This window comes from Hasllibacter sp. MH4015, assembly GCF_020177575.1.
Taxonomy (GTDB): Bacteria; Pseudomonadota; Alphaproteobacteria; order Rhodobacterales; family Rhodobacteraceae; genus Gymnodinialimonas.
Window position 1 is genome coordinate 3,544,689 of record NZ_JAHTBK010000001.1, and the last position, 106,804, is coordinate 3,651,492.

123 protein-coding genes (1 of these 123 running past the window's edge) are annotated in these 106,804 nt (G+C 64.8%); 69 read left to right on the forward strand and 54 right to left on the reverse strand.

The window, feature by feature from the left end:
* On the forward strand, positions 1-965 hold the 3' portion of the coding sequence (locus KUW62_RS18050) for a TIGR03862 family flavoprotein (RefSeq protein ID WP_224817152.1). 190 nt of this gene lie to the left of the window's left edge; only the last 965 of its 1,155 coding nucleotides appear in the window; its start codon lies off the left edge, out of view; the stop codon is at positions 963-965.
* 14 nt (positions 966-979) lie between these two features.
* On the opposite strand, the gene KUW62_RS18055 is transcribed toward KUW62_RS18050, so the two are convergent.
* The 5 genes from KUW62_RS18055 to KUW62_RS18075 form a co-directional block, all read right to left on the reverse strand.
* Positions 980-1,582 (reverse strand): glutathione S-transferase family protein, encoded by a 603-nt coding sequence (locus KUW62_RS18055; RefSeq protein WP_224816847.1) that lies wholly within the window; start codon positions 1,580-1,582, stop codon positions 980-982.
* The gene (locus tag KUW62_RS18060) at positions 1,579-2,613 is read right to left on the reverse strand and encodes a DNA polymerase III subunit delta (RefSeq protein ID WP_224816848.1); all 1,035 of its coding nucleotides are present in this window, start codon (positions 2,611-2,613) and stop codon (positions 1,579-1,581) included. The genes KUW62_RS18055 and KUW62_RS18060 overlap by 4 nt, the downstream gene beginning before the upstream one ends.
* A complete protein-coding gene (gene lptE, locus KUW62_RS18065; RefSeq protein ID WP_224816849.1) occupies positions 2,610-3,095 on the reverse strand; it encodes an LPS assembly lipoprotein LptE in 486 nt (161 codons plus the stop codon). Before lptE ends, KUW62_RS18060 begins: the two co-directional genes overlap by 4 nt.
* Complete coding sequence (gene leuS / locus KUW62_RS18070) at positions 3,082-5,655, reverse strand: leucine--tRNA ligase (RefSeq protein WP_224816850.1); 2,574 nt, start codon at positions 5,653-5,655, stop codon at positions 3,082-3,084. The genes lptE and leuS overlap by 14 nt, the downstream gene beginning before the upstream one ends.
* A gap of 84 nt (positions 5,656-5,739) precedes the next feature.
* The gene (locus KUW62_RS18075; protein WP_224816851.1) at positions 5,740-6,222 is read right to left on the reverse strand and encodes a DUF3576 domain-containing protein; all 483 of its coding nucleotides are present in this window, start codon (positions 6,220-6,222) and stop codon (positions 5,740-5,742) included.
* Positions 6,223-6,742: 520 nt separating this feature from the next.
* Between KUW62_RS18075 and KUW62_RS18080 the strand changes: the two genes are divergently transcribed.
* Entirely contained in the window at positions 6,743-7,810 is a 1,068-nt protein-coding gene (locus tag KUW62_RS18080; RefSeq protein ID WP_224816852.1) for a porin, read from the forward strand.
* Positions 7,811-7,880: 70 nt separating this feature from the next.
* Positions 7,881-8,534, forward strand: coding sequence for a YggS family pyridoxal phosphate-dependent enzyme (locus KUW62_RS18085; RefSeq protein ID WP_224816853.1), 654 nt, complete (start codon positions 7,881-7,883; stop codon positions 8,532-8,534).
* A 9-nt stretch (positions 8,535-8,543) separates the two neighbouring features.
* Here the strand turns inward: KUW62_RS18085 and KUW62_RS18090 are convergent, their stop codons facing one another.
* On the reverse strand, positions 8,544-9,038 hold the full coding sequence (locus KUW62_RS18090) for a L,D-transpeptidase (RefSeq protein ID WP_224817153.1): 495 nt from the start codon (positions 9,036-9,038) through the stop codon (positions 8,544-8,546).
* A 23-nt stretch (positions 9,039-9,061) separates the two neighbouring features.
* Positions 9,062-10,135 (reverse strand): GTP cyclohydrolase II, encoded by a 1,074-nt coding sequence (gene ribA, locus KUW62_RS18095; protein WP_224816854.1) that lies wholly within the window; start codon positions 10,133-10,135, stop codon positions 9,062-9,064.
* Positions 10,136-10,286: 151 nt separating this feature from the next.
* Between ribA and KUW62_RS18100 the strand changes: the two genes are divergently transcribed.
* Positions 10,287-10,973 (forward strand): response regulator transcription factor, encoded by a 687-nt coding sequence (locus KUW62_RS18100; RefSeq protein WP_224816855.1) that lies wholly within the window; start codon positions 10,287-10,289, stop codon positions 10,971-10,973.
* A gap of 162 nt (positions 10,974-11,135) precedes the next feature.
* Here the strand turns inward: KUW62_RS18100 and KUW62_RS18105 are convergent, their stop codons facing one another.
* Entirely contained in the window at positions 11,136-12,392 is a 1,257-nt protein-coding gene (locus tag KUW62_RS18105; protein ID WP_224816856.1) for an MFS transporter, read from the reverse strand.
* Positions 12,393-12,451: 59 nt separating this feature from the next.
* Between KUW62_RS18105 and KUW62_RS18110 the strand changes: the two genes are divergently transcribed.
* The 5 genes from KUW62_RS18110 (at position 12,452) to KUW62_RS18130 (ending at position 16,224) form a co-directional block, all read left to right on the forward strand.
* Positions 12,452-13,417 carry an alpha/beta fold hydrolase gene (locus KUW62_RS18110; RefSeq protein ID WP_224816857.1) on the forward strand — a complete coding sequence of 322 codons (966 nt, stop codon included), beginning with the start codon at positions 12,452-12,454 and terminating at the stop codon, positions 13,415-13,417.
* Between the two features lie 165 nt (positions 13,418-13,582).
* A complete protein-coding gene (locus KUW62_RS18115) occupies positions 13,583-14,371 on the forward strand; it encodes an exodeoxyribonuclease III (protein WP_224816858.1) in 789 nt (262 codons plus the stop codon).
* A 75-nt stretch (positions 14,372-14,446) separates the two neighbouring features.
* Complete coding sequence (trxA, locus tag KUW62_RS18120) at positions 14,447-15,355, forward strand: thioredoxin (RefSeq protein WP_224816859.1); 909 nt, start codon at positions 14,447-14,449, stop codon at positions 15,353-15,355.
* A 27-nt stretch (positions 15,356-15,382) separates the two neighbouring features.
* A complete protein-coding gene (locus tag KUW62_RS18125; protein ID WP_224816860.1) occupies positions 15,383-16,027 on the forward strand; it encodes an LON peptidase substrate-binding domain-containing protein in 645 nt (214 codons plus the stop codon).
* Entirely contained in the window at positions 16,024-16,224 is a 201-nt protein-coding gene (locus KUW62_RS18130; RefSeq protein ID WP_224816861.1) for a Trm112 family protein, read from the forward strand. The genes KUW62_RS18125 and KUW62_RS18130 overlap by 4 nt, the downstream gene beginning before the upstream one ends.
* Before the next feature lie 21 nt (positions 16,225-16,245).
* Here KUW62_RS18130 and KUW62_RS18135 read toward each other — a convergent pair whose 3' ends face one another.
* The 3 genes from KUW62_RS18135 to KUW62_RS18145 form a co-directional block, all read right to left on the reverse strand.
* Complete coding sequence (locus tag KUW62_RS18135) at positions 16,246-16,650, reverse strand: hypothetical protein (RefSeq protein WP_224816862.1); 405 nt, start codon at positions 16,648-16,650, stop codon at positions 16,246-16,248.
* Positions 16,647-17,096, reverse strand: coding sequence for a hypothetical protein (locus KUW62_RS18140; protein ID WP_224816863.1), 450 nt, complete (start codon positions 17,094-17,096; stop codon positions 16,647-16,649). Before KUW62_RS18140 ends, KUW62_RS18135 begins: the two co-directional genes overlap by 4 nt.
* 90 nt (positions 17,097-17,186) lie before the next feature.
* A complete protein-coding gene (locus KUW62_RS18145; RefSeq protein ID WP_224816864.1) occupies positions 17,187-18,449 on the reverse strand; it encodes an FAD-dependent monooxygenase in 1,263 nt (420 codons plus the stop codon).
* 49 nt (positions 18,450-18,498) lie between these two features.
* On the opposite strand from KUW62_RS18145, the gene KUW62_RS18150 reads away from it, so the two are divergent.
* From KUW62_RS18150 to KUW62_RS18160, 3 genes are all read left to right on the forward strand, one after another.
* A complete protein-coding gene (locus KUW62_RS18150; protein WP_224816865.1) occupies positions 18,499-19,821 on the forward strand; it encodes an amidase in 1,323 nt (440 codons plus the stop codon).
* Positions 19,822-19,926: 105 nt separating this feature from the next.
* Complete coding sequence (locus KUW62_RS18155) at positions 19,927-21,108, forward strand: aminotransferase class I/II-fold pyridoxal phosphate-dependent enzyme (RefSeq protein ID WP_224816866.1); 1,182 nt, start codon at positions 19,927-19,929, stop codon at positions 21,106-21,108.
* A gap of 9 nt (positions 21,109-21,117) precedes the next feature.
* Positions 21,118-23,964: a DNA translocase FtsK gene (locus KUW62_RS18160; RefSeq protein WP_224816867.1), complete on the forward strand. Its 2,847-nt coding sequence runs from the start codon at positions 21,118-21,120 to the stop codon at positions 23,962-23,964.
* Between the two features lie 100 nt (positions 23,965-24,064).
* Here the strand turns inward: KUW62_RS18160 and KUW62_RS18165 are convergent, their stop codons facing one another.
* Positions 24,065-24,514, reverse strand: a complete 450-nt coding sequence (locus tag KUW62_RS18165; RefSeq protein ID WP_224816868.1) for a hypothetical protein — start codon at positions 24,512-24,514, stop codon at positions 24,065-24,067.
* Between the two features lie 126 nt (positions 24,515-24,640).
* Between KUW62_RS18165 and KUW62_RS18170 the strand changes: the two genes are divergently transcribed.
* Complete coding sequence (locus KUW62_RS18170) at positions 24,641-25,261, forward strand: outer membrane lipoprotein carrier protein LolA (protein ID WP_224816869.1); 621 nt, start codon at positions 24,641-24,643, stop codon at positions 25,259-25,261.
* Between the two features lie 3 nt (positions 25,262-25,264).
* Here KUW62_RS18170 and KUW62_RS18175 read toward each other — a convergent pair whose 3' ends face one another.
* Positions 25,265-25,840 (reverse strand): lytic transglycosylase, encoded by a 576-nt coding sequence (locus tag KUW62_RS18175; RefSeq protein WP_224816870.1) that lies wholly within the window; start codon positions 25,838-25,840, stop codon positions 25,265-25,267.
* Positions 25,841-25,931: 91 nt separating this feature from the next.
* A complete protein-coding gene (locus KUW62_RS18180; protein WP_224816871.1) occupies positions 25,932-26,819 on the reverse strand; it encodes an AEC family transporter in 888 nt (295 codons plus the stop codon).
* 88 nt (positions 26,820-26,907) lie between these two features.
* Here KUW62_RS18180 and hspQ point away from each other — a divergent pair, with 88 nt between their 5' ends.
* On the forward strand, positions 26,908-27,234 hold the full coding sequence (hspQ, locus tag KUW62_RS18185; RefSeq protein ID WP_224816872.1) for a heat shock protein HspQ: 327 nt from the start codon (positions 26,908-26,910) through the stop codon (positions 27,232-27,234).
* A gap of 73 nt (positions 27,235-27,307) precedes the next feature.
* Here hspQ and KUW62_RS18190 read toward each other — a convergent pair whose 3' ends face one another.
* Positions 27,308-27,922: a phospholipid-binding protein MlaC gene (locus KUW62_RS18190; RefSeq protein ID WP_224816873.1), complete on the reverse strand. Its 615-nt coding sequence runs from the start codon at positions 27,920-27,922 to the stop codon at positions 27,308-27,310.
* Positions 27,912-28,751, reverse strand: a complete 840-nt coding sequence (locus KUW62_RS18195) for a VacJ family lipoprotein (protein ID WP_224816874.1) — start codon at positions 28,749-28,751, stop codon at positions 27,912-27,914. Before KUW62_RS18195 ends, KUW62_RS18190 begins: the two co-directional genes overlap by 11 nt.
* 171 nt (positions 28,752-28,922) lie before the next feature.
* Between KUW62_RS18195 and KUW62_RS18200 the strand changes: the two genes are divergently transcribed.
* From KUW62_RS18200 to KUW62_RS18230, 7 genes are all read left to right on the forward strand, one after another.
* Positions 28,923-30,656 carry a type I secretion system permease/ATPase gene (locus tag KUW62_RS18200; protein ID WP_224816875.1) on the forward strand — a complete coding sequence of 578 codons (1,734 nt, stop codon included), beginning with the start codon at positions 28,923-28,925 and terminating at the stop codon, positions 30,654-30,656.
* Positions 30,653-31,960, forward strand: coding sequence for an HlyD family type I secretion periplasmic adaptor subunit (locus KUW62_RS18205; protein WP_224816876.1), 1,308 nt, complete (start codon positions 30,653-30,655; stop codon positions 31,958-31,960). The genes KUW62_RS18200 and KUW62_RS18205 overlap by 4 nt, the downstream gene beginning before the upstream one ends.
* 94 nt (positions 31,961-32,054) lie before the next feature.
* Positions 32,055-32,522 carry a RidA family protein gene (locus tag KUW62_RS18210; protein ID WP_224816877.1) on the forward strand — a complete coding sequence of 156 codons (468 nt, stop codon included), beginning with the start codon at positions 32,055-32,057 and terminating at the stop codon, positions 32,520-32,522.
* Entirely contained in the window at positions 32,519-33,289 is a 771-nt protein-coding gene (locus KUW62_RS18215; RefSeq protein WP_224816878.1) for a glycerophosphodiester phosphodiesterase family protein, read from the forward strand. The genes KUW62_RS18210 and KUW62_RS18215 overlap by 4 nt, the downstream gene beginning before the upstream one ends.
* 143 nt (positions 33,290-33,432) lie before the next feature.
* On the forward strand, positions 33,433-34,614 hold the full coding sequence (locus KUW62_RS18220) for a GNAT family N-acetyltransferase (protein ID WP_224816879.1): 1,182 nt from the start codon (positions 33,433-33,435) through the stop codon (positions 34,612-34,614).
* A complete protein-coding gene (locus KUW62_RS18225; protein ID WP_224816880.1) occupies positions 34,614-34,910 on the forward strand; it encodes a 4a-hydroxytetrahydrobiopterin dehydratase in 297 nt (98 codons plus the stop codon). The genes KUW62_RS18220 and KUW62_RS18225 overlap by 1 nt, the downstream gene beginning before the upstream one ends.
* A gap of 20 nt (positions 34,911-34,930) precedes the next feature.
* Positions 34,931-35,824, forward strand: a complete 894-nt coding sequence (locus KUW62_RS18230; protein WP_224816881.1) for a mechanosensitive ion channel family protein — start codon at positions 34,931-34,933, stop codon at positions 35,822-35,824.
* A gap of 45 nt (positions 35,825-35,869) precedes the next feature.
* Here KUW62_RS18230 and KUW62_RS18235 read toward each other — a convergent pair whose 3' ends face one another.
* Positions 35,870-36,358, reverse strand: a complete 489-nt coding sequence (locus KUW62_RS18235) for a peroxiredoxin (RefSeq protein ID WP_224816882.1) — start codon at positions 36,356-36,358, stop codon at positions 35,870-35,872.
* An 80-nt stretch (positions 36,359-36,438) separates the two neighbouring features.
* On the opposite strand from KUW62_RS18235, the gene KUW62_RS18240 reads away from it, so the two are divergent.
* From KUW62_RS18240 to yaaA, 5 genes are all read left to right on the forward strand, one after another.
* Positions 36,439-37,647 carry an NAD(P)/FAD-dependent oxidoreductase gene (locus tag KUW62_RS18240; RefSeq protein ID WP_224816883.1) on the forward strand — a complete coding sequence of 403 codons (1,209 nt, stop codon included), beginning with the start codon at positions 36,439-36,441 and terminating at the stop codon, positions 37,645-37,647.
* A gap of 38 nt (positions 37,648-37,685) precedes the next feature.
* On the forward strand, positions 37,686-38,243 hold the full coding sequence (gene rsmD / locus KUW62_RS18245; protein ID WP_224816884.1) for a 16S rRNA (guanine(966)-N(2))-methyltransferase RsmD: 558 nt from the start codon (positions 37,686-37,688) through the stop codon (positions 38,241-38,243).
* Complete coding sequence (locus tag KUW62_RS18250; RefSeq protein WP_224816885.1) at positions 38,240-38,899, forward strand: HAD family phosphatase; 660 nt, start codon at positions 38,240-38,242, stop codon at positions 38,897-38,899. Before rsmD ends, KUW62_RS18250 begins: the two co-directional genes overlap by 4 nt.
* Before the next feature lie 103 nt (positions 38,900-39,002).
* The gene (recQ, locus tag KUW62_RS18255; protein ID WP_224816886.1) at positions 39,003-41,063 is read left to right on the forward strand and encodes a DNA helicase RecQ; all 2,061 of its coding nucleotides are present in this window, start codon (positions 39,003-39,005) and stop codon (positions 41,061-41,063) included.
* 43 nt (positions 41,064-41,106) lie between these two features.
* Positions 41,107-41,883 (forward strand): peroxide stress protein YaaA, encoded by a 777-nt coding sequence (yaaA, locus tag KUW62_RS18260; RefSeq protein ID WP_224816887.1) that lies wholly within the window; start codon positions 41,107-41,109, stop codon positions 41,881-41,883.
* Between the two features lie 202 nt (positions 41,884-42,085).
* Here the strand turns inward: yaaA and KUW62_RS18265 are convergent, their stop codons facing one another.
* Positions 42,086-42,382, reverse strand: coding sequence for a DUF1244 domain-containing protein (locus KUW62_RS18265; protein ID WP_224816888.1), 297 nt, complete (start codon positions 42,380-42,382; stop codon positions 42,086-42,088).
* 25 nt (positions 42,383-42,407) lie between these two features.
* The gene (locus tag KUW62_RS18270; RefSeq protein ID WP_224816889.1) at positions 42,408-43,157 is read right to left on the reverse strand and encodes an N-formylglutamate amidohydrolase; all 750 of its coding nucleotides are present in this window, start codon (positions 43,155-43,157) and stop codon (positions 42,408-42,410) included.
* A 153-nt stretch (positions 43,158-43,310) separates the two neighbouring features.
* Here KUW62_RS18270 and pyk point away from each other — a divergent pair, with 153 nt between their 5' ends.
* A complete protein-coding gene (gene pyk, locus KUW62_RS18275; protein ID WP_224816890.1) occupies positions 43,311-44,759 on the forward strand; it encodes a pyruvate kinase in 1,449 nt (482 codons plus the stop codon).
* Positions 44,760-44,990: a hypothetical protein gene (locus KUW62_RS18280; RefSeq protein WP_224816891.1), complete on the forward strand. Its 231-nt coding sequence runs from the start codon at positions 44,760-44,762 to the stop codon at positions 44,988-44,990.
* 13 nt (positions 44,991-45,003) lie between these two features.
* Here KUW62_RS18280 and KUW62_RS18285 read toward each other — a convergent pair whose 3' ends face one another.
* Positions 45,004-45,606: an exopolysaccharide biosynthesis protein gene (locus KUW62_RS18285; protein ID WP_224816892.1), complete on the reverse strand. Its 603-nt coding sequence runs from the start codon at positions 45,604-45,606 to the stop codon at positions 45,004-45,006.
* Between the two features lie 168 nt (positions 45,607-45,774).
* On the opposite strand from KUW62_RS18285, the gene rpmI reads away from it, so the two are divergent.
* Together rpmI and rplT are read left to right on the forward strand one after the other, a co-directional pair.
* Positions 45,775-45,975 carry a 50S ribosomal protein L35 gene (rpmI, locus tag KUW62_RS18290; protein ID WP_224816893.1) on the forward strand — a complete coding sequence of 67 codons (201 nt, stop codon included), beginning with the start codon at positions 45,775-45,777 and terminating at the stop codon, positions 45,973-45,975.
* Between the two features lie 12 nt (positions 45,976-45,987).
* A complete protein-coding gene (gene rplT / locus KUW62_RS18295; protein WP_224816894.1) occupies positions 45,988-46,347 on the forward strand; it encodes a 50S ribosomal protein L20 in 360 nt (119 codons plus the stop codon).
* Between the two features lie 138 nt (positions 46,348-46,485).
* On the opposite strand, the gene KUW62_RS18300 is transcribed toward rplT, so the two are convergent.
* Together KUW62_RS18300 and KUW62_RS18305 are read right to left on the reverse strand one after the other, a co-directional pair.
* A complete protein-coding gene (locus KUW62_RS18300; protein WP_224816895.1) occupies positions 46,486-46,944 on the reverse strand; it encodes a hypothetical protein in 459 nt (152 codons plus the stop codon).
* A gap of 15 nt (positions 46,945-46,959) precedes the next feature.
* Positions 46,960-47,688 (reverse strand): OmpA family protein, encoded by a 729-nt coding sequence (locus KUW62_RS18305; RefSeq protein WP_224816896.1) that lies wholly within the window; start codon positions 47,686-47,688, stop codon positions 46,960-46,962.
* A 652-nt stretch (positions 47,689-48,340) separates the two neighbouring features.
* Here KUW62_RS18305 and pheS point away from each other — a divergent pair.
* From pheS to KUW62_RS18325, 4 genes are all read left to right on the forward strand, one after another.
* Entirely contained in the window at positions 48,341-49,414 is a 1,074-nt protein-coding gene (gene pheS / locus KUW62_RS18310; protein ID WP_370632913.1) for a phenylalanine--tRNA ligase subunit alpha, read from the forward strand.
* A gap of 3 nt (positions 49,415-49,417) precedes the next feature.
* On the forward strand, positions 49,418-49,918 hold the full coding sequence (locus KUW62_RS18315; protein ID WP_224816897.1) for a hypothetical protein: 501 nt from the start codon (positions 49,418-49,420) through the stop codon (positions 49,916-49,918).
* Entirely contained in the window at positions 49,915-52,323 is a 2,409-nt protein-coding gene (pheT, locus tag KUW62_RS18320) for a phenylalanine--tRNA ligase subunit beta (protein ID WP_224816898.1), read from the forward strand. Before KUW62_RS18315 ends, pheT begins: the two co-directional genes overlap by 4 nt.
* A gap of 126 nt (positions 52,324-52,449) precedes the next feature.
* Entirely contained in the window at positions 52,450-52,899 is a 450-nt protein-coding gene (locus tag KUW62_RS18325) for a YtoQ family protein (RefSeq protein ID WP_224816899.1), read from the forward strand.
* Between the two features lie 94 nt (positions 52,900-52,993).
* Here the strand turns inward: KUW62_RS18325 and KUW62_RS18330 are convergent, their stop codons facing one another.
* A complete protein-coding gene (locus KUW62_RS18330; protein ID WP_224816900.1) occupies positions 52,994-53,695 on the reverse strand; it encodes a glutathione S-transferase family protein in 702 nt (233 codons plus the stop codon).
* A 160-nt stretch (positions 53,696-53,855) separates the two neighbouring features.
* Between KUW62_RS18330 and mscL the strand changes: the two genes are divergently transcribed.
* Positions 53,856-54,284, forward strand: a complete 429-nt coding sequence (gene mscL / locus KUW62_RS18335) for a large conductance mechanosensitive channel protein MscL (protein ID WP_224816901.1) — start codon at positions 53,856-53,858, stop codon at positions 54,282-54,284.
* Positions 54,285-54,392: 108 nt separating this feature from the next.
* Positions 54,393-54,878, forward strand: a complete 486-nt coding sequence (locus KUW62_RS18340) for a RidA family protein (protein ID WP_224816902.1) — start codon at positions 54,393-54,395, stop codon at positions 54,876-54,878.
* 34 nt (positions 54,879-54,912) lie between these two features.
* Here KUW62_RS18340 and ald read toward each other — a convergent pair whose 3' ends face one another.
* Positions 54,913-56,031 carry an alanine dehydrogenase gene (gene ald, locus KUW62_RS18345; protein WP_224816903.1) on the reverse strand — a complete coding sequence of 373 codons (1,119 nt, stop codon included), beginning with the start codon at positions 56,029-56,031 and terminating at the stop codon, positions 54,913-54,915.
* A gap of 163 nt (positions 56,032-56,194) precedes the next feature.
* Here ald and KUW62_RS18350 point away from each other — a divergent pair, with 163 nt between their 5' ends.
* On the forward strand, positions 56,195-56,638 hold the full coding sequence (locus KUW62_RS18350; RefSeq protein WP_224816904.1) for an Lrp/AsnC family transcriptional regulator: 444 nt from the start codon (positions 56,195-56,197) through the stop codon (positions 56,636-56,638).
* On the opposite strand, the gene KUW62_RS18355 is transcribed toward KUW62_RS18350, so the two are convergent.
* Positions 56,635-56,964 carry an AzlD domain-containing protein gene (locus KUW62_RS18355; protein WP_224816905.1) on the reverse strand — a complete coding sequence of 110 codons (330 nt, stop codon included), beginning with the start codon at positions 56,962-56,964 and terminating at the stop codon, positions 56,635-56,637. The two genes, KUW62_RS18350 and KUW62_RS18355, sit on opposite strands and share 4 nt — an antisense overlap.
* On the reverse strand, positions 56,961-57,695 hold the full coding sequence (locus KUW62_RS18360) for an AzlC family ABC transporter permease (RefSeq protein ID WP_224816906.1): 735 nt from the start codon (positions 57,693-57,695) through the stop codon (positions 56,961-56,963). The genes KUW62_RS18355 and KUW62_RS18360 overlap by 4 nt, the downstream gene beginning before the upstream one ends.
* Before the next feature lie 54 nt (positions 57,696-57,749).
* Between KUW62_RS18360 and KUW62_RS18365 the strand changes: the two genes are divergently transcribed.
* Together KUW62_RS18365 and KUW62_RS18370 are read left to right on the forward strand one after the other, a co-directional pair.
* Positions 57,750-58,325, forward strand: a complete 576-nt coding sequence (locus tag KUW62_RS18365; protein WP_224816907.1) for a molybdenum cofactor guanylyltransferase — start codon at positions 57,750-57,752, stop codon at positions 58,323-58,325.
* Positions 58,313-59,176, forward strand: a complete 864-nt coding sequence (locus tag KUW62_RS18370) for a molybdopterin guanine dinucleotide synthesis (RefSeq protein ID WP_224816908.1) — start codon at positions 58,313-58,315, stop codon at positions 59,174-59,176. Before KUW62_RS18365 ends, KUW62_RS18370 begins: the two co-directional genes overlap by 13 nt.
* Positions 59,177-59,188: 12 nt before the next feature.
* Here the strand turns inward: KUW62_RS18370 and KUW62_RS18375 are convergent, their stop codons facing one another.
* The gene (locus tag KUW62_RS18375; protein ID WP_224816909.1) at positions 59,189-60,358 is read right to left on the reverse strand and encodes a MalY/PatB family protein; all 1,170 of its coding nucleotides are present in this window, start codon (positions 60,356-60,358) and stop codon (positions 59,189-59,191) included.
* Between the two features lie 122 nt (positions 60,359-60,480).
* On the opposite strand from KUW62_RS18375, the gene def (KUW62_RS18380) reads away from it, so the two are divergent.
* From def (KUW62_RS18380) to KUW62_RS18415, 8 genes are all read left to right on the forward strand, one after another.
* Positions 60,481-61,005 (forward strand): peptide deformylase, encoded by a 525-nt coding sequence (gene def / locus KUW62_RS18380; protein WP_224816910.1) that lies wholly within the window; start codon positions 60,481-60,483, stop codon positions 61,003-61,005.
* A complete protein-coding gene (gene def, locus KUW62_RS18385) occupies positions 61,002-61,499 on the forward strand; it encodes a peptide deformylase (RefSeq protein ID WP_224816911.1) in 498 nt (165 codons plus the stop codon). Before def (KUW62_RS18380) ends, def (KUW62_RS18385) begins: the two co-directional genes overlap by 4 nt.
* On the forward strand, positions 61,489-61,983 hold the full coding sequence (gene def / locus KUW62_RS18390; protein ID WP_224816912.1) for a peptide deformylase: 495 nt from the start codon (positions 61,489-61,491) through the stop codon (positions 61,981-61,983). The genes def (KUW62_RS18385) and def (KUW62_RS18390) overlap by 11 nt, the downstream gene beginning before the upstream one ends.
* Entirely contained in the window at positions 61,983-62,897 is a 915-nt protein-coding gene (gene fmt, locus KUW62_RS18395; protein ID WP_224816913.1) for a methionyl-tRNA formyltransferase, read from the forward strand. Before def (KUW62_RS18390) ends, fmt begins: the two co-directional genes overlap by 1 nt.
* Positions 62,894-63,163, forward strand: a complete 270-nt coding sequence (locus KUW62_RS18400; RefSeq protein ID WP_224816914.1) for a hypothetical protein — start codon at positions 62,894-62,896, stop codon at positions 63,161-63,163. The genes fmt and KUW62_RS18400 overlap by 4 nt, the downstream gene beginning before the upstream one ends.
* Before the next feature lie 86 nt (positions 63,164-63,249).
* Positions 63,250-64,209 (forward strand): L-malyl-CoA/beta-methylmalyl-CoA lyase, encoded by a 960-nt coding sequence (locus tag KUW62_RS18405; RefSeq protein ID WP_224816915.1) that lies wholly within the window; start codon positions 63,250-63,252, stop codon positions 64,207-64,209.
* Between the two features lie 73 nt (positions 64,210-64,282).
* The gene (locus KUW62_RS18410) at positions 64,283-65,464 is read left to right on the forward strand and encodes a LytS/YhcK type 5TM receptor domain-containing protein (RefSeq protein ID WP_224816916.1); all 1,182 of its coding nucleotides are present in this window, start codon (positions 64,283-64,285) and stop codon (positions 65,462-65,464) included.
* Positions 65,465-65,569: 105 nt separating this feature from the next.
* Positions 65,570-66,529, forward strand: coding sequence for an acetyl-CoA carboxylase carboxyltransferase subunit alpha (locus KUW62_RS18415; RefSeq protein WP_224816917.1), 960 nt, complete (start codon positions 65,570-65,572; stop codon positions 66,527-66,529).
* A gap of 23 nt (positions 66,530-66,552) precedes the next feature.
* Here the strand turns inward: KUW62_RS18415 and KUW62_RS18420 are convergent, their stop codons facing one another.
* From KUW62_RS18420 to KUW62_RS18440, 5 genes are read right to left on the reverse strand one after another with little or no spacing between them, the layout of a single operon-like run.
* A complete protein-coding gene (locus tag KUW62_RS18420) occupies positions 66,553-66,768 on the reverse strand; it encodes a hypothetical protein (RefSeq protein WP_224816918.1) in 216 nt (71 codons plus the stop codon).
* Positions 66,765-67,364 carry a pyridoxamine 5'-phosphate oxidase family protein gene (locus tag KUW62_RS18425; RefSeq protein ID WP_224816919.1) on the reverse strand — a complete coding sequence of 200 codons (600 nt, stop codon included), beginning with the start codon at positions 67,362-67,364 and terminating at the stop codon, positions 66,765-66,767. Before KUW62_RS18425 ends, KUW62_RS18420 begins: the two co-directional genes overlap by 4 nt.
* Positions 67,351-68,076 (reverse strand): 1-acyl-sn-glycerol-3-phosphate acyltransferase, encoded by a 726-nt coding sequence (locus tag KUW62_RS18430; RefSeq protein ID WP_224816920.1) that lies wholly within the window; start codon positions 68,074-68,076, stop codon positions 67,351-67,353. The genes KUW62_RS18425 and KUW62_RS18430 overlap by 14 nt, the downstream gene beginning before the upstream one ends.
* Positions 68,073-68,975, reverse strand: a complete 903-nt coding sequence (locus KUW62_RS18435; protein ID WP_224816921.1) for an ABC transporter permease — start codon at positions 68,973-68,975, stop codon at positions 68,073-68,075. Before KUW62_RS18435 ends, KUW62_RS18430 begins: the two co-directional genes overlap by 4 nt.
* Positions 68,972-69,649: a cell division ATP-binding protein FtsE gene (locus KUW62_RS18440; RefSeq protein WP_224816922.1), complete on the reverse strand. Its 678-nt coding sequence runs from the start codon at positions 69,647-69,649 to the stop codon at positions 68,972-68,974. The genes KUW62_RS18435 and KUW62_RS18440 overlap by 4 nt, the downstream gene beginning before the upstream one ends.
* A 255-nt stretch (positions 69,650-69,904) precedes the next feature.
* On the opposite strand from KUW62_RS18440, the gene KUW62_RS18445 reads away from it, so the two are divergent.
* Positions 69,905-70,729 (forward strand): zinc-ribbon domain-containing protein, encoded by an 825-nt coding sequence (locus KUW62_RS18445; RefSeq protein ID WP_224816923.1) that lies wholly within the window; start codon positions 69,905-69,907, stop codon positions 70,727-70,729.
* Between the two features lie 12 nt (positions 70,730-70,741).
* Here the strand turns inward: KUW62_RS18445 and KUW62_RS18450 are convergent, their stop codons facing one another.
* The 3 genes from KUW62_RS18450 to KUW62_RS18460 form a co-directional block, all read right to left on the reverse strand.
* Complete coding sequence (locus tag KUW62_RS18450; protein WP_224816924.1) at positions 70,742-73,288, reverse strand: DUF4175 domain-containing protein; 2,547 nt, start codon at positions 73,286-73,288, stop codon at positions 70,742-70,744.
* Positions 73,289-73,325: 37 nt separating this feature from the next.
* Positions 73,326-74,591, reverse strand: coding sequence for a diaminopimelate decarboxylase (lysA, locus tag KUW62_RS18455; protein ID WP_224816925.1), 1,266 nt, complete (start codon positions 74,589-74,591; stop codon positions 73,326-73,328).
* A 126-nt stretch (positions 74,592-74,717) separates the two neighbouring features.
* The gene (locus KUW62_RS18460; RefSeq protein ID WP_224816926.1) at positions 74,718-75,029 is read right to left on the reverse strand and encodes a DUF2834 domain-containing protein; all 312 of its coding nucleotides are present in this window, start codon (positions 75,027-75,029) and stop codon (positions 74,718-74,720) included.
* Positions 75,030-75,217: 188 nt separating this feature from the next.
* Between KUW62_RS18460 and KUW62_RS18465 the strand changes: the two genes are divergently transcribed.
* From KUW62_RS18465 to KUW62_RS18475, 3 genes are all read left to right on the forward strand, one after another.
* Positions 75,218-76,864, forward strand: a complete 1,647-nt coding sequence (locus KUW62_RS18465) for an electron transfer flavoprotein-ubiquinone oxidoreductase (RefSeq protein ID WP_224816927.1) — start codon at positions 75,218-75,220, stop codon at positions 76,862-76,864.
* A gap of 87 nt (positions 76,865-76,951) precedes the next feature.
* Complete coding sequence (locus tag KUW62_RS18470; protein WP_224816928.1) at positions 76,952-78,643, forward strand: tetratricopeptide repeat protein; 1,692 nt, start codon at positions 76,952-76,954, stop codon at positions 78,641-78,643.
* Positions 78,640-79,452, forward strand: a complete 813-nt coding sequence (locus KUW62_RS18475; RefSeq protein ID WP_224816929.1) for a 4-(cytidine 5'-diphospho)-2-C-methyl-D-erythritol kinase — start codon at positions 78,640-78,642, stop codon at positions 79,450-79,452. The genes KUW62_RS18470 and KUW62_RS18475 overlap by 4 nt, the downstream gene beginning before the upstream one ends.
* Here KUW62_RS18475 and KUW62_RS18480 read toward each other — a convergent pair.
* Positions 79,445-80,446, reverse strand: a complete 1,002-nt coding sequence (locus KUW62_RS18480) for a polyprenyl synthetase family protein (RefSeq protein ID WP_224816930.1) — start codon at positions 80,444-80,446, stop codon at positions 79,445-79,447. The genes KUW62_RS18475 and KUW62_RS18480 overlap by 8 nt on opposite strands.
* 48 nt (positions 80,447-80,494) lie before the next feature.
* Here KUW62_RS18480 and KUW62_RS18485 point away from each other — a divergent pair, with 48 nt between their 5' ends.
* The 3 genes from KUW62_RS18485 (at position 80,495) to KUW62_RS18495 (ending at position 81,709) form a co-directional block, all read left to right on the forward strand.
* Positions 80,495-80,710: a DUF2007 domain-containing protein gene (locus KUW62_RS18485; protein WP_224817155.1), complete on the forward strand. Its 216-nt coding sequence runs from the start codon at positions 80,495-80,497 to the stop codon at positions 80,708-80,710.
* A complete protein-coding gene (locus KUW62_RS18490; protein WP_224816931.1) occupies positions 80,707-81,438 on the forward strand; it encodes a methyltransferase in 732 nt (243 codons plus the stop codon). The genes KUW62_RS18485 and KUW62_RS18490 overlap by 4 nt, the downstream gene beginning before the upstream one ends.
* Before the next feature lie 106 nt (positions 81,439-81,544).
* On the forward strand, positions 81,545-81,709 hold the full coding sequence (locus KUW62_RS18495) for a YdcH family protein (protein ID WP_224816932.1): 165 nt from the start codon (positions 81,545-81,547) through the stop codon (positions 81,707-81,709).
* Positions 81,710-81,747: 38 nt separating this feature from the next.
* Here KUW62_RS18495 and gcvA read toward each other — a convergent pair whose 3' ends face one another.
* Positions 81,748-82,695, reverse strand: coding sequence for a transcriptional regulator GcvA (gcvA, locus tag KUW62_RS18500; protein ID WP_224816933.1), 948 nt, complete (start codon positions 82,693-82,695; stop codon positions 81,748-81,750).
* A gap of 311 nt (positions 82,696-83,006) precedes the next feature.
* Here gcvA and KUW62_RS18505 point away from each other — a divergent pair, with 311 nt between their 5' ends.
* A complete protein-coding gene (locus KUW62_RS18505) occupies positions 83,007-83,150 on the forward strand; it encodes an RSP_7527 family protein (protein ID WP_224816934.1) in 144 nt (47 codons plus the stop codon).
* 412 nt (positions 83,151-83,562) lie between these two features.
* On the opposite strand, the gene phbB is transcribed toward KUW62_RS18505, so the two are convergent.
* The 3 genes from phbB to KUW62_RS18520 all read right to left on the reverse strand — a co-directional run bounded on the left by phbB (position 83,563) and on the right by KUW62_RS18520 (position 86,602).
* Positions 83,563-84,285: an acetoacetyl-CoA reductase gene (phbB, locus tag KUW62_RS18510; RefSeq protein ID WP_224816935.1), complete on the reverse strand. Its 723-nt coding sequence runs from the start codon at positions 84,283-84,285 to the stop codon at positions 83,563-83,565.
* A 93-nt stretch (positions 84,286-84,378) separates the two neighbouring features.
* Positions 84,379-85,554: an acetyl-CoA C-acetyltransferase gene (locus KUW62_RS18515; protein WP_224816936.1), complete on the reverse strand. Its 1,176-nt coding sequence runs from the start codon at positions 85,552-85,554 to the stop codon at positions 84,379-84,381.
* A gap of 217 nt (positions 85,555-85,771) precedes the next feature.
* Positions 85,772-86,602, reverse strand: coding sequence for an EAL domain-containing protein (locus tag KUW62_RS18520; protein ID WP_224816937.1), 831 nt, complete (start codon positions 86,600-86,602; stop codon positions 85,772-85,774).
* A 99-nt stretch (positions 86,603-86,701) separates the two neighbouring features.
* On the opposite strand from KUW62_RS18520, the gene KUW62_RS18525 reads away from it, so the two are divergent.
* Complete coding sequence (locus KUW62_RS18525) at positions 86,702-87,286, forward strand: DNA-3-methyladenine glycosylase I (RefSeq protein WP_224816938.1); 585 nt, start codon at positions 86,702-86,704, stop codon at positions 87,284-87,286.
* Positions 87,287-87,376: 90 nt separating this feature from the next.
* On the opposite strand, the gene KUW62_RS18530 is transcribed toward KUW62_RS18525, so the two are convergent.
* Positions 87,377-87,934 (reverse strand): TlpA disulfide reductase family protein, encoded by a 558-nt coding sequence (locus KUW62_RS18530; RefSeq protein ID WP_224816939.1) that lies wholly within the window; start codon positions 87,932-87,934, stop codon positions 87,377-87,379.
* A 28-nt stretch (positions 87,935-87,962) separates the two neighbouring features.
* Between KUW62_RS18530 and argH the strand changes: the two genes are divergently transcribed.
* The 4 genes from argH to KUW62_RS18550 all read left to right on the forward strand — a co-directional run bounded on the left by argH (position 87,963) and on the right by KUW62_RS18550 (position 91,299).
* Positions 87,963-89,378 (forward strand): argininosuccinate lyase, encoded by a 1,416-nt coding sequence (gene argH, locus KUW62_RS18535; protein WP_224816940.1) that lies wholly within the window; start codon positions 87,963-87,965, stop codon positions 89,376-89,378.
* 42 nt (positions 89,379-89,420) lie between these two features.
* Entirely contained in the window at positions 89,421-89,576 is a 156-nt protein-coding gene (locus KUW62_RS18540) for a hypothetical protein (RefSeq protein ID WP_224816941.1), read from the forward strand.
* A 145-nt stretch (positions 89,577-89,721) separates the two neighbouring features.
* Positions 89,722-90,192, forward strand: a complete 471-nt coding sequence (gene greA, locus KUW62_RS18545; RefSeq protein WP_224816942.1) for a transcription elongation factor GreA — start codon at positions 89,722-89,724, stop codon at positions 90,190-90,192.
* A 54-nt stretch (positions 90,193-90,246) separates the two neighbouring features.
* Complete coding sequence (locus KUW62_RS18550) at positions 90,247-91,299, forward strand: hypothetical protein (RefSeq protein WP_224816943.1); 1,053 nt, start codon at positions 90,247-90,249, stop codon at positions 91,297-91,299.
* Here KUW62_RS18550 and KUW62_RS18555 read toward each other — a convergent pair whose 3' ends face one another.
* From KUW62_RS18555 to KUW62_RS18595, 9 genes are all read right to left on the reverse strand, one after another.
* A complete protein-coding gene (locus KUW62_RS18555) occupies positions 91,300-91,920 on the reverse strand; it encodes a trimeric intracellular cation channel family protein (RefSeq protein WP_224816944.1) in 621 nt (206 codons plus the stop codon).
* Positions 91,917-92,309 carry an NUDIX domain-containing protein gene (locus KUW62_RS18560; RefSeq protein WP_224816945.1) on the reverse strand — a complete coding sequence of 131 codons (393 nt, stop codon included), beginning with the start codon at positions 92,307-92,309 and terminating at the stop codon, positions 91,917-91,919. Before KUW62_RS18560 ends, KUW62_RS18555 begins: the two co-directional genes overlap by 4 nt.
* A complete protein-coding gene (gene rnhA, locus KUW62_RS18565) occupies positions 92,302-92,775 on the reverse strand; it encodes a ribonuclease HI (RefSeq protein ID WP_224816946.1) in 474 nt (157 codons plus the stop codon). The genes KUW62_RS18560 and rnhA overlap by 8 nt, the downstream gene beginning before the upstream one ends.
* Complete coding sequence (locus KUW62_RS18570; RefSeq protein WP_224816947.1) at positions 92,768-93,364, reverse strand: bifunctional 2-polyprenyl-6-hydroxyphenol methylase/3-demethylubiquinol 3-O-methyltransferase UbiG; 597 nt, start codon at positions 93,362-93,364, stop codon at positions 92,768-92,770. Before KUW62_RS18570 ends, rnhA begins: the two co-directional genes overlap by 8 nt.
* Positions 93,361-93,819, reverse strand: coding sequence for a DUF3429 domain-containing protein (locus KUW62_RS18575; protein ID WP_224816948.1), 459 nt, complete (start codon positions 93,817-93,819; stop codon positions 93,361-93,363). Before KUW62_RS18575 ends, KUW62_RS18570 begins: the two co-directional genes overlap by 4 nt.
* Positions 93,820-93,931: 112 nt before the next feature.
* Entirely contained in the window at positions 93,932-94,390 is a 459-nt protein-coding gene (locus KUW62_RS18580; protein WP_224816949.1) for a pyridoxamine 5'-phosphate oxidase family protein, read from the reverse strand.
* A gap of 23 nt (positions 94,391-94,413) precedes the next feature.
* Positions 94,414-94,869 (reverse strand): YdeI/OmpD-associated family protein, encoded by a 456-nt coding sequence (locus KUW62_RS18585; protein WP_224816950.1) that lies wholly within the window; start codon positions 94,867-94,869, stop codon positions 94,414-94,416.
* Positions 94,866-95,276 carry a GNAT family N-acetyltransferase gene (locus KUW62_RS18590; protein WP_224816951.1) on the reverse strand — a complete coding sequence of 137 codons (411 nt, stop codon included), beginning with the start codon at positions 95,274-95,276 and terminating at the stop codon, positions 94,866-94,868. The genes KUW62_RS18585 and KUW62_RS18590 overlap by 4 nt, the downstream gene beginning before the upstream one ends.
* Positions 95,273-97,708 (reverse strand): FAD-dependent oxidoreductase, encoded by a 2,436-nt coding sequence (locus KUW62_RS18595; protein ID WP_224817156.1) that lies wholly within the window; start codon positions 97,706-97,708, stop codon positions 95,273-95,275. Before KUW62_RS18595 ends, KUW62_RS18590 begins: the two co-directional genes overlap by 4 nt.
* A gap of 174 nt (positions 97,709-97,882) precedes the next feature.
* Between KUW62_RS18595 and KUW62_RS18600 the strand changes: the two genes are divergently transcribed.
* Complete coding sequence (locus KUW62_RS18600; protein ID WP_224816952.1) at positions 97,883-98,155, forward strand: excalibur calcium-binding domain-containing protein; 273 nt, start codon at positions 97,883-97,885, stop codon at positions 98,153-98,155.
* A gap of 6 nt (positions 98,156-98,161) precedes the next feature.
* Here the strand turns inward: KUW62_RS18600 and ispH are convergent, their stop codons facing one another.
* Positions 98,162-99,112, reverse strand: coding sequence for a 4-hydroxy-3-methylbut-2-enyl diphosphate reductase (gene ispH, locus KUW62_RS18605; RefSeq protein ID WP_224816953.1), 951 nt, complete (start codon positions 99,110-99,112; stop codon positions 98,162-98,164).
* A 135-nt stretch (positions 99,113-99,247) separates the two neighbouring features.
* Between ispH and KUW62_RS18610 the strand changes: the two genes are divergently transcribed.
* Complete coding sequence (locus KUW62_RS18610) at positions 99,248-99,784, forward strand: peroxiredoxin-like family protein (protein WP_224816954.1); 537 nt, start codon at positions 99,248-99,250, stop codon at positions 99,782-99,784.
* Between the two features lie 66 nt (positions 99,785-99,850).
* Here KUW62_RS18610 and KUW62_RS18615 read toward each other — a convergent pair whose 3' ends face one another.
* A complete protein-coding gene (locus tag KUW62_RS18615; RefSeq protein WP_224816955.1) occupies positions 99,851-100,300 on the reverse strand; it encodes a MarR family transcriptional regulator in 450 nt (149 codons plus the stop codon).
* Between the two features lie 82 nt (positions 100,301-100,382).
* On the opposite strand from KUW62_RS18615, the gene KUW62_RS18620 reads away from it, so the two are divergent.
* The gene (locus KUW62_RS18620; RefSeq protein ID WP_224816956.1) at positions 100,383-100,871 is read left to right on the forward strand and encodes an EF-hand domain-containing protein; all 489 of its coding nucleotides are present in this window, start codon (positions 100,383-100,385) and stop codon (positions 100,869-100,871) included.
* Positions 100,872-100,884: 13 nt separating this feature from the next.
* Positions 100,885-101,409, forward strand: coding sequence for a cytochrome b (locus tag KUW62_RS18625; protein ID WP_224816957.1), 525 nt, complete (start codon positions 100,885-100,887; stop codon positions 101,407-101,409).
* Positions 101,410-101,428: 19 nt separating this feature from the next.
* Here the strand turns inward: KUW62_RS18625 and KUW62_RS18630 are convergent, their stop codons facing one another.
* Positions 101,429-101,995, reverse strand: a complete 567-nt coding sequence (locus KUW62_RS18630) for a TetR/AcrR family transcriptional regulator (protein WP_224816958.1) — start codon at positions 101,993-101,995, stop codon at positions 101,429-101,431.
* Between the two features lie 125 nt (positions 101,996-102,120).
* Between KUW62_RS18630 and KUW62_RS18635 the strand changes: the two genes are divergently transcribed.
* Together KUW62_RS18635 and KUW62_RS18640 are read left to right on the forward strand one after the other, a co-directional pair.
* Positions 102,121-102,303 (forward strand): hypothetical protein, encoded by a 183-nt coding sequence (locus KUW62_RS18635; protein ID WP_224816959.1) that lies wholly within the window; start codon positions 102,121-102,123, stop codon positions 102,301-102,303.
* Positions 102,303-102,836 (forward strand): SRPBCC family protein, encoded by a 534-nt coding sequence (locus tag KUW62_RS18640; protein ID WP_224816960.1) that lies wholly within the window; start codon positions 102,303-102,305, stop codon positions 102,834-102,836. The genes KUW62_RS18635 and KUW62_RS18640 overlap by 1 nt, the downstream gene beginning before the upstream one ends.
* Positions 102,837-102,905: 69 nt before the next feature.
* Here KUW62_RS18640 and KUW62_RS18645 read toward each other — a convergent pair whose 3' ends face one another.
* Positions 102,906-103,481 (reverse strand): NYN domain-containing protein, encoded by a 576-nt coding sequence (locus tag KUW62_RS18645; RefSeq protein ID WP_224816961.1) that lies wholly within the window; start codon positions 103,479-103,481, stop codon positions 102,906-102,908.
* Between the two features lie 158 nt (positions 103,482-103,639).
* Here KUW62_RS18645 and folK point away from each other — a divergent pair, with 158 nt between their 5' ends.
* The 3 genes from folK (at position 103,640) to KUW62_RS18660 (ending at position 106,802) form a co-directional block, all read left to right on the forward strand.
* On the forward strand, positions 103,640-104,200 hold the full coding sequence (gene folK / locus KUW62_RS18650; RefSeq protein WP_224816962.1) for a 2-amino-4-hydroxy-6-hydroxymethyldihydropteridine diphosphokinase: 561 nt from the start codon (positions 103,640-103,642) through the stop codon (positions 104,198-104,200).
* Between the two features lie 83 nt (positions 104,201-104,283).
* Complete coding sequence (gene rpoZ / locus KUW62_RS18655) at positions 104,284-104,637, forward strand: DNA-directed RNA polymerase subunit omega (RefSeq protein WP_224816963.1); 354 nt, start codon at positions 104,284-104,286, stop codon at positions 104,635-104,637.
* Complete coding sequence (locus KUW62_RS18660; RefSeq protein ID WP_224816964.1) at positions 104,634-106,802, forward strand: bifunctional (p)ppGpp synthetase/guanosine-3',5'-bis(diphosphate) 3'-pyrophosphohydrolase; 2,169 nt, start codon at positions 104,634-104,636, stop codon at positions 106,800-106,802. Before rpoZ ends, KUW62_RS18660 begins: the two co-directional genes overlap by 4 nt.
* Positions 106,803-106,804 lie beyond the last annotated feature (2 nt).

Here is a 106,804-nt window from a genome sequence, read left to right on the forward strand (position 1 = left end):
CCGCCGCGCCGTGGCTTGGGCCGATGATCGACCAGATGGACCCGGTGGAGGTGATGGCGTTCGCTGAGGATCTGGAGCAGCCGATTTTCACCGGCAGCACCGGACGGGTGTTTCCCAAGGCGATGAAGGCCTCGCCCCTGTTGCGCGCCTGGCTGAACCGGATTGACGCGCAGATGCGCTTGCGCTGGCGTTGGACCGGGTTTGAGGGGGAGGCGTTTCGCTTCGACACGCCCGAAGGCCCCCGCCTGATCGCACCGGGCGTCACAATACTGGCGCTTGGCGGGGCAAGCTGGTCGCGGCTCGGATCGGACGGGGAATGGGCGCCGCATCTGGCTGCGCGCGGCGTGGAGCTTGCGCCGTTCCAGCCGTCCAACATGGGCTTTGTCGTGGATTGGTCGCCCCATATGGAGGCGCATTTCGGTGCGCCGCTCAAGAATATCGCGCTTTTGGCCGATGGTGTGCCGACCCGGGGGGAGGCGATCATCTCGAACCGCGGGCTGGAAGGCGGCGGGATTTATGCCGTGTCCGCCGCGATACGGGACGGGGCAGCCCTCGCGCTGGACCTGATGCCGGACCGGGACGTTGGCGGCATTGCCAGGCGGCTCTCCAAACGTCCGCGCAAGCAGACCCTGACCAAGGCGCTGACCAATCTGGGCCTCGACCCCTTGCGCCGCGCGCTGTTGCAGGAATTCGCGCGGCCCCTGCCGGAGGCCCCTCAAGAACTGGCCGCAACCATCAAGGCGCTTTCCGTCCCCCACAAGGGTCCCCGCCCGATGGATGAGGCGATCTCGACCGCCGGGGGCGTGACCCGGAAAGCGGTCAATGCGGGGCTGATGCTGAATTCCATCCCCGGTGTTTTCGTCGCCGGAGAGATGCTGGATTGGGAGGCGCCGACGGGCGGCTACCTGATCACGGCATGTCTTGCGAGCGGCAAATGGGCGGGCACCCACGCCGCGCGATGGTAGGGCCGGTCCGCTGACTACGATCCCTTCGCCACCGCCGCCTTGAAGGCGGGCCGCGCCTTCATCATCGCGTCGTGGTCCAGAAGCCGCGCATTCGTTACTTCGAATTTCGCGTTCCGGGCCCATCCGATGCAATGGGATAGCAGGATATCGGCAAGCGTGATCTGCTCACCCAATACGAACGGCCCATCGGCATCCATCCGACCCGCCACGGTCTCCTGATTGACGGCGAATTCCCAGCGCAGGCTTTCCTTGACCGCGGGCACACGCTGGTCTTCCGGCAGGATGAAGGAATGGCGCGCGGCGGTCCAGAGTATGGCGTCGATCTCGTCCACCACCAATTGCGTGAAGGCATCCTGACGCGCGCGGTTGAGCGTTCCGGGGGCATGGGTCATGGCACCGTGTTTGTCGGCGAGGTAGGTCATGATCGCCACGGAATCCGGGATCGCGGTGCCGTCATCGACAAGGACCGGAACCTTTCCGGTGGGGTTCAGCGCGCGCACTTCGGGGCTGCGCGGTGCGGCGGCGATCAATTCGTAATCGAGCCCCAATTCCTCCATTATCCAGATCACGCGCATCGCGCGGCTGCGGATGCCGCCGAACACCTTGTAATCGCTCATCTGCGTCCCCCTCTGCCCGGCAGCATCGCCAACCGGATCAATGTGCGTTCCATGATCGCCATTTGCGGTGCCGATCCCCCTGATCGCAGGGTCAGGTCGGTTTCCACCAGCATCGAAAGCGCCGCTTCCAGCGCATCCCGCCCCCAGCGTCCCGCCTGCCGCGCCATCCGGTCCCGGCGCGGGCCGAAAACGGGCGGACGCATGGCCTGAAGTCCGGCTGCTGCGCCATTGGGGTGGCTGGCGGCCGCGTGCAGCGCGCGGAAATGGAGAAGCGCGGAGATGCATAAGGTCACGGGTGCCACGCCCTGCTGGCCAAGGCGCAACAGGATCGGTCCGATCGCACCCGTCTCCGCCTCTGCCGTGGCGTGCAGGATATCGTCCAGCTCCGCGTCGCGGGTCAGGGGGGCCACCGCCTCGATATCCGCGGCGCTGACCGGCGTCGCGTCGCCGCGTTTGTAGAGGCCGAGTTTCTCCACCATCTGCCGGAAATCCCCAGGGCCGATGGACCGCGCGAGGGCTTCCAGATCGCTGATCGCGTCGCGGTCCGGGGCGATGATGTCGGCTTCCTTCAGCATATCCTCGATCTCCGCGCGTCCCGGCGGGTCGTCATAGATTGCAGCGGCATAGGCGCGTTTGTTCCCCTCGAACACCTTGCGCAGGGCGGATTTCGCGGTCAGCCGCCCGGCGGTCGCGATGATCTGGGCATCGCCCTCCGCCCATTCCTCGAACGCGGTGGCGAAGGTCTTGGCCAAGCCGTCCGTGGCGCTGTCGACCAGCACGGCGCGGGGCCCAGGGAAGAATCCCACCGCCTTGACGGCATCCAGCAAGAGCGCGCCGTCCGAGCGTAGCTCGGCCCCGGTCAGCCGGGTCAGGCGCATCTCTTCCTCGGCATTATCGCCGAGAAGCGCTGCCATCAGGTCCTGCCGCTTCAAGGCCACACGCATTGCGTCGTCGCCGAAAATCAGGCACCCGGCGGCGGAGGTGTCGGGGCGTTTGAAATAGGCGTTCGCGTCCCGCGTCGAAAGCTTCATGTCCAGCCGGGGGCGCCCGCGATCAGGCGGCTGACGACTTGGTCGGCCAATGCGACGGCCAGGCGATCCTCCGCATCCCGCCGCGCCGATGCCGTGGCGACGGGCGACGCGGTGGTGGCGTAAGCGGTGAAGGTGGAAACCTCACCCGTCTGGACCACGCGGCCCGTTCCGGCCTCGCGCACGGTGAAGGCCAGCGAGCCGATCACGTTGATCCGGTCGATATTCTCCGCACCGTCGATGGCCACGTTCCGCGTGCTGGTCGTCACGTCGTAGCTCAGCGAATAGGCCCCGCCGACACCAAGGCGGTCTTCCAGCCGCGCCACCATCTCGAATTCAAGGCGGGTGTCGGGCGCGGCCACGGTGATGCGGTTGCGGATCACATCGCCGGACCCGCCATTGCCGTAGACCGGCTGGAAGTTGCACGCCCCCAGGGGAAGCGCGCCAAGGCCAAGCAGAAGGTGGCGGCGGTTAAACGACGACATTCACGATCCGTCCGGGCACGATGATGAGTTTACGCGGCGCATTCCCGGCAAGCGCCTTGACTACAGCGTCGTCTGCAAGGGCGATCTTTTCAACCTCTTCTTGGCTGGCATCCTTGGCAATGGTGATTTCGGACTTCCGTTTGCCGTTGATCTGGATCGGCATCGTCACCGTGTCTTCGACCAACATAGCCTCGTCCGCGACGGGCCAGGGCGCGTTGGCGATCAGGCCGTCACCGCCCTGATGGGCCCAGATGTCCTCGGCCAGATGCGGCGTCATGGGTGACATCAATTGCGCAAGGACCATCACCGCCTGCCGCTGTGCGGCATGGGAGGCCTTGGATTTCTGGAGGGTGTTGGTGAAGGCGTAAAGCTTGGCGATCGCCGCATTGAAGCCGAAGGATTCGACACCGTTGGTGACGTCGAAGATCGTCTTGTGCATGGCGCGCAGCAGATCCTCATCCCCTTCACCTGGGGCGTCGCGGTCCATGTCGGCGATCCGATCACACAAGGTCCAGACGCGGCCCAGATGCTTGAACGCCGCCTCCGCCCCGCTTGCGGTCCATTCCACGTCCCGCTCGGGGGGCGAATCGCTCAGCACGAACCACCGCGCCGTGTCCGCGCCGTATTGCGCGATGATCGCCATCGGATCGACGACGTTGTTCTTTGACTTGGACATCTTGGCGGAGGGGACGACCTCCACTTCCGTGCCGTCGGATAGGTAAGCACCGCCATCGCGGATCTCGACCGTTTCGGGATAATGGTAGATCGGCCGCCCGCCCGCATCCTTGGTCTTGTAGATCGCGTGCGTGACCATGCCTTGGGTAAACAGAGCGTCAAACGGCTCGATCGCCTTGCGCGGCAGATGGCCCGTGGCGTGCATCGCGCGGGCGAAGAAGCGGGAATAGAGCAGGTGCAGGATCGCGTGTTCGATGCCGCCGATATATTGATCGACATTCATCCAATACTCCGCTTCCGCGCGGGAGGTCGGGGTCGGCGCATGGGGCGCGGTGAAGCGCGCGAAATACCAGCTGGAATCAACGAACGTATCCATCGTGTCCGTCTCCCGCTTGGCCGGTTTGCCGCAAGCGGGGCAGGGCACGTCGCGCCACGTCGGGTGGCGGTCCAGCGGGTTGCCGGGAATGTCGAAGGTGACATCGTAGGGCAATTCGACCGGCAGGTTTTCCTTCTTCTCCGGTACCACGCCGCAGGTGTCGCAATGGACCACCGGGATCGGACAACCCCAATACCGCTGGCGGCTGAGGCCCCAGTCGCGCAGACGGAACTTGGTGACGCCCTGTCCCACGCCCTGCGCCTCGCAAAATGCGATGGCGGCGTCGATAGCGTCATTGCCGGTCTGAACCTCGTCTCCGGCGAACCCGGCCACGTAGCGCACCGGCTCCGTCTTGGGCGGAACATAGGCGTCCCCGCCATCCTCGGGGCGGGTGAAATCATCCTCCCCCGCTTCAGGGACGTAAGTGGAGATCACCGGCAATTCGTATTTGCGAGCAAACTCCAGGTCACGCGCATCATGGGCCGGGCAGCCGAAAATCGCGCCGGTGCCGTAATCCATCAAGATGAAATTGGCGATGTAGACGGGCAGTTGCGCCGCCGTGTCGAACGGATGACGGACCTTGAGGCCGGTGTCGAAACCCAGCTTCTCGGCCTTTTCCAGCGCCTCGGCGGTCGTGCCGCCCCTCCGGCATTGCGCGCAGAACGCGGCGATGGCCTCGTCAGACGCTTCCAGTTCCTTGGCCAGCGGATGGTCGGGCGAGATGCCGACGAAACTCGCGCCCAACAACGTGTCGGGCCGCGTCGTGTAAACCTCCACTCGGTCATGACCGCCCACAGCCTCCACTAGGCCGAAGGCAAATTGCAGGCCGCGCGACTTGCCGATCCAGTTGGCCTGCATCAGCTTTACCTTGGCGGGCCAGTCATCAAGGGTGTCCAGCGCACTGAGCAGCTCTTCGGAATAGTCCGAGATCTTGAAGAACCATTGCGTCAGTTCTTTGCGCTCCACCTCCGCGCCGGACCGCCAGCCTTTGCCGTCCTCCACCTGCTCATTGGCCAGAACGGTCATATCGACCGGATCCCAGTTCACCACGGCATTCTTGCGGTCGATCAGGCCCGCTTCCATCATGTCGATGAACAGCGCCTGCTGGTGGCCATAATATTCGGGATCACAGGTCGCCAGATCGCGGGACCAGTCGATGGAAAATCCCAGCGGTCGCATCTGGTCGCGCATGTCGTCCATGTTCTTGTAGGTCCAGTCCTTGGGGTGAATGCCCCGATCCATGGCTGCGTTTTCTGCCGCCAGACCAAACGCATCGAAGCCCATGGGATGCAGCACGTTATGCCCGGTCGCCAGCTTGTAGCGCGCGATCACGTCGCCCATCGTGTAGTTGCGCACATGCCCGATATGGATGCGCCCGGACGGGTAGGGGAACATCTCCAGGACGTAGTATTTCGGCTTGTCGGCGGACATTGTGGCAAGGAACGTCCCGGCCTCATCCCAGGCTTTCTGCCACTTCGGCTCGATCTTGGATGGGTCGTAGGCGGACATCGTGAGGTTCCTTGGCATCGGTTGGACATGAAAACGCCGGGCGAATGGCCCGGCGGTGTGTTTAAGCGGACAGGTCCGGCTGGTCTACAGCCGACCGTCCGCAACGCGTAGCTGACGCGCGCGGGTCAGGATCGCATCTTCCACCTGGCGCGCGGTTTCCCGGCTGACGGCACTGCCGTTGCGGCCTTGCAGCGCGACGCGCAGGGAGCGCGCCTCCAATGCCGGGTCGGTGACATAGACGGTCGCCCGATAGGCCCGGTTGCCGCCCGGCGGGGTGGCATATCCGAACGCGATGATCCCGGTGAAGGGGTCAGCGGCTTCCAGAGGCATGAAGTCCAGGATCTCGAGCGACGCGCGCCAGAGGTAACGGTTGACCTCCACCGTGACGGACGGATCGTCGCTGTTGCCGAAGAGGTCCCAGATCGTCTCCCGCTCGCTATCGGCAAGGATGCCGCGTTCGCGCAGCGGCGCCTCGGTCGCTTCACGGTCATTCGCGAAGCCGTTGCAGGCCGCCAATGTCAGGACCAGCAGGCCCAGGCCGAGTGTGTTTGCACGTCGTTTCAACATATTCGCCGGTCCTGCCCCAGAATTCTTGCGCAAGTTTTATAGAAGCCCCCCCGAACCGGCAAGGGGCGCAATCACGGCAGGCTTTTGCGGATCCGTTCGAGATGCCTGACGCGATCCCCCGGCCCCGGTGGCACCCCCCGTCGTCGCGTGCCTGATATATTCAGACCACCGCACGACGGCATTCCGCGCGATGCCGACCTGCTTCGTTCGTAGCCGTGTCTGACCGACATGCGATTCCATCGGCGTGGTACGAATCGTTTTCGCATGCGCGGGCGTGCGCTTGCACAAAAGGCACAGGATGGCTGGTGAGGGCTCATCCCCTTTGATGCAAAGAAAAACAGGGGTTTCGCTGCCTTGTACGGGGCGAAACTGTGGCATGTCTGCACCATCCGTACGGCAACCGCACATCGGCTTTGTGGGCTTCCTTGCATTCAACGCGGCGTCGGGCGAGACAGACGCATACTCAATTCGGGCGTTCCGTCTTGGGGTGCACCTTCTAAGTGAACACGAGGGATAAACCATGAAAAAGGTTCTCTTTGCGACCACCGCGCTTGTTGCGACGGCAGGTATCGCATCGGCCGATGTCGCCCTGACGGGCTCGGCTGAAATGGGTGTTGTCGGCGGATCCGGCAGCACGATTACTCAATTCCACCAGGACATCGACGTGACCTTCACGCTGTCCGGTGAAACCGGCAACGGCATCACCTTCGGCGCAGCCGTTGATCTCGACGAGATCGCAGGCGGTGCTGGCGGCGCGACCAACGATGACTTCGGCTACTCCGTCTTCATCTCCGGCGACTTCGGCACGCTCACCCTGGGTGACACCGATGGCGGCTTCGACGCTGGTATGCTGGAAGTGCCCGCGGGCCCCGGCTCCATCGACGACGCGCACACCGGCCACTCCGGCTGGAACGGCTTCAACCAGCTTGACGGCGTCTATGACGGCCAGATCCTGAGCTACGCCTATTCCGTGTCCGGCTTCACTGTCACGGCATCCGTCGAAATGGATGACGACCGTGAGCGTGCCGCGCCCGTTGCCCCGGCAACCAGCAACGCACCCTTCGGTGAACTGGCAACGCAGCCGGCGACCGACGGTCTGACCGGTGACGCAGTCTACGGTATCGGCGCAGTCTATGCCGGTTCCTTCGGCGGCGGTTCCTACAATGTTGGCGTCGGTTACCAGACCGTCAACGACATCGACCCGCTCGTTGCAGGCGCTCAGGGCTACACCGCCATGGGTATCTCCGGTAACGTGACGCTCGACAACGGCCTGTCCGTTGGTGCCACCTACGCCACCTACGAAGGCTTCTCGGCCGGCAACGAAGGCACCCACATGGGTATCGGCGCATCCTACGCGTTCGACGACATCTCCGTCGGCGTGAACTACGGTGTGTACGATTGGGAAACGACTGCCCTGGTCGCCGACACGTCTGGCTTCGGTCTGTCCGCAGCCTACGACCTGGGTGGCGGTCTGTCCGCTCGCCTCGGCTACGGTTCCAGCACCGTCGACGCTGTGAACGCAACGGCTCCGGCCGCTACGCTCGGCACGACCAGCACCTGGTCGCTCGGCATGGCAATGTCCTTCTAATCCTAACGGATTACGGATTACGGAAAGAGCGGGCCTTGCGCCCGCTCTTTTCTTTTGGTGGAACAATCATATGTCCCTGACCGATATTTCCGCCCGCATCGACGCCCACGCGCAGGCCCATGGCCGCGACCCGGCGGGCATCACGCTCATCGCCGTCTCCAAGGTTCAACCGCCCGAGCGGGTGCAGGCCGTGCTCGAACAGGGCCACCGCATCTACGGCGAAAACCGCGTGCAGGAGGCGCTTGGCCGCTGGCCCGACTTCCAGGCGCAATTCGACGGCATCGACCTCCACCTCATTGGCCCGCTCCAGACGAACAAGGCGCGGCAGGCGGTGGAGTTCTTCAGCACGATCCACACGCTCGACCGCCCGAAACTTGCCAAACGCCTCGCGGATCTGGCTCAGGAGCGTGGGAGCTGCCCCGACCTGTTCGTCCAGTTGAATACGGGAGAGGAGCCGCAGAAGGCCGGGTGTCTGCCCTCTGACGCGGACGCCTTCATCGCGGAAGCACAGGCGATGGACCTGCCGATCAAGGGGTTGATGTGCATCCCCCCGGTGGAAGAGGAGCCGTCGCTGCATTTCGCGCTTCTGTCCAAGATCGCCGCCCGTAACGGGCTGCAGGGTCTGTCTATGGGCATGTCGTCGGATTTCGAGACGGCCATCTCGCAGGGCGCGACCCATATCCGCGTCGGCTCCGCCATTTTCGGAGAGCGAGAGTACGGCTGAGGACTTGGATCAGCGGGCGAGTGCGGGCGGCACGATCAACCGCGTCGCGTAGCTGATCCGGGGCACGATCCACCGCAGATGGGCCGGATGCACGCCCACGCAGCCTTCCGTCGGACGCCCCGGCCCACGCCATTGGTGGACGAAGATCGCTGATCCCCGTCCGGGCACAGCATCGGGCCAGTTCCAATCGGTCACCAATACGATGTCGTAGAGCCGGTCCCCCCGCGCCAGCCGTTCCGCCGACCCGCCATAGGGCCGCCGCACTATGTGGTTGTAATCCGCATCCCCGTCTTCATCCGACCACAGATCGCCGGGACCGATCGGAACCGCCCAATCGCACGGCGCGGCAAGCCTGTCGGCGCGGTAAAGGCACCCGACGATCCGGTGCACACCGACGGGTGTACCGCCATCACCTTCCCGCTTGTCACGAACCACGCCGCCGCGCCCCACAGTGAACGGCAGACGCGCGCCCCAGAAGCGCAGGCCCGACGGGCTCAGGACCATGTCCTCAGGCGTCGCGGCGCGTGTCACAGAAGATGCCCCGACTTCGACCGCTTCACATCCATGTAGTGCGCGTTGAAGCGGTTCGTCTCCGTGACCAGTGGCACGCGGTCGACCACGTCGATCCCTTCCGCGCCCATCATTTCCACCTTGCGGGGATTGTTCGTCATCAGGCGCACGGCGCCGAAGCCCATGCGACGCAGCAGGTCTGCCCCGATGCGGAAATCGCGCTCGTCATCCTCGAACCCGAGCCGATGGTTCGCCTCCACCGTGTCAAAGCCCTGATCCTGCAAGGCATAGGCGCGCATCTTGTTGGCAAGGCCGATCCCGCGCCCCTCCTGGTTCAGATACAACAGAATCCCTTCACCCGAACGGCCCATTTCAGCCAGAGCCGTCCTTAATTGGGGGCCGCAGTCGCATTTCATCGACCCCAGCACGTCGCCCGTGAAACACGCCGAATGCAGACGCGCCAAAACCGGTTTCGAGCGATCGGGTCGCCCGATTTCGATGGCGTAATGCTCCACCTCTCCGTTATCGGGGCGGAAGATATGCAGGCGACCGGCTTGCGCCAGTTCCATCGGCAAGGCGGCGTTGGCCACGGGATGAAGCAGCGCATTTTCGGCGAGATCGGCTGCGGCGGCCTCCATCGGCAGACTTGTCAGACCGTCCGGCCAATCGGCAACCTCCACCGCCGCGACGGCGGGCAACAAATGCGCCGATTTCGCCAGCGACAGGGCCAACCGATGCAGGCTTGCATCACCGGCGCGTTCCTCCCGAAAAGGTCCTTTCAGCGGCGCGCGCAGGTCCCGCGCCGGGTCCGCCAGATCGGCGAGCCACGCCGCCCCGGCATCCTCCGGCATCACGATCCGGGCGATGTCCCCGTCATAGACCCGTACCTTCAGCGTCGCCGCCCGCCACCCCGTCAGCGCCACGATGACCGGACCAAGGGCGCGCAACGCATCCAGCCTTGCCTCAGTCGCCGTCTCGCAGGCCAGAATCAGAAGCGCCGATCCACCCCGGGTCAGCACCACGGGCAACCCCACGCGTAGGTCGGATCGCGCGCGGGCCACAAGCTCGGACGTGGTGGGCAAAAGGCTCATGGCCCAAACCCTTAGCGCGTCGCGGGCGGAAATTGAAACATTCCCTCACGTGGTGACACAGGGCCGTGAGGCACGGTTACACGCATAGACAAACCCCCGCGCCCCGCGTCATGTCGATGTAACAGAACACGACAAAGCGGAGGGCCGGACCATGGCAAACCTCAAGAAAATCCTTCTGGTCGACGACGACGATGACCTGCGTGAGGCGCTGAGCGAACAGCTGGTGATGACCGAGGATTTCGACGTCTTCGAGGCCGCCAATGGCGGACAGGCGATGGACCGGGCCAAGGAAGGGATCTACGACCTCGTAATCCTCGACGTGGGCTTGCCGGATACCGACGGCCGCGAGCTGTGCCGCCTGATGCGCAAACAGGGCGTGAAATGCCCGGTCCTGATGCTGACGGGCCATGACAGCGACGCCGACACGATCCTGGGCCTCGATGCCGGGGCCAACGACTACGTCACCAAGCCGTTCCGCTTCCCGGTCCTTCTGGCCCGCATCCGCGCGCAACTGCGCCAGCATGAACAGTCCGAGGACGCCGTCTTCCAGCTTGGGCCGTATACGTTCAAGCCCGCCATGAAGATGCTGATCACCGAGGATGAGCGGAAGATCCGCCTGACGGAGAAAGAGACCAACATCCTCAAGTTCCTCTACCGCGCGCAGGATGGCGTCGTGGCCCGGGACGTGCTGTTGCACGAAGTCTGGGGATACAATGCCGGCGTCACCACCCATACGCTTGAGACGCACATCTATCGCCTGCGCCAGAAGATCGAACCCGATCCGTCCAACGCCCGCCTGCTGGTGACGGAATCCGGCGGCTATAGATTGGTGGCCTAAGGCGGAGGGGAACCTGATCCGACGCAGTAGCGTTCGCTTGCCGAAATCCCCCGATGTCGGGGTCCCGACCTCCCTCGGGAACGACATCACCTCCCTGTTGGACTTGGCCCGGGCATCGCGCCCGGGTCTTTTTTTATGGGGAAAAGGCCCTCAGCGTGTGGCCTAGTCCGCTGTGCCCGTTGGCAGGCGCAACCGCGCCAAACCATAGACAAACAGCGCCGCGAAGAGCCCCGCGCAGGCCAGAAAGACCAGCCGCATCGCATCCTCGCGACCCATCGACGGCTCCGCATAGGCCATGATCCAGCCGCCCGCCAACGCGCCCAAGGGCATCATGCCCCAGCCGAAAAAGCGGTAGATGGAGTTGACCCGACCGAGCAATTCATCGGGAATCACCCGCTGCCGGAACGACACCGTGACCACGTTCCACAGCACGGCGACGAAGGTTTCCAGAAACAGAAGCGCCACGGCGATCCAGACCTCCGACGTGAGATAGAGCCCCAGAAACGGCAAAGGCATCAACGCCAGCGCCACCCAGAGGCTGCGCGAGGATCCCAGCCGCGCAGCGATCCAAGGGCAGAGCAATCCACCCGCCACGCCGCCCGCGGCCCCCGCCGTCAACAAAAGCCCATGCCCGACCGCGCCAAGCCCCAGAACCTCCTGACTGAACAGGACCAGGATGGTGAAGCCCGCCATATGCGCCGCGTTCAACCCGCCCAGGATCAGCGCAAGTTGCAGGATCACGCGATGCGCCTTGAGCCAGGTCCAGCCCGCGCGCATCTCCTTGAGGAATTTTTCCCGCGCCGGGCGCGTGGGTCGGGACGGAAAGGTGATGGCCCAGACCGCGAAGGCCGCAAGGGCGAAGCCCATCGCCTCGAACACGAACGGTGCCGGAACTGCCACGGCGATCAGGAACCCGGCGAGCGGTGGTCCGACAAATTGGCCCATCACCTGCTCCACCGACCAGATCTGGCCGTTCGCCTCCTCCAGCCGCGATTTGTCCACGACGGAAGGCAAAGCCGTCTGCGCGGCGTTGTCGCGAAATACCTCTGCTGTACCCATCAGGAATGCCAGCGCGGCAAGCCCCGCGATCATCCACGCGGCCTCCGCCCCGCTGGCACCCCTCGGGCCTGACAGGATCAGGGCGACTACGGCAAGCGCCAGCGCCATCCGCGCCAGATCGGCCCGCACCATCATGACCTGCCGATCCGCCCGGTCCGTCCAGACGCCCACGGGCAGCGACCACAGGAACCACGGTAGGCGGGTGGCGAACGCCACGATGGCCAGCGCGCGCGGATCGGTCGTGATGAGCGTGGCGAGCCACGGGAAGGCCAGCGCCCCGATCCCGTCGGACAGGTTCGCCAGCCCCGCCCCGGACATCAGCAGGCGGAAATTCCGGTTTTCGCGGATCAAGGCGGCCATGGCATGTCCCTTCTACCGGGCAACTTGCGCCGAAGCACCGGACAGGCACAATGGCGTCCATGCGATTTCTCTTCCGTCTTGTTCTTCTACTCGTGATCCTGTCGGTGCTTGCATTGGCCGGGTTCCGTCTGGCCGCCCATCTGCGCGAGGTGGACGGCCCTGCCGCCGCGCCCGGTCAGGGGCGCTTCATCGAAACGCCGCTCGGCCCGATCTACGCCATCACCATGGGACCCGAAGATGGCGAACCGGTCCTTCTGATCCACGGCTCGGTCGGTTGGTCCGGCACGTGGCAACACACGCAAGAGGCGCTGGCCGATGCCGGGTATTTCGCAATCGCCATCGACGTGCCGCCCATGGGCTACTCCCCCCGCAGCCCGGAGGGCGACTACGGCCGCGCCATGAGCGCGGAGCGGATTGCGGCCGTCAATGCATCTTTCGGCCTCACGCCCCATATCGTCGCCCATTCCTTCGGCGCCGGTGCCGCGATGGAGGCCGTGATGCGGGGCCCGGATGATTACCAATCCCTGACGATTATCGCGGGGGCCCTGCCGCTGGACCCGCCCGACGACATCGCGCTTCCGGCCATGCTTCGCCCGCTCTGGCTGAGGGAGGTTCTGGTCTCCGCAAGCGTGACCAATCCGCTGGCCGCGCGCCCCTTGCTTCAGGCCTTCCTACACCGCGATGAAGCCGCCACCGATGAGATTCTGGAGGTCCTCGCCGCCCCCGCCACCCAAGATGGCGCGACGGAGGCTTTGGCCCGCTGGCTGCCCACGCTCCTTGTGCCGCCCGCGGGCCTGCCATCCACTCAATCGCAGTCCTTCCGCGCCCTCGACATTCCGACCGGCCTGATCTGGGGGGCGGAGGATACGACCACGCCGCATGAACAGGGCGAACACCTTGCCACCCTCATCCCCGGGGCTGCCCTGACCGTGATCCCCGATGTGGGTCATATCCCGATGATCGAGGACCCGGACGCCTTCACCGCCGCCCTCCTTGACACACTCGCGTCCTTCACGGCCCGTTAAGGTTAACGCGCCCGCCCCTCTTTGCTTCGGAAATACCTCGGGGGAATCGCCTTCAGGCGATGGGGGCAGCGCCCCCTTTCTTCGCATGATCTCCACCCCAAGCCTCTGGACACCCCGGCCCGATCCCGTATCGTCGCCCTCCACCCCAAAGCCGGAGCGCCCGCCATGCCCTTCACCCTTGCCACATGGAACATCAACTCCGTCCGCTTACGGCAGGGCATCGTCGCCGATCTGATGACGCAGGAGGCCCCCGACATTCTCTGCCTTCAGGAATGCAAATCGCCCGTGGACAAGATCCCCTTCGACGTGTTCGAGGCGCTGGGATACGCGCACATGGTCGCCCGTGGGCAGAAGGGCTATAACGGCGTCGCGATCCTCTCCAAGCTCCCGATGGAGGAGGCAGGTTCCCACGAATTCGCGGGCCTGGATCACGCCCGCCATATCGCGGGACGGCTGGAAAACGGGGTCACGATCCACAATTTTTACGTGCCGGCCGGCGGGGATGAACCCGACCGCGACAAGAACATCAAGTTCGGACAGAAGCTCGATTACCTCACCGACATGCGCGATTGGGCCCATCGCGACACGCCGCGGAAATCCATCCTCGTGGGCGACCTGAACATCGCTCCGCGGGAAGACGATGTCTGGTCCCACAAGCAATTGCTCAAGGTCGTCTCCCACACGCCGATCGAGGTCGAACATTTGGCCCAGGCGCAGGAGGCCGGGAAATGGGTCGACATCACGCGGCAGGACATCCCGGACGGACCGCTTTTTTCCTGGTGGTCGTATCGCTCGCCCAATTGGGATGAATCCGACAAGGGCCGTCGTCTGGACCATATCTGGGCCACGCCCGACATTTCCAACGCGGCCCACGGATCGCGCGTGTTGCGCCATGTCCGGGGATGGGAGAAGCCGTCGGACCATGCGCCCGTGCTTGCAACATTCGACCTCTAATCGCGCGTCCCCCTTGGCGAACGCGGCTGCGGCCCGCATATAAGGGCGAACACGCCAGAAAGACGGAGCTGCCCGATGCTCGAATTCGGAAATTCCCCCGCTGAATCCGCCGCCGACATCATCAAGGATGCCACCGACGCAACCTTCATGGCCGACGTTGTCGATGCCAGCCGCGACATCCCGGTCATCGTGGATTTCTGGGCACCTTGGTGCGGCCCGTGCAAGACCCTCGGCCCGCAGTTGGAGGCCGCCGTGACCGCCGCCAAGGGGCGCGTGAAAATGGTCAAGGTCAACGTGGACGAGAACCAGCAGATCGCGGCGCAGTTGCGCGTGCAATCCATCCCCACCGTCTATGCCTTCCACCAGGGCCAGCCGATCGACGGCTTCCAGGGCGCGGTCCCCGAAAGCCAGATCAAGGAATTCGTGTCCAAACTGGCCGCAATGTCCGGGGAGGATGGCGGTTTGGCCGAGGCCCTTGAAGCGGCAGAGTCGATGCTGGCCGAAGGGGCCGTGGCCGACGCGGCCCAAACCTTCGCCGCCATCCTGGGCGAAGAGCCTGAAAATGCGTCCGCCATGGCGGGGCTTGCCCGGTCACACCTGGCCATGGATCAAATCGACCAGGCCGAGGCGGTCCTCAACACCGCGCCCGATAAGATTTTCAACGCGCCCGAGATCGAAGCGGTTCGCGCCCAGATCGAATTGGCCCGCCAGGCCGCCGATGCGGGTCCGCTCGGTGATCTCGAAGCGGCGTTGGAGGCCAACCCGGACGACCACCAGGCCCGGTTCGACTATGCCCAGGCGCTCCATGCGTCCGGGGATGTGGAGGGGGCGGTCGAACAGCTTCTCGACCTTTTCCGGCGCGACCGGGAGTGGAACGACGGCGCCGCCAAGACGCAGCTTTTCACCATCTTCGACGCCCTGAAACCACAGGACCCGATTGCCCTGAACGGGCGCCGTCGCCTCAGCTCGATGATATTTGCCTAAGGCGCGCCTCAGCCTAGGTGGTATCAGATGATGAACGCCGCCGATCTTCCGGACACGATCCCGGTCTTCCCGTTGCCCGGGGCGCTTCTGCTGCCACGGGCGCGTCTGCCGCTGCATATTTTCGAGCCGCGCTACCTGTCGATGATCGACGACACGCTCAAGACATCGCACCGCCTGATAGGAATGATCCAACCCTACGAGGTTCCCGGATCGAAGGAGAAGCGCCTGCACTCCATCGGCTGCGCAGGTCGCCTGACGCAATTCTCGGAAACCGAAGACGGGCGTTACATGATCACGCTGGCCGGCATGTCCCGCTTCCGGATGCAGGAGGAGGTGACGGGCTTCACCCCCTACCGCCGGTGCGACGTGAAATGGGACGGCTTCAACGCCGATCTCGGGCCTACGGAGGTGGACAAGGGGTTCGACCGGGAGGCGTTCCTTGATCTTCTGGGCCGCTATTTCGACCATATGACCCTGTCGACCGATTGGGACAGCCTCAAGGAGGCCGATGACGAGTTGCTTATAAACTCCCTGTCGATGTTGTGCCCCTTCGTCCCCGAGGAGAAACAGGCCCTGCTGGAAGCCCCGTCACTCACCACCCGGCGTGAGACGATGGTGACGCTGCTGGAATTTTCCCTGCGGGCCAACGCCGAAGAGGATCGGATGCAATGAGCGACGAGAGCGCGCCCGCCGACCGTCCGCCGATCGACCGCCACATGCTGGAGGCGCTGGTCTGCCCGGTCACGCAAGCCCCGCTCAGCTACGACGCCGCCGCGCAGGAATTGATCTCCAAGGCCGCGCATTTGGCGTACCCGATCCGCGGGGGCATCCCGATCATGCTGGAAGAAGAGGCGCGCAAACTGGAGTGATCCGTGTGATCCTTCGCAGGCCTATCCCGCGCGATGAACGCGCCACCCGACGAAGAACAGCACGATCCCCGCCGCAAGGCCGATCCCCGCCATTCGAAGGCCGCGTGCAAAAAGCGCGTCGTAGGCTTCGAAATGCGACAGCGTCGCGTCGGGGTTCGCGATGAACCCGTACAGAAAATCGTTTTGAGCCGCCATCAGGCCCGCCGTCGGGGCAGCGATTACCGTCGCGGCCAAGGCCATGATCCCGCGCCCTATCATCTGCTGTCGGGATGTTCCGAACCAGATCAGCGAACCGGTGGCCAGGGCAAGAACGATAGCCCCGGCCCAAGCGCGCCAGGTATGGGTCAGGGCATCGACCATCACGAACGTGGCGATGCCGACGATGGCGCTGAACAGCACCAGTATGGCGACCTTGGCCGGTGTCATTGCGGGTTGATCGGTGGCGGCGCGGATTTCCGGGCGCGGGAATGCATCAGCCCGCCGATCAGGATCAGGATCAACCCGATAATCATGCCCAGGACCAACCCCGCCGACGCGAAGATGGAGGTGATGGCGATGGCACCGAATTCATCCTCGGTCACGCTTTCGCCCGTCTCCAGCGCCTGAACGGCGACTTCGCTGACCTGCTCGCCAAGGCCCGCCAGCCCCACGATGGGAACGACGATGAAGACTGCGCCAAGGCCCAGAAAGCCCCGCGCGAAGGCCAGCTTTTCGAGATCGGCAAACCAGATCAGCGCGCAGACGCCTGCGGCGGCGATCAAACCCGTCAAGAATCCCCCGAAGGCACCGACAATGGTCGCGCTGAGGATGAAACCGAAGACAAGCGCAAGCGCGCCGAACAGGATCATTGCGGTCAGTTTGGGGCCGGACAAATGGATGCTCCGTGACAAGGGGTCGATTGGCGCATCCTAAGCGCAACCATCCATTGCGCAACAGGTCAGGATTCCCTCTAGGGGAACGCGCTACAGCGCGCGACCCTGCATCAGGCGGGGCAGGTCCCCGGTCAGCCCGGCGGCCTGCCGGATGAATCCCCGCCGCAAACCGGGCAACGCGCCGATCACGCCCATCCCGATGTCGCGCGCCGCACGAAGGGCTGGATTGTCGTTGGAAAACAAGCGGTTCACCCCATCGGTCGCCGCCGCAAGGCTCGCCACATCAAAGCGCCGCCATTGCTGGTAGCGTGCCAGAACGTCTGGGGCGGCGAAGTCCTCTCCCCGCCGCTTTGCGTCGGCCAGCACCTCGGCCAGCGCGCCCACGTCGCGCAGTCCGAGGTTCAGGCCTTGGCCCGCAATTGGATGAACGCCGTGGGCCGCATCGCCCACCAGCGCCAGCTTGTCGGCGATCAGGCTCTGGGTCAGGCTCAGCGTCAGGCGGTAGCTGAATCGCTGACCCACAAGCGCAATCTCCCCCAGGAAATCTCCGAAGGCGGGGCGCAGGGCCTCAAGAAATGCTGCATCATCCGCCGCCGCCAATTCGCCCGCGCGCGGTTCCCGCTCCGACCAGACGATGGAGGACCGGTTGCCGGGAAGCGGCAGGATCGCCAGCGGACCACCCGGCATGAAGAACTGATGCGCGATGCCGTTATGGGGGCGTTCATGGCCCACCGCGCAAACAAGCGCCGTCTGCTCATAGCCCCAACCGGTCCGCTTGATCCCCGCGCGCGCCGCGACACCGGACGAGCGCCCATCCGCCCCGACGATCAGGCGACCGTGCAGGACCTCTCCCCCCTCCAGCGTCACACTTGGCACGCCGTCGGTGTCCTGCGCGATAACACGCGCCTCGGCCCGGTGTGTGATCAACGGCTCCGCGCCCATCGCATCCAGCAAGGCGCGGCGCAGGAAGCGGTCTTCGCACATTTGGCCCATCGGGCCTTCCTCGATCTCCGCATGGTCGAAATGCAGGAAGAACGGCGCGGCCCCTTCGCCCGCGCGCCCGTCCGATGCCTTGATCTCCAGCATCGGCTGCGCCTTGTCGGCAACCGCGCCCCAGATCCCAAGCGCCGTCAGCATCCGCACCGATGCCAGCGCCAGCGCATAGGCGCGCCCGTCAAAGTCGGGGTCCTTCCGCGTTTCCAGCGGCAAGGCATCCAGTACCACGCTCGACAGTCCCGCTTGCGCACAGGCGAGTGCAAGGCACGGGCCGTTCAGCCCGCCGCCCACGATCAGGATATCCGCGTCGATCTTTGTCATGGGGCTGACTATGGGGCGGGGCCGGGGATTGTCCATGCGGCGCGGCGTCGTTAGCGTCGCATGGTCAGGGCAGGGGAGTGCGGAAATGGATTGGCTTCGCAAAAGCGCCAGTGAAATCGGGCGCGGCATCGGCGCGGGCGACGTGGACCCGGTCGAGATCACCGAAGCCTACCTTGACGCCGCCAAGGCCCACGAAGCCGGTCCCCGGATCTATGCCCGCCTGACCCGCGATCGCGCCCTGAACGAGGCGATTGCCGCCCACGACCGCGCCAAACATGGCGTGCGCCGTGGCCTGCTGGACGGGGTTCCGATCAGCTGGAAGGACCTGTTCGACACGGCGGGCGTCCGGACGGAGGCCGGGTCGAAGCTTCTCGAAGGGCGCACGCCGACACGGGACGCCGAAGTTCTGGCCAACGCCACCCGCGAAGGGCTCGTGTGTCTTGGCAAGACACACATGACGGAGCTGGCCTTTTCGGGGCTCGGCGTGAACCCGTCCACCGCTACGCCGCCGAACGCCCATGATCCGGAATTGGCCCCCGGCGGCTCCTCCTCCGGGGCGGCGGTATCGGTGGCGTTCGGGTTGGCGTCGGCGGGGATCGGCTCGGATACCGGCGGATCGGTGCGCCTGCCCGCCGCGTGGAACGACCTCGTGGGGTTCAAACCGACCCATGGGGCGCTGTCGCTGCACGGTGTCGTGCCGCTGGTTGAGCGGTTCGACACCGTTGGCCCGCTTTGCCGCTGCGTGGAAGATTGCGCGGAACTGTTCGCCGTGATGGGCGGCACAAAGGCCCCCGATCTGGGGGAGGCGACGCTGAAAAACGCCCGCCTTCTGGTCCTCGACCCCTATGCCTCCGACGTGCGCGACGGTCCCGGTGCCGCTTTCCAATCCGCCGTGGATCGCCTGGCCCGCGCCGGGGCGCAGATCGAAACGGGCGATATCCCGGCGGTGAACGAGGCGATGGATACGACTTTGTCGCTCTACACGGCGGAGGCCTACGGCATCTGGGGCAAGGTGATCGAAGCCGATCCCGAGAAGATGTTCCACCGCATCCGGGACCGGTTCCGCCAAGGGGCAAGCGTGACGGCAGCGGATTTCGTGGCGCTCTGGCGGCGTTTGCACGAGTTGCGCGCGCAGTATCGCGCCGCCACGGCGGCCTATGACGCGGTTCTGATCCCGACCGCGGCCAATCTGCCCCCCGATATGGCTCGGCTGGACAGTGACGACGATTATTTCGTGACCGAAAACCTTCTGACGCTCCGCAATACCCGCGTCGGAAACCTGATGGGCCTGTGCGCCATAACGCTGCCCACCGGCATTCCGTCGACGGGCGTGATGATGATGGCCCATCCCGGAGAGGACACCCGATTGTTGCGCCTGGCGGCTGCGGCGGAGGCCGGTCTGGCCTGAACGCCACACCCGACTGATTCCACACCCGTTTTTCTGGACCCAAGCGCCTGCCTTCGCTATCCTGCCTCCAAACAGGGCGATAACGACCCTGATATTGAGGCAGTCATGGTGTTTCCGGAGCGGTTTTCGAACCTCCCAGAATATGCGTTTCCGCGTTTGCGGACATTGCTTGATGTGCATGAGCCGGGTGGGGAGCCTGTGCTGATGACCATTGGCGAGCCGCGCCATGCGTTCCCGCCGTGGATCGGCGACGTGATCGCGACCCATCTGCAAGGCTTTGGCCGCTATCCTGAAAACGACGGCTCCATGGCGTTGCGCGTGGCACAGGCCGATTGGCTTGGGCGTCGGTTTGACATCGACGTGGCCGCCGATACGCAAATCCTGGCGCTGAACGGGACGCGCGAGGGGCTCTACAATGCCTGCATGGCGTTGTGTCCCGAGCGCAAGAATGGCCAGCGACCCGTCGTCCTGACGCCCAATCCCTTCTACCAGGTCTATGCGGTGGCCGCCCTGTCCGTCGGCGCCGAACCCGTCTACCTGCCCGCGACGGAGGCGACAGGCGATCTGCCCGATTTCCACGCCGTCGATCCCGCGATCCTCGAACGCACGGCCATCGCCTATATCTGCTCCCCCGCGAATCCGCAGGGCGCCGTCGCGTCCGAGGCGTATTGGGAAGCCCTGATCGCGCTGGCCGAACAGCACGATTTCAAGATTTTCGCCGACGAGTGCTATTCGGAGATCTACCGCGACACGCCCCCGGTCAGCGCGCTTCGCGTTGCGCAGCGTATGGGCGCGGACGCGGAGCGGGTGATGATCTTCCACTCGCTGTCCAAACGCTCCAACCTGCCGGGCCTAAGATCGGGGTTCTGCGCCGGAGGCCCGGAAAGCATTGCCCGCATGAAACAGCTGCGCGCCTATTCCGGTGCGCCCCTGCCGATGCCGTTGCAAGCGGTGGCCGAGACGGTTTGGGCGGACGAGGCGCATGTCGAAGAAAATCGTGCGCTTTACCAACAGAAATACACCATCGCCGACGAGATCTTCGCCGATGTCACCGGATACCGCGGCCCGGAGGCGGGCTTCTTCCTGTGGCTTCCGGTCGAGGATGCCGAGGCCGCGACGCTGAAGCTCTGGCGTGAGACAGGGGTGCGGGTTCTGCCCGGCCACTATCTTGCGCGCGAAGTGGATGGCGTGACGCCGGGGCAGGACCGGATTCGCGTGGCGATGGTGGCGGAACAAGAAGAAATGCGCCGGGGGCTGATGACGCTCCGCAAGGCGCTCTACGAGTGAGGAACAAGCATGGCCTATCAGACCAGACAGCGTGAACCGCTTCTCGACGGACACATGCACGAGGTGCTGATGCGCCGCGGGCAGGAGATGTTCGGCATGGCGCTGATCGGTCTGGGCGTGGCCTTGGCTGCTTTGTTGTCGAGCTATGTGCCCGAAGACCCGAATTGGATGGCCGCAACCGATGCGCAGCCCGAGAACCTTCTGGGGCGAGGCGGGGCGTCCGTTGCGGCGGTTCTCATCATGATCATGGGCTTCGCGGCCTGGGTGTTGCCCGCGGCAGCGCTGGCGTGGGGCCTGCGGTTCCTCTTGCACCGCGGCCACGAACGCGCTTTGGGCCGGGTTCTGTTCCTTCCCATCGCCATCGCGCTGGCCGCGATCTATGCGGCCAGCCATGTGCCGCCGCAGAACTGGCCCCATTCCTTCGGGGCTGGCGGGCTGTTCGGCGATACGATCCTGGGTGCAGTGCTCAGCGCGCTTCCCTTCGCCCCGCAATTCGGGATCAAGCTCGCCGCTTTCGTCGCCTTCGTGGCGACCGCCGTGATGGTCATTTTCGTGCTCGGCATGACCAAGCGGGAGATCGGTCTGACCCTGCGCTTCCTGCTTGTGGGGATGATGGCCACCGGTGCCGCCGTGACCGGTACCGTGCGGTCCATCGGACGCGGCGCCGGGGCAACCGCGCAGGCCCTTCAGGAACGCCGCGCTGCCCGAAACGCCGCTGCCGCCGCCATGGCGGCCACGCAGGAGCCGCGGGTTGTCCGCGCCGACATTCCGTCCGATCCTTACGCGGAGCCGGATACCCATGAGGCGCCCGATCCCCAGGCCGCGCAGCAAGGCGGTCTCTTTGCCCGAATGCCGCGCCTTCTGCGCGATGCGGAGCCGCCGCTGGAAGCGCCTTTGCCCGAGGCAGATCCCACATTGGTCGAAGACTTGCACGACACGCCGGGTGGAGAAGACCGCGTCCGTTCCCGTATTTCCGACGCGATCCGCGCGCGCATGCGTCCGCAGGACCCCGCGCCGACCGGCAACACCATCGCCGACATCGCCGCGCGCGCCCGTGTGACGCCCGGCACCCCGTCCCGCGTGCCCGGTCTAAACCGGATCGAACCGCCCCTGACCGCCGCCGATGCCGCACCCGAAGCGCCCATGGCAGAGGTTGAGCCTGTGGATTTGCACACCCCCGAACCCGCGCCGGTCGCACAGCCCGGCCTCCTGCGCCGGGTCGCGCCCGAGGCGCGCAATGAACGCGGTCTCGTGCAACAACCCACCCGCAAGGCACCGGCCCAGTCGCGTCAGGCGAAGAAAGACAGCCAGCCATCGCTGCCCTTGTCCGAGCCGGAGCCCTATGAATTCCCGCCGCTCACCCTTCTGACCAATCCCACCTCCATCGAACGCCACCACCTCAGCGACGAGTCGTTGGAGGAGAATGCTCGGATGCTTGAAAACGTCCTCGATGATTACGGCGTGAAGGGAGAGATCGTTTCGGTCCGCCCCGGCCCCGTCGTCACGATGTACGAGCTGGAACCTGCGCCGGGCCTCAAAGCCAGCCGCGTGATCGGTCTGGCCGATGACATCGCACGATCCATGTCCGCCCTGTCGGCGCGCGTCTCCACCGTCCCAGGGCGCACCGTGATCGGGATCGAACTGCCCAACGTGAACCGTGAGATGGTGGTTTTGCGCGAAATGCTCAGCCACCGGGATTTCGGCGACGGCGCGCACAAGCTGCCCCTGGCGCTCGGTAAGGACATCGGCGGGGAGCCGGTGATCGCGAACCTCGCCAAGATGCCCCACCTGCTGATCGCAGGCACCACCGGGTCCGGTAAATCCGTGGCGATCAACACGATGATCCTCAGCCTGCTCTACAAGCTGAAGCCGGAAGATTGCCGGATGATCATGATCGACCCGAAGATGCTGGAACTGAGCGTCTATGACGGCATTCCGCACCTGCTCAGCCCCGTTGTGACCGATCCCAAGAAGGCGGTCGTTGCCCTGAAATGGGTCGTGGGCGAGATGGAGGAGCGTTACCGCAAGATGTCCAAGATGGGCGTGCGCAATATCGACGGATACAATTCCCGCGTGAAGGACGCGCTGGATAAGGGAGAGATGTTCTCTCGCACGTTCCAGACCGGGTTCGACGACGAAAGCGGCGATCCGGTGTTCGAGACGGAGGAATACGCGCCCGAGAAGATGCCGTTCATCGTCGTGATCGTCGACGAGATGGCCGACTTGATGATGGTCGCCGGCAAGGAGATCGAGGCTTGTATCCAGCGCCTGGCGCAGATGGCGCGGGCGTCGGGCATCCATATCATCATGGCCACCCAGCGCCCCTCCGTCGATGTGATCACCGGGACGATCAAGGCGAACTTCCCGACGCGGATATCCTTCCACGTGACATCGAAAGTGGACAGCCGGACCATCCTGGGGGAGATGGGGGCCGAGCAGCTTCTGGGTATGGGCGACATGCTCTACATGGCGGGTGGCGCGAAGATCACCCGCGTGCACGGGCCATTCTGTTCCGACGAGGAGGTGGAGGAGATCGTCCGCCACCTGAAAAGCTTCGGCCCGCCGGATTACGCGGCCTCCGTGCTTGATGGTCCGGATGAGGATAAGGAAAGCGATATCGACGCGGTCTTGGGTCTGAACACCGGCGGCAATACCGGCGGCGAGGATGCGCTTTACGATCAGGCCGTGGGCGTGGTCATCAAGGACCGCAAATGCTCCACCAGCTACATCCAGCGCAAGCTTGGCATCGGCTACAACAAGGCCGCGCGCTTGGTGGAGCAGATGGAAGAACAGGGGCTGGTGAGCGCCGCCAACCATGTGGGCAAGCGCGAGATCCTGGTGCCGGAGCAGGATTAAGGGGCGTTGCCGAGCATCCGGCCCTGAAACGCCGCCGGGTTCATCAGACCGCTGCGCGATCCTTTTGGACGGGCGGCGCTGTTGGCTCGCACCACTCCCGTCAGACGCGCCGCGCGACCGGATAGGTGCGGACTGGATGGCCATCCACCTCGAATGCAAGCGGCGCGCCCGTGGCGGGATGTCGCCAGGCGAAGACGTTGGTTGCCGTGCCGGCTTCCAGGCGCTGCACTCCCCGCCCGCCATAGGCCGACACGGCCCATCGTTCGCCGTTGAATTCGGCGTAGATCGTATAGGAAGTGCTGTCCGAGCTGTCGTCGACCTCCACCGTCGCGCGCACCGGAACCTTTTCCCCGTTCCGGCGGGCGGCGACGGCACGAAAACCGTGGCGGATGGCCAGCACGGAACACAGAATCAGGATGCCACCCATCCCCAGTAGCGCCGCGCGCACCATGATCGGTGGCGTTTCGCCCCACAGCAAGAACGGCGCGATGGCAATGCCGATGAACGTCAGCCCGATGACCAAACCCAATATGCCCGCGATCGCCGCCATGTCCGTTCGTCCCCGTGCGTGTCCGGATCACGATGATCTGAAGCCCGAATTTTCGGCACTGTTATCGCATAGCGCGCCACTGCGTCCTATATCTTGGGTAAGCAATTCGAATCAGAGAGAAATCCGATGCCGATTACACGCCGCGCTCTTCTCGGCGCCACCGCCGCGGCCACGTCCGCCTCGCTTCTTGGCGTACGGGCCGCCCATGCGAATGCGATCCCCCTGGGTCAGCTTTCCAGCTATCTCAACAGCATCCAGACGGCTGAAAGCCCGTTCACACAGATCAATTCCGACGGCACAGTGTCCACCGGAACCGTCTACATTCACAGGCCCGGACGGGTGCGGTTCGACTATGACGGCGACGATTTGATGGTCATGGCCGGCGGCGGGCAGGTGGCGATCTTCGATGGCCGCGCGTCCGGTCCGCCCGAGCAATATCCCCTGCGTGAGACGCCGCTGAGGATCATTCTCCAGCGCAACGTCAATCTGGGCCAGTCGGGCATGGTGTCGGAGCATTCGTTCGACGGCACGTCGACCCGCGTGGTCGCGCGTGACCCGGAGCGCCCGAATATCGGGACGATCACGATGGTCTTCACCCCCAATCCGATCGAATTGCGGCAATGGATCATCACCGATGAAGGCGGCGCGCGCACGACAGTCGTTCTTGGGGCGTTGGAGCAGGGCGGGTCGATCCCCGCGCGCTACTTCTCCATCCCGCAGGAAATCACCGCGCGCAACGGCGGCTGAACCTCAGCACGACGTTAGCTGCATCCGATACCGCTCGGCCCGCTGTTCCACGCGGGTCGCGACATCCAGCAGCCACGGCTTCGAGTTGTAGCTGCCGCGCGCATAACCGGTATGGCCCTCGTGATAGGCGAGGTATTGGCGCCGCGTATCGTCAAGCGCCACGCCGTTCCGCTCCAGCGTCAGGTTCATGTACCAGCCCATGAAATCGGTCGCGTCGTCGATATCGGTGCGGCGGGCGCGGGGCCGCCCCTCGGCATCCTGGTATTCCTCCCACGTTCCGTCGAGCGCCTGGGAATAGCCGATGGCCGAGCTTTGCCGCCCCATCGGGATCACGCCGAGCGCATAGCGGAAGGGCGGGCGAATATCGCCGTCGAACCGGCTTTCCTGATGGATGATCGCCATTTGCACATGGACGGGAATGTTCCACCGCCGCTCGGTCCGGCGCATGGCTCGGCCGTAATGGGGACGCTCACGCAGAAGCGCGCAAGCATCGTCCAGATTGCGGGGGGAGTCGAATTCCCGCGACCCACACGCCGCGAGAGAGGCCACAAGGCCCAGGGAAAAACTACGTCGATACATTGGCCTGCTCTGCCTCTGGTGTGTCGCGATTTCACGACGTTTGGGCGGCACTATAGCGGAAACTTATCCACAGGAAAACCGGTGGATTGCCTTAGTGTTGCAGGAGAAACGACAATGTGACCGGAAGGGCCGCAATCGCAAGCAGCGTGGAGACGACGACAAGCCCCGCCACCGCGTCGGGGTCCGCCTTGTACCGCTCCGCCAGGAGGTAGGAGGAGACGCCGACCGGCGTGGCCAATTGCAGCACGAGGATGGAGAAGGCGACGCCCGTCAGACCCGTGGCAAGGCCCACGCCGGCGGCGATCACCAGGCCGATGGCCAGCTTCGCGGCAGACAGGCCCAGGGCCGGCAGAACGTTTGCGGGTTTGAGGCGTGCCACCGCCGCGCCAAGGGTCAGAAGCATCAGGGGAATGCCCAACTGCCCCATCAGCCCAAGGGAGTTCATCGCGACCTCGGGCGGGGTCCAATCCACGATAAGGCAGATCACGCCCAGGACGGAGGCCCAGAGGATCGGCTCCCGAAGGACGCGGGCCGGATTGGCGGCGCCCGCAACCATCCAGAGCCCGACCGTGAACATCGCTATGGCCATGATCGCGAAGACCACGACGGCAAGGCCAAGCCCCACATCCCCGAAGGCGAAAAGCGCCAGCGGCAGGCCCAGATTGCCGGTATTTCCGAAGGTCAGCGGCGCAAGGTAGCCGCGCAGGCTGAGGCGCAGGGCCTTCACGATGCCAAAGGTGACAAGGGCAACCAGGGCATAGGACAAGGCCGCCGCGATGCTGAGTGCGGCAAGTGCGCCCGGCTCGATCCGCGTGCCGACAAGGGCGGTGAAGATCAGGCAGGGCACCGCGAAAGTCATGGCAAGCCGGGTTACGAATTCCGTCGGATACTCGTATCCCAGCCGCACCCAGGCAAAGCCCGCCGCACCAAGGACAAAGACCGGCGCGGTGATCTCCAACACTGTCAGGGCGAGGTTCACAGACTGTTTCCCTTGAATCCGGAGGGTTGGCATGGACAAACCCGGGGCGGGTTCGGTAACACCTGTGCCTAATTCCGGGGGCCAAGCCATGCGTGAGACGCAAGCAAAATACAATATCGGGCAAGTCGTGCGGCACCGGAAACATCCGTTTCGCGGCGTGGTGTTCGACATCGACGCCGAATTCTCGAACACCGATGAATGGTACGAGGCGATCCCCGAAGAAGCGCGTCCATCCAAGGAACAGCCCTTCTATCACCTGCTCGCCGAGAACGATCAGACCTATTACGTCGCCTACGTGTCGGAACAGAACCTTGTCCCCGACCATACCGGGGAACCGGTGGGCCACCCGGATGTGCCGGATCTGTTCGGTGAATTCCGGGACGGGCATTACCCGCTGGAATATCAGTTGAACTAGGGCGTCACGGCGCCCTTGTGCCGAGCATGGCCGGGCGGATCAGGACAGCGCGCGTTGATGTGCAGCAGACGGATCAGGCGAGCGTGCGCAGATGTGCGGTCAGCGCGTCGATATCGCCGCCCCTTGCCTCCAGCATCGCGCCGATCTCCGTCCGCTCCGAAATCATCAGGTTCACGCCTTCGATGATCAGGTTGAAGAACAGCGGGCGCCCCGATCCGTCGGAGACCAGCCACCGCAACTCGAACGGCGATTCACCGCGCATGTTGACGGTCGTGATGACCTCGAAGAACGACCGCACCGGGCGCGCATCGTTGACCACGATGGACCCGCCGATGAATTCCCGGAAGCGCCGCCCGTACTTGGCCGAGAAATATCCCTGGAACGCATCAGTGAAGGCGCGCATCTGGCCGCTGCTGGCGGACCGGGCCGATGGCCCGAGGACGGATCGCGCGATGGTCGGCACGTCGGCATAGGTGCGGAAAATGCGGGCCATTTCAGGCAGGACCGCGGCTTCGGACGCGCCCGAGGCGATGACCCGGTTCACATCGGCCACGGCCGCCTCCACCAGCGCGCGGGCCTGGTTGGCGTTCAGGGCGTGGGCCTGTCGGGGAAGAAGCGGAAGGGCGCACCCGGCCAAAGCGGCGGACAGGAACGAGCGGCGGCGGAATGAAAGGAGGTTATTGGGCATAGGGGTCAAAATAAGGATCCGAATAAGGGTCATAGGTGGGGTCTGCGGCGACTGCGGCGGCGTCCGATGCGGGATCACCCGAGGCATAGGGATCCTCGTAGGTGGCGGCGGGCCCACCCAGCTCGAACCGGCGCTGTTGCAGGTAGAGCGAGCGGAGCTGCGCGTAACTGTCGGCACTCTCGTAAAGGACGCTGTCGATGGTCGTGTCGAATTGATACCGCGAATCCAGTCCCGCGGCCACGCTTGTCGCGGTCAGGTAGGTGCTTTCGGGGGGCTGGACGTAGTGGCGCAAAGGGTTGAGCGCGAAGTCGACCACCATGCCGACCGTGTCGCGCGTGGTGGAGGGGCCAAGGACCGGGTGGACGACGTAATCGCCCTCTCCGAAGCCGTAGATATGCAGCGTCTCGCCGAAATCGGTCGCTTCCTCCGGCACGCCAAGGGCCGTGGCCGGATCGAACAGGCCGCCAATGCCGATCGTGGTATTGATCGCGAAGCGCAGCGTGTTTTGCGCCGCATCGCCCAGGCGCAGCTGGAGGATGTTGTTCACCACGTGGCTTGGCTGGCTGAGGTTGGAGGCGAAATTCGATATGCCGGTGCGCACCCTTTCCGGCACCCCGTCGCCATAGGCATCGGCGGTCGGGCCAAGCACGGCGCGGTCCAGCGACAGGTTGAACTGGTGCGCGGCGCGGTTGCGCGCCTCATCCGCATCGGTGATCTGGTCGCCGGGGGGCAGGGTGGCGGGGCCACAAGCCGCAAGCGACAGGGCAAGCGCGGCCACGGCAGCGCGCCGCACATGCATCGTCACGGGTAGCTTCTGGATGGCAGACACGTCTTCTTCCCCACTCTACCGGACCGCGATGGCAGCGCCGTCCGATGCACCGTTTGTTAAAGACTACAGGCGCATGTAAGGAATTGGCACCCCCTTGCTACATCAGCAGGTGGTCGGCTAGTGTCAAGCGGTTGGTCCACCCCGCCCGCGTTCCGGAGAGCTTTTGCCGAGATGAGCCAACACGCCCCCGTCAAATCGGACGAATTGGACGCATTCCGACGTCGCAATGGCTGGATCCTGTGGTCCATCGCGCTGTTCAGCCTGTTCGTGAATGCCCTGATGATGACCGGCCCGTGGTTCATGTTGCAGGTCTATGAACGGGTGCTCGGATCGGGCAGCGAGGAGACGTTGTTGTCGCTCTCGATCCTGACCGCGTTCCTGTTCGCGATGATGGGCGTTCTGGATTTCGCGCGCGCCCGGGTTGCGGCGCGCTACGGCGCTCGGTTGCAGGACGCGCTCGACGGACGCGTGTTCCGGGCCGCGTTGTCGCGGGCGCAACGGACCGGGCAGGCGGAATCGGCTTTGGGCGATCTGACGGCGGTGCAACGGCTCACGGCGTCCCCGGTGTTCATGTCGCTGTTCGATCTGCCTTTCACGCCATTGTTCATCGTGGCGATCTTCATATTCCATCCCTGGCTCGGCTGGATGGCCCTCGGCGGGGCGGCGCTGCTGATCGTGATCTCGCTCGTGAACCGCACCACGACCAAGCGACCCTTGGCGGAGGCGTCGGGCGCCAACCGCTCCGCCGACCGGATGGCCGCGGAAATGCAATCCCAGGCGGAGGCGATCCGGTCGCTTGGCATGCAGAAGACCGCGTTTTCGCGCTGGAAAAAGCAGCGGGGGGAGGCATTGGATGTGTCGATCCGCGCCGCCGACCGCGTGGGCGGATTTTCGACGCTGTCGAAGACCCTGCGCCTGTTCCTGCAATCGGCGATCCTGGGCCTTGCGGCCTACCTCGTGCTGCGCGGCGAATTGCGGGCGGGTGCGATGATCGCCGGCTCCATCCTTCTGGGCCGCGCACTGGCACCCATCGACATGGTGATCGGCCAATGGTCCATGGTGTCGGAGGCGACGCGCGGCTGGCGCGCGCTCAAGACCTTGCTGGCGGAGGAGGCGGAGGAGCGTCCGCGCCTCGACCTGCCGCGCCCTGCGGCGGCGTTGGAGGTCAGCTCCCTGTCCGTCATCCCGCCCGGCGAAAGCAAACCGGCCCTGCGCGGCGTTTCCTTCGGCCTCAATCCGGGGGAGGCGATTGGCATCATCGGCCCCTCGGGTTGCGGCAAGTCCACATTGGCGCGCGCCATCATGGGGCTCTGGCCGATCGCGGCGGGCAATATCCGGCTCGACCGGGCATCGCTGGACCAATACGACCCCGACACCCTCGGCCATCTGATCGGCTACCTGCCCCAGACGGTGAGCCTGTTTGACGGCACGATTGCGGAGAATATCGCCCGCCTCGACCCCAACCCCGACGGGGAGGCGGTGACCAATGCCGCCCGCGCCGCGGCGGTCGACACGATGATCCGCGCGCTGCCGAAAGGGTATGACACGCAAGTCTCCCGCCTTGGCCCACGCCTCTCGGGCGGGCAGGTGCAGCGGGTGGGGCTGGCCCGCGCGCTCTACGGTGATCCGGTGTTGCTGGTTCTGGATGAGCCCAATTCCGCGCTCGACCACGAAGGGTCGGAGGCGCTGAACCGGGCCGTCACCGCGATGAAGGAAAGGGGGCTTGGCGTGCTCATCATGGCCCACCGCCCCAACGCGATCGAGGCCTGTGACAAGCTTCTGGTCCTGAAAAACGGCGCGGTGCAGGCTTTCGGGCCCCGTGACGAGGTTCTGGAAAAGGTCCTGCGCAACCCGCAGCAGGTGCAGCAGGTCACGCGCAATCGGGCATCGGGGGGGCTGTCATGAGTGATCGGTCCAAGCCGTCCTGGTCCGTGCGCCGCCCAATGTGGCTGGGTCTGCTCGCGCTGCTTGTCCTGGTGGCTGGGTTCGGCGGCTGGTCGGTCTCCACCACGCTGTCGGGCGCAGTCGTCGCCTCCGGCCAGATCGAGGTGGATCGCAACCGCCAAGCGATCCAGCATCCCGAAGGCGGGGTCGTGGCGGAACTTCTTGTAGATGAAGGCGACCGCGTGGCGGAGGCGCAGATCCTCGTCCGCCTCGACGCGTCCGGCCTGACCTCGGAACTGGCGGTCGTGTCCAGCCGTCTGGCCGAAGCGCAGGCCCGCCGCGCGCGGCTGGAGGCGGAGCGCGACGATGAGGACGCGATCACCTTCCCCGCCTCCCTCACCGATATCGCCGGGCAGGACGCGGAAATCGCGGATTTCATGCAAGGCCAGACGAACCTTTTCGACGCCCGCGCCACGTCGCTTGCCCGGGAGGAGGAGCAATTGCGCGGCCGCATCACCCAGGTCGAAGCGCAGGTGACGGCCCTGCAAGCGCAGGAAGACGCGCTGACCGAACAGATCGCGCTGGTGGAGGAGGAGTTGGTCCGCCGCACCGATCTGCTGGAACGCGGGTCCGGGACGCGCGAACCGGTCGTGCGTCTGCAACAGGAACTCGTGCAACTCCGCGGCTCCCTGGGCGAGGTCATGGCGGGCCGCGCGGAATCCGCCGAACGCATCATCGAGACGGAACTGGCGATCCTGCAACTCCGCACCGACCGTCGGGAACAGGCGATTTCGGAATTGCGCGAATTGCGGGTGTCGGAACAGGAATTGCTGGAACGCCGGGGCGAATTGACCCGCCGCATCGACCGGCTGGAATTGCGCGCGCCGGTCGCGGGCACGATCCACGGCCTCACCATCTTCGGCGCGCGATCCGTCCTGCGGCCCGCCGATCCCTTCGCCTACCTCGTGCCGGAAGGTCGCCCCCTCGTCATTTCCGCCCGTGTGCCCGCCATCGACGTGGATCAGGTTTTCGTGGGCCAGGTCGTGTCCCTGCGCTTCCCCGCCTTCGATCAGCGCGACATGCCCGAGATCACGGGAGAGGTCAGCCAGGTTTCCGCCGATGCGTTCACCGATGAGGTCAGCGGCAGCAACTTCTACCGGGCGGAGATTTCCATGGCAGAGGATCAGGCGATCCTTCTGGGCGACCGCGTGCTGGTCCCCGGCATGCCGGTGGAGGCGTTCATCAGGACGGAAGATCGCACACCCCTGGCTTACCTGCTGGAACCGTTCTCGGCCTATTTCAACCGCGCCTTCCGCGAAAGCTGACGCACCGCGCGCGCCGGGCGCGCCGACCCCCTTTCCCTCCCCCAAGCGCGGGCTTACGGTCGCGGACAACGGAACTGCCCGGAGGGAGAGTAAGATGAGCGGACAATTCGAAGCGCGACTGGCGGAGATGGGCGTGAGCTTGCCCGAAAGCATGGCACCTGCGGCCAATTACGTACCGTTCGTGCAGGTGGGCGATACGCTTTATGTGTCGGGCCAGATCTCCATGGAGAACGGCCAGATGATGACCGGCAAGGTCGGCGCGGACCTGAGCGTGGAGGATGGCGCGGCGGCAGCGCGGGTCTGCGCGATCAACCTGCTCAGCCAGGTGAAGGTGGCCTGCGGCGGTGATCTGGACAAGCTGGTGCGCGTGGTTAAGTTGACCGGCTTCGTCAACTCGACCCCAGATTTCGGCGACCAGCCCAAGGTCATCAATGGCTGCTCGGATTTCCTGGTGGAAGCGCTGGGCGATGCGGGTCGCCATTCGCGCTCCGCCGTCAGTGCGGGCGCGCTTCCGTTCAACGTCGCGGTGGAGATCGAGGGCATCTTCCAGATCGCCCCATGAGCCCGTCGCTCCCGCCGATCTTCCTTGCTGCGCCGCTGGCCCATCGCGGCCTGCACAACCGGATGCAGGGCATCATCGAGAACAGCGCCGGGGCCGTGCGGGCCGCCGTCGCGGCCGGTTACGGGATCGAGATCGACGTGCAACTCACCTCCGACGGGGCGGCGATGGTGTTCCACGACGACCGGCTGGACCGGCTGACCGGTGAAAGCGGTCCGATCCGGGGATGGGCGTCCCGCGATCTATCGAAAATTCGCCTGACCGGGTCGGAGGAAACCGTGCCGACCCTGCCGGAGGTTCTGGCCATCGTCGCGGGGCAGGTGCCGCTATTGATCGAGTTGAAGGACCAATCGGGCGGCACGGGATCAGCCCCGGACGAATTGGAACGCGCGGTCGCCAAGGCGCTGGACGGCTATGCCGGTCCCGTCGCGGTGATGTCGTTCAATCCCCACATGGTCGCCAACCTTGCCAAACGTGCGCCATTGGTGCCGCGCGGGATCACCACCGACGGCTACGGGGAGAAGGAATGGCCCGACCTGGCTGCCGACACGCTGCAACAGCTGCGGGAGATTGCGGCCTTCGATACGGTGGGGGCGAGCTTCATCAGCCATGATTGGCACGACCTGTCGGCCCCCCGCGTGCTGGACCTGAAGGCGCAGGGCATTCCCATCCTGTGCTGGACGGTGAAAAGCCCCGCGGATGAGGTGCAGGCCCGCCGGGTCGCCGACAACATCACGTTCGAAGGCTACCTTCCGGGGGCCGCCGCCTGAGATCGCTGTCGCCGGGGGAATGGTGGCTCTAGCTTCCGCCATCGCACCGGCACCGCGCAATCCTGGCGCGGCGTCGCCCGGATTGACCCCGGCGGCACGCACCCCATCTACTGACACATCACCGCAGCAGGAGCAGCCCCGTCGTGGATGGCGAAACCCAGATCAGCATAGATGTGCTGTCGAGCCTGTCGCAGGTCGATGCGCGCGATTGGGATGCCTGCGCCTGCCCCGAAGACGGGCGGCCCATGGACCCGTTCACGACCTATCGTTTCCTTGACGCTTTGGAGCAATCGGGATCGGTCGGGCCGGGGACGGGTTGGCAACCGCGCTATCTCGTGGCGCGGCTGGACGATCAGGTGATCGCCTGCGCGCCGATGTATGCCAAGGGCCATTCCCAGGGCGAATACATTTTCGATCACAATTGGGCCCACGCCTACGAGAATGCGGGCGGCGAATATTACCCGAAGCTGCAGATCGCGGCACCCTTCACGCCCGCCACGGGGCGGCGGTTCCTGACCCGTCCGGGGTTCGAGACGACGGGGATGTCCGCGCTGGTGCAGGGCGCCGTGCAACTGGCGGCGGACAATGATGTGTCGTCGCTGCATGTTACCTTCTGTACGGAGGATGAGGCACTGGCCGGTGAGCAGATCGGATTGATGCGCCGTTGGTCGCAGCAGTTCCACTGGATGAACCACGGCTACGCCGATTTCGACGCCTTTCTCACCACGCTGTCCAGCCGCAAGCGCAAGAACATCCGCAAGGAACGTGCGCGCGCACAGGATTTCGGCGGCGAGATCGTCTCCCTGACCGGCGATGACCTGCGGCCCGAGCATTGGGACGCCTTCTGGCGCTTCTATCAAGATACCGGTGCGCGGAAATGGGGCACGCCCTACCTGACGCGCGACTTCTTCGACATCGCCCACCGGACCATGGCCGATGACATGCTCCTGTGCCTGGCGCTGCGCGACGGACGGCCCGTGGCCGGCGCGCTCAACTTCATCGGGCGCGAGACGCTCTTCGGGCGCTATTGGGGCTGTGTTGAGGATCACCCCTGCCTGCATTTCGAGCTTTGCTATTACCAGGCCATCGACTACGCGATTGCCAACGGCCTTGACCGGGTGGAAGCGGGCGCGCAGGGAACCCACAAGCTGGCGCGCGGTTACATGCCGGTGGCGACCCATTCGCTCCACTGGGTGCGGGACCCGGGTTTCGCCGAGGCGATCGGACGCTACCTGATGGCCGAGCGCGACGCGGTCGATGAAGAGATCGAAGTGCTGACGAAATACGGGCCGTTCAAACGCGCCCATGTGGAGGAACAGGAATAATGGCACAGAAACTGAGCGGCGCGGCACGCGACGACGCCCTGTCAAAGCTGGCCGAGGCCGGATGGACCCAGACGGACGGGCGCGACGCGATCGAGAAGCGCTTCACCTTCAAGGATTTCACGCAAGCCTTCGGCTGGATGACCCAGGTGGCCATTATCGCCGAGAAGATGGACCACCACCCGGAATGGTCCAACGTCTACAAGAACGTGGACGTGACGCTGACCACCCATGACGTGGACGGGTTGTCCGAGCTGGACGTGACACTGGCGTCCCGCATGGACGCGCTGGCCGGCTGATCCGGACCGGGGGAACGACGATGAATCTCGAGAGTATCCTGAATACCGAAATCGCTGCGGGCACGACCATCGGCGACATCTTCACGGTCGAATTCCTGGCAAGCCTTCTGGGCGACGTGGTCCTCGCGATCCTGATCCTTCTGATCGCCGTCGCCATCTCGGGCTGGGTCAAGCGGCGCCTGCGGCTTCTGGGGGAACGGCACGCGCATCTCGATGACACGCTCTTCGTGTTCCTGGGCAATATCGCGCGCTACACGATCCTCGCCTTCGCGCTGTTATTCGTGCTCAACACGTTCGGGGTGCAGACGACCTCCATCATCGCGGCGCTGGGGGCGGCGGGCGTGGCCATCGGCCTTGCTCTGCAAGGCACGCTCTCGAACGTGGCCGCCGGGATCATGCTAATCCTCTTCCGGCCCATCAAGATCGGTGATTTCGTCGAGGTGGGCGGAGAGATGGGGACCGTCCGGAACATCTCGCTCAACATGACGGAGCTGGCCAGCATCGGGAACGTGCAGATCTTCGTGCCGAATTCCGATGTCTGGGGCAGCGAGATCAAGAATTATTCCGGCTACCCCACCCGCCGGGCCGAATGGACCTTCGGCGTGGGCTACGGCGCGAACCTGGCACAGGCGGAAAAGATCATCCGCGACGTGCTGGCCGAGGATGACCGCACCCATGCGACGCCGGAGCCGTGGGTACAGGTCAACAATTGGAACGACAGCTCCGTCGACTTCCTGGTCCGTGCCTGGGTCGGCCAGGGCGAGTATTGGGATTACCAGGCTGACATCAAACGCAAGCTGAAAGAGGAGTTCGACGAAAACGGCATCGACATTCCGTTCCCCACGCGCACGGTCGTCCACGACAATGCACCGATCCGGCTGGCGGCAAATCCGCAGCAGGACGCGGCGGAATAAATCTGTCGCGTGGAAGGCCCCCGCAAGGGCCTTTCACCGCCCGACTCAGATCGCTTCGAGCAGGGTCTCACCCGCGGACACGTCGCAGACGCCGGGGCCTTCCTCCAGGTTCATCACCTTCACCACGCCGTCCTCGGCATACATCGCGTAGCGGCGCGACCGGTCGTAGAACCCCACCGGTTCCGCCGTCCAGTTCATGCCGATCGCCTTGGTGAACTCCGCCGATGCATCGCCCAGAAGCGTAATGCCCGCCGCCTTGCCGCCGGTACTGTCACCCCACGCATCCATGACGAACGGATCGTTGACCGACACGCAGATCACCTCGTCCACGCCCTTCTCGGCAAACCCGTCCATATTGCGCACGAAACTGGGCATATGGGCCGATGTACAGGTGCCGGTATAGGCACCGGGAAGGCCGAAGATCGCGACCTTGCGGCCCTTGGTCAGGCTGTCCATCTCCACCTGCTCGGGCCCGTCGGCGCCGATCCGAAGGAGGGTTGCGTTGGGCAATGTGTCGCCTGCGGAAATGGCCATCTGAGTGTCTCCTGACGCTTGTTGTTTGGCTTGCCCCGCATATAGGGTCCGCGGGACGAAGGCCAAGCGGGAAGACCATCATGGACAAGATCATCGTTGTCGGCGCCGGGCAGGCGGGGGCGTCGTGCGTGGCGAAATTGCGGGCGGAGGGGTTCGAGGGCGCGATCACCCTGATCGGGGAGGAGCCGGTTCCACCTTACCAGCGGCCACCGCTTTCCAAGGCGTACCTGCTTGGCGAAATGGAGTTGGAACGCCTCTTTCTGCGGCCGGAGGCGTGGTACGGCGAGAACGGGATCGACCTACGCATGGGCGCGAAAGTCGATGCCGTGGATGCAGCGGCCAAAACCGTCAGCGTCGGGGGGGAGATGCTTGAATACGACGCGCTGGTGCTGGCCACAGGATCCACCCCGCGCCGTCTGCCTGCCAATATCGGCGGTGATCTGGCCGGTGTTCACGTGGTGCGCACGCTGGCGGACGTGGATGCGATGGCGCCCGAGGTGACGGCGGATCGCCGGGCCCTGATCGTCGGTGGCGGCTATATCGGGTTGGAGGCCGCCGCCGTCGCCCGCAAGCGCGGCATGGACGTGACCCTGATCGAAGCCGCCCCGCGCATCCTCGGTCGGGTCGCGGCGCCTGAGACGGCGGATTATTTCCGCGCCCTGCACGAAGGCCACGGAGTCAAGATCCTCGAAGGGATCGGCCTGACCTGCCTGAACGGCGTGGACAATCGCGTGGTCGGCGCGATCCTGTCGAACGGGGAAGAGCATCCCTACGACATGGTGATCGCGGGCATCGGCATCCTTACCAACGATGCACTGGCCAAGATGGCCGGTGTGACACTCGACAACGGGATCGCCACGGATGCCCATGGGCGCACGTCCGATCCGTCGATCTGGGCGGCGGGCGATTGCGCCTCGCTTCCGTTCGGGGGTGTCCGTATCCGGCTGGAATCGGTCCAGAACGCGATTGATCAGGCGGAAGCGGTGGCCAAGAACATCCTCGGCGCGGATCAGGACTATCTGCCGAAGCCGTGGTTCTGGTCGGACCAGTACGATGTCAAATTGCAGATCGCGGGTCTGAACATGGGCTATGACCGCGTGGCCGTGCGCGATGGCGGTGCCGCCCGGTCCCATTGGTATTACGAGGGCGATCGGCTTCTGGCCGTCGACGCGATGAACGATCCGCGTGGCTACATGATCGGCAAGCGCCTGATCGAGGCAGGGAAATCCCCGTCGGCGGAGGTTGTGGCCGACCCCGAAAGCGATCTCAAGGCGCTGCTGAAGGCATGAGGCCCCGTGCATGAGGCTCCGAGCATGAGGCCCAGGCCATGAGGATCGTCGGCGGACGCTGGCGCGGCAAGAAGCTCGCGGATGTGGGCGACGGGGATGCCAAGGCGCATCTTCGCCCCACGACCGACCGCGTCCGGGAGAACCTTTTCAACCTTCTGACCAACGGCCGCGCCGGCGACCTGGTGACGGGCACGCGCGTGCTGGACGTCTTCGCGGGCACCGGCGCGCTGGGGTTGGAGGCGCTCAGCCGCGGCGCGGTGCAGGCGACCTTCGTGGATAACGGGCGGGCCGCGCGCACGCTCCTGCGGGAAAACATAGCGCTTTGCGCGGCGCAGGGTCTCACCAAGGTCTTCCGCAAGGATGTGCACCAGATCGGCCCGGCGCGCGACGCCTGCGACCTCATCTTCCTCGACCCGCCCTATGGAAAGAGCCTTGGCGAGAGCGCCCTAACCGTATTGTCGGACAACGGCTGGATCGCGCCGGGCGCTACTGTCGCGTGGGAAGAAGCCCATGCCCCCATTGTCCCCGCCCCGTTCCAGGTGCTCGACCAGCGCAGCTATGGCCAGACCACCCTGACGATCCTGAGGCATCCATGACACCCGCCCTCGTCATCTTCGATTGCGACGGCGTGCTTGTGGATTCGGAGCCGGTATCGAACCAGGTCACGGTCGATACACTGGCGGATATGGGCATTCACCTGTCCCTCGCCGAAGTGATGGACATGTTCGTCGGCAAGTCCATGGCCCAGGTCGCCGCCGGGGCCCGCGCGATGGGCGCACCCCTGCCCGGCACCGATGCGGACTGGATCGAGACGCTCTACGCCGAAACCTACGCCCGCCTGCGCACGGGCGTGGATCCGATCCCCGGCGTCACCGCCGTCCTCGATGCATTGGACCGCGCCGGCATTCCCTACTGCGTCGCGTCCAACGGCTCCGACGAGAAGATGGACATCACCCTTGGCGCAACCGGCATGGCCGCCCGGATGGCGGGCAAACGCTTCTCCGCACACGCGCTCGGCACCTCCAAGCCGGACCCGGACCTGTTCCTTATCGCCGCGCGGCACATGGGCGTGCCCCCGCACCGCGCCGTGGTGATCGAGGACAGCCCGTCGGGCGCATTGGGGGCAGAGCGCGCGGGCATGGCCTGCTTCGGCTTTGCGGCCCATGGCGCTGGGGCGGATCTGGCCCGACACGGCGCGCAGGTCTTCCACGACATGACGCAGCTTCCTCATCTGATTGGTGTGCCAAACTAATCCACAGAAACCGCATCTTGTGGGTCTTGTTTACCGAATCTCAATATGGGACGTTCACCCAATAACGAGCACTTGAATAAAATCCGACAGGCTGCCCCGAACGATGTTGGTCGAACACCCCGACACATCCGCGTTGCTGAAATCCACCTTCGGCTTCGATGCCTTCCGCCCCGGCCAGGCGGAGATTGTGGAGGCTGTGGCCTCGGGCAAGAACGTGCTCGCGATCATGCCGACCGGCGGCGGCAAATCCCTGTGCTTCCAGTTGCCCGCGCTTCTGCGCGACGGCGTCACCGTCGTGATCTCTCCGCTCATCGCGCTGATGCGCGACCAGGTCCGCGGCCTGCGCGAAGCGGGGGTGGAGGCGGGCGCGCTGACCTCCGGCAACACGCAAGAGGAAACCGATGCCGTCTGGACCGGCCTTGAGGAGGGCACGCTGAAACTTCTCTACATCGCGCCCGAACGCCTCGCTTCCTCCGGCACCGAACGGATGCTGTCCCGCGCGGGCGTCAGCCTGATCGCCGTGGATGAAGCCCATTGCGTCAGCCAGTGGGGCCACGATTTCCGCCCCGATTACCTGCGCATCGGTGCCCTGCGCCGTGCATTGGGCGTACCGCTGGCCGCCTTCACCGCGACCGCCGATGCCGAAACACGGGCCGAGATCTGCAATCGCCTGTTCGATGGCGACCCGCCGGAGACGTTCCTGCACGGCTTCGACCGCCCGAACCTCTCGCTCGCCTTCGAGGTCAAGAACCAGCCGCGCCAGCAGATCCTCAGCTTCGCCGCCGCGCGCAAAGGGCAATCCGGCATCGTCTATTGCGGCACGCGGGCCAAGACCGAAACGCTGGCGCAGGCGCTGCGAGCGGCCGGACACAGCGCCTGCCACTACCACGGCGGGATGGAGGCCGAGGATCGGCGCATTGTCGAAGGACGCTTCAACACCGAAGACGGCCTCATCGTCTGCGCCACGATCGCCTTCGGGATGGGCGTGGACAAGCCCGACATCCGCTGGGTCGCCCATGCCGATCTGCCCAAGTCGATCGAGGGCTATTACCAGGAAATCGGCCGCGCGGGCCGCGATGGCGCTCCCGCCGACACGCTGACGCTTTACGGCCCCGACGATATCCGTTTCCGCCGCCAACAGATCGACGAAGGCCTCGCGCCGCCGGACCGCAAGTCGGCCGATCACGGGCGGCTCAACGCGCTTCTCGGGTTGGCGGAGGCGCAGGGATGCCGCCGCGAAGTGCTGCTGGGCTATTTCGGCGACGATGCCGGTGATTGCGGCAATTGCGACCTGTGTGAGAAACCGCCCGAACTCTTCGACGCCTCCGTCGCCGTGCAAAAGGCACTCTCCGCCATGTTGCGCACCGGTGAATATTTCGGCGCGGGCCATTTGATCGACGTGCTCCTGGGCGCGGAGAATGACAAGATTCGCCAGCGCGGCCACGATCGCCTGACGGTCTACGGGATCGGAACCGAGTTCGACAAACGCGGCTGGCAGGCCGTGTTCCGCCAGATGATGGGCCGCGACCTGATCCGCCCCGACGCCGAACGCCACGGGGCCTTCCGCATGACCGACGTCGCGCGCCCGATCCTGCGCGGTGAGGCGTCGATCACGCTCCGCCGCGACACGATCACCAAGGCCCCCCGCCGCCCCGCCGTGAAGATGCTCGTCTCCGAAGAAGACGCGCCGCTGATGTCCGCGCTCAAGGCCAAGCGCCGGGCGCTGGCGGAAGAGGCGCGCGTGCCGGCCTATGTCATCTTCACCGACAAGACCCTGATCGAGATGGCGGAAAAGCGCCCCGATACGCTGGACGCGATGGCGCGGATCTCCGGCGTCGGCGCGACGAAACTGGAACGCTACGGCGCGGCCTTTTTGCAGGTCATCACCGGCGATGCGCCCGACCCCCTCCACCCCGCGCGCCGCGCCCTTGCGGGACGGGAGGCGGGGGATGTCTTCGACCGGCTGATGGAAGTGCAGCAGGAGTTGATGCGCGGCGATGACGGGGCGGGCAAATACCTCTCCGTCACCCATTCCACCCTGCGCAAGATCGCGGAACGCAAGCCCGGCTCCCTCGATGACATGGCGCGGATCAACGGGATGGGCGACCGGCAGGTGGACCGCTTCGGCGAAGCGTTCCTCGATGTGCTGCGTGAGGCTGGATAAGCGCGCGCCGCCCCTTACATCTGCCCGAACAGGAGGACCCGCCATGCTGACCGTGATTTCCCCCGCCAAGCGCCTCGACTGGACGGCGCGCGACGTGCAGACGACGATGCCCGCGTTCCAAGACGATGCCGTGACGCTGGCGCGGGCGGCCAAGCAGCTCAGCCAGAAGGACCTGCGCAAGCTGATGGATATCAGCGCGGACCTGGCCAAGCTCAATGCCGACCGGTTCAAGGTGTTCGAGGACGCGCCCGAGGGCGAGCGCCCCGCCGCCCTGGCCTTCGCGGGCGACACCTATATGGGGTTGGAGGCCGCGTCGCTGGATGCCGACACGATGGATTATGCCCAGGATCACCTGCGCATCCTGTCCGGGCTCTACGGCCTCCTGCGCCCGCTCGACGCGATCCGGCCCTACCGGCTGGAAATGGGAAGCCGTCTGAAAACCCGCAAAGGTCCATCGCTGTATGCCTATTGGGGCCCGCGCTTGGCCGAGGCGCTGTCCGAACACGCGCGCGCAATCGGAACCGACACGCTCGTGAACTGCGCCTCCGTCGAATATTTCAGCGCCGTCGACGAACGCGCCCTCACCCTCGACATCGTCACCCCGCAATTTTTCGAGGACAAGCCGGGCGGCCCCAAGATCGTCAGCTTCTTCGCCAAGAAAGCGCGCGGCGCGATGGCCCGCTTCATCCTCGAACGCCGACTGACGACACCCGATCAGATCCTCGATTTCGACATCGGCGGCTACACCCACGTCCCCGACCTCAGCGCGCCGGGCAAACCCGCCTTCCTCCGTGCCGAGGCCGCCTCCGCCGCCGCCTGACACCACGCCCTGTCTTCCATGTGCCAAAAATATGCCGGGGGGAGCTTGCGGTCCTTAAGGGCCGCAGGCGGGGGCAGCGCCCCCATGCGGATTAAGAAATGGTAAACGCAATCACGATTGTACCGTGAAATCAGAGGGATAACCCCCGGTTGCACGCGTGCAACCCTGCGAGGAGAGCCGCAAGGCTCGACGAGGGGGGGCCTCAGTGCTCCGGCTTCGATGCCTCGAACTTAGCCTTCTGGTCGTCGCTCGCCTCGGTCTGGTATTTCGCCTTCCACTCCGAATACGGCATCCCGTAGACGACCTCCCGCGCGGCCTCCTTGTCCATCTCCAGCCCCCGCGCGGCGGCCTCTTCCTGGTACCAGCGGCTCAGGCAGTTCCGACAGAACCCGGTCAGGTTCATCATGTCGATATTCTGCACGTCGCGGCGTTCATCCAAATGCGCCAGCAACCGCCGGAACGCGGCGGCTTCCAACTCGGTCTTCGTCGGCTCGTCCATCGGCACTCTCCCCATATGCTTCGTGTCACAGGTCGGCATGGACCCGCGCCGCGTCAAGAAGCGTGGCAAGCCGTTTGCCCCACGCCTCCTGCGCCTCCGCCGTCTCGATCAGGTCGTTGCGGACCTCGATGAGCACGTGAAGGCGGCCCGGCTGCACCCCGTGCCGGTCCATCGCATCCCCGGGCAGGTGGCCGGAATAGGGCTCGTTGTCACCCACGCACAGATCGGGCTCCGCGTTCAGCCGCGCCAGAAGCGGATAGGCCAGCCGCGTGTCCCCGGCATAAAGCACGGCCACGTCCCACGGCCTCGGCGCGCGCCCCCTGAATTGCCGCGTGAAGCTGTGGATCGCCACGAGGATCGGATCGTCCCGCCCCTCGATCAGGCCCCGAAGCGCCGCGTGGTAGGGCCGGTGGAACCGGTTCAACCGCCGCTCGATCTCCGCCGCGCTCGCCCCGCGATTCGCCGGAATGATGGAGCCGTCGTAGATCTGCATCAGGAGGGTCGGATCATCTTCCCCCCGGTTCGGGTCGATCACCAGCCGCGAAAACCGCGACAGGGCCACCGGCGCGTCCAGGGCATCGGCCAGCGCGCGGGCGACCCCCGCCGCCCCGACATCATAGGCGATGTGCCGCGCCATGTCGGCGGGCGGCAGGCCCAGATCGCCGTCCGCCACGTCCCCGGGCACGCGGTTGGAGGCGTGATCGCAGGTGATCACCCAGCGCCCCTTGCGGTCCGCCCCGATCACTTCGACCGCGTCGCTGTTCTCAACACTCATGTGGTCCGCATCCCCAATTTCCCGTCCTGACGTAAATGGCGCTGATCCCGTTGGCCAGAGCGGTAGCCGGTTGTTTGGCCCGGTTTTTTGGGTCAATAGGGGGCGGCGCGCGCTTTGGTAGCGCAAACACCGGCGACAAGGGGACCTGAACACATGAAACGCGATCGCAACGTCAAAATCGTGGCCACCCTCGGGCCGGCCTCAAACGACTACGACATGATCCGCGCGTTGCATGAGGCCGGGGCAGACGTGTTCCGCCTGAACATGTCCCACGGCGACCATTCCGAGATCGCGCAGCGCCACGCCTGGATCCGCCAGATCGAGGTTGATCTGGGTCGTCCCATCGCGATCCTCGCCGACCTTCAGGGGCCAAAACTGCGCTGCGGCGTGTTTGACAATGACGAGGGGTACGATCTGGAGGTGGGCGCCGCATTCCGTTTCGATCTGGACGATGCGCCGGGCGATCAGACCCGCGTGCAATTGCCCCATACCGAGATTTTCGAGGCGTTGGAGCCCGGCGCAACCCTTCTGGTCAATGACGGCAAGATTCGCGTCAAGGTGCTCGACAACGGCAAGGATTTCGCGAATTGCGAGGTTCTGGCGGGGGGCCGCATCTCCAACCGCAAGGGTGTGAACGTGCCCGACGTGGTGCTGCCCTTGGCCGCCCTGTCGGACAAGGACCGCAAGGACCTGGAATTCGTGTGCGAATTGGGCGTCGACTGGCTCGCGCTCAGCTTCGTGCAACGCCGCGAGGACGTGGAGGAGGCGCGCGACCTCGCCAAGGGCCGCGCCGCGATTCTGTCGAAGATCGAAAAGCCCGCCGCCGTGGCGAATTTCGATGAAATCCTGGATGCGTCCGACGGCATCATGGTCGCACGCGGCGACCTGGGGGTGGAACTGCCGGTGCAGAACGTGCCGCCGATCCAGAAACGCCTGGTCCGCAAGTGCCGCAACGTGGCCAAACCGGTGATCGTGGCGACCCAGATGCTGGAATCGATGATCGAGTCGCCCATGCCGACCCGGGCCGAGGTCTCGGACGTGGCCGCCGCCATCTACGAGGGCGCGGATGCGGTGATGCTCAGCGCGGAATCGGCGGCCGGTGATTTCCCGATCGAGGCCGTGACCACGATGAACAACGTAGCGGTGGAGGTGGAAAACGACCCCACCTATCGCAATATCATCGAAGCCTCCCGCGGGGGAGAGAAGGAGACCGTCGCCGATGCCATCGTGTCCGCCGCGCGCGAGATTGCGGAGACGACGAATATCAAGGTGATCTGCTGCTTCTCGGAAAGCGGGAGCACTGCGGCCCTGACGGCCCGCGAACGGCCCAATGTGCCGATCCTGGCCCTGACGTCCCGTCAGGCCACGGCGCGGCGTCTATGCCTGACCTGGGGCTGCCATTGCGTGAAGGTCGGGGCGGTCGGGCGCTTCAAGGAGGCGGTCGTGAACGCGGTCCGCGCCGCCACGGAAGAGAAGCTGGCCGATACGACCGACCTGATCGTCGTGACGGCGGGCGTGCCGTTCGGGCAATCGGGCTCCACCAACATCCTGCGGATCGCGCCTTGTGACGAAAGACTGATCTACGCGTCCGAGCTGGAATAGGTGGAGGTCACGCCGGATATCCTTCTGGTGATCGCCACGATTGTCGGAATCTTCTCGTTCTCTTCCATCGTGGCGGGATGGACGGTGCGGCGCTGGCCGATCTTGGCGCTGATCTCGTTCCTGATCGCGGCGGGCCTTTTTGCCTATGTGCATGTGGAACTGACCGACGGCATCGTGCCCCTCGACATTCCCAATGCGTTTATCACGGTCGCGGCGCGTATCCTGAACTGAGCGGACCAGCGCGTTACAGCACCCGGTAGATCAGCCAGGCCACCCCGGCATAGGGCACGAGGCCCAGGACGATCACCACGCCGTCCCGGGACAGCATCCCAAGGGCCAGGATCGCCACGCCGATGCCGACGACCGAGGATGAAAACGGCACGAATTCCAGCGCGGGCATCATCAGGCCGGACACCAGGCACACCAGTTGCGGTATGAAGATCAACGGTCGGTGCGACACGATGCGAAATCGCTGCGCCGTGCGCGCGTCGATCCACACCGCGATCGGGCGCAGGCGAGTGAAGGCGGCCTTGAGGCGCTTTCCGGTGATCTGGCGGGCGAGAATCCAGTCCGGCAACCACAGGTGCCGCCGCCGCGCCAGCATCTGGGCAGACACGAGCGCGATGAAAATCCCCATCACCGACGAAAATAGCGGTATCCCGCTGAGCGGCGTGGCCACCGCGATGGCCGGCAGAAGCAGAACCGGCGTGAAACTGGCCCGCCCGAAGGATTGCAAGATGGTGCGGATATCCGTCACCTCGTCTCGGGCAGCGTCCAGCACCCGGTCGATGATCTCTGGCAGGGAGGCGGGCGGCGTTTCGTCCCGGGAAGGGTGCAGTTCACTCATCCACCGGCACCTATGCGGTGCGGCGCGGTTCATCAAGTGGTCCGATGCGACGCTTGCCCCTTGCCAGTTGGGACAATTGGCTTTATGCGGCACCTCTCTAACGGTGCGTCCGGCCTAAAACGGCATGCCGCTGCGCGCCTGAACCACTCGAAGATCAAGGAGTTGGAAATGCCGAAGATGAAGACGAAGTCGAGCGCCAAGAAGCGCTTCAAAGTGACGGGCACCGGCAAGGTGCTGGCAGGTCAGGCCGGGAAACGGCACGGGATGATCAAGCGGTCGAACAAGTTCCTCCGCAACGCACGCGGGACGCAGGAATTGTCTGCCCCCGATGCGAAGATCGTCAAATCCTACATGCCCTACGACCGCTAAGGAGGCCCGGATATGTCCCGTACCAAAGGTGGAACCGTCACTCACCGTCGCCACAAGAAAGTTCTTGATGCGGCCAAAGGCTATTACGGCTCGCGCTCGCGGAATTTCCGCACGGCGACGCAGGCTGTCGACAAGGCTAACCAATACGCCACGCGCGACCGCAAGGCCCGCAAGCGTCAGTTCCGCGCGCTGTGGATTCAGCGGATCAACGCCGCCGTCCGCGCCCATGATGAGGCGCTGACCTATTCGCGCTTCATCAACGGTCTGGCGAAAGCCGGGATCGAGGTGGATCGCAAGGTCCTCGCCGATCTGGCCGTGCACGAGCCCGATGCGTTCGGCGCCATCGTGGATCAGGCCAAGGCCGCTCTCTGAGCCTTCGGCCAACGCCATTTGAAGTTTGAAACCCGCAAGTGCCTGCCTGGCCTTGCGGGTTTTCCTTTTGCGCCCGATACGAAAAAGGCCCCGTCGCCATGCAGCGCGGGGCCTTCGTCAATTCCGTTGCAGGGGCGCTCAGGCGATGGAGCGTGTGTCCGGTTCCGCCCGAAGGGTCGGTCGCGGCGTGGTGCCGAGGTCGGGCTCGATCACCGCGCCGAAATCGTCCACGGCCCCGACCCGTTGCAGGTAGGCATTCGCCTGGTCCTGAAGCGGTTGGTCCGCAAGACCCTGGGCCGCGGCGGACAGATCCACCTCGCTTGCCGGGTAACCTTCGAACAACGCCGTCTCGTAGCGGTTCACGCGGTCGCGGGACCGGGCGAGGTCATCGTGCGCCACGGCCAGCTCCTCCGTCAGGCGGGCCACATCCTTGTGCGCCTGCTTGCCGTCCCGCTGCGCACGCGCCAGGCGGGATTGGTAGGCGAGAACGCGGTTGGCGATGGTGGCGGTGAAATGCGCACGCGCCAGAAGGTAGCCGCCAAGACCGGCGCATCCGATCAGCAGGACGACCAGAAAAAGGTTCATCAACAGGGGCATGAAATCGTCCTTCGCTTACTGGCGCCGCTCGACAACCGCGAATTCGACGCGGCGGTTCAAGGCTTCGGCTTCCTGGGTCGCTTCATCGAGCAACAATTGACGGGAGCCGAAGCCCACCGGTTCGTAGATGCTGGTGTCGTGGCCTGCGGCGGCGATCGCTTCGATCACGGCTTCCGCACGTTCCCACGACAGCAAAAGGTTCTGGGTCTCGTCCCCGGTGCTGTCGGCATGGCCGCGCACAAGGACCCGCACATCGCCACAGACGGCCACGCCCTCCGCGAAGGAGAAGGCGGCGTCCATATCCTCGGGCGCGGCATCGCGCGATCCGTGGGAGAAGCGGACCGACAGACGCTCCGCCGCCGCTTGCAGGTTGGAACGGCACAGCTCCGCCTGCTCCTCGGTCAGCGCGGGGCGCGGGTTGCGCCGCTCCTCGCGGCCCGTGGCGGCGTCGATCGACAGCGAGGTGAAGACCAGTTCCTCATCCTCCGCCGGGACCGGATCGCCGTCGGGCAATTCAAGCGCGGCTTCCAGGACGGGGGGCAACAGCTCCTCCAGATCCGGCTCGGCAACGGGGGCCACGACCGGCTGCACCATGGCGGCGGGCGCCTGGGGAAGCACGGCAACCTCCGACATTGTGGGCGTGGCCTGGCGCACCTGCGTCTGGCCGGTGGCGAGGAAGCCGCCCGCGATGCCCGACAGGGTGAACAACCCCGCCGCCGCAAGCACCGACGGTGTCGCGACCAATTTCCGATAATGATCCGCCCGGCGCGATGCATGTGCCAAGGACCGACCAGCCGCCTGCGATTCCGCGTCTTTGCGTGCGCGTTTCCTGAAGACCGCCATCAAACCAACTCCGTTCTGTAGACGATGGCGGCGAAGGGACCGGCGCCATCAGGGTACTCTACAGTTACACGTTTGGGCTGAGCGAATGGGTCGACCGACGCCCGCGACAGAGCGCGCGCCATCGCCGACGCTGAACAAGCGCCGGGTCCCGCGATCCCGGATTGGGGGACCAAATGCCGAAGAAAGGTCTTCGACCGGTGTGCTAACAACATACTCACGTGTACCTGCCCGATGCCGGTGTTTTGTTTTTATCCGGCTTGCGATGAATCTGCCTTGTTGCGGAATCTCAGTCAACGAATTGGACAGATGTGCCACAATTGCCTGCCCTTGGCTGTTGCAGGAATGCCCATTTGCCGCAAGCGGGGCGCGCGTCACGAAGACGCAAACCTCAAGGATTGCAGGGAAATTCGGGCTGAGAAACGGGCAATCTGCGCCGCGCGTGCGCGCCGTTTCAAATGTGGCAACAATGGGGCGGGCGGCCCGGCGCTGGCTTGCAATCCGCGCGTTCGTCTCATAGGGCAAAGGCCGGATTTCTACGGTGGAGCGCGAGAGTATGGACGGCTTGGACGAGCTCAGGAAAAGCTGGCTGGACCGCATCGGCGGTGCCTCGGACGAAGGCACGCTGGAGGAGTTTCGCGTGGCCGCCCTCGGCAAGAAGGGCGAGATCAGCCTGAAGATGCGCGAGCTTGGGAAGATGACGCCGGAGGAACGGCAGGTGGCCGGCCCCGCGCTCAACGCCCTGAAGGATGAGGTCAACGCCGCCCTGACCGCCAAGAAGGCGGGGCTTGCCGACGCGGCGCTTGATGAGCGGCTGAAGGCCGAATGGCTGGACGTCACGCTTCCCGCCCGCCATCGCCGCCAGGGCACGATCCACCCGGTCAGCCAGGTCATGGAAGAGGTCACGGCGATCTTCGCGGATATGGGCTTCTCCGTCGCGGAAGGCCCGCAGATCGAGACGGATTTCTACAATTTCGACGCGCTGAACATCCCCGGCCACCACCCCGCGCGGGCCGAGATGGACACGTTCTACACCCATAGGGCCGAGGGCGATAACCGCCCGCCCCACGTCCTGCGCACCCACACGAGCCCCGTGCAGATCCGCCATATGGAGAAACACGGCGCGCCCTGCCGCATCATCGCGCCGGGCCGTGTGTATCGCGCCGATTACGACCAGACCCACACGCCGATGTTCCACCAGGTGGAGGGGCTGGTGCTCGACCGCGACATCTCCATGGCGAACCTGAAATGGGTGCTGGAGGAGTTTTACTCCGCCTTCTTCGGCACGACCGTCAAAACCCGCTTCCGCGCGTCCCACTTCCCCTTCGTGGAACCGGGCGCGGAGGTCGACATCCAGTGCTCGTTCGAAGGCGGCACGGTGAAGGTGGGTGAGGGCGACGATTGGCTGGAGATCCTGGGCTCAGGCATGGTGCACCCCAAGGTGCTGGAGGCCGGCGGGATCGACCCGACCGAATACCAGGGCTTCGCCTTCGGCATGGGCATCGACCGGATCGCGATGCTGAAATACGGCATCCCGGATCTGCGCGACTTCTTCGCGAGTGACCTGCGGTGGCTGCGCCACTACGGATTTGGTACGCTGGAGATGCCTAGCGTGCATGCGGGGGTTTGAGGGGTGGCCATCGCAAATTGGATTCCGGTACTCGTCACACTTGTCGGCTTAGTAGGCGGAGCAATAATTTACCAGATTCAAAAAGCCACGGATAGAAAGAACCAGATTCGGCAAGAGAGGCGTGAGCTCTACCGAAAGTTAGTGGTGGCTGTGCGTGAGTTGCCACGCGTCTTGGTGTACGAGGACGATGAGAAAATCGGCCGAGAACATGCAGCATTCTCCGCGCTGTTAGGTGAGCTGCTTGTTTGCGCTCCAGACAATGTTGTTGAAGGCTGCGGGTCGTTAGAGGACGCTGTCGACGACGCTGTTATCGCCCGGCTTGAGGGTGGAGTCTCAGCCTTTTCTAAATCTGACGAGAATCACCCGTCTAAGATAGAACTCGCATTGGAAAAGGCAGTCTATGAGATGAGGCTGGATACTTTTGGCGATAGCAAAATTACCAAACAGATGATCGCTGCGATGATATCTGGTTTCGAAATCTCTATTGGGGTACGTATTCCATGAAATTCACCCTCTCCTGGCTAAAGGATCACCTCGACACGGACGCCTCGGTCCAAGCCATCACCGACGCTCTCACCGACCTCGGGCTTGAGGTGGAGGAGGTGGAGGATCGCGCCGAGCGTCTGAAAGACTTCACCATCGCCCACATCCAATCCGCCGAGAAGCATCCGGAGGCCGACCGGCTGCGGATCTGTCAGGTCGAGACCGACGACGGCGTGCAGCAGATCATCTGCGGTGCGCCCAATGCGCGGGCGGGGATCAACGTGGTGCTGGCGAAACCGGGTGACTATATCCCCGGCCTCGACATCACCATCGGCGTCGGCAAGATCCGCGGTGTGGAGAGTTTCGGCATGATGGCCTCCGAAAAGGAGCTTTTGCTGTCCGACGAGCATAACGGCATCATCGAGTTGGAGGACGCGCGGGTTGGCGAGAAGTTCGTGGATTGGCTGGCCGCGCATGATCCCGCCAAGGTCGATCCGGTGATCGAAATCGCGATCACGCCCAACCGGCAGGACGCGCTGGGGGTTCATGGTATCGCGCGGGACCTCGCCGCGCGCGGCCTTGGCACCCTGAAGCCCCATGATCCGCAGCCCGTCCCCGGCACCTATCAAAGCCCGATCAACGTCACGATTGACGCCGACACGCTCGACGACGCCCCCCATTTCACCGGGCGTCTGATCCGCGGCGTGAAGAACGGCCCCTCCCCGCAATGGTTGCAAGACCGCCTGCGCGCCATCGGGTTGCGCCCGATCTCTGCTCTGGTGGACATCACCAACTATTTCACCTTCGACCAGAACCGCCCCCTTCACGTCTTTGACGCCGACAAGGTCTCGGGCGACCTGCGCGTCCACCGCGCCGATGGGGGGGAGCGGATCACTGCGCTGGATGAAAAGGACTACACGCTCCAGCCCGGCCAGATCGCGATTTCCGACGACAAGGGCGTTGAAAGCATCGCTGGCGTGATGGGCGGCGCGGAAAGCGGCTGCACCGAGAAGACAGTGAATGTCTTCCTGGAATCCGCGTGGTGGGACCCGGTTCGCGTCGCCTATACGGGCCGCGCGCTGAAGATCAATTCCGACGCGCGATACCGCTTCGAACGCGGCGTGGACCCGGAATACACAAGGCCCGGTCTGGAGGCCGCGACGCAGATGATCCTCGATCTGTGCGGGGGGGAGGCGTCAGAGGTGGTGGAGGCCGGGTCCGCACCCGCCACCGCGCGCAGCTACACCCTGCGGCCGGGCCGCGCGAAATCGCTCGTCGGCATGGACGTGGCGCGAGAAGAGCAGATCCGCATCCTGACCGCCCTTGGATTCAGCGCGTCGGGCTCCGGGGATGACATCGAGGTCTGGGTGCCAAGCTGGCGCCGCGACGTGCAGGGAGAGGCCGATTTGGTGGAGGAAGTGGCCCGCGTCACCTCCCTGTCGAACCTGGAGCCGCAACCCCTGCCACGCGCCAAGGCAGGCGTGCCCGCCCCGGTGCTGACACCGATGCAATTGCGCGAACGCGCGGCGCGGCGGACCAGTGCGGCGCTCGGCTACAACGAATGCGTGACCTATTCGTTCATCGACAAGGCGGCGGCGGAATTGTTCGGCGGCGGCTCGGACGCCGTGATGCTGGACAACCCGATTTCCTCCGAAATGTCCCACATGCGCCCGGCACTTCTGCCCGGCCTCTTGCAGGCGGCCTCGCGCAACCAGGCGCGGGGGATGATGGACATGGCCCTGTTCGAGGTGGGCGCGGCGTTCCATGGCGGAGAGCCGGGTGAACAGCACCTGGTCGCCTCGGGCCTCCTGATCGGCCATACCGGCCCGCGTGACCCCCATGGCGCGCGGCGCGCCGTGGACGTGTTCGACGTGAAGGCCGATGCGGAGGCCGTGTTGGCCGCCATCGGCGCACCTTCCAAGGCCCAGATCCTGCGCGGGGCGCGGGAATGGTGGCATCCCGGTCGTCACGGGATGATCTGCCTCGGCCCGAAAAAGGTGCTTGGCATCTTTGGCGAGGTGCACCCGAAAATCTTGTCGGCGATGGATGTCAAAGGCCCGGCCATGGCCTTCACGATCTTCCCCGAGGAGGTGCCCTTGCCGCGCAGCAAGTCGGCCAGCCGGGGGGCCGTGACCATGTCGGACCTGCAATCGGTAGAACGGGATTTCGCCTTTGTCGTGGCGGCGGATGTTGCGGCACTTGACCTCGTGAACGCCGCTGCGGGCGCTGACAAGGCGCTGATCGAAGAGGTGCGCGTGTTTGATGAGTTCATCGGCGGAACGCTTGGCGATAATAAGAAATCGCTCGCCATCACGGTCCGGATGCAACCGCGCGACAAGACATTGACCGAGGACGAGATCGAAGCGGTTGCCGCCAGGATCGTCGAGAAGGTCACGAAGGCCACGGGCGGCACGCTGCGCGGCTGAGGCGGGGTTTACGCCCGGCCCGTGGGATCGCCGATGGCCCGGCTGGCCCTTGCGGCGGAATGGGCTAGTTTCGATCCATCTACCGGTGTCGGGCGCCGTTTCTAAGGCAAGGAGAAGGAGGCGAACATGTCGCTCAAGGTCTATCTATCGGGCGAAATCCACACCGATTGGAGGGAGCGGATCATCGACGGGTCGACCGACCTCGACGTGACGTTCTCCGCCCCGGTGACGGATCACGCAGCAAGTGACGATTGCGGTGTCGCGATCCTGGGGGAAGAGCCCGACAAGTTCTGGCACGACCACAAGGGCGCGAAGGTCAACGCAATCCGCACCCGCCACGGGATCGAGAATGCCGATGTCGTCGTCGTGCGGTTCGGGGAAAAATACAAGCAATGGAATGCGGCATTCGACGCGGGCTTTGCCAGCGCGCTCGGCAAGCCGCTGATCGTCCTGTCGATGCCGGACCATCAACATGCCTTGAAAGAGGTCCACGCCGCATCCCTCGCCGTGGCGGAGGAGCCGGAGCAGGTGGTGCAGATCTTGCGCTACGTGCTGACCGGCGGCCTGCCGGGCTGACGCCGCAGAAGCCCAGGGCAAAAATTGAGAGCGCGCCGGAGGGACCGACGCGCTCTGCGACATTCCGGGCGGCGGGGCAACGCGCCCGCGGGCCTCAGCCCTCGCGCGGCGGGGTTTGCCGCCCGACCTTCACCGCCTCCCGCTCCAGGAACCGGTCCAGGTAGCCCGGCACGTTCTTCAGGTCGTTCCAGCCGACGATGTCCTTCACCTCGTAGAAATCAAGGGCCGCAAGCCACGGCGCGATGGCGATGTCGGCGATGGAATAGTCGCCCGCGATCCACTCCTGGCCGTCCAGCGCCTTGTCCAGAACGCCAAGAAGGCGTTTGGCCTCATCGACGTAACGCTGTTTGGGGCGCGGGTCGTCGATCTCCGCCCCGGCGAACTTGGAGAAAAAGCCAAGCTGCCCGAACATCGGCCCAAGCCCGCCCATCTGGAACATCACCCATTTGATGACCTGGTATTTCTCGGCCTCGTTCCGGCCGATCAGCTTGCCGGTCTTCTCAGCCAGGTAGATCAGGATCGCACCGGATTCCCACAATTCGATCGGCGCGCCGCCCGGTCCATCAGGGTCGATGATGGCGGGGATCTTGTTGTTGGGATTGAGGCTGAGGAATTCGTCGCTTTTCACGTCGGCATCCGACAGGGTCACGCGATGCGCCTCGTAGGGCAGGCCAAGTTCCTCCAGCGCGATGGATGCCTTCACGCCGTTGGGCGTCGGGAAGGAGTAGAGCTGGATCTTGGTCGGGTCCTCGGCGGGCCAGCGGCTGTTGATCGGATGGTCGGTGATGGCGGTCATGGTGATCCCTCGGTTCAGAAATGTAGCGGGGCGCAGTTATGTCCCCTTGCCTTGGGTAAATAGGGCTGGCTTCTTACAGTTGCGATAGGGGGGGGCTGTGCGCGTGCGCACCTATGGACAGCACCCCTGAACAACGAACAGGACTGGGTGGACAAACCTCATGATTCAAGAATTCAAGGACTTCATCGCCAAGGGCAATGTCATGGACATGGCCGTCGGCATCATCATCGGCGCGGCCTTCACGGCCATCGTCACCTCGCTTGTGGGCGATCTCATCAACCCGATCATCGCGCTGTTTACCGGCGGGATCGACTTCTCGGGCTGGTTCTACATCCTGGGCGACGGCGAATGCGCCTCGGTCGATGCCTGTGCGGAGGCGGGGATTCCGATCTTTGCCATCGGCAATTTCATCATGGCGATCATCAACTTCCTCATCATCGCCTTCGTGGTGTTCATGCTGGTCAAGATGGTCAACCGGGTGAAGGCGGCGGCGGAGAAGCCCGAAGAGGTCGCCCCCGAAGTGGAGTCCGGCCCGAGCGAGCTGGACATCCTGATCGAGATCCGCGACGGCCTGAAGGCACGCGGCTGATCCACGGCAGAGCATTGCCGATCACGGCCCGTTTCGGAATCCCGAAGCGGGCCGTTTGCTGTATGATCCGGGTGGAACGTGCGGACGACCCGATCCGGAGGACAAATCATGCCGACACCCGAAGCAAGGATCACGGCCCTCGGCCTGACCCTGCCGCCATCTCTGACCATCCCAAGCGGCCTGCACCTGCCGTTTTCCTTCGTGAATGTCCGGGGGGATCGTGCTGTGTTCTCGGGGCATCCGAAGCACGGTCTCGACGGCGCGATCGAGGGGCCGTTCGGGACCCTGGGGCAGGATTTGTCGACCGAGGATGGCTATGACGCAGCGCGCGGCGTGGCCCTGTCGGTTCTGGCAAACCTGAAGGCGGAAATCGGCGACCTGAACCGGATCATCGGCTGGGTCAGGGTCTTCGGAATGGTCACATCCGCCCCCGGCTATACGGAGCAGCACCTCGTCGTGAACGGGTTCAGCGACCTGATCGTGGAGGTGTTCGGCCCGGATATCGGCCGCCACGCCCGATCCGCAATCGGGGTGGCGGCCTTGCCCATGGGCTTCGCGATGGAGATCGAGGGGGAGGTGCTGATCGCCCCCTGACCGCCCCATCTGCCGTGCCTGAGGGTGCCCTCGCTCAGGCCTTGACGGCCAGGCCCGGGGACAGGACGTCGATCCCCAGCGCCTTGCCGACCGCGTAGTTCGTCAGCTTGCCTTCATGGGTGTTCAAACCCTCCAACAGGTGCGGATCGTCGGCGCAGGCCTGCCTCCACCCCTTGTCGGCCAGGGCCAGCATGAATGGCATCGTGGCATTGCCGAGCGCGAGGGTCGACGTCCGGGCGACGGCGCCGGGCATGTTCGCAACGCAGTAATGCACGATCCCGTCGACCTCATAGATCGGGTCCTGGTGGGTGGTGGCCTTCGACGTCTCGAAACACCCGCCCTGGTCAATGGCCACGTCAACGATCACCGCGCCGGTCTTCATCGTAGACAGTTGATCCTTCGTCACCAGCTTCGGGGCAGCGGCGCCGGGGATCAATACGGCCCCGATCACCATGTCGGCGCTCGTGATAAGCTGTGCCGTGGCATCGGCGCTGGCGTAGCGGGTCTTGAACGCACCGCGATAAGCGTCGTCGAGGTAGCGCAGGCGCGGCAGGGAGCGATCAAGGATCGTCACATCCGCGCCCATACCGGCGGCCACGCGGGCGGCCTGCGTGCCGACCACGCCGCCGCCGATCACCACGACCTCTGCCGGGCCCACGCCGGGCACGCCGCCCATCAGCACGCCGCGCCCGCCATTGGCCTTCTGCAGGGCCCACGATCCGACCTGCGGCGCAAGACGCCCCGCAACCTCGGACATCGGGGCCAGCAGGGGCAGGCCGCCATTGCGATCGGTCACCGTTTCATAGGCGATTGCGGTCACGCCGCTCTCCAGCAGATCGCGGGTCTGCTCCGGATCGGGGGCAAGGTGGAGATACGTGAACAGGATCTGCCCCGCGCGCAGCTGCTTGCGCTCCGCCGCCTGGGGTTCCTTGACCTTCACGATCATCTCCGCCTCGGCAAAGACCGCCTCCGCCGTATCGGCGATCCCGGCCCCCACGGCGCGGTAATCGTCGTCCGTGAAGCCTGCCCCGAGGCCCGCACCGGCCTGCATCGTCACCCGGTGGCCATGGGCCACGGCTTCGCGCGCGGCGGCCGGCGTCAGGCCGACGCGAAATTCCTGCGGCTTGATCTCTGTTGGGCATCCGATGTGCATGGTGATCCTCCCTGATGCAGAATGTCTCCCTCCCACGGGGAATACGCCCGCTTGGCTGGAAATACTTTGATAATTTGCCCGCAATCACGCAGCTTGACGCACGAAATTTGTGTGTATGGAGTGTAGAGTGCAAGAAATTGACCGTGATGCGCTACTCGACGACATGGACCTTGCGATTCTGCGTGCGTTGCAGCGGCGCGGGCGGATGACCCATGCGGAATTGTCGGACCATGTGAACCTGTCCCCCTCGGCCTGCCACCGCCGCGTGCAGCGGTTGGAGGCGTCGGGCGTGATCCGCGATTACGTGGCCCTCATCAACCCGCGTGCGGTGGGCCGTGTGACCACCGTGTTCGTGGAGATCAAGTTGCAGGGCCAATCCAACGAAATCCTCGATGCGTTCGAGAAGGCCGTGACCCGCGTCCCGGACGTTTTGGAATGTCACCTCATGGCGGGGACGGCGGATTACCTTCTGAAGGTCGTGGCCCGCGATTCGGAGGATTTCGCCCGCATCCACCGGCAGCACCTGTCACGCCTGCCCGGCGTGGCGCAGATGGAATCGAGCTTCGCCCTGAAGACGGTTCACAAGACAACGGCCCTGCCGCTCTAGACCATAGCGCGCAGCACCAGATACGCGGCCATGCCCGCCACGGCGGCGACCACCGCGTTCTTGCGCCAATATCCCACCCCAAGGGCCGTGACCGCGGCCAGAAGATGCACCGCGCTCACCTGCCCGCCGGTCGCTTCCGGCCAGACGATGGCGGGTGTCACAAGCGCGGGCAGGATGGCCACGGGCGTATAGCGCAGGTGCCGCATCAGCCAATCGGGCAATTGCCGGTCCCCGATCAGCCCGAGGAAGGAAAACCGGACAAGATACGTCGCGACACCAAGGGCCACGATGACGAACCAGATCTCTGCTGTCGTCCACCCGGTCACGGCCTGCCCCCCGGCGGCGGCGGGAAGGCCGCGCCCATGCGCCGCTCGACTTCCGCGCCCACGATCATCGCGCCGATGCCCGCGGGCATGAGGCCAAGGTTGTAGGGTAGACCGGCAAACAGGATCGCAAGCACGATGGACGCCCCGGCGGCTGCCACATGGGCCAGCGTGCGCAGGGCGGGGGCCACGATCGCCAGAAACGCGATCGGCACCGCGAATTCCAGGCCCAGGTCTCCCGGAACGGACTGCCCCAGCACCGCGCCCGCCAAGGTTGCCGCATACCACACAGGAACAACCGGAAGGCACGTGCCGAAGAAATAGGCCATGCGCTCCGCTACGTTCATCGACGGCTCGGCTTCGTATTTCAGGATCGACACGGCATAGGTTTGATCGACATTCATGTAGCCGACCAAGGCGCGCTGCCACAAAGGGGCCTTGCCCAGATAGGGCGCAAGGGACGCGGAATACATCGCCATGCGCAGGTTCACCGCGATGGCCGACAGAAGGACGATCACGGTCGGGGCCTGGTCGATCATCAATTGAAGCGCGGCCAATTGCGCCGCGCCCGCGATCACCACGACGGAGAACCCCATGACCTGCGCGATGTTAAGGCCGGCTTCCGTCCCGATGACACCGAACAGCATCCCGAACGGCCCGGCGACCAGCACGAACGGCCCACAATCGCGGGCTCCACGCCAGAAGGCGTTGCGGGAAGTCGTGGCACGTTGCATGGAGGTTCGCTATTTCCGTGTAATGCCACAGGGGTAAACCCATTGGAGGGGCGGATGCAATCGCAGGCAGGGCAGGTTCCCGGGGTGATCCTCGCAAGCGGTGCGGGGCGCAGGATCGGCGGTGACAAGGCGCAGGTGATGCTGGCCGGGCGGCCGCTGTGGCGGCACGTGGCGGACCGGGTCGCGCCGCAGGTGAGCGTGCTGGCGATTAATGGACCCGGCGTCTGGGGCGACTATGGCCACGTGCGGGATGAGGTCCCGGGCCTCGGACCGCTTGGCGGGGTGCTTGCCGCGATGCGATGGGGGGCGGGGCAGGGGGCAGAACGGGTTCTGACGGTGGCCGTGGACACGCCGTTTCTGCCCGGCGATCTGGTGGCGCGACTGGCGGATACGGACGGACCTGTCGCCATCGCCCGCACCGGCGATGGGCTCCACGGCACAACAGCTTTGTGGGACGTGGCGCTCGCCGGTGATCTGCACGCGGCGCTGGCGCGAGGCACGCGGAAAGTGACGGATTGGGCCGGGCACCACGGCATAGCGCCCGTCGATTTCCCCGACACCACGCCCCCCGCCTTCTTCAACGTGAATACCGCGCAGGATTTGGCCCGGGCCGAAGCTTGGCTGGCATGACGGGGTTCGATACGATCGCCATGGTCGATTGGTCGGCGCGCTCTGCCCCGTCACCGGCCAAGCCCACCAAGGACGCGATTTTCATCGGGCTCAGCCGCCACGGCGCCACGACCACAAGCTACCACCGCACGCGCCACGCGGCCCTGCGCAGCCTGACCGGGGTGTTGGATGGGGAGGTTCGGGCCGGGCGGCGCATTCTCGTGGGCTTCGATTTTCCCTTCGGATACCCGCGCGGCTTTGCACGCGCCGTGTCCGGGTCGGACGATCCGCTGAACCTCTGGGCGTATCTGGCGGCGCTGATCTCGGACGACGCGCGCAATCGAAACAACCGGTGGGATGTGGCCGAGGGGCTGAATGCGCGCTTTCCCGGAATCGGGCCGTTCTGGGGATGCCCCGCGGCCCGCGCGACGCAGATGTTGCCCGCGCGGGGCACCCTTCGCACCGATCATGGGATGCCGGAGCGGCGCTTGGTGGAGCGGCGTCTGCCCCGGACGCAGCCCTGCTGGAAACTCTTCACGACGGGGTCCGTCGGCTCTCAGGTTCTGCTCGGCCTGCCGCATCTTCACGCGTTGCGGAAGCGGTATGGCCGCGATCTCAGCGTCAGCCCGTTCGAGGCACCGGACACCCCGATCGTGTTGGCCGAGATTTATCCCGGCCTGATTGACCGCGCGATCAAGGATCGGGTCCGGCCGGGGGAGATTTTGGACGCGGTTCAGGTCCGCCTGATGGCCCAGGCCTTCGCCCGGTTGGACCCCGACAGGCTCGACCGGATGCTGCGCGAAGGCGATGCGGAGGAGGGGTGGATTCTCGGCCTCGGTCAAGAGGCGGCGCTGATCGCCGCCCTCGATTGATATACCATTGATCTACTGCAAATCACCGAAGGCCGCGCGCATCCGGGCCACTGCATCCTCGACGACGGCGCGCGGTGTCGCGATGTTGAAGCGCAGGAAAGATTCTCCGCCGGTGCCGAAGGTCGGACCGTAATTCACCGCAATCTTCGCATCCTCCGTGACGCGTTTGGTAAATTCCTCCCGCGCCATCCCGGTGCCGGAAAAGTCGACCCATCCAAGGTAGGTGGCTTCAAGTGCCATGGAGCGCAGGCCGGGAATGGCATTGATGCCCTCGTCGAAAATGCGCGCGTTTTCAGCGATATAGCCGCGCAGCTCGTCCACCCACGCAGCGCCGGCGGGACTGTATGCGGCTGTCACCATGAACACGCCGAAGGAATTGGGGGACATCCCCATGGCCGCCATCCGCGCCGCGAATTTCGCGCGCAGGGTCTCGTCGGCGATGATGACGTTCCCGATATGGGAGCCCGCGATATTGAAGGTCTTCGTCGCCGCCGTCATCATCACCAGCCGATCCTCGATCCCGTCGATCTTGGCCATGGGAATATGGCTCTGACCGGGCATCAGAAGGTCGTGGTGGATCTCGTCTGAGACCAGGATAAGGTCGTGCCGCTTGCAGAAATCGGCCACGCCCTGCAACTCCGCCTCCGTCCAGACGCGCCCGCCGGGATTGTGGGGGGAGCACAGGACAAGCATCTTCTCGTGCCCCTTCATCTGCGAGTCAAACGCCTCGAAATCAAGGACATAGCGCCCGTTTTCCTGCGGCATCTCCAATTCGCACAGGTCCCGGCCAGAGGCGTTAATCACCTTGGCGAAGGCATGGTAGACGGGCGTGAACAGAACCACGCCGTCACCTTCATTGGTAAACGTGTCCAGGCACATGGCCGTCCCGTTCACCAGTCCATGGGTGGAGAAGATGTGAGACGGATCGACCGTCCAGCCGTGGCGTTCCTGCATCCACCAGCAGATCGCCGCGCGGTATTTGCTGTCATCCCCGAAATACCCGTAGATGCCGTGGTCGACCATCGCCTGAACGGCGTCCTGCACGCATTGCGGGGGGCGGAAGTCCATGTCGGCCACCCACATCGAAATCCCGTCCTCGGGGGACACGCCATACAGCGTTTCCATCATGTCCCATTTCACGCAATGGGTGCCGCGACGGTCGATGACTTCATCAAATGACATGGGGTTCTCCGGGATGTTGCGTGATGCGGACCGTAGCGCGCTCTGCGCTGGCCGCAAGGTGGCGGGCGCGATGGCATGGCACGCCCTTTATTCGCGCCGCGCGATGGACTACATCACCGCCCATGATACGTCCGATCCTGATCCATCCCGACCCGCGCCTGAAGAAAGTGGCGGCCCCCGTGGCTGACCTGTCCGACGAGTTGCGCGCACTGGCCAAGGACATGCTGTCCACCATGTATGACGCGCCGGGCATCGGGCTGGCCGCGCCGCAGATCGGCGTGAACACGCGGCTGATCGTTCTGGATTGCGTGAAGGAGGAGGGCGCGGCGCCCCGTCCGCTTGCAATGTTCAACCCGGAGGTCGTGGCGTCCTCGGACGAACAGAACACGTATGAGGAAGGCTGCCTGTCGATCCCTGAGATCTACGCCGATGTGACGCGACCGGAGGCTGTGACGGTGCGCTGGATCGACACGGACGGCAATGAGCAGCAGGAGGATTTCGACGGCCTCTGGGCCACCTGCGTCCAGCACGAGATCGACCACTTGGAGGGCAAGCTGTTCATCGACTACCTAAGCGGGTTGAAGCGCCAGTTGATCACCCGGAAAATGGTCAAGCTGAAGCGGGACCGCGCGCGGGAAGGCGTGTGAGCCTGCGCGAGATCCTGCTATGGCCCGATCCGCGGCTCAGTCGGGTCTGTGCGCCCGCGGACGCGGATGATCCTGCCCTTCCTGCCCTGATCGATGACCTGTTTGAGACGATGTATGCCGCCAAGGGCCGTGGCCTCGCCGCCCCGCAGATCGGTGTGATGCAGCGGGTTTTCGTGGTGGACGTGGCTTGGAAAGAGGGCACGCCCGCGCCGATGGCATTCGTCAACCCGCATCTCAGCTTCCATGACGAGGTGGCGCATGCGGAGATGGAGGAGCAATGCCTTTCGATCCCCGATCTGCCGATGCCCGTGACCCGCCCGTCCTCCGTTCAGATCGCGTTCATTGACCGTCTCGGAATGTCGCAGGACGAGATGTTCGAGGGTCCTGCCGCACGCTGCATCCAGCACGAATTTGATCACCTGAACGGTCGCGTGATTTTCGACCATCAAGCCCCGAAGGCACGGACCGAGTTCGAGGCGCGCTATGGCGGTTAGACCTTTCGTCCCGTGGCCCGACAAACGCCTCCGCTCACCGGCCGCCGAGGTCGGCCAGATCACCGAGGATCACCGCGCAATCTGGGATGACATGATCGACACGATGGAGGCGATGCCCGGATTGGGCCTGGCCGCACCGCAAATCGGCGTGATGCTGCGCCTGGCCGTGGTGGATGCCAGCGACGAACGGGGCCGCCCGATCCGCATGGCGGACCCGGAAATCGTCTCCCGCTCCGCCGAGAGGAATACCTATCCCGAAGGCAGCCCCAACCTGCCGGGCGTGACGGCGAAGGTCTCACGCCCTGCCACAGTCACGGTGGCCTTTACCGATCATATGGGCCTGCGGGTCCGGCAGGAATTTGTCGGCCTCTGGGCCACTTCCGTCCAGCATCAGATCGACCACCTGGCGGGGCGGATGTATTTCGACAATCTGTCCAAGGTGAAGCGCGATATGCTGTTGAAGAAAGCTCGAAAGGTCCGCTGATGCGAGTGATCTTCATGGGAACGCCAGACTTTTCCGTCCCGATCCTCGATGCGCTGGTCGAGGAGGGGCACGAGGTCGCGACCGTCTATTCCCAACCGCCCCGGCCCGCCGGGCGTGGCAAGAAGGACCGCCCCAGCCCGGTTCAGGCGCGGGCGGAGGCGCTTGGCCTGCCGGTGCGCCATCCGGTGAGCCTGAAGAATGCCGACGCGCAGGCAGAGTTTGCGGCGCTGGAGGCCGATGTGGCGGTCGTGGTCGCCTATGGCTTGATCCTACCACAACCCATCCTCGACGCGCCGCGCCTTGGTTGTGTGAATGTCCATGCCTCCGACCTGCCGCGCTGGCGTGGGGCGGCGCCAATCCAGCGGGCCATCATGGCCGGCGACCGAACCACCGGCGTGTGCCTGATGCAAATGGAGGCAGGTCTTGATACCGGGCCGGTCCTGCACCGGATGCTGTGCGACATCGGGCCGGAAGACACGTCCGGGGACCTGCATGACCGATTGTCCGGGATGGGGGCCGATCTGATCCGCGCGGCCTTGCCCAACCTGGAGCGATTGGTGGCAGAGCCCCAGCCCGAGGGTGGCGTGACCTATGCCGAAAAGATCAGCAAATCCGAAGCAAAGGTGGATTGGACCGCCCCCGCCCCCCATATAGATCGTCTGATCCGGGGCCTGTCACCGTTTCCCGGCGCATGGACCGTGGCGGGCGGCAAGCGCCTGAAACTGCTTCGCTGTCGATTGGGCAACGGGCAGGGTACGCCGGGGCAGGTCCTCGATGGCACCGTGATCGCTTGCGGGGACGGGGCGGTGGAATTGGTTCAGGTCCAGCCCGAGGGCAAGGGGCCGATGGCGGCGGAAGATTGGGCACGCGGCGCGCGCATCGCGCCGGGGCAGTTTTTGGGAGATCACGCATGATCCTGTTTTCGTTTTTCGGCTCGCTGATGATCGCGGGGATCGTGGCGTTCCTGTTCGAGAAATGGGGATGGACCCATAACGGCATCGTGCCGTCGATCTTCATCGCATGGGGGGCGGTGCTGGTTTTCTACTTCGTCCGGTCGCTGTTCAATTTCAGCCTCGGCTCTGCGGGGCTGGATGCCATCGTGGCGTCAGCGGCGGCCTTGATCCTGATCCCCACGGAATACGCGACCCACCGGCGCAAGCGAAATCGCCGGGACCGCTGATTTCTGCGCTGCGGCACTTGTGCGCTGCGGCGCAATAAATTACCCCTCACGGGAATGCACGCGCAATATCCTTTCGTGAGGTCCCAATGAGCTTCCGTCTTCAGCCGCAACCCGTCGCCCGCCCGAACCGGTGCCAATTGTTCGGACCGGGGTCCAACACCAAGCTGTTTGCGAAGATGGCGGCGTCGGATGCGGATGTCATCAACCTCGACCTGGAGGATTCCGTTGCCCCCGACGACAAGGCGCAGGCGCGCGCCAACGTGATCGAGGCGATTGGTTCGGTGGAGTGGGGCAACAAGACGCTCAGCGTGCGGATCAACGGCCTCGACACGCCGTACTGGTACCGCGACGTGGTGGACCTGCTGGAGGCGGAGACCGATCGGCTCGACATCATCATGATCCCCAAGGTGGGCTGCGCGGCGGATGTCTATGCCGTCGATGCGCTGGTCACGGCCATCGAGACGGCACAGGGGCGCACGAAGCCCATCGGCTTTGAAGTCATCATCGAAAGCGCGGCCGGCATCGCCCACGTGGAGGAGATTGCCGCCGCCTCCCCCCGAATGCAGGCGATGAGCCTCGGGGCCGCGGATTTCGCCGCCTCCATGGGGATGCAGACCACCGGCATCGGCGGCACGCAGGAAAACTACTACATGCTGCGCGAGGGGGAGAAGCACTGGTCCGACCCGTGGCACTGGGCGCAGGCGGCCATTGTCGCGGCGTGCCGAACCCACGGCGTTCTGCCCGTGGACGGCCCGTTCGGCGATTTCTCGGACGACGATGGATACCGCGCGCAGGCCCGCCGCTCCGCCACGCTTGGCATGGTCGGGAAATGGGCGATCCACCCGAAGCAGATCGCGCTGGCCAACGAGGTTTTCACCCCATCGGACACCGCCGTGGCAGAGGCGAGAGAGATCCTCGCCGCGATGGAGCAGGCAAAGTCCGACGGTGCAGGGGCCACGGTTTACAAGGGACGCTTGGTTGATATTGCGTCGATCAAGCAGGCCGAAGTTATCGTAAAACAAGCTGAAATGATCGCCGCCTCGTAGGAAGAATTAAGCCCTCCGAAACTGTCGCGTCGTAGGCCTGTCCCCGGTGAGTAATGGTAGCTTGGGGTGGGTTATGAGTTTTTCCGTGTTGATGGATTTCGTCGCGGCGTTGGCGGTCATGGCGCTGCTGGCGGAGAGTTATGGCTTCGTGCGCCGCAGATTTGTGGGCGCGCTGCTTGCGCCGTCGGTTCTGGGCATCCTGTTCGGCATCCTCGCGGTGGTGCAGATGCACAACCCGATCGAGCCCTTTGAGGGCCTGATCATTGATATGCGGGCGGTCCCGGTGGCCTTGGCCGGCGCGTTTCTTGGATGGCGCGGCGTTCTGCCTTGCGTGGCAATCGCGCTTCTGGGGCGGTGGGAATTGGGCGGCGTGGGGATGCTCGCGGGCTGGATCAGCATCGTGATCGCCGCCTTGGCCGGCATCATCTGGGCGCGCAAGACTGCGCATCTGGGCGATCGCGGCTTCCCGATCCTGCTTGGGCTGGCCCTTGCGATGTCGTCCCATCTCTTGGGCGCGTTGGCCTTGCCAAGTGATTTGGCCGCGTGGTTCCTGATGAATGCTGGCCTTCCGATCCTCGCGGCCAACCTGGTCGCGGTGCCGACGCTTGCCGCCCTGATGGAGCGGGAGAATCGGCGTATCCGGATCATGGACGAGATGCAGGCAGCGGCAACGCGCGACCCGGAAACGGGGCTGCTGACCGGCCCCGCATTTGCGCGCGACGTGACAAATGCCTTCGCCGCCCACTCGCTTGGGACATATGCGGGCCTTCTTGCAATCGAGCCGCGATTTGACGCCTTCAACGCGGTTTTGGCGCGCGCCGGGCTGAAGACCCATCGGCACGGCATCAATCGCCACGGGCTTGAATCGTTTCTGTCCCAAGCCAACTTGGCCGGACAAACGGAAGGCGGGCGCGTCCTGATCCCGCTGACCCAGGATGAGATGCTCGTCGCGCCACAGCTTGTCGACGATATCCGACACGACCTTCAGGATCGGTCGCGTGACACTGGCGGTGCGGCGATGAGGTATCACGTGACCGCCGTACCACTGAGCGATCCGGCGATGTTCCTGCGTGTCATCGAGAATGAGGCGAACGCGGAGGACGCCCCTTGGTACCAGATGCGCCGGGCCGAGATGTCGCCCCTGCGGCCGGGCCAGAAAAGCGCCCTGCGCCGTGGTCGATTGTTCAGCCCGGCGGAACATGACGCGCTGTTCCGCAAGGCCGACTTCCTGATGGACCGCCGCAAGATAAACTGATGCTAGGTGGCGGATGCAGCGGCTGAGTTGCATCCGCCCCCACGGGTTGTCATATACCAAGGCGGCCCGATGATGCTCGGGCCATGGCAACGAGGGTCAGGCGCGATGAACTATCTCGATTTCGAAAAGCCGCTGGCGGAGATCGAAGGCAAGGCCGAGGAATTGCGCGCCATGGCCCGCCGCGAAGAAGGCATGGATGTCGAGGATCAGGCCGCCGCGCTCGACAAGAAGGCCGCCGATTTGCTGCGCGACCTTTACACCGACATGACGCCTTGGCGGAAATGCCAGGTGGCGCGGCACCCCAACCGGCCCCATTGCAAGGACTACATCAAGGCGTTGTTCACCGAGTATACGCCGCTGGCCGGAGACCGGAATTTTGCGGACGACCACGCCGTCATGGGCGGTTTGGCGCGGTTCAACGACCGCCCCGTCGTCGTCATCGGCCACGAGAAGGGGTTCGACACCAAGACGCGGATCGAGCGCAATTTCGGCATGGCCCGCCCCGAAGGGTATCGCAAGGCCGTGCGGCTGATGGAGATGGCCGACCGCTTCAACCTCCCGATCCTGACGCTCGTCGACACGCCCGGCGCCTATCCCGGAAAGGGCGCGGAGGAGCGTGGCCAGTCCGAGGCGATTGCCCGATCCACCGAAACCTGCCTTCAGGTGGGTGTGCCGCTTATCTCCGTCATCATCGGGGAAGGCGGGTCCGGCGGGGCCGTGGCCTTCGCGACCGCCGACCGCCTCGCCATGCTGGAGCACTCGATCTATTCCGTCATCAGCCCCGAGGGCTGCGCGTCGATCCTGTGGAAGGATGCCGAAAAGATGCGCGAAGCGGCGGAAGCCTTGCGCCTGACGGCGCAGGATCTTCACCGCCTTGGTGTCTGCGACGTGGTCATCAAGGAACCGCTCGGCGGGGCGCAGCGCGACAAGGACGCGGCTATCGCGGCGGTGGGCAAGGCGCTGGCATCGATGCTGGCAGGGTTCGGAGAGGCGGATCGCGACAGCCTTATTGCAAGCCGTCGGCGGAAATTCCTCGATATGGGGTCAAAGGGGCTGGCCGCCTGATCGCGCGGCCCCGCCGGCTGATACTACCGGCGCACGAACACCACACCGGCGAACATCATCACGGCCGCCGCGACCAGCGCGCATCCCGACAGCACCATCACGCTGACCGCGTCCGAGCATTGCGCGGCCCCCGGGCAACCGCGCTGACCGAAATCGGTGATCGCGGCGAATAGCGTGAAACCGGCCAGAACCGCGATCAGCACCCCGGCAAGGAACAGCAGGTAGGCCAACGCCTTCACCACATCTTCGCCTTGGCGTATTCGGGGTAGCCCTTGTCGTAGGTGTCGCCGTCGAATTCTGCGACCATTTCCTTGATGAAGGCACCGGCGGTCGGAAGCCCTTCCGCGTCATCGCGCGCCCAGAGGTCCGACCGCATGAGCGCCTTCGCGCATTGGAAGTAAACCTCCTCCGCCGAGACGACGATGACCGATTTCGGGTGGCGGCCCTTCTGCTCGAAACTCTCGGTCAGGTCGGGATCGACGCTCAGCTTTGCGGTGCCATTAATGCGCACCACGCTATGCGCACCGGGCACCATGAACATGAGCGACACGCGCCCGTCCCGCACGATGTTGCGCAAGCTGTCGATCCGGTTGTTGCCGCGCCAATCTGGCAGCCAAAGCGTCGTGTCGTCCACGATGCGCACGACCGGCCCATCGTCTCCGCGCGGGCTGGCGTCGGTGCCTTCGGGACCGACCGTGGACAGGATCACGAACCGCGCGGCGTCGATCCATGTGCGGTAGTGGGGCGTCAGGCGAGGTGTGACCTTGGCAACCGAGTTCGGCGCAGGCGCCCCATAAAGTGCTTCAAGCCTTTCGATATCTTCAATGATCTGCACGGAAGCCAGCCTCCTCTAGAAGGGCGGTGCTGGAGACTTCGATCTCGGCCTCCAGCTTTGCCATGAACGCTTCTTTCGGCAGGCCCGGTTCGATCCGCGGCAGGAACTCCACAACGGCCGTGCCGGGGGATCGCAGGATGCCGCGCTTGGGCCAGTAGAGGCCGACATTCGTGGACACCGGAACGCAGGGCTGTCCCAGTTGATCGTAAAGCGCGCCGGTGCCCACCTTGTAGGGCGCGATGGCCCCCGGTGCCGTGCGCGTGCCCTGGGGATAGATGATCAATTGCCCGCCCTGCTGCTTGCCGCTGCGCACATCGTCGAGCATCTTCTTGATCGCGACGCCACGCTTGCCGCGATTGACGGGAACGCAGCCCAGACGCAGGGCGTACTGCCCGAGGATCGGCGCAAACATCAGTTGGCGCTTCATGATGAACTTGCCGCGCGGAACGGAATGGTAGATCGCCATGATATCGAGGAAGCTCTGGTGCTTGGCCGCGATCATCACCTCGTCCGTGGGTGGGGTGCCGCGGATGTCCAGCTTCAGGCCGACCATCCATCCCATCGTCCAGAACACCCAACGACAGAACGTGTGGCAGGCCGCGTAGGCCCCGGCGGGACTGACCAGCGCGTAGGGAAAGAACACGAACGCGATCACCAGCATCGCCAGATACATCTGGATGATGAACAGCAGCGAGCGGATCCACTGGATCATTTCAGGCCCCTGAGCGTGCGGAAGGCCGCGATGCGCGTAGCCGCAAAGGCGGTGGCCGCGGCGAGCGGCGGGATCAGAAGCGGCCAGATCCACGATGCGCCCGAAAAGCGAAGGCCGGTCAGGATCGCCGCAGTGTCCCGTGCGGATGGCAGGATCATCACCGCAAGGATGCCCGCCACCGTGCCCGCGGCGGCCCCGGTCAAGGCCCGGATGGTGAAGCGCCGCACGAAGGCGCGCGCGATATAGCTGTCGCGCGCCCCCACAAGGCGCATTACGCGGATCACCTGTTCGTTGGCCGAAAGGGCCGATTGGGCGGCCAGCGTGACCATCGCGCCGGTGGCGGCAAGGATCAGGATCAGGGCAAGCGCCCCCAGGAGCCGCAGGCGGGAGGCAGCTTCGACCAGGGGCCGCCGCCATCGGTCATGGTCGTCCAGCACCGCGCCCGGCGCTTCGGCGGCCAGGCGCTGGCGCAACCCGTCGGCGTCGAAGCCGCCCGCCGTTTCCGTGATTTCGATCAGGCGCGGGATGGGAAGGTCGTCCAGTGGCAGGTCCGGGCCGAACCACGGCGCAAGCAAAGCCTGTTGATCCTCGTCGCTCAACGCATTGGCGCTTTCCACGCCGGGCGTCTGTTCCAGCACGGTCAGAACGGCCCAGGTCTGGGCCTCCAACTCCGCCGGGGGGGCGGAAATGCGGATGGTGGAGGATTGGGCGAGGCTGTCGGACCAGCGATCGGCCAGGCGCCCCGACGCAGTGGACAGGGCCATGGCGAAGACGGCAAGGAACGCCATCGCCGCGGCCGTCGCAAGGGTCAGGCGCGCCGATTGCCCGCTGCGGGGAACCACGCGATCCGCCTGGCTGTCGCCGCGCACCAAAGCCAGAAGATCGCCGCGCACGCTCATAAATCCGCCCCCGCCGCCATGATCTGCCCGCCCTGGATGCGCAGGACGCGGGCCTGCACCTTTTGCTTCGCGGCCCGGATCAGGGCGAGGTCATGGGTCGCGATCACGACCGTTTTGCCAAGTTTGTTGAGCTCGATCAGTAGGTTCAGCAGGCGCAGGGACATATCCCAATCGACGTTCCCCGTGGGCTCATCGGCCAGGATCAAATCGGGGTCCATGATGATCGCACGGGCCAGCGCCGCGCGCTGCCGTTCACCGCCCGACAGCTCGGGCGGAAGGGCGTTGGCGCGCGACGACAGGCCGACCCAGCCAACCAGTTCACTCAAATTCGCGTCCTGAACCATGCTGCCCTTGGCCGACACGGTCAGGGGCAGGGCAATGTTCTCGTTCACCGACAAATGGTCCAGAAACGCACAATCCTGATGCACGACACCGATGCGCTGACGCAGATCGGCGATGCCGTCGCGGGTCAGGCCGGTGGCGGTGTGGCCGAACAGGCTGACCGAGCCGCCGGTGGGCAAAAGCTCTGCGTAGCACAGCTTGAGGAAGGTGGTCTTGCCCGCACCCGATGGCCCCGTAAGGAAGTGAAACGAACCGGGCGCCAGTTGCAGGGACAGGTCGGCCAGAAGCGGTTCGGCCCCGTAGCCATAGGCGGCATCCTGCATTTCGATCATCGGGGATCTTGTCCTTGGCGAAATCGTTGCCCCTGTCTTGCACCCTTGGCGGACACTTGCAATCGCGCCCCCACAGCCGTGACGGGGATTGGCGCAGGGATGCAACGGCCACGCGCGGTGCGGTTTGCGGGCCTTGGAATGGAACAGAGAGGTTGCTAAGACTTTCAGATACAATGTTTCTCATCCGCTGGGATTGTTCAGCGTCGTGGCCCTGCGCGCCGTGTGTGACGCGCCCCAGACAAAGACCGGGAACCAATGCGCCTAACCTGCCCGAATTGCAGCGCCCGCTACGAGGTTGATGAAAGCATGATCCCGGCCGCCGGGCGGGACGTGCAATGCTCTAACTGTTCGAGCACATGGTTTCAGCCCGGCGTGCGCGCCGAGCCGGACGCGCCCGCGCCCGTAGCGGAAGGCGCGGAACCGGCGCACGAAGCGCAAGCCGCATCCCCCAGATTGACCGAGGTGGACGTCGAAGCACCGGATGGCCCCGATGGCGACACCGACGCGGACGATGTCCCGCCACGCCCGCCCCGACGCCAGATCGACCCCGGCGTCGCCGATATCCTGCGCGAAGAAGCGGAGCGGGAGGCGCGCCTGCGCCGGGCGGAGGCGGTGGCTGACCCGGTCGAGGTGCAGGACGAGATGTCGCTGGACGACCCGACCGACACGCCGCGCAATCGCCGTATCGCAGAGCTGGAAGCGGCCGAGGATGCCTTCGATACCGAGAGCATCGAGGCGGCAGTCGCGTCCGCCGCCGCGGCGTCCCGGCGTGAATTGCTCCCCGATATCGAAGAAATCAACTCCACCCTGCGCGCCACGGGCGACCGGTCCGAGGGGGAGGAGGACGCCACCGACGTCGACACGATCGGGGCAGGCGCAAGACGGCGCGCACAATCCCGCCGTGGGTTCCTCATGGTGATCCTGGCGGCGATCGTGGCCTTGCTGCTTTATCTTTACGCAGGCGAAATCGCGGCTGCGGTGCCGGCCTTGGCCGGATCGCTGGAAAGCTATGTCGATCTGGTGAATTCCGGGCGCTTCTGGCTGGATGACATGGCGCGTTCGCTGGCCGGTGACAGCTAGGTCGCGCGCGGCTCAGAACTGGTCCAACAGACGGCGCAGGTAATCAAGCTCCACCTCGGGACGGCCCTGATCGGCGGCGCGATCACGTAGAATGTCGAGCAATTCGCGCGCCCTTTCGCGGGCATCTTCGCCGCCTTCCAACCCTTCGTCCGAACCGAATGCGCCGTTGTTGCCCGCCTGTCGCCCAAGGGGGTCTTCCAGCGGGCGGCTTTCGGCCATGTTGCCCTCGGCCTGGCCTTGCCCGGGGTCTGCGCCCTGCTCCTGCGCCAGGGCCTCGCCCAGTTGGGTCATCCCCTCGCGGATCGCTTCCATCGCTTCGGATTGCAGGTCGAGCGCTTCGGCGATGTCGCCCCGTTCAAGCGCCTCCGCGGCCTCCTCCATCGCGCGGCCCGCATCGTCCAGCTGGCGCATGGCCTCGTCCCCGGCTTCCGTCCCCGTGCCGGGCAGCTGGCTTTGCTGCTGTTCGAGTTGCCGGCGTAGTTGTTCCTGCCGGTCCGCGAGGGACCCCGCATTTTCCTCGTTGTCGCCGCCTTGGCCCGCGCCGGGGTTTTCGCCGTCCTCGCCGGTCTGGCCGCCTTGCGGGGCCTCGCCCTGCTGTTCGCTTTGCTGGCCTGGGCGGTTCGGATTGAACTGGTCCTGCAATTCCTGGAAGCTGTCGTCGCTCAGTCCCTGCTGACCGCGCAGCGTGTCCTGCAGGCCCTCCATCGCCTCCTGGCCCGGCGTCTGCGGCCCGTCGCCGCCTTCGCCCCCTTGGGTGAATTCGAGGTTTTCGAGCATCTGTTGCAGGGCCTGCATCATCTCCATGGCCTCCGCCATCCGGCCTTCCTGCATCAATTCCTCGATGCGCTGCAGCATCTCTTCCAGGTCGGACATGGACAATTCCTGCGACTCGCCCCGATCGGGTTGGTCGGTGCCGTCGCCGGGTTCCGCGTTGCGGGCCTGCTCCTGAATATATTCGTTCATCGCCTCGCGCATTTCCTGCATCAGTTGCGCGATTTCCTCGTCGCTGGCGCCGCGGCGCATAGCCTCGGCCAGCCGTTCCTGCGCGCGTTGCAGACGCTCCAGCGCGCTTGAAAGATCACCGAGTTCCAGTTCAAGCGCGGCCTCCCAAAGTATTTCGGCCACCTGCTCCTGCGTGTCTTCGGAGATGAAATCTATGGCGCTTTCCAGCCGGTTGATCGCGGAGCGGAGCGGCAGGTACACGCCCTCGTGCAGGTCGGGTTCCGGCAGATGCGTGATTGCGCGCAGCAACCTTGCGCTGCGCGTGGCATTCTCCCGGCTCCACAGGATGTCGCGGCGGATTTCCACAAGCGCATTGGCCAGCGGATCGAAGAAACGCCGTCCGGGCAGGCGGGCCACGTCATAGGACACGGTGCCGATCTGCCCCGCATCGTCGGTGACGGTCAGGGTCAGCGTGACCGGCAGGTTTGCGAAGGGATGTTCGGACAGATCCTCAAGCATCACTTCGGTGAACTCGGCACGGTCACCACGGAACGGCATCGGCAGGTCCAGCACGATTGCGGCACGGGGTTCGGGATCGACGATCAGGCCATGGCGACGATCCATGGCATCCACGTTCAGGCGGATCGTCGCGGTGCCGGACCGCACACCGTAATCGTCCATGGCAGTGAAGGTGAATTGCATGGATGCGGGCGCGTCGCCTTCGACCTCCCCTTCCAGCGTCACCGTCGGGGCCGCGTCGGGGCGCACGGAGACCAGCCATTCGCGCCCGCCCGGGCCATCAACGGCAAGCGTTCCGCCCTGCTCCATCACGACGGTCTGGGCATAGGCATTCGGATCAGGCTCCGGCACTGGGCCGATGTCGGTGCGCAGGGTGATCTCCCCGGGCTGGCCATAGCTGCGCAGCGTCACTTCGGAGCCGAGGGGCGCATCGAAGCCGTCCGCGAGGATGTCGTTGAGGTAGAGCGACGGAAGACCGGTATATAACGGCGGCTCCACCCAGCCTTCCCAGGATGGGCCCGAGGATGCCGTGGCCGGCCCCGCGCCAAGCGGAACATTGCCGACATCGGCGACCCGACCGAACGCCCCGAAGAGGACGGCCATCGCAAGCGCGGTCGCCCCGATGTAACGCAGGGCGTAGGGGTCGCGCGAAGACAGGCGCAGATCCGGCTCCGGCGCGCGGGCCGACGCGGCGCGTTCTGCCATCCGGGATATGTGCGTGGCCCAGACCGAGCGGCTGGCTGCGTCCCGGCCTCCGACCGCGGGTGTATCCAGCAAGGTGGTGATCGGACGGCCCGGCATCGTGCGGTCAAGACGCTCCAACGCCTCGTCCCGCGTGGGCATCTTGAACCGGATGAAGCCAAGCACCAGAAGCCCCAGAAAAATCAGCCCCAGAAGGCCCAAGGCGGGCCATGCAACGTTGCCCGGAACCGCCGTTCCCGCGCCGAATGCGAGGCCGGCAAGCACGATGAACGCAAGGGTCCAGACGGGCCAGAACGCCCGCACCGCCCGTTCGGCCACAAGGCCAAGACGGGTCAGCCGCAGGGGCCAGATCAGGCGCTTCAACGCGCCGTCTTTGGGGCCGGTCGTGTCGGTCATTTTCCCTTTCGCGGCCCGCGTCGGGCCGACAGGTGGTTTACACCCATGTGGGAATTGTATCGCGGTTTATCATGTCGTCAAACGATGGACGCGCCCGGATGACGGCGAATTGATCGCCGTTCACCATGACCTCGGGGATCAGCGGGCGGGAGTTGTATTCGCTGCTCATCACCGCACCGTAGGCCCCGGCGGAGCGGAAGGCGATCAGGTCCCCCTCCGCCATCGCGGGCAGGTTGCGCTGTTTGGCGAAGGTATCCCCGCTTTCGCAGACGGGGCCGACAATGTCGTAGGGCGTCTGCTCAGCCCCCGGCGCGGGTTCCACGACCGGCACCATGTCGTGCCAGGCGCCGTACATGGCGGGCCGGATCAGGTCATTCATGGCGGCGTCGAGGATCAAAAAATCCCTGTCTTCCCCGTGCTTTACGTAGATCGTGGAGGCAACAAGCAGCCCTGCATTGCCAGAAATCAGGCGGCCCGGTTCAATCTCGATCTCGCAGCCCAGGTCACCGACGGTGCGCTTGATGACCTCCCCGTATTCTAGGGGCAGGGGGGGCGCGGTGTTGGAGCGCTCATAGGGGATGCCGAGGCCGCCGCCGAGGTCGAGCCGCGAGATCTCATGCCCGTCGGCGCGCAATGCGTGGGTGAGTTCGGCCACCTTTTTGTAAGCGATTTCAAACGGTTCAAGATCGGTCAGCTGGCTGCCGATATGGACGTCGATGCCGATGACCTGAAGGCCGGGGAGCGATGCGGCAAGCCGATAAACCTCCCGCGCGCGGGCGATCGGGATGCCGAACTTGTCTTCCTTGCGGCCGGTGGCGATCTTTTCGTGGGTTCTGGCGTCGACATCGGGGTTCACGCGGATGGTGATGGGCGCGGTTTTTCCCATGCGTTCAGCGACTTGGCTGAGGCGTTGCAGCTCGGGCTCGGATTCGACGTTGAATTGGCGAATGCCGCCCTCCAGCGCGAGCGCCATTTCCTCGGCGGTCTTTCCGACGCCGGAGAACACGATACGGTCGCCGGGTACACCGGCGGCGCGGGCACGGTGATATTCGCCGCCCGACACCACGTCCATGCCCGCGCCAAGTGACGCCATATGCGCGATAACAGCTTGATTGGAATTGCTTTTCATCGCGTAGCAAATCAGGTGATCGAGCCCCGCCAGCGCGTCCTCGAACACCTGGAAATGCCGGGTCAGGGTGGCGGAGGAATAGACGTAGAACGGTGTGCCCACGGCGGCCGCGATTTCCGGCAAAGCGACATCTTCGGCGTGCAGAATGCCGTTTTTGTAAAGGAAATGGTCCATCCGCAGGGGTTCCTTGAGCTTGCCCTGCGCGCAGGTAGCACCGATTGGGTCCGGTTCAAAGGGCCGCGAAAACCGGGCGTCTAGCCTTGGTATAGGGTTGGTATAGGTTTGGTATAGACGCGGCGTCTAGGCGCCGGTCCGGCGCGCGATCAGAAACAGCGCCAGCGGCAACCCCGCGGACACGCCGACCCCGAAGGTCGCGGGCACGACCAGAAGGAACCACCAATCGCGATGGCGGACGAGTTCCACGATGGTCCAGACCACCAGCACCATCGCCGCGATCGTGAGGTCCCACGTGATGCCGGTCGTCGCTTCGTTCACATACCAGGCGTCGATCATCGGGCCGAGGTCCCATCCGTTTTGATCGAACCAGCGATAGAAATGCACCCAGGGATAGAGGCCGATCAGAAAGAGGACGAAATAGAGGATACGCAACATTTGGAAGTCTCCTTTCGGGCGCGACCTAGCGGGAACGGCCCCGATGACCAGTCGCGTCATATCGTCAGGCCGGGACCTTGTGCCACAGCGTCATAATTGACCGCCCATGGGGGACGCGCTAGGCCTTTCCGAACGCCATTTCCGGGCCGTCGCAACGGCCCGCCGACAGCTTGAGAGGGACCGGTCAGATGTCCGAGATCGAACGCGAAAGCATGGAATACGACGTGGTCATCGTCGGTGCAGGTCCCGCGGGCCTGTCCGCGGCGATCCGGCTGAAACAGCTGGATGCGGACCTGAATGTCGTGGTGCTTGAAAAGGGGTCGGAGGTCGGCGCCCATATCCTGTCGGGCGCGGTGCTGGACCCGGTGGGCCTGGATGCGCTGATCCCGGATTGGAAGGACAAGGGCGCGCCCCTGAACGTGCCGGTGCGCGACGATAATTTCTACATGCTCGGTGAGGCGGGGGGCATCCGCATCCCCAACTGGCCCATGCCGCCCCTGATGAACAACCACGGCAATTACATCGTGAGCATGGGCAATATCTGTCGCTGGATGGCGGAGCAGGCGGAGGAGTTGGGGGTGGAGATCTTCCCCGGCATGGCGTGTTCCGAAATCGTCTATGGCGACAACGGCGAAGTGCGCGGCGTGGTGGCCGGTGTCTTCGGGCTGGAGGCCGATGGCTCCTACGGGGAAGGCACGGAACCGGGCATGGAACTGCTTGGCAAATACGTGTTCCTGTCCGAAGGCGTGCGCGGCAGCCTGAGTCAGGAAGTGATCGGCAAATACAATCTGGGCGAGGGTCACGAGCCGCAGAAATACGGCCTCGGCATGAAAGAGATCTGGGAGATCGACCCCGAGAAGCACCGCGAAGGCTCCGTCACGCATACGATGGGCTGGCCGCTGGGCAAGAATGCAGGCGGCGGGTCCTTCATCTATCATCTTGAGAACAATCAGGTTTACGTGGGCTTCGTGGTTCACCTGAACTACAAGAACCCGCACCTGTTTCCGTACATGGAATTCCAGCGTTTCAAGCATCACCCGATGGTGGCGGAGCTTCTGGAGGGCGGAAAACGCGTGGCCTATGGCGCGCGCGCGATCACCGAAGGCGGCTATCAGTCGATGTGCAAGATGGTGGCGCCGGGCGTGGCGTTGCTGGGATGTTCGGTCGGCATGGTCAACGTTCCGCGGATCAAGGGCAATCACAACGCCATGCTGTCGGGCAAGGCCGCGGCGGAGGCGGCCCATGCCGCGATCAAGGCTGGCCGCGCATCGGACGAATTGAACGATTACGAGACCGAGGTGCGCGAAGGCCCGATCGGGGCGGACCTGAAAAAGGTGCGCAACGTCAAGCCGATCTGGTCGCAAAGCGGGCTGATGGCGTCCCTGACGCTTGGCGGGCTCGACATGTGGACGAACACGCTGGGCTTCAGCTTCTTCGGCACCAAGAGCCACGGCAAGACCGACGCGGAGGCGACGGAAAAGGCCGCGCGCTGGAACCCGATCGACTATCCCAAGCCCGACGGCAAATTGTCCTTCGACCGGCTGACCAACGTGGCGTTTTCCTTCACCAACCACGAGGAGAGCCAGCCCGCGCACCTGAAGCTGCGCGACAGCACGGTGCCGGTGGCGGTGAACCTGCCGGAATACGCGGGCCCGTCGCAGCGGTATTGCCCCGCGGGCGTCTACGAGTTCGTGAAGGACGGGGACGAGGACAAGTTCGTCATCAATTTCCAGAACTGCGTCCACTGCAAGACCTGCGATATCAAGGACCCGAGCCAGAACATTCACTGGACGGTTCCACAGGGCGGTGACGGGCCGAATTATCCCAACATGTGATCCACCCGCGACATCGTGAGGGGCAAGCGATTGCCCTTCGCCCATGCGCGCCCTAGTCTCCCCCACAACGCGCTGGAGGAGGCTTGAATGCCCGTGAAACGATCCCTTGTTGCCCTTGTTCTTGCCGCCGCCTTCGCCGCGCCCGTGCCGGTTGTGGCCGACGGTCTGGCGGGGTCGTACCTGGCCGCGCGATCCGCCGCTTTTGTCGGAAACCACGCGGAGGCCGCGACCTATTTCGACCGGGCGCTGGAGCTTGATCCCGGTAATCCGTTCCTCATCAGCAATTCGATTTTCGCCCATGCCTCCCTGGGCAACTGGGACCGCGCGGCGGAGGTGTCCGACACGCTGCCCGCCGATGCCGAGGGGCAGGAGCTGGGTTACCTCGTGCGGTTCGTCCGCCATGTCCGGGAGGGGCGGTTCGACGAGGCGGAGGCGATGATCGACGCAGGCCAGGGCCCGGGGCCGCTGGCCGATGGCCTGTCGCGCGCATGGCTGGCTTTCGGGCGCGGCGACATGACGGGCGCGGTCAGCATCCTGGAGGATCTGTCGACCGAGCGCGGCTTGCAGGAACTGGCGGCTTTGCACTTGGCGCTGGCCCGCGCGGCGGTCGGCGATTTCGAGGCCGCCCACGCGATCCTGTCCGGCGAAACGGGCGTGGAGATCACCAATACCGAACGGGTGGTGCGCGCGCGCGCGCTGGTGATGGTGCAGCTTGATCTGCGGGGGGAGGCGCTGGACCTTCTGGATGGCTACACGCAGGCCGTGCCCGACCCCGGATTGCTGGCGTTGCAGGCGCAGTTGGGGGCCGGGGCGGAGGAGCCGTATGAGTTCGTGAACACGGCCCAGAGCGGCGTGGCGGAGGTGTTCTTCACCGTGGCGCAGCTTTTGTCCGGGGACCGGAACCGGAGCCTGCCGCTTCTGATGGCGCAGGGCGCGCGCGGCGTTGATCCGGGCCATACCGATGCGATCCTTCTGGCCGGTGAATTGATGGGCGAGGATGACCAGCACGCGCTTGCCGCCCGCACCTTCGCGGAGGTGCCGGAGACGGACGGAAACTACATCGAAGCGCAGATGGGCCGCGCCGAGGCGCTGGAGGAGCTGGGCGAAAGCGAGCAGGCGATCGAGATCCTGTCCGCTCTTGTCGAAGCGCGCCCCGAGCTTGCGTCCCTGCAGGCAGCTTACGGGGACATCCTGCGTCGCAACGAGATGTTCGAGGAGGCGATCGTTGCCTATTCCGCGGTCCTCGACCTCGTGGATGCCGACCTGCCGCGCTATTGGTTCATCCATTACGCCCGCGCGATCTGCTATCATCAGCTGGACGATTGGCCGCCCGCCGAAGCGGATTTCCGGCGCGCGCTGGAGCTGAACCCCGAACAGCCGAACGTGTTGAATTACCTTGGCTATTCGCTGGTGGAGCAGCGGCGGAACTTCGATGAGGCGCTGGACATGATCCAGCGCGCCGTGGCGGCACGGCCCGAAAGCGGGTACATCATCGACAGCCTTGGCTGGGTCTATTACCGCCTTGGCCGGTTCGAGGAAGCGGTTGCCCCGATGGAGCGTGCCGTGGAGCTGGAACCGAACGATCCCATCGTCAACGACCACCTCGGCGACGTCTACTGGATGGTGGGCCGCTACCGGGAGGCGGAGTTCCAATGGCACCGCGCGCTGAGTTTCGAGCCGGAGGAGGACGAGGCAGAGCGCATCCGGCGCAAGCTGGACGTGGGCCTCTATGTCGTGCTGGAAGAAGAAGGCGGCGTGGGCGCGCTTGAGGAAGAGTGAGGCATTTCGCACCGGCGAAGGTCAACCTGGCGCTCCATGTGACGGGCCGGCGCGCGGATGGGTATCACCTGCTCGACAGCCTCGTGGTGTTCGCGGATGTGGGCGATTGGCTGAGCGTTGCGCGCGCGGACGAGATAGGGCTGCGCGTGGACGGGCCGAGGGCCGAGGGTGTTCCGGTGGATCAGCGCAACCTTGCGTGGAAGGCGGCGGAATTCGCGGGCGTCCCGGCAGACATTCACCTGGAAAAGCATCTGCCCCATGCGGGCGGGATCGGCGGCGGGTCGGCGGATGCAGCTGCGGTGTTGCGGGCGTTGGGTGCGGACGCGGCGGGGAGCGAGGCGTTGGGTGCGGACGTGCCGGTATGTGTCCGTGGCAAGCCGTGCCGGATGCGCGGCATCGGTGAGGTGCTGGAGGATGTGCCGGACATCCCGCCTTTCTGGATATTGCTGGTGAACCCCGGCGTCGACGTGCCGACCGGCGCGGTATTCGGCGCGCTGAGCGATGCGGACAATCCCCCGATGCCGGAGCCGGAATGGACCGGGCCGGACGGGTTCATCGCCTGGCTGCGCGCGACACGGAACGATCTGGAACGCCCCGCCATGGAGGTGCAGCCGGTGATCCGCGATACTCTTGACGCACTGGAAGCGACGGAGGCCTGCCTGCTGGCGCGGATGAGCGGGTCCGGGGCGACGTGTTTCGGGCTTTTCGCAGAGGAAGACGCGGCGCGGGCGGCGGCGGACAGGATGCCGGACGCCTGGTGGGCAGCGGCGGCGCGGGTGCTGGACGAGGGCGGCCCCGGCGTCAGTTGAGGCGTTCAACCACGTAATCGGCCAGGTCCCGCATCATATCCCTGAGCGGGTGATCGGGCAGGGCGGCCAGCGCCGCTTTGGCCCGTGTAGCGTAGGCGTTGGCCTCCACGCGCGTCGCCTCCAACGTACCGTGGCGTTGCAGAAGACCCAAAGCGGTGTCGAGGTCGCCGTCTTGCTGGTCGCCCTTTCCGATGGTTCGCGCCCAGAACGCGCGTTCGGTGTCGTCGGCGGCGGCAATCGCGCGGATCACGGGCAGGGTCAGCTTCCGCTCCCGGAAATCATCGCCGATATTCTTGCCGATCGCCCCGGACGTTCCGCCCCAATCCAGAAGATCATCGGCCATCTGGAACGCGATGCCGAGCCCGTCGCCGTAGGCCGCAAGCGCCTTCACCACGGCCGCATCGCGGCCCGCGATCACGCCACCGACTTCGCACGCGGCCTCGAACAAAGCGGCGGTCTTGCCCCGGATCACTTGCAGGTAGATCGCTTCGGTCGTCTCGATATTCGTGGCGGCGGTCAGTTGCAGAACCTCCCCCTCTGCAATCGTGGCGGCGGCGTTCGACAGGATGTCGAGGACGCGCAGGCTCTCCGTCTCGACCATCAACTGGAAAGCGCGAGCGAAGAGATAATCGCCGACCAGGACGCTGGATTTGTTGTCCCACAGAAGGTTCGCGGTCGGGCGGCCACGGCGCTTTTCACTCTCGTCGACGACATCGTCGTGCAGAAGCGTCGCGGTGTGAATGAACTCCACCGTCGCGGCCAGTTTCACGTGATGCGCCCCGTCGTAGCCGCAGAGCCGCGCGGCGGCGAGGGTCAGCATCGGGCGGATGCGCTTGCCGCCCGCCTCCACCAGATGCGCGGTCACTTCCGGGATGCGGGGCGCGTGTTCAGAGGCCATGCGGGTGCGGATCAGGGTGTTCACCGCGTCCAGATCGTCGGACAGCGCGTCGCGCATCCGGTCATGGGGCTTGGCTACGGCGTGATCGAGGCTCATCTTGATCCCTGTCTCGACATGGGGCGTGTGGCGAATTACGTGTCGGATATGCAGGAAGTATTGCGCAGCAACGACCCGACAATCATCGCCTTCGCCACGGCGCTTTTATCCGGCGAGGATATAGAGGTGTTCGTGTTGGACGTCCATACGAGCGTCCTGGAAGGCAGCATCGGCATATTGCCGCGCCGGATGATGGTGCATCGCGATCTTGCGGATGAAGCCCGCATCGTTCTGCGCGACAACGACCTGCTGGTTTCGGAGTGACCGAAGATCTGACCCGTGACGGATTTCTGGGCGGGCGCGTGCAGGTCTGGCAACCGCGCGTAGGCTACAGGGCGGCCACCGATCCCGTTTTCCTGGCGGCCGCCTGCCCCGCCGTTCCCAAAGACAGCGTTCTGGAATTGGGATGCGGGGTTGGTGTGGCGAGCCTGTGCCTTGCGGTCCGCGTGCCGGGCGTCGATGTGCTGGGGGTGGAGCGGCAAAGGGCCTATGCCGATCTGGCACGCCGGAACGGGTTGCCCGTGGTGGACGCCGACCTGACGCGCCTGCCCGAAGATATCCGGCAGCGAAGTTTCGATCACGTGATCGCCAACCCGCCCTATTTCGTGCCCGGTGCCGGGACGCGGGCCGAGGATGAGGGGCGGGAGGCTGCCCTGCGGGAGCAGACGCCGCTGCGCGATTGGCTGGCCGTTGCGCGGGCGCGGCTGCGGCAGAAAGGGTGGCTGACCCTTATCCACCAGGCGGAGCGTTTGCCGGATATCCTGTCGGGACTGGAGGGGTTCGGAACGGTTGCCGTCATGCCCTTATCGGCGCGGGATGGACGCCCGGCGGGTCGCGTCGTGATGCGGGCGCGCAAGGGCGGGCGTGGGCCCTTCACCCTGTTGCCGCCACTTCTTATACATGAAGGCACAACCCACGCGGGTGATGGCGATGACTATTCTGCAACAGCCCGCGCCGTGTTGCGCAATGCGTCGGCACTTCCCTTCGGCTAAGCGCCTAAATGCGCCGGATTTTACGGGTTAACCCAAGAATGCGTGACAGACGCGAATTCTTGTGCTGCACTGTCATCATTCATTCACATAACGAGAGGAGACCTCAATGTCGCTAGGCGCCCATCTTCAGGAACTCAAGAAGAAGCACGCCCACCTCTCGGCCAAGGTCGAGGAACAACAGCGATCACCGGCGGTCGACGATTTGTCGATCCGCGAACTGAAGAAGGAAAAGCTTCGGTTGAAGGAAGAGATCACGCGCCTCGATAGTTGAGGATCGGCGAGATTTCGACGGCACGCCGCCGGGGCGGATCAGACCTGCACCTCGGCGGCATCTACAAATTCCAGACCCTCCCGCAACTCCTCCAGCGACGCGACTTCGGCCTTGAGCCAGTCGAGATAGGCGCGGACCTGCGGGCGCGTCTCCGCCCCTTCCGGGCAAACGAACCGGTATTGCGCCTGGGTGGTCAGCGCCACCCTGTAGGGCATGACAAGCCGCCCCTCCCTGATATCACGCTCCGCCAGGGAAATACGCCCCAGCACGACGCCGCCCCCGGCAATCGCCGCATCCAGTGCGTGATCCGCCTGGCTGAACCGCGCGCCGGAGGCAAAGCGCGGCGGCAGGTTCGCGGCCCGGAACCACGCGGCCCAATCGAAGGTCGGTGAGAAGTTGATCGTGTCGTCCTGATGCAGCAGCGGCGCGCGGGCCAGGTCGGCGGGGTCAGGAAACTCCGCGGCCAGGTCGGGGGCCATCATCGGCGTCATCCACTCGCGAATGATCGGTTCCGAGAACAGGCCGTCCTCCTCCTTCGGGAAGCCGAAGCGGATTGCGACATCCACATCGTCCCGACCGAAATCCATCAACCGAAGCGTCGCGGAAAAGCGCAGCTCGATATCCGGATGGCTCTGGGCGAACTGGAACATGCGCGGGGCCAGCCACTTCGCGGTAAAGGCGGGCCCGGCGGTGACGGTCAGGCTGTGCTGGTCCACGGTGCGCCGGGCCGCGCGCCACGCGGCGGCCAGGGCGTTGAACCCATCCGACGCGCCCGGGGCAAGGGCGCGGCCCGCATCGGTCAATTCGACGGCGCGGTTCAGGCGGCGGAAGAGCGGCGCTTCCAGATGCTCCTCAAGCGACTTGATCTGGAACGACAGGGCGGCAGGCGTCACGTTCAATTCGGCCGCGGCCTTGGAGAACGACATGTTGCGGGCGGCGGCATCGAAGGCGCGCAGGGCGGTCAGGGGCGGGAGGCGTTCAGACATGGCGCTTAAGTATAGCTTAAGTGAAGCCTTGGAAAGTCTCGTTTGTGCCGTGGCGGGTAAAATCCCATGTTGAGGGCAATCGAGACAAAAGGACCCTCGCCATGCATTTTGACAACACAACCCACACCGCCACCCGCAATGCCATCGCCCGCGCCCATGTCGAACGCGGCAAGATCCTCGGTGAGGTCTGGGGTTTTCTGACCGGGCGACGCTGAAGCGGTGGGATGCAGGGTTGCGGTTTTTGCAATACAAACCCCGGTTCGGCGCACCTATATCAGGCGCAAGACCGGATTTGATTGAAGGCCCATCCCATGTTTCACGACTACTCAGACCCCGATATGATCAAGATCGTCAACCAGGCCCGGGCGGAGCGCAGCCGTGAGATGGCGCGCCTGTTCCGCCGTCTGTTCCGCCGCGACACCCCGGTGCGCAGCGGTGTTGCAGCCAGCGGATAGCGGCGATTCCAAATTCGCAGTTGGCGTGAGGGCGGTCGTGGTATAGGCCGCCCCTCTGTTCCGAAACCCAACGTTCGTCTCAAAGGTCAATTAAGATGTTGTTCACAATTCTCCGCGGTCGCGTCCCCCACGCCCTTGTCAAGGCGATGACGGCTGACACTCAGGCCATGGCGCGCCTGACGGGTTATCTGGGCGCATTGCGCTAAGCTGGCGGCTTCACGCCTGTAGAATTGGCGTGGTGCCGAAGTCAGCGACCCAAACCGCTGAGTTCCGGCCCCTCCCAGTGTGTAGCCGGTGAGCGCGGCATCGTCTGACCGCTCCTCCAGCCAACTGAAACCCAAAGTCTGGGACGTCCCACGAAAAAGGCCCCCGCGCTGCGCGGAGGCCTTTTGTTTTTTACGCCGTCGTTCGGTCAGACGAAGAATTGCGCGCCGTTGGCGGAGATCGTCGATCCGTTGATGAAGCCGCTGTCGTCGGAGGCGAGGAAGCACACGCAGCGGGCGATTTCCTCGGGCTCACCCAGGCGGCCTGCGGGGATCTGGCCGATGATCGATTCGCGGACCTTCTCGGGCACGGCCATGACCATCTCGGTCGCGATGTAGCCGGGGCAGATCGCGTTGGCGGTGATGCCGGCGCGCGCGCCTTCTTGGGCGAGCGACTTCACGATGCCGAGGTCTCCGGCCTTAGTGGCGGCGTAGTTCACTTGCGCGAACTGGCCTTTCTGGCCGTTGATCGAGGAGATCACGATGACGCGGCCAAACTTGCGTTCGCGCATGCCGGGCCAGATCGGGTGAACGGTGTTGAAGACGCCGGTGAGGTTCGTGTCGATGACCTGGTGCCACTGCTCGGGCGTCATCTTGTGGAACGGCGCGTCGCGGGTGATGCCCGCGTTGGCGACGACGACGTCGATGGGGCCGAGATCGGCCTCGACCTGTTCGATGCCCGCCTTGGAGCTGTCGTAATCGGCCACGTTCCACTTGTAGGTCTTGATCCCGGTCTCGTCCGTGAACTTGGCTGCGGCTTCGTCATTGCCCGCGTAGGTGGCGGCGACATTGTAGCCTTCGGCCTTGAGGGCCTTCGAGATGGCTTCGCCGATACCGCGGCTGCCGCCGGTGACCAGTGCGACTCGTCCCATGTGTGTCTCTCCTTCTGAATGTGTTGGAAATCTTGTTAGCGAAATAGAAACGGCTGCGCAATTATCTTGCGCAGCCGTTTTCTGATAGGCGGATCAATCGCGCTCGACGCAGAGGGCAACGCCCATGCCGCCGCCGATGCAGAGCGTGGCGAGGCCTTTCTTGGCGTCGCGGCGCTGCATTTCAAAGAGCAGCGTGTTCAGGACGCGGCAGCCCGAGGCGCCGATCGGGTGGCCGATGGCGATGGCGCCGCCGTTCACGTTCACGATCTCAGGATCCCAGCCCATATCCTTGTTCACGGCACAGGCCTGGGCGGCGAAGGCTTCGTTGGCTTCCACGAGGTCGAGATCCTCGACCTTCCAGCCCGCCTTTTCCAAGGCCTTGCGCGAGGCGTAGATCGGACCGACACCCATGATGGAGGGGTCGAGGCCCGCGGTGGCGTAGGAGGCGATGCGCGCGAGCGGCTGGATGCCGCGCTTTTCAGCGTCGTCGGCGGACATGAGCAGCGTTGCAGCCGCACCGTCATTGAGGCCGGAGGCGTTGGCGGCGGTGACGGAGCCGTCCTTGGTGAAGGCAGGGCGCAGTTTTTGCATCGCCTCCATGGTGGCGCCGTGGCGGATGTATTCGTCCTGGTCGACGGTGATGTCGCCCTTGCGGTTGGGCACGGTGACGGCGGTGATCTCATCGGCGAACTTGCCCGCCTTCTGGGCGGCTTCGGCCTTGTTTTGCGAGGCGACGGCGAATTCATCCTGCTGTTCGCGGGAAATCTGCCACTTCTCGGCCACGTTCTCCGCCGTCTGGCCCATATGGTAGCCGTTGAAGGCATCCCAAAGGCCATCGCGGATCATCGTGTCGATATACTTCATGTCGCCCATCTTCTGACCCTGGCGCAGCGCGGCGGCATGGGGGGACATGGACATGTTTTCCTGGCCACCGGCGATGACGATTGCGGCATCGCCAAGCTGGATGTGCTGTGCGCCGAGGGCCACGGCACGCAGGCCGGACCCGCAAACCTGGTTGATGCCCCATGCGGCGGCTTCCTGCGGGAGGCCGGCGTTGATATGGGCCTGACGGGCCGGGTTCTGGCCTTGGGCGGCGGTCAGGACCTGACCCAGGATCGTTTCCGACACCTCTGATTTGTCGACGCCTGCGCGTTCGACCACGGCTTCGATCACGGTCTTGCCGAGGTCGTGGGCGGGCGTGTTGGCAAAAGAGCCGAGGAAGCTGCCAACCGGGGTACGCGCGGCAGAAGCGATGACAACATTCGTCATGGGGTCTTGTCCTTTCGTGTTCGGATCGCGCGCCGGATGCGGCGCGGAACCCTCATTCATCTGCGCCCGCTGATAGGGTGCAGGGGCAGGAACGGCAACGGACACGGTGTCTCAGGCGTTGAAATGCAGGCGGATATGCGCCGCCTGCATGGATTGCGGGCGGGTCGGATGGCAGGGGGCGTAGGTGGTCAGACGCGACGGATGCGGCGGCGATTGGTCAGGCGGAGCGCGAGAGGCTGCGCAAATCGCCTTCGGGCAGTTTCAGGGTCGGTGGCCCGAAATAGTATCCTTGCAGGCAATCAGCCCCGGCGGCGGCCAGCCATTTCGCCTCCGCCTCCGTTTCGACGGACTCGGCCACGACAAGCATGTCGAAATGCTTGGCGAGGGAAATCAGCGCCTCCGACAGGACCTGGTTGTCCGCATCCTCCGCGATATTGCGCGAGAACTGGCCGTCGATCTTCAGGATGTCGAAGTAGAAGGTCTTGAAATGGCGGAAGGCGGTGTAGCCCGCGCCGAAATCGTCGAGCGCGAAGGTGATGCCCTTGTCCTGCATATCCTCCATGAAAATGGCCACGATTTCCGGCATCATCATGACGGAGCTCTCTGTGATCTCCAGGATCAGGCGTTCGGCGACCGTGGGGTGATCGCGCAGGCAGGTGCGCAGGATCTGCATCCAGCGGGGATAGCCGACGGAGCGCGCGGACATGTTGATGGACAGGCGCAGCCACGGATGCTGCTTGAGCATCTGGAGGCCGATCTGGAGCGCCGCGCAATCAATCTGGCGGCCGATGTCGCTGTCTTCGACTGCGCCCATGAAATCGCGGGCGGGAATGATGCGACCGGTTTCGTCGAGCAGACGGATCAGCCCCTCGAAAAACGCGATGCCGCGTCCGTCGGAGCGCATGATCGGCTGAAACGCGAGACGCGCATCGCCGCGGCCGAGCGCCTGCTGGACCATCGCCAATGTGCCGCGATCCCGCTGGGAGATGGCCGCATCAAGCGGACTTTCCGTTCCCGGTTCTGCCAACTCCACGCCGATATCGCGCATCGTGCCACTCCAAATCTGCTCCGATTGCGGTGGTACGGGCCGAGGCTTTAAGGAAGGGTGAAATTCGACATTTGCGTCGAATGAGCGGGAGTTTACGGGATGGGCGATCGGGCAGACGGGCGATGCACCTGGTGCGGGGACGATCCGCTTTACGTCGCCTACCACAACCGAGAGTGGGGCGTGCCGGAATATGACAGCCGAGCGCTATGGGAAAAGCTGATCCTCGATGGATTTCAGGCGGGTCTGGCGTGGATCACGATCCTGCGCAAACGCGATGCGTTTCGCGAGGCGTTCGAGGGGTTCGACCCGGCGGTGATCGCGCAATGGGGAGAGCCGGACGTGCAACGCCTGTTGGGCAATGCGGGGATCGTGCGCCATCGGGGCAAGTGCGAGGCGGCGATCACGAACGCGCGGGCGTGGGAGGCGATGGAACACCGGGGCGGGTTCGACGCCTTCGTGTGGGATTTCGTGGACGGCACGCCGCTGGTCAATCACTTCGTGCGCCAAACCGACGTGCCGCCCCAGACGGAGATGTCGGTGCGCATGTCGAAGGAGCTCAAGACGGCGGGGTTCCGGTTTTGCGGCCCGACGATCGTTTATGCGTGGCTGGAGGCGTGTGGCGTTGTGAACGATCACCTGGTCGGTTGTCCGAGACATGCGGAGGTTCAAGCGCTTGCCCGGTAAGGTGTGAGGGGGCTCTGCCCCCGGCTGCGCCTCCCCCGGGATATTTTGGGCACATGGAAGACGGGACGTGTCGATCAGGGGTGCGGCGGATCAGCTGTTGCCGGCGATCAGCGCCTCGATCACCGCGATGGCTTCGGGGGAGGACCAATCCGCATCGCCGCGGAGCCGCGCAATCTCCTGCCCCATGCCGTCCAGAATGACCGTTATCGGAAGGCCGAAAATGCCCATCTCGCGCGCGATCTGCTGGTTGATGTCGCGGTATTGGGGCAGGGCGGTGATCCCCTCTTCCTCGAAAAACCGTTGGATGGCCTGGGGCGGATTGCGCCCGGTGGCGAGGGTGACGACCTGAAAATCCTCACCCCCGAGGGTCTGTTGCAGGGTTTGGAGGGACGGCATCTCCTCCCGACAGGGCGCGCACCACGTGGCCCAGAAATTCAGCACGACGATGCGGCCCGAAAAATCGTTCAGCGTGCCTTCGCTTTCGTCCGGCAGCAGGAACGGCGCGTCGGAGACGGGGGCTGGCGCGTCGTGGATCACCAGCCCCCGCATGTCGCCCGTCAGAAGGTCCGAGACGTCCTGGGCCATGGCGACATTTGCGCAAAGCCCTGCGGCGATGTAAGCGGCAGTGAGACAGAACTTGCGGACCATTGGGTTCCCCTTCGACAAGGCGTGACACATGAGCAACCAGGACCCTTACGACACCCGGACCAGCACCGCCAACACGATGTGGGGCGGACGCTTTGCCGACGGTCCCGATGCGATCATGGAGGCGATCAACGCATCCATCGGCTTCGACCAGCTGCTGGCACGGCAGGACATCGAAGGGTCCCGCGCCCATGCGGCCATGTTGTCCGCCACGGGCATCGTCAGGGATAACGATGTGGAGGCGATCCGGGAAGGGCTGCTCACCGTATTGTCAGAGATCGAAGGGGGCACGTTTGCCTTCTCCACGGCGCTGGAAGACATCCACATGAATGTGGAGGCGCGCCTGAAGGAGGTCGTGGGAGAGGCCGCGGGCCGCCTGCACACCGCCCGGTCGCGCAACGACCAGGTGGCGACCGATTTCAAGCTGTGGGTCCGTGACCAGATGGACGCCGCGATTGCCGGGCTGGAGGCGTTGCAGCGCGCGCTTCTGGGACAGGCGGAGGCGGGCGCCGATTGGGTCATGCCCGGCTTCACCCATTTGCAGACGGCACAACCCGTGACCTGGGGCCATCACATGATGGCCTATGTGGAGATGTTCGGGCGCGACGCCTCTCGCTTCCGCGACGCGCGGGCGCGGATGAACGAGTCGCCGTTGGGCGCCGCCGCCTTGGCGGGCACGAGTTTCCCGATTGACCGCGACATGACGGCAAAGGCGCTTGGCTTCGACCGGCCCTGCGCCAACTCGCTGGATGCGGTGAGCGACCGGGATTTCGCGCTGGACTTCCTCTCAGCCGCGAGCATCTGCGCCATGCACCTTAGCCGGTTGGCGGAAGAACTTGTCATCTGGTCGTCGGCGCAGTTCCGCTTCGTGTCACTGAGCGACCGGTTCTCCACCGGCTCCTCTATCATGCCGCAGAAGAAGAATCCGGATGCGGCGGAGCTGATCCGCGCAAAGATCGGGCGCATCTTCGGGGCGAATGTCGCCTTGATGACGGTGATGAAAGGTCTGCCCTTGGCCTATTCCAAGGACATGCAGGAGGACAAGGAACAGGTCTTCGATGCCGCCGATAACCTGATGCTGGCGCTGGCGGCGATGGAGGGGATGGCCCGTGACATGCGGGCGCGCGTGCCCGAACTCGAAGCGGCCGCAGCCAGCGGTTTTTCCACGGCGACGGATCTGGCGGATTGGCTGGTCCGGGCGCTGGATATGCCCTTCCGGGATGCGCATCACGTCACCGGCAGTCTTGTAAAGCTGGCCGAGGACAAGGGCTGTGACCTGCCCGATCTGTCATTGGCGGAGATGCAATCGGTCCACGGGGATATCACGGACGCGGTCTTCGACGTGCTGGGGGTCCATAATTCGGTGGCGTCCCGCACGTCCTATGGCGGGACAGCGCCGGTGCGCGTGCGCGAGCAGATCGCGCGCTGGCGCGATATCCTTGGCTGAGCTAGGCTTGCATCACCGATGCTGCGTGGAAGGACGAAGATGATGACCCGAGTGATGAGTGGTTTGCTGATCGTGGCCTGCCTTGGCCTTGCCGCCTGCGGTGTCGACGGTGCGCCCGAGCGCCCGGATCGGGCCGCGCAGGCCGTGGGCGTGTCGGTAAGCGGGACGGTTTCGGTAGGGATCACCGGCCACGATTGAGCGACGGATCGCCCGCGATCCGGGCCGCGCAGTGTCAATCCCAGTTGAACCCGCGTCCGTTCGGGCCTAGATTCCCGTTATCCCCGGCTGGCACCTGCCTTGGCCGGGGCTTTTGTTTGAAATCGCATCCGCAAGGCTTCGACCGATGGAAAAGATCCCGATGACGCCCGCGGGCCACAAGGCCCTGAACGAGGAACTCAAGCAGCTCAAGAGTGTGGAGCGCCCCGCGATCATCCGCGCGATTTCCGAGGCGCGGGAGCATGGCGATCTGTCGGAGAATGCCGAATACCACTCCGCCAAGGAGAAGCAGTCCTTCATCGAGGGCCGCATCAAGGAGCTGGAGGGCATGATCTCGCTTGCGCAGGTCATTGATCCGTCGACGCTGTCGGGGCCGATCAAGTTCGGCGCGACGGTGGAGTTGGTCGACGAAGAGACCGAGGAAGAAAAGACCTACCAGATCGTGGGAGAGGCCGAGGCCGACATCGAGAAGGGGCGGCTGAACATCAAGTCCCCCCTGGCGCGTGCCTTGATCGGCAAGGAGGAGGGCGATAGCGTTGAAGTGCGGACGCCCGGCGGCTCCAAGGACTACGAAATCGTCAAGATTTCCTACGTGTGATGGCGGGGGTGGTCGGCCCTGCATGGATGTTTGTCAACGTTTTTAAGGCGGCCCATGGCACCTTCTGATCCACCAGCACGGCCTGCGTCCGGGCCGACGACGTCGACGCCCACGGCGCTTGACCTGGGCCTGTATGCGCGGGCCGATCGCGGGCCGCGCGTGACGGTGATCGAGATCGCGGCGCTGGCCGTGTCCCTGTTGTGGATCGTGGCCGTCGTGCTCTTGGGGTTCGGCGGCACGTCGGGCAGCGAGGCGCAAAGCGGCCTGAGCATGCTCTTGTCGTTTCTCGCGGTGATCCTGCCCCTGGCGTTGATCTGGGTGGCGGCAATGGCGGCCCGGACGGCCCGCGCGCTCAGGCAGGAGGCCGCGCGGCTGCAAGCCTCCATCGACGCGATGCGGGCGGCTTACGTGGATCAGCAACAGCGCCAGAGCTACGAGATGAAGCCGGACCTGGTGCAGAAGCTGGACGACCTGGTGGCCGCACAGCAGGCCGCCGAGTCCAAGCTGGCGACCTTTACCAGCCTGCGCAGTGCCGATCCCGGAGAGGTGCGCGCCGCCGTGCCCCCGGCCCCCGCGCAGATGGACCCGGCGCAGCCGCAACCGGCCCTCGCCCTCGTGCAGGAGGCGCAGAGGGAGCCGATTTCGGTTAGCGATTTTATCAAGGCGTTGGATTTCCCGGAGAACGAGCACGACAAGGAAGGCTTCCGCACCCTACGCCGTGCCTTGGAGGACCGGGCGACGGAGCGTCTGATCCGGGCCAGCCAGGATGTGCTGACGCTGCTGTCGCAGGACGGTATCTACATGGATGACCTGCGGCCCGACCGCGCCCGGCCGGAGGTCTGGCGGCAATTCGCCAAGGGTGATCGGGGCCGGACGATCGCACCGCTTGGCGGGATCCACGACCGCTCGTCCCTGGTTCTGGCGGCGGGGCGGATGCGCAAGGATCCCGTCTTCCGCGACGCGGTTCACCATTTCCTGCGGCACTTCGACCGGACCTTCATGGAGTTCGAGAAGAATGCCAGCGACGAGGAAATCGCGCGGCTGGCCAATACCCGCACCGCGCGCGCCTTCATGCTGCTGGGGCGTGTGACGGGAACGTTCGACTGATCAGGCTCGCGGCGGGCGCGCCTTGTAGACGGGCAGGCGCCACCCGAACAGAAGCGATCCGGCGCGCAATCCGAAGGTGACGATCACGCAGGCCACGGTCGGCCAAATGGACCCGGCGACAAGGGCCGCAAGAAGCGCCGCGCCGGCACCGGCAAAGGCGGCGGTCACGTAAAGTTCCCCCTGTTTCAGGACCAGCGGCACCTCGTTGGCCACGACGTCGCGCATCAGCCCCCCAAGGGTTCCGGTCAGAACCCCCATCACAAGCACGACGGGCGTGCCCACCTCCATCCCCCGCGCCACGGCGACACCGGCGGCCACCGCAATGGCGAGGGCCGCAGCATCCAGCCAGATCAGCCATTTCAGGCGACTTTCCAGGAGATGGGCCGTGAAGAACACGAAGATCGCGGCCAGCGCGGCGATGGCAAGCGGCGTCGGGTCGGCGATCCAGAACACCGGGTCGCGGTCGAGCAGCAGATCCCGGATCGTGCCACCGCCCACGGCCGTCAAACCGGCGAAGAAGATGAACCCCACGATGTCGAGCTGCGCGCGGGATGCGGCCAGGGCCCCGGTGAGCGCGAAGATCAGGGCCGATCCGTAATCAAGGGCGAGGACCACGTTCATTTCAGCACCGCTTCGATATGAGTTGCCGCGCGTCGGAAGGTCGGGGCAAATTCTGCCGACAGCGGCCCGGACAGGGCTTGCCAGAAGACCGAGAAGAGGTGCCCGCCATCGTCGGGGGCGGGGTGATCCCATCGGTCAAAACGCTCGTCGGGCGCGTCCATGGGCCAGAAATGCCATATCTGACCGTCCTCGATGGCGTCGCTTCGCCCCAAGGACGTCAGCGGAACGAGGTCCAGGCCGGATTCCTCTGCCAATTCCCGCCGCGCGGCATGCGGGCCCGTCTCTCCCGCTTCGACGGTTCCCTTCACGAATTGCGACCCTGCCTGCGGATGACGGAAGGCGAGGATCGTGCCGTCACCGCGCGGAACCACGGGGCAGGCCTTATCCATCATCGCGGCGCTTGGACGGTTTGAACGGGGCCATCCCGGCGCGGGCCAGTTCATCGGCGCGTTCGTTTTCGGGATGACCCGCATGTCCCTTCACCCATTCCCACGTCACGTCGTGGCGCTTCGCCGCTTCGTCGAGCCGTTGCCAGAGGTCCACGTTCTTCACCGGCTTCTTCGTGGAGGTCTTCCAGCCGTTGCGCTTCCAGCCGTGCAGCCAGCCGGTAATCCCGTTCTTCACATAGGCGCTGTCGGTCACGATGGTCAGTTTCGAGGGCCGCTCCAGCGCTTCCAGGGCCGAAATCGCGGCCAGAAGCTCCATCCGGTTGTTCGTGGTCTCCGCCTCTCCACCGTTCAGCTCGCGTTCTTTCACGACCGCATCGCCGGACTTCGCCTGTAACAGCGCGCCCCAGCCGCCGGGGCCGGGATTGCCGGAACACGCGCCGTCGGTATAGGCGAAAAGATCAGGCATCGGCGGCCCGCGCGTGCATCAGGAAGAAGGGCGCGATCTCACCGCTCAGCCCCGCTTCCTCGCCAGACGTCACATGGGCGATGGTCAGGCCGCGCATCTCCAGCAACTGTCGCATCTCCGCCTCGGTCACGTAGGAATAGCGCCGCCCGATCTTGTCGCGCTCCTCCCCCGTGCCGGATTTCATCCCGATGAAAAGCGCGCCGCCGGGTTTCAGGGCGCGCACCATCGCATCAAGATGACGCGGAAGATCCGCAAGCGGCGCGTGGAGCAAGCTGAAGCTGGCAAAGATGCCATCGTAGATGTCCGCCCCGTCAATGTCATCAAACGCACCAAGGCGCGCATTGACGCCGCGAGACAGGGCATCGGTGACGAAGGCCGGGGTCGGGTCGATGGCATGGACGTCGTGACCGGCGCTGGCCATCAAGGCGGCGTGGACGCCCGGCCCGCAGCCCGCGTCCAGAATGCAGGCACCCGGCGGCACCATGGCGAGGAACCGGTCGATGGCGGCGCGTTGCAGGGGGCTGACCGGCAGATCCGCATATCGCGCGGCCTGCTCCTCGTAGATGGCGATGGTCTTTTCGTCGGTCATGGGGAATACGCCGCTCCGATCACGAGACAGAAAAGGACGATGGAGGTGAGCATTCCGCGCAGGGACATCCACCAATCGGGTGCAAGGCCCTTTCTCTGGCAGGTCCAGTCAATGAGCAAGAGCCCGGAGAAGCCCAGGATCAGCGCGATGAATTGCGTGAGCGCGGGCAGATTGAACGCGAAGAAGATCAACAGCGCGGGCAGGACCGACAGGGTCAGGCCAATGGGCATCCACGGGCCGCCATCCTTCGCCGCGAAGCCCCAGATTACGCCGGACATGAAGCTCAAGATGACGGTGCCGTAGGCCAGAAGCATCGGCGCCCCGGAATAGACAAGGATGATGTCGGGCAGTGGCAGGTATTGAACGGCGATGCCGACGGATGTCGCCGCACCCCACAGGAAGGGGATGAGGCCAGCAAGGCCGAGGATCAGAGCCGAAGTCGGGATACGCGCCATGGGGCCTGTTTGGCGTGTCCGGAAAGGTTGGGCAAGGGCCTGCCACGGCGGGCGCGGTGGTATGCGGTGGCACGGTCACATGGCAAATGACGGGGATATGCGGCGGGGTCGTTCAGGACGTGGCCAGGTCAGGCCCGGAGCGAAAGAAGCTGACATCGTTGGTGAAGACGCTCTCGGGAACAAGGCGGATCAGGCGGCCATCGGGATGGTCGATGCAGGCGACCTCTTCAATGAACCAGGCGTTCCAGACTTCCTCCGGGCCGAGATACCGGCGCAACAGGCGGCGGAAGAGCGCGGTATCCATCGGCTCCACCGTCGCACGCCCGCGCAGGCCGACATGGCGCAGAACGCCGCCGGCATTGTCGTAATCCACGATCTCCACCGCGACCTGCGGGTTGGCGGCGATGCGCTGGGCGGAGCTGTTGTCGATGCCCGACAGCATCCAGAGCGCGCCGTCCTCCCACGCGAACCAGACCGGCGCGTTGCGCGGCGCGCCATCGGCCGTGACGGTCGCAAGGTTGGCCATCAGCGGCTTGGCCAGGACGGGGGCGGGGTCGAATGGAGTTGTCATGGTCGATGTCCCATCGGTTCGTGTCAGCGCAGATTGTCGAGCAATTTCGAAATACGCTTCATGCGCGTCTCGGGCCGTTTGGCGGTTTCCACCGGGTAGAGCGCGCTGCGCTTCTTGCCCGGCGTCAGCGCCTCCCACGCCTCCGACAGATCGGCGGAGCGCAGGGCGTTGAGCACGTCGCGCGGCACATCGACCGCATCGTCGGGTGCGGGACGCAGGCGCGCTTCGAACACCTCCCCCGGTTCAAGCCCGGTTCGGTCGAGCAGGGATTTCCCGGCCCAAAGAAACGGCGTGTCGATGATCTCGGCGGGGGCCTTGGAGATGGCGAGGTTCACGGGGTGATCGTTGAATTCCCCCTCCACCCGCCGCGTGGGTCCGAGCGCATCGAGAATGTCGGCGGGAAGCGGCACGATTGTATAGACCGCGTCGCCCCACGGCATTGGCTGGACCCGCGCCTCGAACGTCAGATAGTCGATCATGTGATCTCCATCGTCATTCCGGCCCCGAATGGACCGTCCGGGCGCGCCATGAAGCCCGCGCGTTCATAGAGCGGCTCCACCCCGGCCACGGCCATGAGGCCGATCGTGGTGCCCTTGGGAAGCAGCTCGGAGAGGTCGGCCATGAGCCGTTCCACGATGGCCCGCGCGATCCCCTTGCCGCGGTGGGAGTCCGCGACAACGACATCCTGGATGTACGCATTCAGCACCCCATCCCCAACCACACGCGCCATGCCGACGAGTGCGTCACCCTCCCACGCGGTGACGTGGAGGAGGGAGGCGTCAAGCGCCGCCCGGGCGCGGTGGGTCGGGACCAGCTGCCAGCCGCAGGACGCGCGCATCTGCGCGAAGGTTTCCGGTGGGGGCGGATCGTTCGACAGCCGGATCATGCGCGCATCCTCGTGAAGTCCGGATCGTAGGGGCACGGCGGGATGACCGTTGCGGCAACGAGGTCGCCGCAGCGGTCGAGGCTCATGGTTTTGCCGATCTCCGCAAAGGCGGGATCGACGAAGGCATAGGCGAGGTTCATACCCACCCGATGCCCCCATTCCCCGGACGTCACCGTGCCGATTGCCCTGTCCCCGTCCATCAGGGACGCGCCGGGATGTGCGGGGCCTTGCGTAGTGTCGAGCTTTAACGTGACGAGGCGGCGCGTCGGCCCCGCCTTTTGCCGGGCGAGAAGCGCGTCGCGCCCTATGAAATCGCCCTTGTCCGGCTTCACGAAGCGGTCCAGCCCCGTTTCGAACGAATCGAATTCGGTGAGAATGTCCGATTTCCAATGGAGAAATCCTTTCTCCATCCGCATTGATTCGACGGAACGCGCCCCGAAAAGGCGCAAATCGTGCGCCGCGCCGGCCTTCCGCAGGGCGAGGTAGGCGGCGTAGAGCGCGGCGTTCGGAACATGGATTTCGTAGGCCAGTTCACCGGAAAAGCTGACGCCCATGATCGTGGCAGGTGCGATGCCGACATACGCCTCCCGCACGCTAAGCCAGGGGAAGGCGTCGGCGGACCAATCCTCGCGCGCGCAGGCCGACAGGACATCACGCGCTTTGGGACCGGCCAGGACAAGAATGGTCTGGTCGTTCGTCAGCGACCGGATCTGCACATCCTCGTCCGCGCGCAGATGCGCGATCAGCCAATCCATGTCGTGATATTCCGCCGCCGCCGCGGAGCCATACCAGACGCGATCTGGGCCGCGGTCGCTGGCGGGCAGGTTGGCCAATGTCGCCTCACTCTTCAGGCAGCCGTGGTGGTTCAGAAGATAACCCAGACCGACGCGCCCATCGCGGCGGGGAACGGTGCCGCAGATCATGCGGTCGAGGAAGGCGTGGCGATCTTCGCCGGTGATCTCGAACCGATTGAAGCCATTCACCTCGCACAGGCCCACGTGGGATTGCACATGCGCGACCTCCGCGGCGACCACCGCGAACGTCTCATCGAAATCGAAGCTCAGGGTCGGGTGAAACTCCGGCGTCGGCCTTATGAAGTCCACCCGTTCCCAGCCGTTCACCACGGTAAACTCCGCCCCTTCCGCGGCCAGCACGGGGGTAAGCGGCGTGGTCTTGGCGGGGCGTCCGGCGGGGCGATGTTCGTGGGGGAAGTGAAAGCGGAATTCATTCTGGTAATCCTCGATCGCCTTGAGCGCCGTCAGCTCCACATTGGCGTGTCCTGTGAACCGGCGCGGGTCGAGGCCCCACGTGTCATAACACGCCTCCCCATGGACGATCTGTTGCGCCAGAAGCCAGCCGTGGCCGCCACCCTCACCCACACCCGCGCGCAGGCCGATGATGCAAAATGCGTTGCGCTTGCCGGGGATGGGGCCGACCAGCGGCGCGCCATCAATGGTGTAGGTGATCGGCCCGTTGACGATGCGCTTGATGCCGACCTCGGCCAGGGCGGGCATCCGGGCGAAGGCCCCTTCCAGCACATCCATCACACGGTCCAGATCATCGGGGCAGAGGTCGTTGGAGAACGAGGGACTGATGCCGTCCATTCCCCATGTCTTGCAATCCTGTTCGTAGAACCCGACGAGCAGGCCGTTCTTTTCCTGCCTGCAATAATAATCGCTGATCGGGCAACGGATCAGCGGCATCCGATGATCCGCTTGTGCAATGGCGGGAATGTCCTCGGTGACGAAATACTGATGCTCCATCGACGCGACGGGATGCTGCACGCCCATCATCGCGCCGACCTCGTTCACGCGGTAGCCGCAGGCATTCACGACGATGTCGGCGTCGATATCGCCGTTGTTTGTGTGGATTGTCCAAGTGTCGTCGCGATGCTGGGTCAGTCCGGTGACATCGGTGGAGCGATAGACCTCCGCCCCCGCGCGGCGTGCGTGAAAGGCCAGTGCCTGGCACAGTTGCGCCGGGTCGATATCGCCGTCCTCGCCGTCCCAGAGACCGCCGATCAGGTTCTCCGTCGAGATCAGGGGGTGGCGGCGCGCGCATTCCTCGGCGTCGATGACCTCGAACTCCACGCCCATGCCCCGCGCCATGGAGGCGAAATGGCGGTAGCCCTGCATCTGCTGCGGCGTATTGGCCAGCCGAATGCCGCCATCGCCGTGATGGTAGCCCACCGGGTAATCCGGATCGTCGCGGAGTTTCTTGTAGAGCGCGATGGAGTGGCTCTTCAGGCCCACCATCGTCTGGGTCATCCCGAAATTCGTGACCTGCGCCGCGGAATGCCACGTGGTGCCGGAAGTCAGTTCATCCCGCTCGATCAGGACGACGTCCGACCAGCCCTCCTGCGTCAGGTGGTAGAGGGTGGAGCACCCGGCGATCCCGCCGCCGATGACGGCAACCTTGGTTCTGGATTTCATCTTGATCTGGTTCCTCTGACCGTCGCGCTCACCTCGCCGCATTCCGGGGCGGACCGTCAAGGCGCGTCGGGCCCTGCCACGGCGGAAAGATCGCGCGCCATTGACTTGAATCAACGCAGCGGCGCTCCGACGTGTTAACGAAGGTTAACGACGCGACAAGCCGGGGGAAGCGAGATGAAACGGATGGTTTTGGGGGCCGGGACGATTATGACGATTGCCCTTGCACCGTCATTCGCGCCGCTTCCGTCGGTCATCACGCCCGCCCAGGCACAGGCCTGCCACCCCAGCTATGCCGGGGTTTGCATCTCTCCCAGCGGTGGCGATGTGGATTGCGCGGGCGGTAACGGCAATGGCCCACGCTATGTGCAGGGACCGGTGCGCGTCGTTGGGCCGGATGAGTACCGGCTTGATCGAGACGGGGACGGTGTCGCCTGCGAGCGCCGGTAGCGTGGGTCAGGCCGGTTCACGCAGAACGCGGGGGACCTTGAATTCGACGTTTTCCACGGCGGTTTCGACCAGCTCGCGGGTCACGTCGAAGCGGTCTTCGAAGGCTTGGATCACCTCCTCGATCAGCACTTCGGGGGCGGAGGCGCCGGCGGTGATACCGAGGGTCTTGATCCCTTCGAGCGCGCGCCAGTCGATGTCGGCCGCCCGCTGAACGAGTTGCGAATAGTCGCAGCCGGCCCGCGTTGCGACCTCCACCAAGCGTCTGGAATTGGAGCTGTTGGGCGCGCCCACGACCAGCATCGCGTCGCATTTGGGAGCGGCGGCCTTCACCGCCTCCTGCCGGTTGGTTGTGGCGTAACAGATGTCTTCCTTGTGGGGTCCGACGATGGCCGGGAAGCGGGCCTGCAGGGCTGCGACGATGTCGGCGGTGTCATCGACGGACAGCGTGGTCTGGGTGACGAACGCGAGCTTTTGCGGATCGCGGACGGCGACCTTCGCCACGTCTTCGACGGTTTCGACCAGCAGCACCTCGCCTTCCGGCAATTGACCCATGGTTCCGACGGTTTCCGGGTGCCCCTCGTGACCGATCATGATCATCTGGAGGCCGTTATCCGCATGCCTCTGCGCCTCGATATGGACCTTCGACACAAGCGGGCAGGTGGCATCGACATAGACCATCTCACGCGCCTGGGCGGCGGCGGGGACGGATTTTGGAACGCCGTGGGCGGAGAAGATGACGGGGCGGTCGTCGGGGCAGTCGTGAAGCTCCTCCACGAATACGGCCCCCTTCGCGCGGAGGTCATCGACCACGTATTTGTTATGCACGATTTCGTGGCGGACATAGACGGGGGCACCCCATTTCTCCAACGCCATCTCCACGATCTTGATGGCGCGGTCGACGCCGGCGCAGAAGCCGCGCGGGGCGGCGAGGTAGATCGTCAGCGGGGGCTTGGTCATGGTCGCTCTCCTGTCGGGATTACAGGTAAGGCGTGGCACGGGTGCGGTAAAGTGGTGCATCGGCGCAGGGGCCTGTGTGCGTTGCCAAGGGGATTGGCCCGTGTTTGGGTTCGGAAAAGCGCAAGGAGTTGCCCGATGCTGATGCCCCGCCAGAAAACGCCCGATCTGTCCGTGCCGCTTGTGGACGGCGGAACCTTCGATCTGTCCGCCGAAACCGCCGAGCGTGGGACGGTCGTTTGCTTCTACCGGGGGCTGCACTGCCCGATCTGCGCCACCTACCTGACGGAGTTCGAGAAGCTGGTGGGCGATTTCGCGGAGCGCGGGATCGCGTCTGTGGCGATCTCCAGTGACGGGGCGGAGCGCGCGGCGGGGATGAAGGAGAAGATCGGCGCCGAAAGGCTGCGGTTCGGATATGACCTGCCGCTGGCCAAGGCGCGGGAATGGGGGCTGTATATCTCGACCTCCCGCGGGACAACCTCCATCGGGATCGAGGAGCCCGCGCTGTTCGCCGAGCCCGGCCTTTTCCTCATCAACCCGGACCAGACGCTCTACTACATGTCCGTTCAGACGATGCCCTTCGTGCGGCCCCATTTCCGGGAGCTGCTGGCGGCGGTCGATTTCGCGATCGAGAAGAATTATCCGGCGCGCGGTGAGTATGAGGGGGCCGTCTGAGCCCGCCTTATCAAGGTTGATAAGGTGTGTTAAAGCCCTGAAAGTAGTGGAAATTAGACACTTGATTCACCTTTTGTTAACGCCCCTTTCGAGCCATTCCTGCCCGGCGGACCGGACCTTGGAGAGCAGCGAGAATAGAGTCTCGGCTTCCATCTCCGACAGGTCGGACAGAACGACGGCGTTGACGTCCTCATAGACCTTCTGAAGGTGGCGCAAGCCCTCCCCCCTGTCGGTGGTCCGCACGAGGACCGCGCGGCGGTCTTTCGCGTCGGTCTGGCGTGTCAGAATTCCCGACGCCACCATCCGATCCACGATGCGGGAGGCCGCAGGCGGCGCATTGCCCGTCAGCTTGGCGATGTCCTTCACGCTGAGATCGCCGTTGTGCCAGAGGCATTGCAGCACCGCCCATTGCGCAAGGCTGAGGCCGTGGGGTTCCAGCATCCTGTTTGCCACCGATGAGGCCGCCGAGGCGGCAAATGTCAGGTCGCGCCCGATGGACCGCGGTGCCTTCAGCACATCTGTTGCCATATTAATAGTTGCCTTGTAATCAATTTACGAGTTACGAAAAGGTAGCAAATGATTCTGATGGAGAACAGCCATGAAGATCCCGACGATGACATCCGCCTGCATCCTGTTGGCGCTCAGCGGCCCCGCCCTGACGCAAGAGGCGGGCAGCGAGGGGCGTGAAGTGGGGCAGACGGTCTTTGCCACCATCGACGCAAGCAACCGCGGGGCGATTCATGCAGGCGAGCTGGAGGATTTCCGCGATGCCGTCTTTGCCAGCATGGACACGAACGGGGATCGGCGCGTCCCGTTCGAGGAATTCGTGGCGTGGGACCCGGGCTTTGCCCGCGTGGCGGAGGAGGCCGGACGGCTGGACCAATATACCACGGCCGCCCGCATCGTCTTCGCGTTCTGGGACCGCGACGGCAGCGGCGAGATGACGGAGCAGGAAATGCGGTTCGCCATGGTGCAGGATTTTCGCCGGGCCGATCTGGATGATGACACGCTGTTGACGGAGGATGAGTTCCTTCAGGGGTTCCCGATCATGGTCGCCATGCGCGCCGCGATCCGGCCCGATCTCTAAGGGGGATCGAGGGATGAAAAGTTCTGACGCAAGCTATGGCACCTTTGCGGTCACGATCCACTGGCTGAGCGCGGTGTTGATTATCGTGCTGATCGTCAGTGGGTTTCGGTCCGGCTTTGTGGTCGATCCGGAGGTTAAGCTGTCTGCCCTGCGCGTACATGTGCCGGTAGCGATTCTGGTCCTGTTGCTGACGGTGGCACGGCTGGTCTGGTGGTGGCGGTTCGATCGCAAGCCTGCGCCGCTGGGCACCGCGCCCCGGTGGCAGGAGGTGGTCGCCCTTTGGGTACACCGTGCGCTTTACCTGCTGATCTTCGTGCTGTTGGCCAGCGGGATCGCGATGTCGGTTATGAGTGGCTTGCCGGATGCCCTGTTCGGATCGGCCCAGATGCCGGAATTGGCGGATCTTGCGCCGCGTGCGGGGCACGGCGTGGCGGCAAGGCTGATCGCGGCGGCGGTGCTGTTGCATGCGGGCGCGGCACTCTATCACCACGTGATCGTCAAGGATGCCACGCTGCGGCGCATGTGGTTTTCGCGCTGAAGGATTGTGTTGGCGCGCCCTAGCGCCAGCCCGCAACCGTCTGGATGACGATATCGGCCATGGGTTTGCCCGCGGTCGTCTTGCCAGCCAACCTGATCTGGCTGAGCACGCCCCATAGTGCGCCGACGAGGAATTCGGCGCGCGTGGCGGGGTCCGCGACTTTGTCCGCTTCAAGGGCCTGTTGGAAACGGCTGCGCCACATCTCCCGATAGGTGTCGATGGCGGCCTGCACGGCGGCGGGCTTTTCCGGGATCTCGAAAATGGAGTTCACCATGAGACAGCCGGAATTGGTGATGTCGTCCTCCGGTGTGGGTTGGACCATGCCGGTGAAGATCATCTGGATCGCATCGACGCCGGGGTCGGCGAACATCTGGTCCAACAGGTTCGACGCCATGTTGTGGTAGGCTTCGAGTGACCGGACGAACAGGTCGTCCTTTTCTCCGAACGTGTTGTGCATGGAGCGGACGCCGACGCCGGTCTCCCCCTCCAGCACCTTGTAGGTCGTGGCGTCGAATCCGAGACGCCAGAAGGTCATCATCGCACATTGCAGGACGTCGCCTTCATCGAAGGAGCGGGGGCGGGGCATGAAGCATCCTCGGGTTTATTTTGCATTACGTGTTGCAAAACGCATTTCGTTTCCGTAGATGTATTGCATCGCGCGATGTAATTCAACATTGAACCTGAGAGGATGACCAAATGCCGACTATTCGAGTGACTGTTCCCAAGGCCGCGTGGTCCCGGGACGAGAAGGCCCAGATCGTCGAGAAGCTGACGACCGGCCTGAATGGCGTGGCGGAAGAGGCCGGGAAAGGCACGATCACGCCCTATATCAACGTGCATATCGAGGAGACGTCCGAAGGCGGATACGCCATGGGCGGTCAGGTGGTGGCGTGATGCGGCTGGTTAACACAAGGCTCGTCAACAAGCCCGTCGCCGACGTGTGGGAGGTGCTCGGCCCGGGGTACGAGCGTGCCGGCGATTGGGCGAGTTCCGTCTACGTCTCCCGCGCGCGGTCGGGTCAGCCGAAGGTGACGGCCGCGCCGGTGGCGGGGCGGACCTGCGAAACCTCGCTCGGGCCATTCACCGAGACGATCGAGGCCTATGATCCGGTGGCCCGCCGCATCGCCTATTCCGCGACGGGCGACAAGATGCCGGGCTTCGTGCGCTCGCTGGTCAACACGTGGGAACTGGTGCCCAAGGGTCCCGACCGGACCGAGGTGCGCATGGTGCTGGAGGCCGACATCGCCTTTCCGTTCAGCGTGCTGATGGGCTGGATGATGAAGATGCAATTTCGCAAGGTTCTGCACGAAAGCCTCGAGGAATTCGCCCATTACGTTGAGACCGGTCGGCCCCATGCCCGCAAGGTGAAGGTCGATGCGTCGAAGAAAGCGAAGGCCGCGCGATCCGCGCTGCACGTCGCGGCCTGAACGCGCCACCCGACAGAAGAAAGGCCCCGTCCGATGCGGCGGGGCCTTTTTGTTTTCCTGGATCGTATGTCAGTCGGCGGATTGGTCCGCTGGCATCCGGTCGTCCATGCGCGGCTCCCGCGGTGGGCGGCCCACGACGTCCTTTAGCTCTTCAAGTTCGATGAAGTTGTCGGCTTGGCGGCGCAGGTCGTCGGCGATCATCGGCGGCTGGCTGCGGATCGTGGAGACCACGGAGACCCGGCAGCCCTTGCGCTGCAACGCCTCCACCAGGGGCCGGAAGTCGCCATCGCCGGAGAAGAGCACGATGTGATCCACGTGATCGGCGGTTTCCATCGCGTCCACGGCAAGCTCGATATCCATGTTGCCCTTCACCTTGCGCCGGCCCTGGCTGTCGGTGAATTCCTTGGCGGGCTTCGTGACCATGTTGAAGCCGTTGTAGTGCAGCCAATCGACCAGCGGGCGGATCGGGGAATAGTCGTCATTCTCCAACAGGGCCGTGTAGTAATAGGCCCGCAGAAGCTTGCCCCGCTGCATGAATTCCGACCTGAGGAGCTTGTAGTCGATGTCGAACCCCAGCGCCTTGGCGGCGGCGTAAAGGTTGGAGCCGTCGATGAACAGCGCCAGACGTTCGTCCCGGTAAAACATTTATATGTCCAATGCCCGTGAGTGAGTGTAATGCACCGTACGCCTGAAAATTCCGGGGAGTGACTCCGGACGGCGCGCGGCACGGGGTGGCAGCTTTATATGAAGGTTTGGTGACGGTGGCGCAAGACAGGATAGATACGGGTGACGCAAGGACCGGCTTGATTGCGCTGGGTGCCAATCTGCCTTCGGGCGGGAAGCCGCCGGAAATGTCGGTGCCGATGGCGATGGCTCGACTTGCGGAATTGGTGGGTGGCGAGGTCTCGATGAGCCGCCTGTACCACACGCCCGCCTTCCCGCCCGGATCGGGTCCGGAATTCGTGAATGCGGCCATGCGCATTGCGTGGCACGGCGGGGCGGGCGAGTTGCTGGCGCTTCTGCACCGCATCGAGGAGGAATTCGGCCGCACCCGCGCGCATCGCTGGGAGGCGCGGGTGATGGACCTTGACCTGATCGGGCTGGACGATGCGATATTGCCCGACGCGGCCACGCGCGCGAATTGGGCGAACCTGCCGCCGGAGCGCGCCGCGCAGGTGGTGCCGGACCAGCTGATCTTGCCCCATCCACGGCTGTCGGAACGGGCCTTTGTGCTGGTGCCGCTTGCCGATGTCGCCCCCGATTGGATCGACCCGGCCACGGGACACAGCGTAACGGAGATGCTGGCCAAGTTCCCGGCGGAGGATTTGGCCGAAATCTACCCCGTGCCGGTTGCCGCCGAATAGGGGCGAATCTGGTTGTCAATGCGGGCCCGCGCGCTTATGTAGCCCCTCTAACCCCTTTAGGTTTCTAGTCTCTGGAGTGCCCCATGGCCCGCGTCACGGTTGAAGATTGCGTTGATAAGGTCCCGAACCGGTTCGAGCTGGTGATGCTTGCGTCGCATCGCGCGCGGGAGATTTCCGCCGGCGATCCGCTGACCATCGACCGCGACAACGACAAGAACCCGGTCGTCGCCCTGCGCGAGATCGCGGATGAGACGCAGGCCGCCGATGACCTGCGCGAGCGTCTGATCGAAAGCCACCAGACCCAGATCGAAGTCGACGAACCCGAGGAAGACGCCATGGCGCTTTTGCAGGGTGTCGAACAGGACCGCCCCGCCCAGGATGACATGAGCGAAGAGCAGATGCTGCGCGCGCTTATGGAAGCACAGGGCCAGAAGTGACGGCGGAGGCCGCGCTAGATCATACCCACGGCGCCGAAGATGCCATCGACGCCGACGATCTGCTGAGCCTCGTCCGCAACTACAATCCGAAAACCAACGAGGCGCTGATCCGCAGCGCCTTTGAGTACGGCCGCCAGATGCATGCGGGCCAGACCCGCCATTCCGGTGAGCCCTATTTCACCCACCCCGTGACCGTCGCCGCGATCCTGACCGAACAGCGGTTGGATGATGCGACGATCGTCACCGCCCTGTTGCACGACACGATCGAGGACACGCGGTCCACCTATTCCGAAGTGTCGGAGCGCTTCGGCGTGGAAGTGGCGGAACTGGTCGACGGGGTCACGAAGCTGACCAACCTGCAACTGAGCAGCCGCGAATCGAAGCAGGCGGAGAATTTCCGCAAGCTCTTCATGGCGATGTCCAAGGATCTGCGGGTGATCCTGGTGAAACTGGCCGACCGGCTGCACAACATGCGCACGATCCGGCACATGCGCCCGGAGAAGCAGCGCCAGAAGGCCCATGAGACGATGGATATCTACGCGCCGCTTGCGGGCCGCATGGGTATGCATTGGATGCGGGAGGAGCTGGAGGACCTTGCGTTCCGGGTGCTCAACCCCGAGGCGCGATCCTCCATCCTGCGCCGGTTCATCACGCTGCAGCGGGAAACCGGCGATGTGATTCCGAAGATCACCGACGATATCGAGGCCGTGCTGAGCAAGCACGGCGTCAGCGCGCAGGTCTTCGGCCGGGCCAAGAAGCCCTATTCGATCTGGCGCAAGATGCAGGAAAAGAAGCTGGCGTTCAGCCGCCTCTCCGACATTTACGGTTTCCGTGTCATCACCGAGACGGAAGACGATTGTTACCGCGTGTTGGGCGCGATCCACCAAAGGTGGAAATCGGTGCCCGGGCGGTTCAAGGATTACATCAGCCAGCCGAAATCCAACGGCTACCGGTCGATCCATACCACTGTGTCGGGGCGCGACGGCAAACGGGTGGAGGTGCAGATCCGCACCCGCCAGATGCACGAGGTCGCGGAATCCGGCGTGGCGGCCCATTGGTCCTATCGCGACGGTGTGCGGGTCGCGAACCCCTTTGCCGTGGACCCCGCCAAATGGCTGGAATCGCTGACGGAGCGGTTCGAGAACGCGGAAGGCAACGAGGAATTCCTCGAACATGTGAAGTTGGAGATGTATTCCGACCAGGTGTTCTGCTTCACCCCCAAGGGGGATGTGGTAAAGCTGCCGCGCGGGGCCACGCCCATCGATTTCGCCTATTCCATCCACACGCGGATCGGGCATTCCTGCGTCGGCGCCAAGGTGGACGGATTGCGCGTGCCGCTTTGGACGCGGCTGAAGAACGGCCAATCCATCGAAGTGATCACGGCCGAAGGCCAGACACCCCAAGCCACCTGGATCGACATTGCCACGACGGGCCGGGCCAAGGCCGCGATCCGGCGGAGCCTGCGCGAAGTGGACCGGGACCGCTACATCAAGCTGGGGCGCGAACTGGCGCGGGTCGCGTTCGAGCAGATCGGCAAGAAGGCCACAGACAAGGCGCTGACCACGGCGGCCAAGACCCTGTCGCTGGCCGATGGTGATGAGCTTTTGGCGCGGATCGGTTCGGCGGAGTTGAGTGCGCGGGACGTGGTGGCGGAGCTGTATCCGGAACTGGCCAACAAGGACGATGTCGCCAGTGTGGAGGATAATCGCGCCGTGATCGGCCTGCCGCCCGGCGCGCGGACACAAAGGGCGCAATGCTGCCAAGCGGTGCCCGGTGAACGGATCGTGGGCATCACCTATCACGGCAAGGGGCCGCTGGTGCATGCCATCGACTGCCCGGCGCTGGCGGCCTTCGACGATCAGCCGGATCGTTGGATCGACCTGCACTGGACCGAAGGACGCCATGCGCCGATCCACAACGTGACCATCGACGTGACGCTGTCCAACGAAAGCGGCGTGCTTGGGCGGATCTGCACTCTGATCGGGGAACAGAACGCCAATATCTCGGATCTGCACTTCGTCGACCGCAAGCCGGACTTCTTCCGGTTGTTGATTGATGTCGACGTGCGGGACGCCGAACACCTGCATGCGGTGATGATGGCGGTGGAAGCCGAAGGCGATGTTGCAACGCTTGATCGCTTTCGTGATCTGGACCGCAGGCCGTAAGC

Excerpts from the sequence above, each read along its gene's own strand:
- KUW62_RS18145 (WP_224816864.1), bottom strand. The coding sequence starts at position 18,449 with ATGGACAATCCCCGGCCCCGCCCCATAGTCAGCCCCATGACAAAGATC.
- KUW62_RS18505 (WP_224816934.1), top strand. The coding sequence starts at position 83,007 with ATGTTTCACGACTACTCAGACCCCGATATGATCAAGATCGTCAACCAG.
- KUW62_RS18410 (WP_224816916.1), top strand. The coding sequence starts at position 64,283 with ATGAGTTTTTCCGTGTTGATGGATTTCGTCGCGGCGTTGGCGGTCATG.
- phbB (WP_224816935.1), bottom strand. The coding sequence starts at position 84,285 with ATGGGACGAGTCGCACTGGTCACCGGCGGCAGCCGCGGTATCGGCGAA.
- rnhA (WP_224816946.1), bottom strand. The coding sequence starts at position 92,775 with ATGCCTGATCTTTTCGCCTATACCGACGGCGCGTGTTCCGGCAATCCC.
- KUW62_RS18435 (WP_224816921.1), bottom strand. The coding sequence starts at position 68,975 with ATGAGCGTGCGCGGCGATCTTCTGGCTTTGGTGCGCGGCGACAGCCAG.
- KUW62_RS18375 (WP_224816909.1), bottom strand. The coding sequence starts at position 60,358 with ATGTCATTTGATGAAGTCATCGACCGTCGCGGCACCCATTGCGTGAAA.
- ribA (WP_224816854.1), bottom strand. The coding sequence starts at position 10,135 with ATGAGCCTTTTGCCCACCACGTCCGAGCTTGTGGCCCGCGCGCGATCC.
- KUW62_RS18610 (WP_224816954.1), top strand. The coding sequence starts at position 99,248 with ATGCTGATGCCCCGCCAGAAAACGCCCGATCTGTCCGTGCCGCTTGTG.
- KUW62_RS18590 (WP_224816951.1), bottom strand. The coding sequence starts at position 95,276 with ATGATCCGGCTGTCGAACGATCCGCCCCCACCGGAAACCTTCGCGCAG.
- KUW62_RS18540 (WP_224816941.1), top strand. The coding sequence starts at position 89,421 with ATGACCCGAGTGATGAGTGGTTTGCTGATCGTGGCCTGCCTTGGCCTT.
- KUW62_RS18205 (WP_224816876.1), top strand. The coding sequence starts at position 30,653 with ATGAGTGATCGGTCCAAGCCGTCCTGGTCCGTGCGCCGCCCAATGTGG.
- KUW62_RS18325 (WP_224816899.1), top strand. The coding sequence starts at position 52,450 with ATGTCGCTCAAGGTCTATCTATCGGGCGAAATCCACACCGATTGGAGG.
- KUW62_RS18105 (WP_224816856.1), bottom strand. The coding sequence starts at position 12,392 with ATGGCCGCCTTGATCCGCGAAAACCGGAATTTCCGCCTGCTGATGTCC.
- KUW62_RS18110 (WP_224816857.1), top strand. The coding sequence starts at position 12,452 with ATGCGATTTCTCTTCCGTCTTGTTCTTCTACTCGTGATCCTGTCGGTG.
- KUW62_RS18450 (WP_224816924.1), bottom strand. The coding sequence starts at position 73,288 with ATGACCGACACGACCGGCCCCAAAGACGGCGCGTTGAAGCGCCTGATC.
- KUW62_RS18530 (WP_224816939.1), bottom strand. The coding sequence starts at position 87,934 with ATGGTCCGCAAGTTCTGTCTCACTGCCGCTTACATCGCCGCAGGGCTT.
- def (WP_224816910.1), top strand. The coding sequence starts at position 60,481 with ATGATACGTCCGATCCTGATCCATCCCGACCCGCGCCTGAAGAAAGTG.
- KUW62_RS18160 (WP_224816867.1), top strand. The coding sequence starts at position 21,118 with ATGGCCTATCAGACCAGACAGCGTGAACCGCTTCTCGACGGACACATG.
- KUW62_RS18580 (WP_224816949.1), bottom strand. The coding sequence starts at position 94,390 with ATGACAACTCCATTCGACCCCGCCCCCGTCCTGGCCAAGCCGCTGATG.
- KUW62_RS18640 (WP_224816960.1), top strand. The coding sequence starts at position 102,303 with ATGCGGCTGGTTAACACAAGGCTCGTCAACAAGCCCGTCGCCGACGTG.
- KUW62_RS18485 (WP_224817155.1), top strand. The coding sequence starts at position 80,495 with ATGCAGGAAGTATTGCGCAGCAACGACCCGACAATCATCGCCTTCGCC.
- KUW62_RS18645 (WP_224816961.1), bottom strand. The coding sequence starts at position 103,481 with ATGTTTTACCGGGACGAACGTCTGGCGCTGTTCATCGACGGCTCCAAC.
- KUW62_RS18135 (WP_224816862.1), bottom strand. The coding sequence starts at position 16,650 with ATGACACCGGCCAAGGTCGCCATACTGGTGCTGTTCAGCGCCATCGTC.
- trxA (WP_224816859.1), top strand. The coding sequence starts at position 14,447 with ATGCTCGAATTCGGAAATTCCCCCGCTGAATCCGCCGCCGACATCATC.
- KUW62_RS18130 (WP_224816861.1), top strand. The coding sequence starts at position 16,024 with ATGAGCGACGAGAGCGCGCCCGCCGACCGTCCGCCGATCGACCGCCAC.
- ispH (WP_224816953.1), bottom strand. The coding sequence starts at position 99,112 with ATGACCAAGCCCCCGCTGACGATCTACCTCGCCGCCCCGCGCGGCTTC.
- KUW62_RS18480 (WP_224816930.1), bottom strand. The coding sequence starts at position 80,446 with ATGAGCCTCGATCACGCCGTAGCCAAGCCCCATGACCGGATGCGCGAC.
- KUW62_RS18175 (WP_224816870.1), bottom strand. The coding sequence starts at position 25,840 with ATGTATCGACGTAGTTTTTCCCTGGGCCTTGTGGCCTCTCTCGCGGCG.
- greA (WP_224816942.1), top strand. The coding sequence starts at position 89,722 with ATGGAAAAGATCCCGATGACGCCCGCGGGCCACAAGGCCCTGAACGAG.
- KUW62_RS18495 (WP_224816932.1), top strand. The coding sequence starts at position 81,545 with ATGTCGCTAGGCGCCCATCTTCAGGAACTCAAGAAGAAGCACGCCCAC.
- KUW62_RS18075 (WP_224816851.1), bottom strand. The coding sequence starts at position 6,222 with ATGTTGAAACGACGTGCAAACACACTCGGCCTGGGCCTGCTGGTCCTG.
- gcvA (WP_224816933.1), bottom strand. The coding sequence starts at position 82,695 with ATGTCTGAACGCCTCCCGCCCCTGACCGCCCTGCGCGCCTTCGATGCC.
- rplT (WP_224816894.1), top strand. The coding sequence starts at position 45,988 with ATGTCCCGTACCAAAGGTGGAACCGTCACTCACCGTCGCCACAAGAAA.
- recQ (WP_224816886.1), top strand. The coding sequence starts at position 39,003 with ATGTTGGTCGAACACCCCGACACATCCGCGTTGCTGAAATCCACCTTC.
- KUW62_RS18090 (WP_224817153.1), bottom strand. The coding sequence starts at position 9,038 with ATGGTCCTGAGCCCGTCGGGCCTGCGCTTCTGGGGCGCGCGTCTGCCG.
- KUW62_RS18440 (WP_224816922.1), bottom strand. The coding sequence starts at position 69,649 with ATGATCGAAATGCAGGATGCCGCCTATGGCTACGGGGCCGAACCGCTT.
- KUW62_RS18155 (WP_224816866.1), top strand. The coding sequence starts at position 19,927 with ATGGTGTTTCCGGAGCGGTTTTCGAACCTCCCAGAATATGCGTTTCCG.
- KUW62_RS18470 (WP_224816928.1), top strand. The coding sequence starts at position 76,952 with ATGCCCGTGAAACGATCCCTTGTTGCCCTTGTTCTTGCCGCCGCCTTC.
- KUW62_RS18515 (WP_224816936.1), bottom strand. The coding sequence starts at position 85,554 with ATGACGAATGTTGTCATCGCTTCTGCCGCGCGTACCCCGGTTGGCAGC.
- KUW62_RS18460 (WP_224816926.1), bottom strand. The coding sequence starts at position 75,029 with ATGTTGCGTATCCTCTATTTCGTCCTCTTTCTGATCGGCCTCTATCCC.
- KUW62_RS18200 (WP_224816875.1), top strand. The coding sequence starts at position 28,923 with ATGAGCCAACACGCCCCCGTCAAATCGGACGAATTGGACGCATTCCGA.
- KUW62_RS18080 (WP_224816852.1), top strand. The coding sequence starts at position 6,743 with ATGAAAAAGGTTCTCTTTGCGACCACCGCGCTTGTTGCGACGGCAGGT.
- KUW62_RS18210 (WP_224816877.1), top strand. The coding sequence starts at position 32,055 with ATGAGCGGACAATTCGAAGCGCGACTGGCGGAGATGGGCGTGAGCTTG.
- pheS (WP_370632913.1), top strand. The coding sequence starts at position 48,341 with ATGGACGGCTTGGACGAGCTCAGGAAAAGCTGGCTGGACCGCATCGGC.
- KUW62_RS18570 (WP_224816947.1), bottom strand. The coding sequence starts at position 93,364 with ATGACCGACGAAAAGACCATCGCCATCTACGAGGAGCAGGCCGCGCGA.
- rsmD (WP_224816884.1), top strand. The coding sequence starts at position 37,686 with ATGAGGATCGTCGGCGGACGCTGGCGCGGCAAGAAGCTCGCGGATGTG.
- KUW62_RS18240 (WP_224816883.1), top strand. The coding sequence starts at position 36,439 with ATGGACAAGATCATCGTTGTCGGCGCCGGGCAGGCGGGGGCGTCGTGC.
- KUW62_RS18445 (WP_224816923.1), top strand. The coding sequence starts at position 69,905 with ATGCGCCTAACCTGCCCGAATTGCAGCGCCCGCTACGAGGTTGATGAA.
- KUW62_RS18550 (WP_224816943.1), top strand. The coding sequence starts at position 90,247 with ATGGCACCTTCTGATCCACCAGCACGGCCTGCGTCCGGGCCGACGACG.
- KUW62_RS18250 (WP_224816885.1), top strand. The coding sequence starts at position 38,240 with ATGACACCCGCCCTCGTCATCTTCGATTGCGACGGCGTGCTTGTGGAT.
- KUW62_RS18415 (WP_224816917.1), top strand. The coding sequence starts at position 65,570 with ATGAACTATCTCGATTTCGAAAAGCCGCTGGCGGAGATCGAAGGCAAG.
- KUW62_RS18520 (WP_224816937.1), bottom strand. The coding sequence starts at position 86,602 with ATGCGCGATATCGGCGTGGAGTTGGCAGAACCGGGAACGGAAAGTCCG.
- KUW62_RS18055 (WP_224816847.1), bottom strand. The coding sequence starts at position 1,582 with ATGAGCGATTACAAGGTGTTCGGCGGCATCCGCAGCCGCGCGATGCGC.
- KUW62_RS18060 (WP_224816848.1), bottom strand. The coding sequence starts at position 2,613 with ATGAAGCTTTCGACGCGGGACGCGAACGCCTATTTCAAACGCCCCGAC.
- KUW62_RS18465 (WP_224816927.1), top strand. The coding sequence starts at position 75,218 with ATGTCCGAGATCGAACGCGAAAGCATGGAATACGACGTGGTCATCGTC.
- KUW62_RS18230 (WP_224816881.1), top strand. The coding sequence starts at position 34,931 with ATGAATCTCGAGAGTATCCTGAATACCGAAATCGCTGCGGGCACGACC.
- KUW62_RS18595 (WP_224817156.1), bottom strand. The coding sequence starts at position 97,708 with ATGAAATCCAGAACCAAGGTTGCCGTCATCGGCGGCGGGATCGCCGGG.
- lptE (WP_224816849.1), bottom strand. The coding sequence starts at position 3,095 with ATGTCGTCGTTTAACCGCCGCCACCTTCTGCTTGGCCTTGGCGCGCTT.
- KUW62_RS18150 (WP_224816865.1), top strand. The coding sequence starts at position 18,499 with ATGGATTGGCTTCGCAAAAGCGCCAGTGAAATCGGGCGCGGCATCGGC.
- KUW62_RS18165 (WP_224816868.1), bottom strand. The coding sequence starts at position 24,514 with ATGGCGGCGATCGCGGGCATATTGGGTTTGGTCATCGGGCTGACGTTC.
- fmt (WP_224816913.1), top strand. The coding sequence starts at position 61,983 with ATGCGAGTGATCTTCATGGGAACGCCAGACTTTTCCGTCCCGATCCTC.
- KUW62_RS18235 (WP_224816882.1), bottom strand. The coding sequence starts at position 36,358 with ATGGCCATTTCCGCAGGCGACACATTGCCCAACGCAACCCTCCTTCGG.
- lysA (WP_224816925.1), bottom strand. The coding sequence starts at position 74,591 with ATGGACCATTTCCTTTACAAAAACGGCATTCTGCACGCCGAAGATGTC.
- KUW62_RS18350 (WP_224816904.1), top strand. The coding sequence starts at position 56,195 with ATGGACCTTGCGATTCTGCGTGCGTTGCAGCGGCGCGGGCGGATGACC.
- pyk (WP_224816890.1), top strand. The coding sequence starts at position 43,311 with ATGAAACGCGATCGCAACGTCAAAATCGTGGCCACCCTCGGGCCGGCC.
- KUW62_RS18585 (WP_224816950.1), bottom strand. The coding sequence starts at position 94,869 with ATGATCGACTATCTGACGTTCGAGGCGCGGGTCCAGCCAATGCCGTGG.
- KUW62_RS18625 (WP_224816957.1), top strand. The coding sequence starts at position 100,885 with ATGAAAAGTTCTGACGCAAGCTATGGCACCTTTGCGGTCACGATCCAC.
- KUW62_RS18285 (WP_224816892.1), bottom strand. The coding sequence starts at position 45,606 with ATGAGTGAACTGCACCCTTCCCGGGACGAAACGCCGCCCGCCTCCCTG.
- KUW62_RS18085 (WP_224816853.1), top strand. The coding sequence starts at position 7,881 with ATGTCCCTGACCGATATTTCCGCCCGCATCGACGCCCACGCGCAGGCC.
- KUW62_RS18430 (WP_224816920.1), bottom strand. The coding sequence starts at position 68,076 with ATGATCCAGTGGATCCGCTCGCTGCTGTTCATCATCCAGATGTATCTG.
- KUW62_RS18330 (WP_224816900.1), bottom strand. The coding sequence starts at position 53,695 with ATGACCGCCATCACCGACCATCCGATCAACAGCCGCTGGCCCGCCGAG.
- KUW62_RS18170 (WP_224816869.1), top strand. The coding sequence starts at position 24,641 with ATGCCGATTACACGCCGCGCTCTTCTCGGCGCCACCGCCGCGGCCACG.
- KUW62_RS18340 (WP_224816902.1), top strand. The coding sequence starts at position 54,393 with ATGCCGACACCCGAAGCAAGGATCACGGCCCTCGGCCTGACCCTGCCG.
- KUW62_RS18400 (WP_224816914.1), top strand. The coding sequence starts at position 62,894 with ATGATCCTGTTTTCGTTTTTCGGCTCGCTGATGATCGCGGGGATCGTG.
- KUW62_RS18125 (WP_224816860.1), top strand. The coding sequence starts at position 15,383 with ATGATGAACGCCGCCGATCTTCCGGACACGATCCCGGTCTTCCCGTTG.
- KUW62_RS18525 (WP_224816938.1), top strand. The coding sequence starts at position 86,702 with ATGGGCGATCGGGCAGACGGGCGATGCACCTGGTGCGGGGACGATCCG.
- KUW62_RS18600 (WP_224816952.1), top strand. The coding sequence starts at position 97,883 with ATGAAACGGATGGTTTTGGGGGCCGGGACGATTATGACGATTGCCCTT.
- KUW62_RS18555 (WP_224816944.1), bottom strand. The coding sequence starts at position 91,920 with ATGAACGTGGTCCTCGCCCTTGATTACGGATCGGCCCTGATCTTCGCG.
- def (WP_224816912.1), top strand. The coding sequence starts at position 61,489 with ATGGCGGTTAGACCTTTCGTCCCGTGGCCCGACAAACGCCTCCGCTCA.
- hspQ (WP_224816872.1), top strand. The coding sequence starts at position 26,908 with ATGCGTGAGACGCAAGCAAAATACAATATCGGGCAAGTCGTGCGGCAC.
- KUW62_RS18620 (WP_224816956.1), top strand. The coding sequence starts at position 100,383 with ATGAAGATCCCGACGATGACATCCGCCTGCATCCTGTTGGCGCTCAGC.
- KUW62_RS18560 (WP_224816945.1), bottom strand. The coding sequence starts at position 92,309 with ATGGATAAGGCCTGCCCCGTGGTTCCGCGCGGTGACGGCACGATCCTC.
- pheT (WP_224816898.1), top strand. The coding sequence starts at position 49,915 with ATGAAATTCACCCTCTCCTGGCTAAAGGATCACCTCGACACGGACGCC.
- KUW62_RS18575 (WP_224816948.1), bottom strand. The coding sequence starts at position 93,819 with ATGGCGCGTATCCCGACTTCGGCTCTGATCCTCGGCCTTGCTGGCCTC.
- rpmI (WP_224816893.1), top strand. The coding sequence starts at position 45,775 with ATGCCGAAGATGAAGACGAAGTCGAGCGCCAAGAAGCGCTTCAAAGTG.
- KUW62_RS18300 (WP_224816895.1), bottom strand. The coding sequence starts at position 46,944 with ATGCCCCTGTTGATGAACCTTTTTCTGGTCGTCCTGCTGATCGGATGC.
- KUW62_RS18270 (WP_224816889.1), bottom strand. The coding sequence starts at position 43,157 with ATGAGTGTTGAGAACAGCGACGCGGTCGAAGTGATCGGGGCGGACCGC.
- yaaA (WP_224816887.1), top strand. The coding sequence starts at position 41,107 with ATGCTGACCGTGATTTCCCCCGCCAAGCGCCTCGACTGGACGGCGCGC.
- ald (WP_224816903.1), bottom strand. The coding sequence starts at position 56,031 with ATGCACATCGGATGCCCAACAGAGATCAAGCCGCAGGAATTTCGCGTC.
- KUW62_RS18405 (WP_224816915.1), top strand. The coding sequence starts at position 63,250 with ATGAGCTTCCGTCTTCAGCCGCAACCCGTCGCCCGCCCGAACCGGTGC.
- KUW62_RS18360 (WP_224816906.1), bottom strand. The coding sequence starts at position 57,695 with ATGCAACGTGCCACGACTTCCCGCAACGCCTTCTGGCGTGGAGCCCGC.
- KUW62_RS18100 (WP_224816855.1), top strand. The coding sequence starts at position 10,287 with ATGGCAAACCTCAAGAAAATCCTTCTGGTCGACGACGACGATGACCTG.
- leuS (WP_224816850.1), bottom strand. The coding sequence starts at position 5,655 with ATGTCCGCCTACGACCCATCCAAGATCGAGCCGAAGTGGCAGAAAGCC.
- KUW62_RS18365 (WP_224816907.1), top strand. The coding sequence starts at position 57,750 with ATGCAATCGCAGGCAGGGCAGGTTCCCGGGGTGATCCTCGCAAGCGGT.
- KUW62_RS18265 (WP_224816888.1), bottom strand. The coding sequence starts at position 42,382 with ATGGACGAGCCGACGAAGACCGAGTTGGAAGCCGCCGCGTTCCGGCGG.
- KUW62_RS18115 (WP_224816858.1), top strand. The coding sequence starts at position 13,583 with ATGCCCTTCACCCTTGCCACATGGAACATCAACTCCGTCCGCTTACGG.
- argH (WP_224816940.1), top strand. The coding sequence starts at position 87,963 with ATGAGCAACCAGGACCCTTACGACACCCGGACCAGCACCGCCAACACG.
- KUW62_RS18215 (WP_224816878.1), top strand. The coding sequence starts at position 32,519 with ATGAGCCCGTCGCTCCCGCCGATCTTCCTTGCTGCGCCGCTGGCCCAT.
- mscL (WP_224816901.1), top strand. The coding sequence starts at position 53,856 with ATGATTCAAGAATTCAAGGACTTCATCGCCAAGGGCAATGTCATGGAC.
- KUW62_RS18225 (WP_224816880.1), top strand. The coding sequence starts at position 34,614 with ATGGCACAGAAACTGAGCGGCGCGGCACGCGACGACGCCCTGTCAAAG.
- rpoZ (WP_224816963.1), top strand. The coding sequence starts at position 104,284 with ATGGCCCGCGTCACGGTTGAAGATTGCGTTGATAAGGTCCCGAACCGG.
- KUW62_RS18190 (WP_224816873.1), bottom strand. The coding sequence starts at position 27,922 with ATGCCCAATAACCTCCTTTCATTCCGCCGCCGCTCGTTCCTGTCCGCC.
- KUW62_RS18630 (WP_224816958.1), bottom strand. The coding sequence starts at position 101,995 with ATGCCCCGCCCCCGCTCCTTCGATGAAGGCGACGTCCTGCAATGTGCG.